Genomic DNA, 112,779 nt, shown 5'->3' with positions numbered 1-112,779 from the left:
GTGATTCTCGAACGCGTGAAGGGCCTGGAGCATGAGAACATCGTCAATGAGATCATCCTGCGCACGCAGGCGCAGGCTGAATACACGCATGAGAACTACGGCCATTTCGGCCTGAACCTGCGGCGCTATGCGCATTTCACCTCGCCGATCCGCCGCTACGCCGACCTCGTCGTGCATCGCGCGCTGATCCGCGCGCTGAGACTCGGCGAGGGCGCCCTGCCCGACACGCCGGCGGGCGAACTGGCCGAAGTCGCCGCCAAGATCTCCGCCGCGGAACGCCGGGCCATGGCGGCCGAGCGTGAAACGGTCGACCGGCTGATCGCGCATTATCTTGCCGACCAGATCGGCGCGCGTTTCGGGGCGCGCATCTCCGGCGTCACCAAATCAGGCCTGTTCGTGCGCCTCATCGAAACCGGCGCCGATGGCTTTGTTCCCGCGGCGACGCTCGGGCGTGAATATTATTCCTACGACGGAGCGAGCCATTCGCTGACGTCGCGCTCGGGCGTCAGCTACCGACTCGCCGACGTCGTCGAGGTGCGACTCGTCGAGGCCGCCCCGATCGCCGGGGCGCTGAGATTCGAGGTGGTCGGCGGCGGCGAAAAGCGGACGCCGCCGCCATCCGCCTTCGGAAAGCGGGAGAAAGGCCCGAAAAGGGCCGAGCGTGCGCGGGTCAAGGGCCGGCGTTAGCCATTCGCCTTGACATCCCGCCCATCGCACGTATGGTGCGCGCAAATTCGTCGCCCGCCGCGACTCTCGTAGCGGCGGGGGCGTTTTTCTGTTCTCTATCAGACTGGAACGAGTGCGATGGCCAAGTCCGCCATGATCAAGATCAAGCTCCTGTCCACGGCGGACACGGGCTATTTCTACGTCACCAAGAAGAACGCGCGCACCAAGACCGAGAAGCTCGTCTTCAAGAAATATGACCCCGTCGTGCGCAAGCACGTCGAGTTCAAGGAAACCAAGATCAAGTAACGCCCGCCGAGTCGGCGCGCGCCGAGCAGCTCGAGGCGAATCCGGGCAAAACTTCGCGAAAAACGCGAGACGACACGGCTCCGCCTCTTGCGGGGCCGTTTCTGTCAGATTTATGCTAGGAAGAGTGCTTGCCGTCTCGAATGAAGGCGGCCGACTGACAATGGCTTCAAGGAGGCCACTCCAACCATCATCAGCCGGCCAACCCCACGGACCCAGGAGATGCGGCGGACCTGAGCACTCCGTAGGGTATTCGAGTTCTTGCCGTTACGCATCGAACGCTTGATTACGCCGTGGGCGCTTTTTTCAGCTCCTTCGCGGCGTCGCCAGACACGCAACTCGTTCGGCGGAGACAAGTTACCCCGGCTGCACAAAATTGCAACTCTCTGATATGTTTTTTCACAATCGGGTCATCGAAAAATCAAAACGCCGGCGACGCGCGGGATATTTTCCGCTAAAAACAACAAAAAAATGCGCGCTTTCTGCGCGCCGCTTCGGAGGAAATGAATGATCATACGTCATCTGCGCCTGTTGCTGGGCCTCGCCGCCGCAATCTCGCTGGCCGGCTGCGGGAGCCATCAGCCCGGCGACGCAACGGGCGCGAAAGTGTTGCGCAATATTTTGGAGAAGAACGGCGTCGACGCCAAAATCGTCTCTTTCAAAAAGGTCAACGCTCGCGAGGTGAAGCGCGACAATGTCGACGCCTTCGAACTGATGTACGAGGCGGAAGTGCAGTTCCCGGAGGGCTTCGAGGCCAAGTGCCGGGACGAGCGCGAACGCGGCAAATGCGCTTTCCTCGGCATCGACGACGATCGCACCTTCGCCAAGAGCGAAGTGCACACCAGCGAAGGCACGCTGCACTTCGTGAAGACAGAAAAAGGCTGGATGGCCGAGGACAACAACGCCTATTGAGCCCTCAGTCTCCGCGCGCGCCGATCATTCTGATTCCGGCGCGGCTCGGCTCGACCCGGCTGCCGCGCAAGGCGCTCGCCGATATCGGCGGGCGCCCGATGATCGAGCATGTCTGGACGCGCGCCTGCGCCGCCGGCGTCGCGCCTGTCGCGGTCGTAACCGACTCGGATGAGATCGCCGGCGTCATTCACGCCGCCGGCGGCGCCGCCCTGTTTCAGCCGGGCGACTTTCGCTGCGGCAGCGACCGCATCGCCGCCGCCCTCGCGACTCTCGATCCAGAACGCCGCCATGACGCTGTCGTGAACCTTCAGGGCGACAACCCCTTTCTACCCGACGGCGCGCTCGCCGCGGCTCTGGCGCTTCTTGCCGATTTGACGGTCGACATCGGCACGCTCGCCGCGCCCGCCGTCGCTGAAGAGGCCGACGACCCCAACGCCGTAAAGCTCGTCGGAACGCCAATCGCGGCGGCGCGGCTGCGCGCGCTTTACTTCACCCGCGCCCGCGCGCCCTGGGGCGAGGGTCCGCTCTACAAACATATTGGCGTCTACGCCTTCCGGCGGGAAAGCCTCGAGCGCTTCGCCGCCTCGCCGCCCTCGCCGCTGGAGCGACGCGAAAATCTCGAGCAGCTCCGCGCTTTGGAGGCAGGGATGCGCATCGACGCGGCCGTGCTGGACAAAGCAAGTCCATCGGTAGATACCGGGCGCGACCTCGCGGCCTTGCGCGCCGCGGCGAGCCGGCAGGATCACCAGTGAACCAGTATATCGCCTATCAGGGAGAGCCCGGCGCGAACTCCGACTTCGTCTGCCGGCACGCCTATCCCGACATGACGCCCCTCCCTTGCGCGAGTTTCGAGGACGCCTTCGCCGCGATCAGCGAAGGCCGGGCGGCGCTCGGCATGATTCCCATCGAAAATTCGATCGCGGGACGCGTCGCTGACATTCATCATTTTCTGCCGCATTCGGGCCTGCACATTATCGGCGAGCATTTTCTGCCCATCCATTTTCACCTCATGGCGCCCAGAGGCGCGACGCGCGACGGTCTGCGCGCGGTCTACAGCCATGTCCATGCGCTCGGCCAATGCCGCCGCATCATTCGTGATCTGGGACTCGTGGCGCATACCGCCGGCGATACCGCCGGCGCCGCGCGCGAAGTCGCCGAATGGAACGACCCGACCAAGGCGGCGCTGGCCCCGCGCCTCGCGGCCGAGATCTACGGGCTCGAGATCCTTGCCGAGAACGTGGAAGACGAGGCGCACAACACCACGCGCTTCATCGTTCTCTCGCGCACCAGCCAATGGGCGACCGTCGATTGCGGCCCGACCATGACGACTTTCGTCTTCCGCGTGCGCAACGTGCCCGCGGCGCTCTACAAATCACTCGGCGGCTTCGCCACCAACGGCGTCAATATGACGAAGCTCGAAAGCTACATGGTCGACGGCGAATTCGCCGCGACGCGCTTCCTCGTCGACGTCGATGGCCATCCCGAGCAGCCGCCGCTGGCGCGCGCGCTGGAGGAACTGCGTTTCTTCTCGAAGGAAGTGGAAATTCTGGGCGTCTATCCGGCGTCGGAATTTCGCGTCACAAATATCCGCGGCTTCGAATTTGGCGATTGAGCTGAACAGGGGAAACGACATGTCCGCCGCCTATGATCCCAACAATATTTTTGGCAAAATCCTTCGCGGCGAGATTCCGGCGCACAAAGTCTATGAAGACGACGTGGCGCTCGCTTTCATGGACATCATGCCGCGCGCAGAAGGCCACGTCCTGGTGATTCCGAAGGAAGGCGCGCGCGGGCTTCTCGACGTCTCGCCCGCGACCCTCGGCGAACTCATGAAGCGCGTGCAGCATGTCGCCAGGGCGGTTCAGGCGGCTTTTCAAGCAGACGGCCTGACGCTGCATCAATTCAACGAGAGCGCCGGCGGCCAGGTGATCTATCACCTGCATTTCCACCTTTTGCCCCGCTGGGACGGCGTCGCCCTGCGCCCGCCGGGAACCATGGCCGATAATGAGAGGCTTGCCGAACAGGCGGGGAAGATTAAGGCGGCGCTGACGCCGTTCGAGGGATAGGCCCCCCTTTCCGTCGGCGCGACGCCTTTTTCTGCGAGCGGAACGGCGCAACCGTTGCTCGCCTGGCTTTATGTCATGATCTTGGTCGCGCCTCCCCTTCTCCCTTGCGGGAGAAGGAGGCCCCCGCCTCGGCAGGGGTCAGGAAGGCGGCTTCCCCTACTCTTCCGCCACTTTCGCGGGGCGCAGGGTCACCGGGCGCAACAGGAAGGACGGGACGTGGTCGCCGAGACCGATGACAGGCGGCCCATCGTCCTCGTGATGGCGGCGCCCGCGACGCTCCGTCGTCCGCGGACGGACGGGCTCGCTTTCCGGTCGGCGCGGCGCATGGGCGGGACGCCCCATGGCGACAGGCCCCTCCGCTGCGACCCGCTCCACGCGCTCGACTCTCTCCACGCGCTCGACCCGCTCGGTTGTCCTGCGGCTCCGCTCACTCCGTTCGCGACGGCCGCCGCGCTCGCCGCGTCCGCCACGGCGATGGTCATGCGGACGGGTCGTCTCCATGGGCGGCGGCAAAGCGTCGAAGCCCGGCCCCTCCCACTCGATTGGCTTGCCGATCAGATTCTGAATCTGATCCACATATTTGGCGTCGTCTTCGGTGACGATGGTCAGCGCGACGCCCGAGCGCCCGGCGCGGCCGGTGCGGCCGATACGGTGGACATAGTCTTCGCTATGCGTCGGCACGTCGAAATTGAAGACGTGGCTGACGTCCGGGATGTCGAGGCCGCGCGCCGCGACGTCGGAGCAGACGAGAAGCGACACGTCGCCGGTCTTGAACGCGTCGAGCGAGGCCATGCGGGCAAGCTGGTCCATGTCGCCATGCAGCGCGCCCGCCGGAAAACCGTGCTTGACCAGGGAGCGGTGCAAGATCGCGACGTCGCGCTTGCGATTGCAGAAGATGATCGCGTTCTTGAGGTTTTCAGCGCCGCGGATCAGGCTGCGCAGCGTCTCGCGCTTGTCGGCGTGGCCATGTGAGGCGACGAGCGCCTGACGGATGGTCGTGGCCGTCGTGGCCGCGCGGGAGACTTCCACGCGAACCGGATTGTGCAGGAAAGCCTCGGTGAGGCGCGTGATCTCCGGCGGCATCGTCGCGGAGAAGAAGAGCGTCTGGCGCGTGAAGGGCACGAGCTTGCAGACGCGCTCGATGTCGGGAATGAAACCCATGTCCAGCATACGGTCGGCCTCGTCGATGACGAGGATCTCGATGCCGGTCAACAGCAGCTTGCCGCGATCGAAGAAGTCGAGCAGCCGTCCCGGCGTGGCGATCAGCACGTCCGCGCCGCGCATGATCTTGGCTTCCTGATCGCCGAAGGAGACCCCGCCGATCAGCAGGGCGACGTTCAAGCGATGGTTGGCGCCATATTTGGCGAAGCTCTCTTCGACCTGCGCCGCGAGTTCGCGGGTGGGCTCGAGAATCAGCGTGCGCGGCATGCGCGCGCGGGCGCGGCCTTGTTCGAGGCGGCTCAGCATCGGCAGCGTGAAGGCGGCCGTCTTGCCCGTTCCGGTCTGGGCGATGCCGAGAATGTCCCGGCCTTGGAGCGCGGGCGGAATGGCCTGCGCCTGGATGGGCGTCGGAGTGGCGTAGCCCGCAGCCTGCACGGCCGCGCGCACTTTGTCCGAAAGGCCCAATTCGTCGAATGTCATCAATTATCCTGGTTACGGCTTGCCTGGGCGGGAAGACCGCTGCGCGCCAGCCGTTTGTAAAGCGCGCAAGATGTCAGGAGAGAAGGCGCCGTCATCGCCGCGAGGACGGACTGGCTCGCCTAACCGTCGCCGCAAGAAGCGGGGGCCAAAGCCACGCCGCATGCTTGAAGAACAAATGGGCAAATGTCAATGGAAATGCGAGCCCCCCGGGCGGTTTTTCGGGAAGTTTTCAAAGGCCCAGCCTCCCGAAACCCGCCGCCGCACGCCCGCGACGCGCTATTTGGCGGACTTGTCGGCCTTGCTGGCCTCGCCACAGGGCGACAGGGTCGCCGGCCTCTGGGAGGAGATCGCGCCCGTGACGACGGCGTCGACGCCGAAACTGTGCGTAAAAAATCGACGAGTCGATGGCTCCGCCTTCACCCCAGAGTCGCGCGCCACTTTGTCATAGCCCGCCCGCGCCAGACGTTCGCTCTCGACGAATTCGGACAAGACCTTGGCCACAAGCAGGCTGCAAAGAAAAACAGCGGCGGAAAAGGCGGCAAGGCTCCAAACGCTGCCGGCGCCGTTATGGCGTGGGTGACGGTCGTTGTGTTCGTAACCGGACATCTTCGCAACCTTTTAACCAACGACCCTTTTCTAGGAGATTATCGTAAATATCTGGTTCATGGCTGAATTGCCGCGCCAGCCGGCTCCTGGCCTCTTGCCAAGGCGGCCCTGACGCAGAAGACTACGCGAGTCGCCGACGGACAAGCTTTTCGGCCCCCAGCGGCTGCGGCAAAGAAATTGCTCCATGCGCCCGTGAAAGAACTTTCCACGGGAACTACATGGAAAGGACTGAAGGACGAGACGGACGTGCCGGACTTGATATCCATCAAATCCCAGCAAGCGTTTTCGCAGACGGGCCGCGACCCGGCGCGCGCACCCATGCGAGCGGGCAAGGAGCCGAAGAAAGCCGGCGACGGTCAAGGGACCGGCACCGCGCTGATTACGCGCACGCGCCAGCAGACCCGTCGCCCGAACATGTATCGCGTGCTGTTGCTCAACGACGACTACACGACGCAGGAATTCGTCGTGATCGTCTTGCGCAAATATTTCAACAAGTCGGTCGAGGAAGCCACCCGCATCATGCTGCATGTCCACAATCATGGCGTCGGCGAGTGTGGCGTGTACACGTACGAAGTCGCCGAAACCAAGGTCACCCAAGTGATGGATTTCGCAAGGAAGCACCAGCATCCCTTGCAGTGCATCATGGAGAAGAAATAGGGGCTCGCAGCGAATGCCGACGTTCTCGCGCAATCTTAAACAGACACTGGACCGCGCCCTCGCCTCCGCGCGGGAGCGTCATCACGAATACGCCACGCTCGAGCATCTGCTGCTCAGCCTGATCGAGGACGCCGACGCCTCGGCCGTGCTGCGCGCCTGCTCGGTCGACCTCGACCTTCTCGCCAAGAATTTGCGCGACTACATCGATCGCGAGCTCGACAATCTGGTCAACGAAGACGCGGACGAGTGCAAGCCGACCGCCGGCTTTCAACGCGTCGTGCAGCGGGCCATTATCAGCGTGCAGTCGTCCGGCCGCGAGGACGTGAGCGGGGCGAATGTTCTCGTCGCCCTCTTTGCAGAGCGCGAAAGCCACGCCGTCTATTTCCTGCAGGAGCAGGATATGACGCGCTACGACGCGGTCAATTACATCAGCCACGGCATCGCCAAGCGCCCTGGTCTTTCGGACCAGACGCGCACGCCGCGCGGCGTCGAGGACGAGAGCGACCGCGCGGATGGCCGGGACAGCCGTGACGGGGACAGCCGCAAGAAGGAAGGCGCGCTGGAAGCTTATTGCGTCAATCTCAACAGGAAGGCGCGCGACGGCCGCATCGATCCTCTGATTGGCCGCGAAGCCGAAGTGCTGCGCACGATTCAGGTGCTCTGCCGCCGTCACAAGAACAACCCGCTGCTCGTCGGCGATCCCGGCGTCGGCAAGACGGCGATCGCCGAAGGGCTCGCCCGCAAGATCACCCAAGGCGAGGTGCCGGACGTGCTCGCGGGCGCCACGGTCTTCGCGCTCGATATGGGCTCGCTGCTCGCCGGCACGCGTTATCGCGGCGATTTCGAAGAGCGCCTGAAGCAGGTGGTCAAGGAAATCGAGAACCACAAGAACGCGATCCTGTTCATCGACGAGATCCATACGGTGATTGGCGCCGGCGCCACGTCCGGCGGCGCGATGGACGCCTCGAACCTGCTGAAGCCCGCGCTCGCCCAGGGCGTTCTGCGCTGCATCGGCTCGACCACCTACAAGGAATATCGTCAATATTTCGAAAAGGATCGCGCGCTGGTGCGCCGCTTCCAGAAGATCGACGTGAACGAGCCGTCGATCCCGGATGCGGTGGAGATCATCAAGGGGCTGAAGCCTTACTTCGAAGAGTTTCACAAGATCCGTTACACCAATGACGCGCTGAAGGCGGCCGTGGAGCTCTCGGCCCGTTACATCCACGACCGCAAGCTGCCGGACAAGGCGATCGACGTGATCGACGAGACCGGCGCGGCGCAAATGCTGCTCACCGAGAACAAGCGCAAGAAGACCATCGGCATCAAGGAGATCGAGGCGACGATCGCGACGATGGCGCGCGTCCCGCCGAAGACCGTCTCGAAGGACGACGCCGAAGTGCTCGCCCATCTCGACGAGACGCTGCGGCGTGTGGTCTACGGCCAGGACAAAGCGATCTCCGCGCTCACCTCGGCGATCAAGCTCGCCCGCGCGGGGCTGCGCGATCAGGAGAAGCCGATCGGCTGCTATCTCTTCTCCGGCCCGACGGGCGTCGGCAAGACCGAGGCCGCCCGCCAGCTCGCCACCTCGCTCGGCATCGAGCTCGTCCGCTTCGACATGTCCGAATATATGGAGCGCCACACCGTCAGCCGGCTGATCGGCGCGCCTCCCGGCTATGTCGGCTTCGACCAGGGCGGTCTCTTGACCGACGCCATCGACCAGCATCCGCACTGCGTCCTGCTGCTCGACGAGATCGAGAAGGCGCACCCCGACCTCTACAACATCCTGCTGCAGGTGATGGACCACGGGAAGCTCACCGACCACAACGGCAAGACGATCGACTTCCGCAACGTCATCCTCATCATGACGACGAATGCGGGGGCTCAGGACCTCGCCCGCACGCCGATCGGCTTTACTCGCACCCGCGCCGATCTCGACGACAGCGAGGCGATCAACCGCCTGTTCGCGCCGGAGTTCCGCAACCGCCTCGACGCGATCGTGCCTTTCGGCCATCTGCCGGTCGAGGTCATCAAGCGCGTCGTCGACAAGTTCATCATGCAGCTCGAGGCGCAGCTGGCCGACCGCAATGTGACGATCGAGTTGACCGACGAGGCGCGCGGCTGGCTCGTCGAGCACGGCTATGACGAGGCGATGGGCGCCCGCCCGATGTCGCGCGTCATCCATCAGGCGATCAAGACCCCGCTCGCCGACGAGGTGCTGTTCGGCCGGCTGAAGAATGGCGGCGCAGTGCGCGTCGTGGTGGTCGGGGACGACAAGGGCGCGAAAAAGCTCGGCTTCGTCTTCCCTGAAGGCCCCGTGCTGCCGCGTCCCGAACGCGACATCATCGAGGCGGGAAAGAAGCGCGCCAGCGCCGAGGACCATGACCCCGACAGCCGCGAGCCCGGGACGCCGGAAGCGCCCGAGCCAGACGCCAATCCGGCCTCCATGCGCAACTGACGCGCATGATCCGACCGTGAATTGAGAGAGCGGCGCTCGCCCGGCGAGCGCCGCTCATTCTTTTTAAACCCCTCCGCAGTACTCAAGCTCAAGGAGAATGGTCAAGATTACGTTCGGCGGACCAGCCGGGCGAGAAGGGCGTTGCTGTGCTGCATTCCGCAGAGGAAGCTGACGCGCCGCTGCGCATCTTGCATGTGTTGCGGGCGCCCGTCGGCGGTCTTTTCCGTCACGTACAGGATCTCACGCGCGAGCAGATCGCACGCGGCCACAAGGTCGGGATCGTCGCCGACTCATTGACGGGCGGCGAGATGGCGGAACGGCAATTGGCCGAGCTCTTCCCGCATCTCGCGCTCGGCCTTCTGCGGGTTCCCATTCGCCGCCTCCCTCACCCGTCGGACCTTGTGGCGGCGATCGTCATCGCCCGGCGCGTGGCGTCGCTACGGCCGGACATCGTCCACGGCCACGGATCGAAGGGCGGCGTTTATGCGCGTCTGACCGGCCTGCTCTCCGGAAACAGAAGTCCGGTCCGTGTCTATACGCCCCACGGGGGCAGCCTGAATTTCGAGCCCGGTTCACGCCGACACCGCGTCTTCATGGCGATCGAGCGTGTGCTGGCGGCGCGCACGGACGCGTTGCTTTTCGAGAGCGCCTTCATCGCGGGTCGCTTCGAGACCTTCGTTGGCAAGCCCAAAGGGCTTGCGCGGACCATCCCGAATGGCGTTTCGCCGGCCGAATTCATCCCCGTCGAGCCGCGGCCCGACGCAGCGGATCTGCTTTATGTCGGCGAATTTCGCCGCGCCAAGGGCGTCGACACGCTGATCGACGCTCTGAGCCTGCTTGCGCGCGACAATATCCGGCCGAGCCTCCTGATGGTCGGCGACGGCCCGGAAGCGGAAATTCTCGTCGCGCGTGCGGAGCAGGCCGGGGTCGGCGGCCAGCTCACTTTGCACGCCCGCATGCCGGCCCGCGACGCCTTCGCGCTGGGGAGGACAATGGTCCTCCCGAGCCGGTTCGAGTCCCTGCCCTATATTGCGCTGGAAGCGGCGGGGGCCATGCTGCCGCTCGTAGCAACCGATGTCGGCGGCATGCCGGAGATTTACGGGCCCTACGCCGATCGCCTGATCGCTTGCGACAATCCGCAAATTCTTGCGGCCACGTTGCGCGCCGCGCTCGCCGAGACCGAGGGGCGGCGCGCGAAGGCGGCGGCGCTGCATGATTTTGTCGCCTCACGCTTCACCGTCGACAGAATGGTCAATGACATTCTCCAGGGCTATCGCGACGCGCTCGCGGCGCGCGCCAAGCGGTTAGCCGCCACGCCGTCGGGTGAAGCGGCGCGCAAAAGCCGCGCGCGCCCCTTTGCGGCAGGCGTAACGCGAGATTAAACACTCGAGCTTAAGCAAGTGTGCAAAAGGCGTTGATTGTCCGCGCCGCCGCATGGAGCGCCGCATGTCTTCGGTTTCCGCTTCTTCCGCGCCCAATCCCGCCAGTAACCGTTTGAGTCTCGATCGCCTGGCGCGCAGGCTGTTTCCGTCGACATCGCTGCTGACCTTCAATCCGTTGTTCAAGGCGGTGATCAACGCCTTCGACATTGCGCCGCGCTGGATCTATCCGGAATTCCGCAACCTGCCGCCCAACCATCTGCGCGTGCGCATCGGCGTCGGCAACCGCATTCTCAACAACCAGACCCACTTTCTCGTCCACGCTCGGGATTTCTGGATGTTCGCCTTCAGCGAGGGTCTGGCGAAGCCGGATTCGACGATCCTCGACATTGGCTCCGGCTGCGGACGTTGGGCGCATTGGCTGCGCGACTACAATTTTCGCGGACGCCGCTTCAGCGGAACCTATATCGGCGTCGATATCGACGCAGAGGCGATCGCCTGGTGCGAACAAAATTACGACGCCGCGCGCTTCCGATTCCATCATTCCACGGATTCGAGCGTCTCCTACCATCGAAACGGCGGCGCGACGACGCCTTATCGCATACCCGAGGCGGATGGCGCGGTCGATCTCGTTTTTTCCAACTCCTTATTGACCCATGTGCTCGAAGCGGATCTGGAAAACTACATCCGCGAGAGCTACCGTCTGCTGCGCAGCGGCGGCGCGATCATGCATTCGCACTTCAATCTCGACCATCCGCCGGCCACTTACGGAACGCGCCATACGTTCCGGCATACGATCGGCCACGCCCAGGTGGAGTCGCTCGAGCAGCCCGAGGCCGCTGTCGCCTTTCGTACCGCTTATCTGTTCAAAGTGTGCACGGAAGCAGGCTTCAAGGATTGCGAGATCGTGCACATGCCCGGCGGCGCCCAGCATCAGCCGATCCTGCTCGCCAGGAAGTGAGCGCCCCCGCGAACGCCTGCGCTGGCGTTGGCCCGTCCCCTAGTAATGATGCTCATCGGCGTCTCTACCGACGGAAAATGGAGTTGGAAACACGCCTGCGCGCGAAGGAAACGGCCGCTTCGCCGGCAGACGTCACGCGCCGACAGTCGACCCCATGAGCGTCTCCCCGAAAACCCAGGCGCTGAACGCGTTCCTGCGCGCGCTGCCGATGGCGGCGAAGCTTCTTTTGACGCTCTACATGGGCCGCTATCTCTCGCTCGCCGAAATGGGCGTTTACGGTCTGGCCTTCGGCGCGGTCACTGTTTTGCTGACCGTGCAGGGCCAGGGGTTCGGCTATCTGGTGGCGCGCGACATCGTCGGCGTGTCGCCTTTTGTGGCGCTACACAAGATGCGCGATCAAGCCGTCCTGCTCGCGGCGAATTACGTCGTGATGGGGCTTGCCGCCGCTCTGCTGATCTCGAACGATATTTTGCCGATCGCCCCGGTGATCGTCTGGCTCATCGTCGCGCTGACGGCTCTCGAAGGATGCGCGACCACTTTATACAGCAACGCGAATTCGCTCAATCAACAGCTCGCCGCCAATTTTTTCTTCTCCATGCGCGTCGCGGTCGCGGCATTACCGCCCGTCATTTTGGGCCTCTTCTCGCCACAGTGGCGCTCCGCAGAAGTCGCGCTCAGTTCCTGGGCGATCGGGTCGGCGCTGTCCGTCGGGGCCAATTTGTGGTTTTGGCGGGACATGCCATGGCGCAAGGTCTTGCTGGCGCCCATTGACTGGCGCTGGCTTTCGCGCGGGGTTGCGAAATGCCTGCCGATTTGGTTCGGCGGCATGGGGTTCACCGCAAGCCTGGTCATCGACCGTTTCGTCGTCGAACATTTTCTCACGCTCGACGACGTCGGCGTGCTCACCTTCTATTATTCCTTCGTCAACGCGCTCATGAATTTGCTGCAGAGCGGAGTCTTTGCCTTCTCACTGCCGCGTGTGATCGCCCTCCATCGGGACGCCGACCGCGACGCCTTTTGGCGGGAGGCGAACAGAGCCACGCGGCAGGTTGCGCTGCTCGCCGGCGTCATGGCGCTCATTCTCGCGGTCGCCGTTCCGCTCCTTGGCGTCATGGTCGGGCGCGCGGCGCTCTCCGACAACGCCCCGACCCTGTGGCTCATGCTGTTCGGCGTCTGGATGCGGCTGATCGCCGAGGCGTTCAACAATGTTTTGTATGCTCGCCATCAGGATCGCGCCATCTGGCTGGGCAATCTCCTGTCGCTGGTTCCCGCGATCGGCGGCAACGCGCTTCTCGTTCCACTCGCCGGTTTGCCGGGCGCCGGCGTCGCGGCCTGCCTGTCCGCCGCCTTCCTGTTGGGCTGGCGCTGGCGCTGGATCGGCGAACATGGCTGGACGCGGACTCTCAAGTCATTTGAGCATCACTAGCGTGAACTTCCACGGCGCTGGTTTTCCGGTTTGGACTCTCGTTGGATCACGTGTCCTTAACCGAGCAACAGATAAACTCGCGCCGAAGGATCCGCTCCGTCGCACGGCGGCAGGAGCACGCGGATCGGAGCCGGGAGGCGAGTGTTGACGAACGCTTCTGGGACGCGCCTCGCGCCGGCGTCCAGCGTTTCGCGCGCGCCGGGCCTGCATACAGACTATCAGAAGATCGTCAACGCGACCTTCGTGGTTTTCATCGCGTCGGGCGCCGTGGTCATCGTGGAGCCATCGCCTTACGATCTGCTTTTTTTTATCACGCTGCCAATATGGTTTGTCGGCGGCTTCAGCGTCCATCGCACCTTCTTCGTGCCGGCGTCGATCCTGTTCGGCTATACCGTCGCGGGGTTTCTGGCGCTCATTCCCTATTGGGACAACGCCGACTCGTCGGTCTTCCAATACGTCTCCGCTTTTCTGTCGTTTACGGCGCTGTTCTTCGCGGTGTTTTTCGCAAACGAGACCGAGCGCCGGACTGAACTGTGTCTCAAGGCGTATATGGTCGGCGCCTTCATCGCCTCCCTGTGCGCCATCGCCGGCTATTTCGACATCGGCGGGCTGGGCGAACTCTTCACGCGCAACGCCCGCGCGACGGGTCCTTTCAAGGATCCCAATGTTTACGGCTCCTTCGCCTTTGTCGGGGCCGTCTATCTTGCGCAGAACCTCACGCTCGGACGCACGCGCCATCCGATTGCGTCGGCCATCGCCCTCGTTTCTATCGTCTCCGGTGTGTTTCTCTCCTTCTCGCGCGGCTCCTGGGGCGCGACCGTCGTCGCCATGACGTTGATGGCTGTCTTCGGCTTCTTCACAATGGATAATCGGAGGATGAAAAGGCGCGTGGCCATGGGCGCGCTGGTCGCCGTGATCGTCATCGCCGTAGCGCTTGCGGTGCTGCTGTCGCTTGAGGAAACGCGCGCTTTTTTTCTGCAGCGCGCGTCCGTGACTCAGGATTATGACGAAGGCGCCACCGGCCGGTTCGGCAATCAGGCCCGATCGCTTCCCATGCTCGTCGAACGATTCTGGGGCTTCGGACCGCGCCAGTTCGAGATGGTGTTCGGCCTCGTGCCGCACAACACCTATATCGGGTCATTCGCCAACAATGGCTGGATCGGCGGATTTCTGTTCATATTGCTTGCGGCGATCACCTGTTTCGTCGGCTTTCGTCTCATGATGCGCGCTTCGCCGTTCCGTCGCCATGCTCAGGTTGTCTTCCCGTCGCTGTTCGCATTTTTTCTGCAAGGGTTCCAGATCGATATCGATCACTGGCGCCATTTCTATCTGCTGCTCGGCGCCGTCTGGGGCCTCGAAGCGGCGCGCCAGCGCGGGGTCGAACGCCAATCGCGACCGGTCGAGGCTCACGTTCAGGGCGAACCAAGGCTGCGTGACTTCTAGAGCGATTTGGCGCCCGCCGTACGCCGGCGCATCGGCGTCTGATAGAGCGGCCGACGCGCCATCGCCTCTGCGAGATAGCGGCCGGTGTGGCTGCGCTTCGATTTGACGATTTCAGCAGGCGGCCCCGCCGCGACGATCTCGCCGCCGCCGTCGCCGCCCTCCGGCCCCATGTCGATGATCCAGTCGGCGGTCTTGATAACTTCGAGATTGTGCTCGATCACAACGACCGTGTTGCCCTGCTCCACGAGCTCGTGCAGCACTTCGAGGAGCTTGGCCACGTCATGGAAATGCAGGCCCGTCGTCGGCTCGTCGAGGATGTAGAGCGTGCGTCCGGTGGATCGGCGCGACAGCTCCTTGGAGAGCTTCACGCGCTGCGCCTCGCCGCCCGAGAGCGTCGTCGCCTGCTGGCCGACGTGAATGTAATCGAGGCCGACGCGCTTCAAGGTCTCCATTTTGTCGCGGATCGACGGCACGGCCTTGAATAGCGTCGACGCCTCCTCCACCGTCATGTCGAGCACGTCGGCGATGGACTTGTCGCGATATTTTACTTCCAGCGTTTCGCGGTCGTAGCGCTTGCCCTTGCAGACGTCGCAGGTGACATAGACGTCCGGCAGGAAGTGCATCTCGATCTTGATGACGCCGTCGCCCTGGCAGGCCTCGCAGCGCCCGCCCTTCACATTGAAGGAGAAGCGCCCCGGCGCATAGCCGCGCGCCTTCGCTTCCGGCAGGCCCGCGAACCATTCGCGGATCGGCGTAAAGGCGCCCGTATAGGTCGCCGGATTCGAGCGCGGGGTGCGGCCGATGGGCGACTGATCGATATCGATGATCTTGTCGATCTGCTCCAGCCCCTCGAGTCTGTCGAACGGGGCCGGCACTTCATGGGCGTTGTTCAGTCGCCGCGCGATCGCTTTGTAGAGCGTCTCGATGACGAGCGTCGACTTCCCGCCGCCGGAAACGCCGGTGACGGCGGTGAAACATCCGAGCGGAATTTCGGCGTTGACGTCTTTGAGGTTGTTGCCCCGCGCGCCAAAGAGCTTCAGCCAGCGCCCAGGGGTCGGCTTTCTCAGCTTGTGCCGCAGCACGACCTGTTTTTCGCCGGTGAGATATTGCCCGGTGAGCGAGGCCGGATCGTCCATGATCTCCTGCGGGGTGCCTTGCGCGACAATCTTGCCGCCATGGATGCCCGCGCCGGGGCCGACGTCCACGACGTAGTCGGCGGCGAGGATCGCATCCTCGTCATGTTCGACGACGATGACGCTGTTGCCCAGATTGCGCAGGCGACGCAGCGTGTCGAGCAGCCGGTCGTTGTCGCGCTGATGCAGCCCGATGGAGGGCTCGTCGAGCACATAGAGCACGCCGGTGAGACCCGATCCGATTTGCGACGCGAGACGAATGCGCTGGCTCTCGCCGCCGGAGAGCGTGCCCGAGCTGCGCGACAGCGTCAGATAATCCAGACCGACGTCGACGAGGAAGGTCAAACGCTCGCGAATTTCCTTCAGGATGCGATAAGCGATTTCATTGCGTTTCTTGTCGAGTTCGCCCGGCAGCTTCGTAAACCACTCCAGCGCCGCGCGCACCGAGAGTTCCGACACTTCGCCAATATGCTTGCCGGCGATCTTCACAGCGAGCGCCTCGGGCTTCAGGCGGAAGCCTTCGCAGGCGAGACAGGGCGTCGCGGACATGTAGCGCCCGATCTCCTCGCGCGCCCATTCGCTGTCGGTTTCCTTGTAGCGGCGTTCGAGATTGATGACGACGCCCTCGAAGGGTTTCTTCACGTCATAGGCGCGGAAGCTGTCATCATAGGAAAAGCGGATTTCCTCGCTTCCCGAGCCGAAGAGAATGACGTTTTGCGCCTTCTTCGGCAAATCCTCCCAGGGCGTGTCGAGGCGGAACTTATAGTGTTTGCCGAGCGCCTCCAGCGTTTGCATGTAATAGGGCGACGATGACTTCGCCCAGGGCGCAATCGCGCCCTTGCGCAGGGTCGTCTTGGGATTGGGGACCACGAGATCGGCGTCGATCTTCTGCTCGCAGCCAATCCCGCCGCAGACCGGACAGGCGCCGAAGGGATTGTTGAAGGAGAAGAGCCGCGGCTCGATTTCCGGGATTGTGAAACCCGAGACCGGACAGGCGAACTTGGAGGAGAAGACGATGTGTCCCGGCGCGTAATGCGTCGAGACATTGGCGGCTTTCTCCCTCTCGGCGTCGATCGGGGGCGCGCCGGCGAATTCGACGACCGCCAGGCCGCCTGAAAGATCGAGCGCCGTCTCGAAACTGTCGGCGAGGCGCGAGGCGATGTCCTTGCGCACGACAATGCGGTCCACAACGACGTCGATGTCGTGTTTGAGCTTCTTGTCGAGCGGCGGAACGTCGGCGATTTCGTGATAGGCGCCGTCGATCTTGAGACGCTGAAAGCCGCGCCGCGTGAACTCCGCCACTTCCTTCTTATATTCGCCCTTGCGGCCGCGCACGACCGGCGCCAGCAGATAGAGCCGCGAGCCTTCCGGCAACGCCAGCACGCGGTCGACCATCTGCGAGACCGTCTGGCTCTCGATCGGCAATCCGGTCGCCGGCGAATAGGGCACGCCCACGCGCGCCCAGAGCAGGCGCATATAGTCGTGAATTTCCGTCACCGTGCCGACCGTCGAGCGCGGGTTCTTCGAGGTCGTCTTCTGCTCGATGGAAATCGCCGGCGAGAGCCCGTCGATCTGATCGACGTCGGGCTTCTGCATCATCTCCAGAAACTGCCGGGCGTAGGCGGAGAGCGACTCCACATAGCGGCGCTGGCCTTCGGCGTAGATGGTGTCGAAGGCCAGCGACGACTTGCCCGAGCCGGAGAGGCCCGTGAAGACGACCAATTTGTCGCGCGGGATGGTGAGGTCGACGTTCTTGAGATTATGCTCGCGCGCGCCCCGGATCGAGATGGTCTTGTCGCTCGCCCTTTGGACGGCGTCAAAGGCCTTCTCTACCGCAGCCGCGGCCTGCTTCTTGCTGCTCGCCATGTCGAGAAAACTTGCATGATCGGCGCCGGCGTCCGCACCGGCTTCGTTGAGCCCCTGTATAGCCCTGCACGGCCTGGAGCCGCAAATCCCGCTTATTGCCCGCGGCGTCCGGCCGGATTATCAGCGTTCGCATGACGACCGTCCAGACGAGACAGCCTCTCCACCGCCTGCTCTATGTGCAGGTGCTCGCGGCCATCGCGCTCGGCGCCTTGTTCGGCTGGCTCGCGCCACATGTGGCGGCGGCCGACTGGGTCAAGGCCTTGGGCGACGGCTTCGTGAAGCTGATCAAAATGGCGATCGCGCCCATTATTTTCTGCACGGTCGTCTCTGGCGTCGCCCATATCGAGGATGCGCGCAAGGTCGGGCGCGTGGGCGTCAAGGCGCTCGTCTATTTCGAGGTCGTCTCCACTTTCGCGCTCATCCTCGGCCTCCTCGTCGGCAATATTCTCGCGCCGGGCGGCGATTTTGCGGGCAAGGCCGACGCGTCGGCCATCGCCAAATATACGGAAGCCGCCGCGAAGCGGAGCGGGGTCGAGTTCCTGCTCGACATCATCCCCGACAGCGCGCTCGGCGCCTTCGCCAAAGGCGACATCCTGCAGGTGCTGCTGTTTTCGCTGCTGTTCGGCTTCGCTTTGCTTTCGCTCGGCGAGAAGGGCCGGCCGATCCGGCAATGGGTGGACGACGCCGGCCACGCCATGTTCGCCTTGATCGGCATCGTGATGAAGGCCGCGCCGATCGGCGCTTTTGGAGCGATGGCCTATACAGTGGGGAAATATGGCTCCGCGGCTTTGCTCTCGCTCGGCGGGCTCATCGGCGCCTTTTACCTCACCTCGGCGCTCTTTGTCGTTTTCGTGCTCGGCGCCATCGCGGCGGCGACGGGCTTCAGCATTTTCCGGTATCTCGCTTATTTGAAGGACGAGTTGCTGATCGTGCTCGGAACCTCCTCGTCCGAAAGCGCCTTACCCGCGCTCATGGAAAAGCTCCAAAAGCTCGGCTGCTCGAAACCCGTTGTCGGGCTCGTGGTGCCGACCGGCTATTCCTTCAATCTCGACGGCACCAACATCTACATGACCCTCACGACGCTCTTCATCGCCCGCGCCATGGGCTCGGAGCTGGACTACGCCCATCAGGCGACGATCCTCGTCGTGGCGATGCTGACGTCGAAAGGCGCGAGCGGCGTCTCCGGCGCGGGGTTCATCACCTTGGCGGCGACGCTCACGGCGGTCGACCCCGCGCTCGCGCCCGGCATGTCCTTCGTGCTCGGCATCGACAAATTCATGAGCGAGTGCCGGGCGCTGACCAACTTCATCGGCAATGGCGTCGCCACCATCGTCGTCTCCGCCTGGGAGGGCGAGCTCGACAGGGATAAGCTCAGAGCCGGTCTCTCCGGTCCTGCGACGCAGGCGACCGCGCCAGTCGAAAGCGCGGCGCCGGCCGACTGAGGCGACCGGCGCCGCGTCCGCCTCCAACTCAACGGCAGACCCACACCCAGCGCCCGTAATGATTATGCCAGCAGACGCTATGCCTGTGCTGCCCGGGCGTGCTCCAATCCCGGTGCATGTGTCTGCCATGACCTCCCGGGGTCATCCCGTGGGTTTGCGCGTCATCTCCGCCTCGCGCCGCCGCCGGCAGCAGGAACGCCAGGACCGCTGCAGGAACGAGAAGAGCCTTGAGCATTTGCTTCCTCCTTCGGAAAACCGGGAGGATGGAACTCGCCGATATAAAAAGCAATAAAAACAGCAATATAGCGCTTAGCTTGTGGCGGCTGGCGCGCGCTAGAGCGACGCTCGGGCGGACCCTGAGAACGCGCCAAGCCCAGCGCCTGGGAGGCCGGATGCGGACGGCTTCGCCGTTTTCGTCGGCGTGCTTTTGCGCCTCGCCGGAAGCTTTGTTAGTTTCAAAAAAAATCGAGCTCACGAAAGCGTTTGCGAATGGCTCTCCATCTGCGGAAGAAACGCGGGAAGCGGCGCCCCGCCCTCAAACGAACATACACGGGGAGACGCATCATGGAGGAGAGCCTGACCAGCCAATGGACGCCGGCGGCCTATCGAGCGCGGGAAGAGCAGCGGCGGCGCGCCGAAGCGAACGAGCGCTCGGAAGAGCGGAGCGACGCCGAAATTCTTATCAGCGACTGGACGCTCCCCGCCTATCAGGCGCGCGAATCGCAACGGCGCAGAGAGGAGCGTCCCGCGCCCCCTGCCCCTAGGCAAAACGCCATTATGGAAAGCGAATGGACGCCCGCCGCCTACAAGAGACGGGAAGAGCGCCGCCGCCTTCTGGAAAGACCGATCGTCCCGGCGACGCACGCCCGCTCCCATGGGCTTAGCGATTGGACGCTGAGCGCCTATCAGGCGCGGGAGGCCGAACGGCGCAGGCAGGAGCGGTTGGAGGCTGCGAGCTCCGCCGCGCGGTCAGCGCCGGAGTTCGTGGAAGCGACGGCGCAGCCGATCCTCGTCAGCGACTGGACGCTCGACGCCTTCAGATTGCGGGAAGAGAAACGCCGGTCGACCGAGCCCGCGCTGGCGCCGACCCCGCCGCCCGTCCCCATCGCCCATGACGCGGGAGCAAAGCCTGTCCTCCCGGCCCAGCCCGCGCCGGCGCCGCTTGTCCAGGCGCCGGAGATCCGGCTCGATATCAGGCCCTCGCGGGACGTGGCGACCGGCGTCGGGACGCCTCGCCGAAAGGCGTTCCCGGTGCGACGTATCGCCATCGGGATTGGCGCGCTCTGCACGATTCAGGCAGGGGTCTTCCTGTTGCGCGCGCCCTCGCCGCCGAGCCCGCCCGCGAGATCTTTGGCGCACAAGCCGGACGCCCTGCACAAACCATCCTCGGCCGCGCCCGTCGAGCAGGCCTCGCAACCCGCCGCGCCGCCCGCTGCGCCCGCTACGCCGCAACCGATGTCGACGGAGCCGGCAGGCGCGACGCCTGTCCCGGTCAAGCCGCCGGCGTCGCCGGCTTCAGCCGAAAGCCAGCCGGCTCCCGCCCCGGTCCCGGCCGCGGCGACGGCGCCGCCGCAAGCCCCAGTCGCGTCGCCAGCGCCCGCCGCGGCCTCGAAGAAGCTCGAGACGGAGCCGCAACGATCGCCGGCTGTGTCGGGCAGGACCACCCCGCCACAGGCGGAAACGCCGCGGCTGGCGCCGGCGAAGCCAAAAGCGGCCGCCGCCGAAAAGAAGCCGAAGCCCGGGGCGAGAAGCGAGCCGCGTCCGGCGCCCGGCCTGCTCGACCGTTTCGTGACCGCGGTCAAGCGATGGGGCCAAGGCCTGACGCGTTGACGGGCGCGGGCGACGCGGCCCTCACGAACCGCGCGCCTTGAACCCGACCAGTCAGCGCAGGCACTGGCCCCGCTCGGCCCATGCGGCTTCCTGCGCATCCGAAGGGGCAGCGGCCTGCGCGTCGCATGCCTTGAAGACTCTCGCGCGTTCGCCCATGGAGACGCCTGCCGGGAACTGCTCCAGCGAAACATAAAAGCCGGGCTCGAGACTGGCCCCGACCGTCGCTTGCGCGCTCCTGATTTGCGGCGTGGCGGCGGACGCCTGTGGCGACGGCAGGTGATACCATCGCGCAGCGGTCGTCAGATTGCAGTCGCTTTTCGGCATGCTCTTGGGGCAAACCAAAATCCAGGTCTGCTGCCCGCCGCGCGCCGCCGCGGCCCCCGTGGTCATCGCCAGCAGCGCAGCGGCGAGAATGAGTTTCTTCATGAATCAGTTCGCTCCGTTTTTCCCGCTGGCAGTTTAAGCAACCAGAAACGGGCCACAAAGTGGAGCGCGGCCCGCGGCGGATGGCCGCGCGCGGATTTGTCGGGTTGAAAGGGCTGGGGCGCCTCACCATTCTCCCCGCGCATGATCATTCGCCCCGCCATCGCCAACGCCGTCATCGCCTCGGTGCTCTTCGCAGCCATCGCCGGCGCCGCCGTATTTTTCGTCAGCTGAGCGCGCTTGGCGCGTCACCTTCCACTGAGCTCCCCGGCCCTGTCATCGCAATGCTTCAGTTCGGCTGAGCTCGCCGACCAGTAGGAGAGCTCGCAAAGAGCCTGATACCGGCTGCCGACGTAAAGCGACCAGACTCCAAAGCCGACCATCAAAACGCCGGCGGCGAGAAGCAGCGTTATCTTCATCATGTCCTCGCGATTGAACGACTGACAGCGGCGCTAGCTCTAGAGGGGCGCCCTCGCCAAGCCGGAAAAGCGGACAGACTCCGGCGGTTGCCGACTTCGGGGGCGCGCACTATCCTCCCCGGGCTTCAAACGGCTTCCATTCCGCAAACAAAGCTTCCGAGGATCTCAACGATGTCCAACCCCCCCGATACGGCCGGCGAACCGACCGACCCGCACGCGGAAAAGCCGCATCAGGAGTCGTCCTGGGTGACCGCGCTCGAAGAAGGCATCGAGGAAATCAAGACCCAGCCGGCGGAGGTGCTTTTTCTCGACGTCCTGAAGATTGATCTTCCCTACATCATCATGCTGTCCATGGCGTTGTTCGGCATCGGGCTCGTCACCTTCACGGGCCAGCCGATCGGCATGTACTGGGAATTGCTCACACTCGTCTATTGCGTTTTGTGCATCTACGTCGGCTGGCGCCATGCGCCGACTCGCCCCGAACGCGTGAAGCTCGTCTGGACTCAGGTGCTGCATTGGGCGGCCTTCCTCGCCGCCATGTGGCTCATCTACACGCCGACCATGCGGGCGCTGGTGGATGTGAACGCCACGGGCCTCAATCTCATGGTGCTGCTGGCGCTCGGCACCTTCGTCGCCGGCGTGCACGCGGAGGCGTGGCAAATCTGCGTCGTGGGCCTGATCCTGGCGCTCTTTGTGCCCGCGATCGCCATCGTGCAACGCTCGTCGCTTTTCATCATTGTCGCGCTGCTCGGCGTGATCTTCATCGGCGTGAGCCTCTATATGACCTTCCACACGCATCGGCGTGAATTGAACGAACAAGAAACGGTCTAAGCGATCAAGAAACAATAGCGCGCCGAGTCGCCTTTGGATTCGGCGCGCTTTTTTTTAAACTCAGCTCGTCGGCGTTTGGGCCGCGAGCGCCGCGCGAATGGCTTCGTCCTTGGATTTGTCGAAGGAGGTGCGCAGAACCGTGCCGCCGACGCCGCGCAGGCCTTCGAGCACCTTGTCTGTCGTCATCTTGCGCACGAGCACGAAGAGCGCGGCGCCGCCCGGCGGCACGGCTTCGGCGACGTCCTTCATGAATTTGTCGTCGATGCCGAAATCTGTCAGCGCACCGGAGACGGCCCCCGAGGCCGCGCCCAGCGCCGCGCCTGCGAGCGGCATCATGAAGATCAGGCCGATCAAAGCGCCCCAGAACATGCCGGAGACGCCGCCGATGGCGGTCGTATTGAAGAGCTGATTGAGCTTGATGTGACCCTCGGGGTCTTTGACCGCGACCACCGCGTCGCCCAGTTCGATCAAATATTCCTTCTGCATCTGAAACAGTTTCTGCCGCACTTCCTCGGCCTTTTGCTCCGAGGAAAAGGCGATGACGAGAAGATCATTCATGGAAGCTCTCCGGATAGGCGCTCGATCATGGGCTCGCGCGCTAAAGAAACGATCTAGTCGCCTGGAGGGAAATTGCAATCAGAAGAGCGAAAGCGCGACGCTTGAAAAAGCTTACCCGCGCGGCGCCGCATCTGCGGCATCGGCGGGTAGGACAGTCCGGCTGGGAGTCCGGGCGTGTCTTTAGAAGCTTCTGTCTCGCGCCCTCGTGCGCTGCTTCACCGGGACGGGGACCCGGCGCGGCGCAGCCAACCAAAAGGCAAGGGGCGAAAATAAGGACGCAACGATCAGAATAGTTGCGATCATCTGTTTGCCTCCCACTCTCTTTGGGGACCGCCCGCGCCCGAAGACGCGAGCGGATTGCTTGTCCGATTACTCGGTCAGAAGGGCGACGCCTTCCTTGCCGAGCAGCGCATGAACGCGCATCAGGATCTGCAGCACGACGCCGAAGACGCCGAGAGCCATCCAGCCGAAGAACACGAAGCCCCAGTGCAGCGGAGCGACGAACAGCTCTTCCATGAACCAGAAGGTGTGGCCCCACTCGTTCAGGCCAACGTTCGGGATGATCATGAACGGGCCGATGGCGACGATCAGGAACGCCAGCGAGTAGCCATGAGCAAAATACGGAATGCGGGTCTTCGCATAGAAGAACGCGCCAACCGCGATCACCGAATAGATCGGATAGCTCATGTAGAACTCGATGATGTGCGACGGCGTGAAGTCCGTGTCGCGAATCACCGTCATGTGCCAGGTGCCGTCCTGCTCCGTGAAGAACGACGCGCCCCAGTAAATGGCGATGCCGTAAACGACAAGCCACTGAACCAGAACCACCAGGCGGCGCATCTCTTCGCGCGGCGTCACCGCGTCGACGTTGCGGTCGCGGGTCTTCCAGAGATAGCCCGCAAGGCCCAGACCAGAGACCAGCTCCAGCGGGATCTCGGTCCAAAGGATCGACATCCAGTAGGTCTGGAACTCCGGCGCGAACGAATCCAGGCCAGCGCGCCAGCCGTAGACCTGCTCGTAAATGCGCACGATCAGATAGAAGATGTTGAGGACCGCAAGGCCGATCCACATTCCGCGAAGATCGACTATTTGTACCTCAGCAGCTGCGCCAGCAGCTGCGCTCGTCGTCGAAGCCATGTTCCAAATTCCTCCTATTGGAAGCTCTCGAGGCTATTCCCTCGAAGCTGGCTCATCTTGCTTTCTGCTGTGCAGGACAACAGTGACTTTGTCGCCAATCTTATGCCAAAAACCGCCATGCCCTGGCCGCCGCAATCGATTGATTTTGCGACGCAACATCAACCCGGGCTCGGGGGTGAGACAGTTGAATGCAAATAAAAAAGGCCCGGCGTGAACCGGGCCTTTTCGGTTAGCGGCGCGCCGCTTTAGACGGGCTGGGGCGCGACCCCGTCGCCGACATCGGGCTCTGGCTTGTGTCCGGTGGTCGGCACCGCGGAGCCGCGCGGCGGCTGCGGGGTCGTGGCGCTGGTGTCCTCGCGCACGGGGCGCTTGCCCTGCAGCAGCCCGCGCATCTCCTCGCCGGTCAGGGTCTCGAACTCCAGCAGGCCATTGGCCAGCGTGTCGAGCTGCGCCCGCTTCTCGGTCAGGATTTGCCTGGCCTTGTCATAGGCCTCCTGAACCAGACGCCGCACCTCCGCGTCGATCGTCTGCTGCGTCGCCTCCGAGAGGGTCTGCTGGCGGCCGAGCGAATAGCCGAGGAACTGCTCCTGCTGCGGTTCGGCGTAGGCCACGGTCCCGAGCTTGTCCGAGAAGCCAAGCTGCGTGATCATCGCCCGCGCCACCCGCGTGCACTGCTGGATGTCGGAGGCCGCCCCAGACGTCACCTTGTCGTGGCCGAAGATCAGCTCCTCCGCCACGCGGCCGCCCATGGCGATCGCCAGCATCGCGGTGAGCTGCTCATAGGTCTGCGACACCTGATCGCGCTCCGGAAGGCCCTGCACCATGCCCAGCGCGCGGCCGCGCGGGATGATCGTCGCCTTGTGGATCGGCATCGCCCCCGGCACGGTGAGCTGCACCAGCGCGTGCCCGCCCTCGTGATAGGCCGTGAGCTTCTTCTCCTCCTCGGTCATGCTGAGCGTGCGGCGTTCCGCGCCCATCATGATCTTGTCGCGGGCGTCCTCGAACTCCTGGTTCGTCACGATCCGCTTCGAGCGCCGCGCCGCCAGCAGCGCCGCCTCGTTGACGAGGTTCATCAGATCCGCGCCCGAGAAGCCCGGCGTGCCGCGCGCCACGACCTTCAAGTCCACGTCCGGCGCCAGCGGCACCTTGCGGGCGTGCACCTTCAGGATCTTCTCGCGGCCGATGAAGTCCGGGTTCGGCACCTGGATCTGGCGGTCGAAGCGGCCCGGCCGCATCAGCGCCGGATCGAGCACGTCCGGACGGTTGGTCGCGGCGATGAGGATGATGCCTTCATTCGCCTCGAAGCCGTCCATCTCGACGAGCAGCTGGTTCAAGGTCTGCTCGCGCTCGTCGTTGCCGCCGCCGAGACCGGCGCCGCGGTGACGGCCCACCGCGTCGATCTCGTCGACGAAGATGATGCAGGGCGCGTTCTTCTTGGCCTGGTCGAACATGTCGCGCACGCGGCTCGCGCCGACGCCCACGAACATTTCCACGAAGTCCGAACCCGAGATCGAGAAGAACGGCACGCCCGCTTCGCCGGCGATGGCGCGCGCCAGCAGCGTCTTACCCGTGCCGGGCGGGCCGACCAGCAGCACGCCGCGCGGAATCCGACCGCCCAAACGCTGGAACTTGCCCGGATCGCGCAAAAACTCCACGATCTCCTGCAAATCCTCCTTCGCCTCGTCAACCCCCGCAACGTCCTCGAAGGTGACCTTCCCCGCCATTTCGGTGAGAAGCTTCGCCTTCGACTTGCCAAAGCCCATGGCGCGGCCGCCGGCCCCGCCCTGCATTTGACGCGCCATATAGATCCAGACGCCGATGAACAGCAGCAGCGGCAGACCGTTCACGAGCAGAGTCGACAGCCAGCCCGGATTCTCGCCGCCCGGCCGCGCGCTGATCTGCACCTTCTTCGCCTCGAGCTTCTGCACCAGCGACGGATCGTTGGGCGCATAGGTCGTGAACGAGCGGTTGTCGTTGAAGTGTCCGGTGATTTCATTGCCCGCGATCGTGACGTCATGCACGCGGCCTTCATCGATCTGCACCAGCAGCTCGCTGAAGGTGATTTCGCGCGCTGGCGTGCGGGACTGCTGATGCTGGAACATCGCAAACAGAACCACCGCGACGGCGACGAAGACGACCCAAGGCAAATATTTCTTCCAATTCGCCTTCATTTGCACCTCCCTGGGCGCGCCCCGCCGACTCCGCGGGGTCGAAGCAGCCCGTATAACAGCATCATGACGGAGGACGGACGCCCTCGCCATACTCAACATGAGGTTGGCGACATCCTAGGTCAGGATGGCGAAATAGCCAAATCCAGTCCATAATTCGCCAAAAACAAAATCGGTGGGATGGCATGCTCAAGATCGTCATTGCGGGCCTGGACGGCTGTCTCGGCTCCGCTTTCATAGGCCTATCCGACTTGTTTTCGCTGGCCCAGCGCAGGATTAGCGCCGCTTTGCCGGACGATTCCCCGGGCGCCGATTTTTGCACGGTGACCGCCGGCGTCGGGGGCCGCCCGATTCAGGACGGCGCGGGAGCGCGTCACGAGGTGGAGACCTCTTTCGAGGAAATCGCCGTCTGCGACGCCATTATTATTCCAAGTTTCGCGCCGGGCCCGGAAGGCGAGGTACCGGACATGGCGCCCTTGGCCGGCGCGGCGGCGTGGCTTCGCCGACATCATTCCCGCGGCGCGCTGGTCGGCGGATGCGGCTCCGGCGTGTTCCTCCTCGGCGAAGCGGGCCTGCTCGACGGACGCCGTTGCACGACCAGCTGGTGGCACAATGAGGACCTCAAGAAACGCTACCCCCGCGCCGACCTGGCCTGGGGCGCGCGATTGATCGACGACCGTCGCGTCGTCACTGCGGCCGGGCCGATGTCCTGGATCGACGTCGGCCTCTACGCCCTCAAGGCGCTCTGCGGCGCGGAGGCGGGGCGCATCGCCGCCGATTTCACGCTCGGCGACACGACGCCCGCCAAGGGCGGCCACGGCGGCGCCTATGGCCCTGCCGCGGTTTCCGGAAGCGCGGACGCCTTTTTGGCGGAGGCGGAGCGGATCGTCCGGCAGGCGGACGCGGACTTCAACGCTCAGGGTCTGGCGCGCGCGCTTTCCACCTCCGAACGCACCCTGCATCGCAGGCTCAAGCTCGCCTGTGGCGAATCGCCGAAGAGCTTCATCGATCGCGTTCGCGTCGAAACAGCGCGCACGCTGCTCGAGACCAGCGCCAAGCCGGTGAAAGAATTGGCGGCCAGCGCGGGGTTTATCGACGAGGCGAGCTTTCGCCGCGCCTTCCGTCGCTACGCCGGCATGGCGCCCTCCGCCTATCGCGTCTGGGCGCGGGCCAAAGCGCAAGACAAGGCCCAGATTTTCTCGGTCCGCAAGGAATCGGAGCTTATTCCCGAAATCCTGACGACCATCTTCGACACCTGCGTCAATGGCGTCACGCTGACCGACCCCGATCTCGAGGACGCCCCGATCGTCTACGCCAACAAGCCGTTTCAGGAGATCACCGGCTACGCGCCAAATGAAATTCTCGGCCGGAACTGTCGGTTCCTGCAGGGCGAGGATCGAGACCAGGAAGGCCTGCAGCGTCTGCGCGAAGCGATTCGCAACCGCCAGCCGGTCGAGGTCATTCTGCGCAATTATCGCAAGAGCGGCGAGTTGTTCTACAACAAACTCAACATCACGCCGCTGTTCGACGAGCAGGGAGCGCTGATTTACTTTCTCGGCGTCCAGTATGACGTGACCAAGCAAGTCACGGCGGAAAGGGAAATTGGCGATTTACGCGAACGGCTGCAGGCGATTGCCTGAGGCCTGACCCTGGCTGGGATCGTCGCTGCGATGCGGGGGTCCCTTTTGCGCGGGAATCGATAGGGCTTATCTCAGCACGGCGGGATGCGACGCGGACGACTATCGTGCGCCGCACAACTTTTCCCGCTTGCGCCTCCCCCAAACAGGGTGCGTTAATATGTCGCGCCGCCGTTAATCGCCCGGAAAGAGCCGGTGACGGCGTCGCCGCTAGAGGCAGAGGGAAAAGTCATGAGCTCGTTCACCGCCATTGTCTCGATACTCGCCGCCGCCGCCGCCGTCACTTTCGCGATCACGGCCTACGTCAACTAAGAACATGCGCCGGGCGCGACGACGCGCGCCCGGCAAGGATGTTTTTTGGCGACTTAGCCCTCCTCGACGTGTCTCGCGGGTCTGCGTCGCGTTCGCGATAGACAGCACGGATCCCGTCGAGGGCGAGTCCTGTTCGGCGCCTTGGCAAGCGCCTCGACGTCCCAGACCAGCCTGCGCAACCAATCGCGGCTCAATTTTGCGCGCGCCTTGCGGTTGCGAAGCGAGACAATGGCGACGTCTTCAATGTCCGCGACGACGGCCACTGACCTTGCGTCTCGGCGGCGCCGATACGCTTCTTCTATTTGCAGGTCGAGCATTGGGAAGTTTCTGTAGGTCACAACTCGGATCATGATCTGCCCTTTCCTTTGTTTCTTGCTGCGATTGTGTCGGTGTCACGAGGCCAGCAGCCGCGCCCGCATCGCGCCGATGGCGTCCGGCTCCAGCGCGACATTCGCTACTCCGGCGAGGTTGCGCACGCGCGCGTCCCACCCAGGGCCAACTTCATAAAGAACGGCATAGGTTTCGACGCCGCCGATCATCTGCGGCGGACCGAGCGGATCGCCCGCGCAACCGCAACGCATCAGCATCCGGTGCATGACGCGGTCATAAACCGTGACGATATGCGAAAGCGACGCGGCCTTGCCGATTTCGTTGAGCGCCAGCCCCAGTTCGGCCGTGGCGCGGCTGATCGTCGGGACATCCACCCGCGTGTCGCCCGTCATGCGCACCGTGAAACGGCTCGATTCCCAGATCAGCGGGCTCGCGATTCGCGCGCCGTCCGGCAAAAGCTCCGGAAACGTGTCGTTGAGCATGTTGAAGCCAGTGGTCGGCAGCAGCCGAAGTCCGCCAATCACATGCTCCTGTTCGTCGAGCGACAGGACATAGAGCGGATCGAGCGCGTCATAGCCGTCGATCTCCCACCGGTTGATGACGCTCACCTGCCATTTCAACCGCTCGTGGAATACGCTGCGGCGCAGCCGGTGCATTTCGTCGATGAGCCTCGGATAGCGGTCGCGCCATTCGCCCGGTATCATTTTAATCATTGCTTAATCCCCTCATCGTAAGCTTTACGATTATGAGAAATTGAAGCAATGTCAGTGGGTTATCACCTCCCGAAAATGGGAGGTGTGCCCTTGCGGGAGGCAATTCGACCTCCCAAAAATAGGAGGTTACTGGCGTTTTTTGGGGAAGAGATGCGTCGGCTCGTAGGACATGTTGATCAAGCCGAGCGCGAGAGCCTTGGCGACCGTGTGCGTCGTATTGGCGGTGTTCAACCTCGAACGCGCGGATTCCAGGTGGAATCGGACAGTGTGCGAGCTGATTCCGAGAATCCGACCGATGTCGTCGTCCGTCTTGCCCAGCGCTTTCCATCGCAGGCAACTGGCCTCGCGGGGGGGAAGATGGACGCCTGTCTCATCCGCGACGCCGCACGCGCGCAAGGTCGCCGCGTGGAAATTGAATGCGAGAATCATCAGGTCCCGCATTAATTCGTCCTTCATGGCGCGCCATTCGGGATCCGGTTCGTTGCTGGTGACGGAAAAAAGCGCAAATTCGCCCAGGCGGCCACGCACCGGAATGGAGAGGCCATTCGCGCCGACATCGAGTTCCTGGGCCTCGCCGAAGAATTTGCGGATGATCGGGTCGCTGCGGTCGATCTGCGCCCAGTCGATCGGCAGGATCCCGCCCAGTCCGGAGCGGACGATCGGGTCGAGGTCGACATAGCCGCTCTGGGCATAGTGTTTCTGCCACTCCGCCGAATAGGTCACCGACAACAGCGGACGCGGCGCGCCAGGAGCCGGCAGGTTGAGCGCAGCATAGGCCACGTTATGCAAGCCCCACGCTCCGGTAAAATCTCGGATGATCTCGGACGCAGCCTCGATCCGGTCCGCAGCGGCGAGGCGATCGATCAGGTCGAAAAAATCATCGCGGTGCACGGAACTTTCCATCGTCAGGAATACTCTCGCTCACGCTAGTCCCCTCCGAGCCGACGCACAACCGACTGGACCGCGAAAGACACGAGCTGTCAAAGCTCGGGCGTTTCCCCTGCCCCTCCGCCGAGTCAATCGCGCCAGCGGTCCGGAATGCAAAAAGCCTGGCTTCACAGCCAGGCTTTCTATCGTCGAGATCGAGGTCGATCAGTATTTCGCGACGACCGGGGCCGGGGCGCCCCAGTTGAAGTGATAGTTCAGGCCGGCGCGGACGATATTGCCGTTGATGCGGCCACGAACCTGGCCGCCGAAGACGGCGCTGCCGCCGGTGGCCGGATCCGACGTCGCGATGGCGAAGTTCTGCGTCACCGTGCCGAGATCGTAATAAAGATATTCGACCTTCGCGGACCAGTTCGGCCAGAACAGCCACTCGAGGCCGCCGCCAGCCGCCCAGCCGACCTGCGTATTCGAGAAGTTCACGCCCCCGAACGAAACCGGCTGAGCCACGGCCCAAGGGCTGGAGCCAATTGCCGAAACGGTCGTGGCCGTGTTGAGATTGACGCCGCCATAGGCGAGACCGCCCGTGCCGTAGACAAGCAGGGTCGGCGTAAAGAGCCAACCGAGGCGACCGCGGACCGTGCCGAGGTAATCGAGGCTGGCGCGCCCGCTGGTGATCGAGGCGAAGCCGTCGTCGGTGCGCCGCTGCAAGAAGGAGCCAACCGAAACGGCGTTGGTCACCGAGCGGGCTCCGCTGTTGCCGGCGAGGCCCTGGATGTCGGCTTCGAGACCCACAACGAAGCTGTTGTAGAACTGCCAGTTGTAGCCGATCTGACCACCGCCGATGAAGCCGCCGTTGGCGCCGGAGTTGACGACCGAGGCGGAGGCCGCGGAGGAGAAAGCGGCCAGATACTGGCTCTGCTGGGCGCCGGCGTTCCCCCATGTCGCATCCGCGCCGACCGGGGCCACCGCCAGATACTGGCCGTTGCTATTGGCCCAGGTGCCGCCAGCGTTCAGACCGACGTAGAAGCCGGTCCACAGCGGGGGCGGCGGGGGCGGCGGAGGAAGGACCGGCGGGCCCTTGCGCGAAGGAAGATCAGCGGCGAGGGCGGAGCCCGCCGTCAGCGCCAAAGCGGCAAAAGAAAGCGCAATCTTTTTCATTTCATCCTCTTCGTCGGCTAGACGACGCAACCAATCGCGCCGCGCTCTGAAGTAGCCTCGGCCCAGTCGCGACAATCGCTCCGTGCGCCTCCCCCTCTTTTTGCTCGACCTTGGCCGTTTCAGTCAAAGACTATCTTGACCTTTGCCATTTACCGCCGCCGCTTTTCGGTCGACTGTGGCGCGAAGGACACAAAAAAAGAGCCCGGCCTTGCGGCCGGGCTCCTGTGCTTGCCTTGAAGTGAAAGGTTAGATCAATACTTCGCGACGACCGGAGCGGGAGCGCCCCAGTTGAAGTGATAGTTCACGCCGGCGCGAACGATATTGCCGTTGATGCGGGCGCGAACCTGGCCGCCGAAGATCGCCGAGTCGGCGGGAACGGCGAAGCCGAGAGCCTGCAGCGTGCTGTCGGTCGAGCCCAGCGCGAAGTTCTGGCGCACGGTGCCGAGGTCATAATACAGATACTCGACCTTGGCGGACCAGTTCGGCCAGAACATCCACTCGAGACCGCCGCCGGCCGTCCAGCCGACCTGCGTATTGGAGAAGTTCACGCCGCCGAAGCTCGGGCCCATGAACAGGCCGGTGATGCCGCCCGGAACGACCGACGACGCATAGTTCAGCGTCACGCCGCCGTAAGCGAGACCGCCCGTGCCGTAGACCAGCAGGGTGGGCGTGAACAGCCAGCCGAGGCGGCCGCGCACCGTGCCCAGATAGTCGAGGCTGCCGCGCACCGAGTGAATGCCCGCGAAGCTGTCGCCGAGGGCCGTGCCGACCACGCCAGGAACCGCGGCGCCGGTCGCGAAGGTGCGCGAGGCGTTGGTGCCGGCGATGCCCTGGATGTCGGCCTCGAGGCCCACAACGAAGCTGTTGTAGAACTGCCAGTTGTAGCCGATCTGGCCGCCGCCGATGAAGCCGCCGTTGTTGCCGGAGTTGAAGCCGGAGCCGGAGGCCGCCAGGGTGAAGGCGCCGAGATAGTTGGCCTGCTCGAGGTTCAGGATGCCGGGCGACCAGAACGGACCGGCGCCGACCGGGCCGACGGCCACGACCTGCTGGTTGCTGTTGGCCCAGGTGCCGCCAGCGTTCAGACCGACGTAGAAGCCGGTCCACATGGGCGGCGGCGGCGGCGGCGGCGGCAGGACCGGCGGGCCCTTGCGGTAGGGAAGATCGGCGGCAAGCGCGGCCCCAGCGGACAGCGCGAGCGCGGCGACGGAAAGAGCGATTTTCTTCATTCCAGCCTCTTTGAACAAATATTGTTGGAACCGCGCCCAAGCGCACGCTCCCAACTTCTTGGCCAGGCCTGGCCGGAGAAACGATTCTTTCCCCGCTCAGCCATGGCCCTATCCATCAGCACGCCCCCTGCACAGTCAACGGAATCCATCGATCAGGCGTAAGCTTAACCACACATTGGGATTGTGCTGTTGCGTAAAAGTCACGGGATTACAGCTAAGCTTAAGTATTAATTTGGTTAACGAGCGTTAGCTTGACAATTTATTCCTAGCCTGCACGAGCCGAAATCGTGTAGCTCGCCAGTCACAGGAGGGCGATGACTGCTTTGACAGTGTCGTAGCGAAGAATTTTGCCGGCGCGGCGGCCGCTGCTTGCCAAGAGAATGGCGCTTTGGCATATGTCGCTGACCGCGCGTCGCGCGGATGGAGACGTGGCCGAGAGGCTGAAGGCGACGGTTTGCTAAATCGTTATAGGGGAAACCCTATCGTGGGTTCGAATCCCACCGTCTCCGCCAGCCCCCTCGCCGTCGCGGGGAGGAAGGTCTGGCCGTGAACGAATTTGGAAACAGCTTTCTGATCAACGCCCTGATCGGTTTCGCCCTGGCGCTGCTCATTTCCTTCGCCTTCGTCTGGTTCGGCTGATCAGCCGACCGCGAGATAGGCGCTGAACCCCGCGACGCCGAGCACCAGCGCCGACAGCGCGATGAGCGTGACGCGCGTCGCCCCCGGCGTATGCGCGCCATCGTCCTCGAGCAGACGGGCCGTGTGGAGAAAGCGGATCGTCGCCACCATGATCAGCACGACGCCGGCGCCGACCAGCGCCATGCCGCCGTAGCGGCCGGTCGGGCTCGCGAGGCGGTGCAGCCTGAACAGGGCCGACTCTCCGGCCTCTCCGGCCATGGCGAGCAGGAACAGATTGAACCGTTCGATGACGAATCCCAGCGCGATGACGGCGACGCCGGTCCGAATCCAAGCCAGAAAAGTCCGTTCATTAGCGGCGATATTGACGTAGTCGCGAATCATCGATCGACCCTCCACCCTGTTGCATGTAGGTCGCCCGTCATTGCCGCCACCGCGCCGAATGCCTATAACATCGGAGGCGTGGCGAAGCCGCGCCTGAGGCCACATTCCTCTTTTCTCGCGAGACGAAATGCCCTGGAGCGATCACGGCGGGCCGCGCAATCAAAACAATGATCCATGGGGACAGCCTGGCGGGCCGTGGGGGCAAGGCTCCGGCGGCGGCCAGCCGCCAGACCTTGAGGAAATCCTTCGCCGCAGCCAGGAAGGGCTCAAGCAATTGCTGCCGTCGGGCTTTGGCGGCAGCGGAATCGCGATCCTCGTCCTCCTCACCCTGCTCGCCTGGCTGCTGTCGGGCTTCTACACGGTCGGGCCCAACGAGATCGGCCTCAACCTGATCTTCGGCAAATATCGCGGAAAGACCCAGGCGGGCCTCAACTACAATCTGCCCGCCCCTGTCGGCTCGGTGATCAAGCTCGCCGTTACCGACCGCAATGTCACCGACGTCGGCTTCCGCGAAGACGCTGCGCCAGCCGAGGGGCGGCGGCGTGGCCCGCAGAGCCCGCGTCTGGGCCCCGAGGCGCCGGAGGAAAGCCTGATGCTGACGGGCGACGAGAACATCGCCGACGTCAAGTTTCGGGTGATCTGGCAGATCGATCCTTCGAAGCCCGAGGATTACGCCTTCAACGTCGCCAACCCTCAGACGACGGTGAAAGCCGTGGCCGAAAGCGCGATGCGCGAGATCGTCGGCCAGTCGCAGATTCAGAAAATCCTCACCGCCGACCGCAAGCTGATCGAACCGGCCTGCCAGTCGCTGATGCAGAAGGTGCTCGACGATTATCACAGCGGCGTGCTGGTGCTGCAGGTGCTGCTGCTCTCGGTCGATCCGCCCCAGCAGGTCATCGCCGCGTTCCGCGACGTCACCGCGGCGCAGCAGGATTTGCAGCGCCTCGGCAATGAGGCGGAAGCCTACGCCAATCGCGTCGTGCCGGAGGCTCGCGGAGCCGCGGCCCGCATCCTTCAGGAAGCTGAAGCCTATCGCGAACAGACTGTCGCCGAGGCGCGGGGTCAGGCCGGCCGCTTCGAGAAGATTTACGAGCAGTACAAGAACGCCCCGGCGCTGACTCGCGAGCGTCTCTACATCGAAACGATGGAGCGGGTGCTCGGCGGCGCGGAGAAAGTGATTCTCGACGATCCCGCCAAGGGCGGCGCCAGCGTCGCGCCCTTCATGCCCCTGCCCTCTTTCGCGCCTTTCCGTGGAGGCCAGAAGTGAAAAACGGCCTTCTCTTCGTCTTCGCCATACTCGCGCTGATCGGTCTCGCCGCCGTCGGCGGCGCGCTCTTCACCGTCGAGCAGACCGAGCAAGCGCTGGTTCTGCGCTTCGGCGAACCGGTCGCCGGCCGCGGCCTGATCACCGAGCCCGGCCTGCACTTCAAGATCCCGCTGATCGAGAACGTCGTGAGTTTCGACAATCGCATTCTCGACGTCGAAAGCCCGAATCTGGAAGTGCTCGCCGCCGACAATCAGAGGCTCGAGGTCGACAGCTTCATCCGCTACCGCATCGTCGACGCGTTGAAATTCTACCAGTCCGTCAACAGCGTGCTGGGCGCCAACAACCAGCTCGGTTCGGTGCTGAATTCCGCCGTGCGACGCGTTCTCTCCGAGGCCAATCAGCAGCAGATCGTGCGCGACGAGCGGGCCGCTTTGATGGCGCGGATCAAGGAGCAGGCCGACGCGGAAGCGCGGCGCTTCGGCGTGCAGGTGGTCGACGCCCGCATCCGCCGCGTCGACCTGCCTCAGCAAATCTCTGAGAAGGTCTATGGCCGCATGCAGACCGAGCGTCAGCGCGAAGCGGCGGAATATCGCGCGCAGGGTTCCGAACAGGCGCAGAAGATCACGGCCAAGGCCGACCGCGACGTGATCGTGCTCAAGGCGGAAGCCCAGCAACAGGCCGACCAGATCAAGGGCGACGGCGATGCGGCGCGCAACCGCATTTTCGCCGAAGCCTTTGGCAAGGACCCGGACTTCTTCGCCTTTTATCGCTCGATGCAGGCCTATGAGGCGGCTTTCAAGCCGGGCGAAACGCGCTTCCTGGTCAGTCCGCGTTCCGACTTCTTCCGTTTCTTCTCGGCCCCGGAGAGCCCCGCCGAGGCGACGAGCGCGCCAGCGACTCCGGAGCCCCCGCGAAAGCGATAGGCGCCGCGGAATTCGGACCGCACCCGACGGCAGGTTTGGTCGGAATTCTTCCATATTGTTGAATTGGCGCGCCTTCTTGCCGGTTGGACGCTTCCCTGCAACCGCAAAGCGCGCTAAAGGTCCAGCGTCCCACTAGGAGACAGCCCGCATGACATCCGCATTTCGTCGCGCCGCCATGGCTCTCGCGACGGCGACTTCCCTCTGGCTCGCTGGTCCGGCGTCGGCTAAGGGCCCAGATTCCCTCGCCGATCTCTCCAACCAGGTGTCCGACGCCGTCGTCAATATCTCCGCGACTCAGACGGTCGAGACCAAGCGCAAGGGGGGCGGCGACATGCCGGGCCTGCCGCCGGGGATGGGTCCGGGCGCGCCCTTCGACGATCTCTTCGAGGAATTCTTTCGCCGCCGCCAGGGCCAGGGCATGCCCGACCTGCCGCGCCAGCGGAAGTCCTCTTCGCTCGGCTCGGGATTCGTGATCGATCCGTCCGGCGTCATCATCACCAACAACCACGTCATCTCCGACGCCAATGAGGTGACGGTCATCTTCAACGACGGGCAGAAGCTGAAGGCGGAGGTTCTCGGCAAGGACCAGAAAGTCGACGTCGCGGTTCTGAAAGTGAAGCCCGAGAAGCCGCTCAAGGCGGTGAAATTCGGCGACAGCGACAAGGCGCGCGTCGGCGACTGGGTGCTTGCGGTCGGCAATCCCTTCGGGCTCGGCGGTTCGGTGACGGCCGGCATCGTCTCGGCGCGCAACCGCAACATCGACAGCGGCCCCTACGACAATTACATCCAGACCGACGCCTCGATTAACAAGGGCAATTCCGGCGGCCCGCTGTTCAACCTGGATGGCGAGGTCATCGGCATCAACACCGCGATCCTGTCGCCGTCCGGCGGCTCGGTCGGCATCGGCTTCGCGACGCCCGCCAACACCGTTCTGCCCGTGATCGAGCAGCTCCAGCAATATGGCGAGACCCGCCGCGGCTGGCTCGGCGTGCGCATCCAGAACGTCGACGACGCCATCGCCGAGACGCTCAGCCTCGGCTCGGTGCGCGGGGCGCTCGTCGCCGGAGTCGACGACAAGGGACCGTCGAAGCCCGCCGGCATCAAAGCAGGCGACGTCATCGTCCGGTTCGACGGCAAGCCGATCAAGGAGTCGCGCGATCTGCCGAAGCTCGTCGCCGCGACGCCGGTCGGCAAGGACGTCGAACTCGTGATCATGCGCAGCGGCAAGGAAGAGACGAAAAAGGTGAAGCTCGGCCGCCTCGAGGACGGCGAGAAGGTCGCCTCGCGCGACGAAGGCAAGGAGAAATCCGAGCCGACCGGGCCGGCGGCGCAGAGCGCTTTGGGTCTCGAGCTCTCGCGCCTCACCGACGAGCTGCGGGCGCGCTATCAGATCAAGGACGCGGTCAAGACCGGCGTGCTGATCACCTCGGTCGACCCCTCCTCCAGCGCCGCCGAGAAGCGGCTGCAACCGGGCGAGATACTTCTCGAAGTCAATCAGGAGCCGGTCAACGACCCTGCCGACGCGGTCAAGAAGATCAAGGCGCTGAAGGAGTCGGGCAAGAAGACCGCGCTGCTGATCGTAGCCAACGGCCAGGGCGACGCGCATTTCGTCGCGCTGCCGGTCGACTGAGGCCCCGAGGCAAGGAACGGAGCGATCGAGCGCCACGTCACGGCCTCGATTGCTCCTTCCGGTTAGCGCCGGCGTTGGCGGAGCGACGAAGCGGTCAGCGCCGATCTACTGTTCGACAATGTCCGCCTTTCGGTAACCCTGCGCATAAAGCAGCGCGGTGAGGTCGGCGGAGTCGACTCGCGCATGCGCGGCTTCCGCCACTTTGGGCTTGGCGTGGTAGGCGACGCCCAGTCCCGCCTCGCGAAGCATATCGAGATCGTTCGCGCCGTCGCCCACGGCGAGCGTTGCGGCCCTCGGCAGGCCGAGCCGGGCGCGCAACTCAACGAGCGCTGCGCGTTTGCCCTCGCGCCCCTGCACCGGCGCCAGCACGTCGCCCGTGAGCGCGCGATCGACGATGTCGAGTCGGTTGGCGCGCGCCTCGTGGAACCCGAGACGCTCCGCGACCGGCTGCGTGAATTGGGTGAAACCGCCAGAGACGAGCGCCGTATGCGCGCCATGCGCGCGCATGGTGGAGACGAGCGCCCGCGCTCCCGCCGTGAGCGTGAGACGCGTAAGAAGCGTCTCGATCTCGTCGAGCGTCACCCCCGCGAGAAGCGCCACGCGCTCCCTGAGCGCCGCTTCGAAATCGAGTTCGCCCGCCATGGCGCGCGCCGTAATCTTCGAAATGCGCGCGCGCATCCCGGCGAAATCGGCGAGCTCGTCGAGACACTCCTGCTCGATCATCGTCGAATCCATATCGGCGACGAGCAGGAGTTTGCGTCGCGTCGCCAGCGCTTGCACGACGACGTCGACCGGCTCGCCCGAAAGCGCCGACGGCAGATGCGTGCGCAGGCCGGCGAGATCGACGCTGTCGAAGACCGCGTCCGCTGCGAGGCCGGGCGCGAGCCAGTCGAGCGCCGCGCCGCCGACGCCCGCCTCTTTGAGCGCGCGCCGCACGGTCGCCTCGTCGAGCGCCGCGCCCTGCCCCGCGACAAAGGTCGCGACGATTGCATCAACGTTTGACATCTCGCTCATTTACGCCGCAATAGCGCCATGTCCGCACGCGCCATTCTCATTGCAGGTCCGACCGCCTCGGGCAAGTCTGCGCTCGCCATGGATGTGGCGAAGCGGATCGGCGGCGCCGTGGTCAACGCCGACTCGATGCAAGTCTATCGCGACCTGCGCATCATCACGGCGCGGCCGACGCCCCAGGAAGAGAGCGAGGTCCCGCATCGTCTTTTCGGCCATGTCGACGCCGCTGTGAATTATTCGGTGGGCCGCTATCTCGCCGATCTCCAAATGACGCTTGCGGAGCTTGCGGCGCGCGGCGCGCCGCCGGTCATCGCCGGCGGCACCGGCATGTATTTCAAGGCGGCGCTTTACGGCCTTTCCGACATTCCGGCGGTGCCCGACGACGTGCGCGCCAGCGTGCGCGAGGCGGCGCAAGGCAAAAGCCCGCAGCTGTTGCATGCGGAGCTCGCCGCCTGCGATCCCGAAACGGCCGCGCGCCTGCGTCCCACCGATCCGCAGCGCATCCTGCGCGCGCTCGAAGTCTTCGCCGCCACCGGCAAGCCGCTCGCCTCCTTCCAGGGGCCGCGGAGCGCGCCGCTCATCGACGCCGCGAGCCCTGCTTTCTTTCTGGCCCCCGCGCGCGAGACGCTCTATGAACGCATCGACGCCCGCTTCGAGAAGATGATGGCCTGTGGCGCGCTCGAGGAAGTCGCAGCCTTGCGCGCGCGCGGACTCGATGCGACGCTGCCCGCCATGCGCGCCCATGGCGTGCCGCACCTCATCGCCTTTCTCGACGGGCGCATGTCGCGGGAGGAGGCCGTTATGCGGGGCAAGCTCGACACGCGTCACTACGCCAAGCGGCAATACACGTTTGCACGGCATCAACTTCCGGGCTTCACATGGCTTTCAGGCGCGGACCCGTGGACTGCGCTCGGTGGCTGCATCGTACGGTGACGCTGCCCGAGCGACATCTCGAAAAAGGAAAGAACGATCTCCATCGCGATCAGCACGATGATGATCCATTCCAGCCGCACGGACCGGTCGGCGTCGATCAGATCGGTCAACGCGCGCGCCGTCTCGCCGATGACGTCGATCTTGGCGTTCAACGTGCGGCCGCGCGCCTCGAGTTCATATTCGTCTTCGAGACGCGCATAGAGGCGCTCGAGATCGGGCCGGTCCCACAGGACGTCCGGTTTGTCCTCGACGGCGACGCGGCCGGACACGCGATGGCGCACGAGCAGCGTCTGGCCGATGAGCTCCAACATCGCCTTGCGGCGCCATGGCGGGCGGCCCTTGCTGGCGAGTTCGGCGGCGAAGGGCTCGACCGTGTCGAAGACGGCGTTGACGCGTCGCTCGTCGCGGGCGAGCGCCACGCTCTTAGCCAAAGCGTCGGCGATAACCAGCAGCCGCGGCTCGGAGACGTCCTTCACCGCAAGGCGCCCGTTGGGCAACGCCTTGTCCTCGCCCTCGTGCGTCGTTTCGATCACCAGGGTCTCGTCGTCGCCGCGCGAGGCGCCGGCGACCCGCGCGCCGATTCGCGTGACGATCTCGTCCTCTTCGAGCGGCGAGAGGCCGAAGAGCACGGCGACGCCGAACCGGTAGAGTACGGCGAATCCCGCCTGCCCGGCGTGAAAGGCGAGCGGCGCCGTCGACACGAGGTCGGCGCGCTCCAGCCCGGCGGTGTCGATGCGTTCGCCAAGGAGAAGCGCGCGCGCCGTCATTGTCTGCACATGCGGCACGGTCGCTCCCAGTCCAATTTCTGTCATATGCTACCCGTCGAAAGGTCGATCCTGAACGTTTGGCGCCGGCGCCGATTGCGGCATCATGCACGCCTTGCGTGACGGCGGCAAAAACGCTAGCTAGCGCAGCAATCCGCGCAGGACCCTCAAGAGATGTTCACATGACCTATGTCGTCACGGAAAACTGCATCAAGTGCAAGTATATGGATTGCGTGGAAGTTTGTCCGGTGGACTGCTTCTACGAAGGCGAAAATATGCTGGTGATCCATCCGGACGAATGTATCGACTGCGGCGTCTGCGAGCCAGAGTGCCCGGCTGAGGCGATCAAGCCGGACACGGAGGAGAACCTGGAGAAGTGGCTGCAGCTCAACGCCGAGATGGCGCAGAACTGGCCCAATATCACCATCAAGCGCGAGCCGCCGGCCGACGCCAAGGAATGGGACGGCAAGCCGGGGAAGTTCGAGGCCCATTTCTCACCCGAGCCTGGCCAGGGCGACTGACGGGGTTCGGCGCCCGGTTTCAGGGCGCCGAATCGCTTCGGCCTGTTCGATAGGCGCCTGCGTTGGGCGCCTGAGGCTTTCCACAACATTAATTTACGCGAAACGCGTGTGTTTTTAGTGAGTTGGCGACCGCGGCCAAAGCCATTATGCTGGGCCTTGCGGGTCAATCTCTTTGATTTTCGCTGTCTTGCGTGGTATACAGTGTGGCAGGAGGCGCCGCAGCATCGACGTGCGGCCAAACCACCAGTTGCTCACAGCAGGAGAAAGCGCGCGCTTGGCTTCAGCTTCCTCAGCCCAACATCGGCCGCGCCTCTAGCTAAGGTGTCAGAACCATAAACCTGCCTGGCGGGATCGGAATGATCCTGGGGTGGGTCGGTCTGTAATTCGTCCCGTCTCCACAGCGGGACGCAGAAGGAGTGCCCCGCGTATGCCGTCCGCCAAAAAGAACGAAAAATCAAAAGGGACGAGCGCAGTTGCGGCGTCCCGGCGTTCAAGCGGCCAGGCGACCCAGGCCGCGTCCAGAACCTCCCCGGCGAGAAGCGCGGCGACCAAGACTCTAGCGACGAAAACTGCGGCGACGAAGACTTCCCCGTCAAAGGTTTCCGTGACCAAGAGCGCATCCGGAGTGGCGGACGAAGCCGCGGCGAAGGCGCGGGCGACGGCTGCAGCGGCGCCCAAGAAATCAGCCGCCAAGACAGCGAAGACCGCCGCAAAGACCAGCGCGGCGGCGACCGTCCCAGCGGGGTCTGCGAGCGCACGCGCGTCTTCAAAGCCGAAGGCGGGCATCCGGGCGGCGGCTGACAAGACCGTCGAAACAGCAGCCCCCGTGAAGGCCGTCGCCAAGCCGGCAAAGAGCCCGGCGAGCCCGGCGCGTTCGGACAAGGATGCGCCCGCCGCAAGTCCGGTCACGCCTGCCGCCGTCGCGACGGCGGCAAAGACCGCTTCGCCGGTAAAGCCGACAGCGACGACCACCGTCGCCAGGCCCCAGCCCGCCGTTCAGCAGTCTGCGCCGAAGCCCGTCAAGTTGGTGGACGCGCCCGCTGCGAGAGTCGCTCCCACGGCTCCTGCCTCCGCCGCGGCGACGGCCGCGCGCAACGGCGCTCCCCGCTTCCCAGCCGCCCCTGCGGCGGCAGGAAAGACCTCCTCAACCCCGACAGCCGGCGAAGATAAAAAATTGGCAAAAAGAAACGAGCCCTCCGTTATGACGGCGCCCGTCGCCGCCGAAAAGACTGTGACTGAAACCAAGGCCGTCGCCAAACCGGCGCCCGCGCCGGCGAAGGCCAAGCCAGCCGGCCCGAAACATGGGTTCAAACTTAACGAGTTCATTGTCTACCCGGCGCATGGCGTCGGCCAGATCGTCGGCATGGAGACCCAGGAAGTCGCGGGCTTCAGCCTTGAGCTTTTCGTCGTGTCCTTCATCAAGGACAAGATGATCCTCAAGGTGCCGACCAGCAAAGTCGCGAACGTCGGCATGCGCAAGCTCGCCGAGACCAATGTGGTGGAAAAGGCTTTGGCGACGTTGAGCGGCCGCGCGCGCGTCAAGCGCACCATGTGGTCGCGCCGCGCGCAGGAATATGAGGCCAAGATCAACTCCGGCGATCTCGTCACCATCGCGGAAGTGGTGCGCGACCTCTACCGCTCGGACACGCAGCCGGAGCAGTCCTACTCCGAGCGCCAGCTCTACGAGGCGGCGCTCGACCGTATGGCGCGCGAGGTTGCGGCGGTGCGCAAGCTGATCGACTCGGAAGCGTTGAAGCTGATCGAGTCTTTCCTCCAGAAGGGTCCGCGCCGCGGTCAGAAGACCGACGCGGAGGTCGCCGACGAAGCGGATGAAGAGGACGTCGACCGCGCCGCTTGACTCTAAGTGAGCCGATAAGAAAAGCGCCTCGTGCTTCCCGGCACGAGGCGCTTTTTGTTTCATCATCGGTTCGCCGCCCTCACGGCGTCGGCGACGCCTCCTCGGGCCGTTCGTCGTCCTTGAGACGGGAAAGCGCCTTGCGCAACTTGGTCAGGGCGCGGCTTTCGATCTGGCGCACGCGCTCCTTCGAGATTCCGAGCTTGTCCCCGAGCGTTTCCAGGGTGACCAGATTCTCCGTGAGCCGGCGCTCCTGCACGATGCGCAATTCGCGTTCGGAGAGAATGGCGAGGGCGTCCTTCAGCCATTTGGCGCGGCGGTCCGAGTCCAAATTTTGCTCCACGACCTCGTCCGGCAGGGGCGCGTCGTCGACGAGGAAATCCATGCGCTGCGCCGATCCCGCCGCCTCGTCGTCCACGAGCTGGGCGTTGAGCGAAACGTCGGAGCCGGAAAGACGGGAATCCATCATCTCGACGTCCGCGCGCGAGACGCCCAAGGTCTGTGCGATGCTCTCATAAGCCTCGGCGGCGCTGACGGCGCCGGGCTCCCGCGATAGACGGGCGCGCAGGCGACGCAGGTTGAAGAACAGCGCCTTCTGCGTCGAGCTGGTGCCGCCGCGCACGATCGACCAGTTGCGCAGCACGTAGTCCTGAATCGAGGCGCGGATCCACCAGGTGGCGTAAGTCGAGAAGCGCACGTCCCGCTCGGGGGCGAAGCGGGCCGCGGCCTCGAGCAGGCCCACATGGCCTTCCTGCACCAGATCGGCGATCGGCAGGCCATAGTGGCGGAACTTGGCGGAGATGGCGATGACCAGCCGCATATGGGCGGCCGTCAGCTTGTGAAGCGCATGTCGATCGCCGTGTTCGCGCCAAGCGATCGCCAGAACCTTTTCCTCGTCTCGTTCGAGGAAAGGAGCGTCCGCCGCCGCCTTCATCAGCTCCCTGCCGAGTCCCGGAAGATACGCCATGGCCCAATCTCCATAGCGCGCTATCTCAAAATGGCATCGAGAGATATCCGCGCATTTGAACGAGTCTAAGCGTTCAACCCGCGGGTGCGCGTCATGTTCCGAGACGCCCCGGCGTCACTCCGTTACGATTTTGTAACGTTCAGCCGGACTAACCGACTCATTTTGATCTAAGCCATTGAGAAGCCGGAAATATTCCAGCGGTCGATTGGGCGTCGTCATCTGCGCGGCGAGGCTTTCGGCCGTGTCCCCGAGGCCTGCCGAGACAACGGTTATCTTGAGCGTATGGGCCTCGCGCGCCTCTTCCGGCGTGATTCGGCGAAACGACAGGATGGAGTCGTCGAAGCGTTTCTCCGCCTCTTCGGTCAGCGACCGCGCCGCGAAAATCAGTCGATAGAGATACTCCCCGGACTGGATGACGGCGATGCGGAAATTCCACTCGCCGGCGCGCGCGACCGCCGTGACGGCGGGAAGGCCGTTGATCTCGAGCTTTCTGACTGTGGACGCAAGCAGCCCGTCGACCCAGCCAGAGCTCAGATAGGCTTCGAGGCTCTCGAAATTGGGGCTGCGCACCGTGTCGAGACGCAGGGCTTCATTGTCGGCCTGCCGCACGCCGAAAACAGCTTCGCTCGAATTCTCCAGCAGGAACCCTTCCGGCGCGACGAAGGTGAAACGCATCCGCGGATGGGTGAATTTGCGATCGCGGACGTAGCCCTCCATCGGATCGTCGCCGAAGGCCAGGCCGTTGATCGCCGCCAGATAGCCGTTGCGGTCGCGCTGGCCGATGCCGGGCGCGCCGATCTGCCTTGCCACGGCGACGGCGCGGGCGACGCGCTCCGGCGTCGAAGGATGGGTGGACATGATGTCGAAACCCATCGAGTCCTTGCGCTTGCCGTAAAGCGACTGGCGCAGCTCGGAGGAGCGGCCGAGGGCGGTAAGAAAGCGCGCCGCGCCATAAGGGTCGTAGCCCGCCCGTGCAATCACCTTGACGCCCGCCTCGTCGGCGTCGAGCTCCTGCTGCCGCGAGAAGCTCGCCACTGAAAGCCGCTGCTTGGAGCGCTCCTCTTCGCCTTTCTGCCGGTTCTGAATGACGGTGGCGGCCTGAGAGATCACCGCCGCCTCGCGCTCCTTCTCGGCGCGCAACGCGCTGTGGCGCAGCGTGACATGGGCGATTTCATGGGCCATCACCGCCGCCGCCTCCGAGGCGTCGGAGGCGAGCGCCAACAGCCCGCGGGTCACATAGAGATTGCCGGAGGGCAGCGCGAAGGCGTTGACCACCGGCGTGTTCAGGATCGTGACCTTATAGGCGGCCTGACCCGGCGTGTCGCTGGCCTGGGCGAGCTTGGCGAGAATGGCGTCGAGGTAGCGCTCGGCGGTCGGCGCCTGATATTCGCCTCCAAACTGCGCCACCAGCTCCTTGTGCTGGACAGAGGCGCGATTGTCGGTCTTGGGCGCTGCGGCTTTCTCCGGCGACGGCGTCGGGGTCGGGGAAAAGAGGCGTCCCTGCCGCTCCAATTCTGCGCAATTGGCGAGCGCGAACACGCAGGCGAGCGTCAAGCCCGCCCGCGGCAGACGCTCAAGGCGCGGCAGGCTCAAGAATCTCAATCTCGGCGGGCGACGAAATCTCGATGCGCGGTCCAAAAGCTGCCTCAACAAGTCCTCGTACGCGCACCAACCGCCCCACGAGCGTCCTGGGATCGATTCCCGACGCTTGCAAAATAGCCAAATTGCGGCGCAACACCACGACTGACGCGTTATCGGCGCGCTTTTGGCCAAAATTCAGGTAGACCGTCGCCTTGGTTTCGCCAACCGAGGTTATTCTTCCTTCCAAAAGCGTCATGCCCTTGCGGCCCTGCAGCGCCGCCGCGGCGCCCTCTCCGGCCAAGACAGGGCGCGCCGCCGGCTCGGCCCAAAGGCCTCGCGCCGCCTCCCGGGCCGTCGCCTCCGCCATGCGATAATCGGCCGCGCAGGGAGCCGCGGAAGGATCGGGTCGGAAGCGGGCGAGCCCCTCTTCGAGAAGCGCCGCGCCGACCGAGACGATCGGCGAAGCCGCGCCGTCCCCCGTCGGAGCATAGGCCCGCGCCGGCATGCGCCCCCAGCGGTCGGTCGCGCCGCCGAAGGCGGCGACGAAAACATCCCGCCCCACGATCCAGCTGGAGAGGCGTTTATGGGCGGCCGCGCGCAGATCCCGCTGCGGCGCCACGGCGGGCGGCGGGAATTCGAGGCCACTGATCGCCGCGCGCCGTCCATCGTCGAGCAGCAGCTCGAAATCCTCGTCGACGGCGGCGACTGTCGCCGGCGCCGCAGCGTCGAGAGAGCACGGCCCCGACTCGGCCGCCGGGGGGAGAGCGACAGCCGGGGATGCGAGGAGGCTGAAGATCGCAACATGCAAGGCCGCGCTTTGAACGACCCGGCCTCCGAGTGAAATCGCGCCCCGCATCTTTCAATGTTAAGCTTGCGTCTATGACATGGCAACGCGGCGCGCCCAATTTCGGCCCCAAGCGCGCCTATCATGCAACTTACGAGCTAATTCGGCCTGGCTTCCGGCGCGGCCGTCCGATCCCCATATCCACGTCCATGAGCTCTCGCATCGCCCTTACCGCCGCCCTCCTGCTCAGCTCGGGGGCGGCGCTGGCCTATGATCCCTACGACGGCCCCAGGCCAGAGGCCGGCAGATCCATGGGCCAGATCTACAACCGGCCGGCCGATTACGACGGCCCCCCCGGCGAGCCGGACGGCGGTTCGGCGGACCCGGCCGCCCAGATGACCCGCATCGACCGGCTGGAGCGGGAAATTCGTCGCCTGACCGGCCAGAACGAGGAGTTGCAGCACAAGGTGCAGGTGCTGGAGGAGCAGCTTCGCGCCGTCAAGGACGGCGGAGGCCGGCCCGTCGACGCCGGAGTTGCGGGCCACGCCGCCACGCCCGCGCCCACCGCCGCCCCCGTCCCTACACCGGCCCCGGCGCCCGCGGCTCCGCCTTCTTCGTTGCGGCGCGGCGACGCCTTCGATCCGGCGACTGACCCAACCGCTCCCGGCGCGCCAAAGCCCATCGGCACGACAACGCCCTCGGCGCCGCTGACGACCACGCCGAAGACCGCCGCCGGATCGGTGACGACGGCGCCACCCGTGCGCGAGGTGGGCCAGCCGCTCGACATCGCCCATGGCCGGCTTGTCGGCGACCAGGCCGCCGCCGCCGCGCCGGAGATCGCACTGGCCCCGGCCGCCGCGCCCGCGGGCCCAAAGGAGGAATATGAGGAGGCGGTCACGACGCTCAAGGCGGGCAAGTTCGAGGCCGCCGAAAAGTCGCTCGCATCCTTTCTCGCCAAGAATCCGAAGAGCAAGTTCGCCCCCGCCGCGACCTTTAATCTCGGCGAAAGCTTCTTCCTGCGCGAGAGGTACCGGGAGGCCGCCGAGAGATACCTCGAGATTTCGCAAAAATTCGCGCACTCGGCGCAGGCGCCGGACGCCCTGCTGCGGCTCGGCCAGTCACTCGGCGCCATGGGCGCCAGGGAGCAGGCCTGCGCCTCCTTCAATGAGATCGGCGTCAAATATCCCGGCTCCGCGGCGCGGATCCGCGAGGCTGCACAGCGCGAGCGAAAAAAGCTGCAATGCTGACGTCGCCAGGCGGGCCGACGCTTGATTGATCGCGCCCTGCCCGCCCTCGATCTGCTCGCCTCGCATGGCAGCCTGCTGCTTGCCGTGTCGGGCGGTCCGGACTCGGTCGCGCTCATGCTGCTTCTCGCGCACTGGCCTGCGCGCGCCCACCATGAGATCGCCGTCGCCACCGTGGACCACGGCCTGCGGCAGGGGTCGGCGGCGGAGGCCGAGCAGGTCGGCGGCTGGGCGGGCGCGCTCGGCTTTCGTCATCATCTGCTGAAATGGGAAGGCGAGAAGCCCACGACTCGCATACAGGAGCGGGCGCGGGCGGCGCGCTACGCCCTGCTCGCCGATTGTGCAAAACGCATCGGCGCCGACGCCATCGTCACGGCGCACCATGCCGACGACCAGGCCGAAACCATTCTTTTCCGACTGACGCGCGGCTCGGGCGTCTCGGGCCTCGCCGGCATGGCGGCGCGCGCGCGCTGCGGCGATATCGACTTGCTGCGGCCGCTGCTCGGCTTGCGCAAGTCGGCGCTTATCGAAATCTGCGAGGCGGCCGGGCGCCCTTACGTTACCGACCCGTCGAACGCCGATGACGCCTATGCCCGCGTCCGTCTGCGGAAATTGGCTCCGGCGCTGGAACGGCTCGGCCTGGACGCCGATGCGCTGCTGCGGCTTGGCGCCCGCGCCGCCCGCGCGAGCGAGGCGCTCGACGCCTGCGCCGCGACCCTGCGCGCCCGCGCTGTTCTCGAGGCTGGATCGGAAGCGACGCGTTTCGACGCCGCGGCGCTGCGCGAGGCGCCGCTGGAGCTTGTGCAAAGACTGCTCGCCGTCGAGATCGCCCGGCTTGCGCCCGGAGCGCAGCTGCGGCTCGAGCGTCTCGAGCGCGCGGCGCTGCGCCTCTCGGAGGCCTTGGCCGACGGTCGTAACCTTCGGATAACGCTTGCAGGTCTGGTGCTGGACGCGGGCCCCGCGGCCGTGGCCCTGCGGCCGGCCCCGCCGCGGCGCATTCCCGCCCCCGAAGCGGCGGAAGGGTCTTGACCTTGAGCCTCGTCTCTCTTGGCAAGGAAGCAGGGCGCGCCTAGATTAATTCCAACCAGGAGCCGTCGCGGGGGAATCGTCCCGCGCGCCATGCTCCTTCATGGATTATGCAATGAACGCAAACTTCAGGAACCTCGCCCTGTGGGCCATTATTGGCCTGCTGGTGGTGGCGCTTGTCATGCTGTTCCAGCAACCGGGCCAGCGGACGCCGATCCGGGACATTTCGTTCAGCGAGCTGCTCACGCAGATTGACCAGGGGCGCGTTCATGACGTGACCATCGCGGGCAATGAGGTCGTGGGCCACTTCAATGACAATCGCCCGTTTACGACCTACATCCCGAATGACGCGAACCTCATCCCGCGTCTGCAGGCCCACAACGTCTCGATCAGCGCGAAGCCGCTCAGCGACGGCTCGAGCTGGCTGATGACGCTGCTGCTCAACGCCTTGCCGCTCGTCGCCTTCCTTGGCGTGTGGATCTTCCTGTCGCGCCAGATGCAGGGAGGGGCCGGCCGGGCCATGGGCTTCGGCAAATCCAAGGCCAAACTCCTCACAGAGACCCAAGGCCGCGTCACTTTCGAGGACGTTGCGGGGGTTGACGAGGCCAAGGAGGATTTGCAGGAGATCGTGGAGTTTTTGCGCGATCCTGGCAAGTTCCAGCGTTTGGGCGGTCGGATTCCGCGCGGCGTGCTGCTGGTCGGCCCGCCCGGCACGGGTAAGACGCTGCTGGCCCGCGCCATCGCCGGCGAAGCGGGCGTGCCGTTCTTCTCGATTTCGGGTTCGGACTTCGTGGAAATGTTCGTGGGCGTCGGCGCGAGCCGCGTGCGCGACATGTTCGACCAGGCCAAGAAGAACGCGCCCTGCATCATCTTCGTCGACGAGATCGACGCGGTGGGCCGTCACCGCGGCGCCGGGCTCGGCGGCGGCAACGACGAGCGCGAGCAGACCTTGAACCAGCTGCTCGTCGAGATGGATGGCTTCGAGGCGAATGAAGGCATCATCCTCATCGCCGCGACCAACCGTCCGGACGTGCTCGATCCGGCGCTGATGCGTCCGGGCCGCTTCGACCGCCAGATCCAGGTGCCGAACCCGGACTTCATCGGCCGCGAGAAGATCCTGAAGGTGCACGCCCGCAAGGTGCCGCTGGCGCCGGACGTGGACTTGAAGGTCGTGGCGCGCGGCACGCCGGGCTTCTCGGGCGCGGATCTGATGAACCTCGTCAACGAGGCGGCGCTGCTGGCGGCGCGGCGCTCGAAGCGGATCGTGACGAACCAGGAGTTCGAGGACGCCCGCGACAAGATCATGATGGGCGCGGAACGCCGCACGCTCAGCATGACCGAGGAGGAGAAGAAGCTCACGGCCTATCACGAGGGCGGCCACGCGCTGGTGCAGCTCACGGTGCCGGGGGCGATGCCGATCCACAAGGCGACGATCATCCCGCGCGGCCGCGCGCTGGGCATGGTGCAGGGCCTTCCGGAGCGCGATCAGGTGTCGCAGACCTATGAGCAGCTCACCGCGATGCTGGCGATCGCCATGGGCGGCCGCGTGGCGGAGGAGCTGATCTTCGGCCACGACAAGGTGACGTCTGGGGCGGCCTCCGACATCCAGCAGTGCACGCGGGTGGCGCGGGCGATGATCACGCAGCTTGGCTTCTCGGACAAGCTCGGGACCGTGGCCTACGCCGAGCCGCAGCAGGAGCAGTTCCTCGGCTATTCGCTCGGCCGCCAGCAGACCCTCTCGGAGGCGACGCAGCAGACGATCGACGCGGAGGTGCGGCGTCTGGTTCAGGAGGCCTATGACAAGGCCAGGCAGATCCTGACCGAGAAGCGGGCGCAGCTCGACACGCTGGCCAATGGCCTGCTGGAGTTCGAGACCCTGACCGGCGAGGAGATGCGCGGGCTGCTGCAGGGCAAGCGCCCCGTGCGCGAGGACACCAGCGCCACGACCCCGCAGCCGCCGCGCGGCTCCGCGGTGCCGACCACCGGACACAAGCCAGAGCCGGATGTCGGCGGGTTGTCGCCAAACCCGGTGTAAAGAAATCAAAGCCCGGCGGTTCCGCCGGGCTTTTTTTTTCGTCAACAATCTCCAAGGCGGCCTCGATCCTTCGAGACGCCCGCTTCGCGGGCTCCTCAGGATGAGGCCTTCGAGACGCCCGCTTCGCGGGCTCCTCAGGATGAGGCCCCTCCAAGACGCCCGCTTCGCGGGCTCCTCAGGATGAGGCCTGTTCGTATTGGGATCATGCTGAGGAGCCGCCGAAGGCGGCGTCTCGAAGCAAGAGGGGCGACGCTGCTCTCGCCGCGGCTTTCACCCCATCAGGGCCTCGACCGTCTCCGCCGGCCGGCACAGCGCCGCCTTCTCCCCAAACACGACGATGGGCCGCTCGATGAGGATCGGGTGCTTCTCGATGGCGTCGAAGATCTGATCGTCGGTCAGCGCCGGATTGTCGAGGCCAAGCTCCTCATAGGGCGTTCCGCGCTTGCGCAGAATGTCGCGGACATTTTTCCCCATCTTCTTCAGCACCGCCTGCAGCGTTTTGCGGTCCGGCGGGGTCTTCAAATATTCAACGACCCGCGGCGCATGGCCCGCCTCCTGCAACGCCGCCAGAACCTTTCGGGAGGTGCCACACGCCGGGTTGTGGTAAATGACGACTTCCATTCTTTTGCCCTTTTAACGAGGATTCTCTCCAACAGATGAAATGATTGCCTGACCATGTAAACTGCGGCCAGCGCCGGGACACGTTTTTCATGACGTCGCGCCCGGGAGTCTGGCTGACCCTCGAGAAGGATAGCAGATGGCCCGTCACTATTTCGGCACCGACGGCATTCGCGGTTTGGCGAATGTAAAGATCACGCCGGAGCTTGCTCTCAAGGTTGGTCAAGCGGCGGGGCTGACGTTCCAGCGCGGCGAAGGCCGCCATCGCGTGGTGATCGGCAAGGACACGCGGCTGTCCGGCTATATGATCGAATATGCGCTGGTCGCGGGCTTCGCCTCGGTCGGCATGGACACGCTTCTGCTCGGCCCCATGCCCACTCCCGCCGTCGCCATGCTGACCCGGTCCATGCGGGCGGATGTCGGCGTGATGATCTCCGCCTCGCACAACTCCTTCGAAGACAATGGCATCAAGCTCTTCGGACCCGACGGCCACAAGCTCTCGGACGAGATCGAGGCCGAAATCGAGAAGCTTCTCGACAGTGACTTGACGCGCAAGCTCGCAGGCGCGACCCAACTCGGCCGCGCGCGCCGCATCGACGACGTGCGTGCGCGCTATATCGAATTCGCCAAGCACACCCTGCCGCGCAATCTGAGCTTCGAGGGGCTGCGCGTCGTCATCGACTGCGCCAATGGCGCCGCCTACAAGGTCGCGCCGGAAGCGCTCTGGGAGCTCGGCGCCGAGGTCATCGCCATGGGCGTCGAGCCCGACGGCTTCAACATCAACCGCGACGTTGGCTCCACCTCGCCGCAGGCGCTGCGCGCCAAGGTCCGTGAATTACGCGCCGACGTCGGCATTGCGCTGGACGGCGACGCCGACCGCGTCATCCTGGTCGACGAAACCGGCGCCATCATCGACGGCGATCAGGTCATGGCGGTGGTCGCCCAGAGCTGGCGCGACCAGGGGCTTCTCGCCAAGCCGGGCCTCGTCGCGACCATCATGTCCAATCTCGGCCTCGAGCGGCACTTGAACGGGCTGGGACTGACGCTGGAGCGGACGGCCGTCGGCGACCGTTATGTCATCGAGCGCATGCGCGAGGCGGGCTATAACGTCGGCGGCGAGCAATCGGGCCATGTGATCCTGTCGGATTATTCGACCACCGGCGACGGCCTCGTCACGGCCATGCAAGTGCTCGCCGAGGTGAAGCGCCGAAATCGCCGGGTGAGCGAGGTCTGCCACTGTTTCGAGCCGCTGCCGCAGGTGCTCAAAAGCGTGCGCGCCCAAAAGCAGATGCTGGAAAAGGATTCAGTCGTCGTCGCCATCGACTCGGCCCGCGAGCGGCTCGGCGCCGGCGGAAGGCTGATCGTGCGTCCTTCCGGCACAGAGCCGGTGATCCGCGTGATGGCCGAAGGCGACGACCCCGATCTGGTCGAGACGCTGGTTGCGCAGGTTTGCAGCGCGTTGAAGGACTCTGCGGAGGCGGCCTGAACGCGCTGGCGAGTCGCGTCGCTCAGATTAACGCCAGATTGTGCTCCGCCACCGCGGAGCGGATATGGCCGATCGCCGTCGTCACCGTCGCGCCGTCCAGCGTCACATGTGCAATCGCGCGCGTCGCAGCTTGGTACGCCGCGTCGGCGACGGACTGTGCGTCCAATAGATGCCCGCCATATTGCTTCGACGCATTGGCGTAACTTTGCGAGACGGCGATTTTGTTGTCAAAAATCGTCTGGCGCTGAATGGCGGCCTGATACTCCGCCGTCGTAAGGAACGCCGGCTGGCTCGTGAGATCGTAACCAATAAAGCCCTGCACGAATTGGCCGACGATCTGCGCGCGGGCGTTCTGCACAGAAAGCCCCTGCGCCTCGAGCGTCGCGAGTTGCCCGGACCAGTATTGGACGCCCGCGGACTCGCCCGCGTTGCCGCCAATATTCTGATACAGCGCGTTGATGAATTGGCTGTCGCTGAGGCTGCCGTAAGTCTGGTCGAAGTAGGCGCTTTGCGTCGTGACGAAGAGCTTGCCAAGCAGCTGGGCGTCGGCCGTCGTTACGGGTTTGAGCGCCGCATTGGCGATGGTGACGCCCGCCGCGTCCGGCTGCTGGCCGACGAGGCCGATCCAGTAAGAGAGACCGGGAAAGTCGGCGGCGCGATTGTAAAGCGCGGCATAGAGACCGAGGACTTCCTGTTGCACGCTCGTCGCCGGGCGAGCCCCGACGACGACCTCGACAGTCGCGTCGCGCCCCCTGACCACCCAATCTTGCGCCGTGTAGGCGAAAGCGTCCGAACCCACGAAGCCGGTCTCGGGCGTGTAGACGAAGGAGCCGTCCGGGGCGAGGGTCACCGTCCCGTGAGACGGGCCTGAAACCAGCGAGGCCGTGAGTTTGTTCGCCGTCCCATTCGTGTCGTTGGCGAGCACGCCCTGCGCCGCGTTGACATGAAGCGCGGTGTTTTTGGCCGTGACATAGGCGTCGTCGGTCTCGCGCGGCGCCCCGGGCAAAGGCTTTGTCGCGAGCAAACCGGTCTCGATCAGCCCGCCGCTTCCTGGATATTCTTGCAACGTAAGGAAGCTGTAGCCGTTCTTGGTTTGCATGAGATGCCCGCCGCCCAGCATCCATTCGTCTCCCGGCGCGACGAGATCGCCGACTTTAATCGTATGAAAACGCCCGGCGCCGTCGTTCAGCCAAATGAGCGGCGTCGACTGCGTGATCCGCCCGTTAAGCTCGAGGGCGAAGTCCTGAAATCCATCGTTGTTGTAATCCCCTACTCTCGCCCACGTCGCCCAGGGCGTCCCCGTGGTCTTTCCGGCCACGCCGCCCATCGCGTCGGTCGGCGAGACTAGGCTCGACGTCGCGTCGACAAAGGTTTTGCCGCCCTTGTTCAGCAGCAACTGCACAAACCAGCCGTCGTAAAACGGCTGGCCCTGAGTCCCGACGATAATGAGATCTTTTAACCCGTCCGCATCGATGTCGATCGGCTGGATATCGAGATCGATATGCGTTGGGAAACTCTTTGTCGCCGGCAGCGGCGAAATATCCGCCTGACTGAAGGCTCCACCGCGGTTCCAGAGGATCGTGGACTGTGTGTTTCCATTATAGGCGGAGCTGGCGTCAGCCCCAATGATCAGATCCGGATAGCCATCGTTGTTTAGATCGGCCAGCGTGCTTGCTGGAAACATATGGAAAGTATCGAAGTCGAGAACGTTTCCCGGCGAGGTCGGGATGTCGCTCCTCGTCAAGGAGAACTGGCCCAGCCCCTTATTCAGCAGCACATAAGGCAGAATGTGATTTTGCCCGGCGTAGCCATTTCCGACGAAAATGTCGGCGCGCCCGTCGCGATTGATGTCCCCGGCCGCCGAAGAATGGGAAAAGTCGCTCAATTGGGGAAGCGACGGCGTCGCGTCGACCCATGTCCCGTTCGGCTGCGACAGAACCAGGCGGTTTTGTTCTCCCGGAAAGGGCGAGGCGTCCCATCCGTGGCTTGAAACGAAGACATCCAAACGACCGTCGCCGTTGAAATCCGCGAAAAGGACCTTCCGCGGGTGAACGGTAAGGAGCGAACTCGCCGGAAAGACCCTCTCCGCGACGCGTGTAAAGCCGCCGTTTCCATCGCCGAAAAATACGGCCGCGGGCTGAGGCGTTGGGGACGTCGCGCCCGCGACCGGGTAAGAGGCGCCAAGGACGAGCAGATCCTGATGGCCGTCGCCGTTGAGGTCGGCGGTCTCGGGATTGAACATGAATTGCGGCGCATAGCTTGCGTCGATCACCCGGACGGGGATCGCGGAGAAATAGGCGCTTGAGTTTGCCATTGGCGTCTTCTCGGCTTTGAAACGCTCCGTCGACGATTATTCTTGAACTTGACTGCTGCAGCAAGCGCGCAGAAGCAGAGACGCCACGGGCGGAAGACGGCCTGGTCAGCTCCGGCGAAAAAAACTTGGTAAACGCTTGTCCTTCAATCGGTAAGGTTAACTCAGCCTTAAGCCTTCCCCGCCAATCTTTAGCTTGGCCATAAGCTGGGACCGCACCGCGGCCCGTTTTGCAAAGGGGAACTGACCATGGGCCGAACCGCCCTTCTCATAGCGGCCGCAGTCGTCGCTGGCCTCGGCGCCAGCGCGCAGGCGGCCGATCTTCTGCCGCCGCCCCCACCGCCCCCACCGCCGCCTCCGGATTTCAGCGGCTGGTATCTGCGCGGCGACGTCGGCGTCGGCGCCAATCAGATCAGCGGCGTCTCCTCGACCTTCCTCAACCCGACGGTCCATGTGCCCGCGCCGATGTTCAACGCCTATTCGATCGGCGACGCGGCTTTCGCGGGCGCTGGCGTCGGGTATCAATTCAACAGCTGGTTCCGCTTCGACGTCACGGGCGAATACCGCACGGCCGCGCAATACAGCGCCATCCAGAGTTACAGCGACATCTGGAGCGCGTGGGGCGCCTCCCCCTGCGGCGTCAACGCCCGCTGCCACGATCTCTATCACGCCCAGCAGAGCGCCGCCGTCTTCCTTGGCAACGCTTATTTCGATCTCGGCACCTGGTACGGCATCACGCCGTTCATCGGCGGCGGCATTGGCTTCGCGAGCAACTTCCTCGAAAACTTCTACGACATTTCCGCCCAGCCGGCAGGCGGCTTCGGCTATGCGAGCAATCGAACGCAGACCAATTTCGCCTGGCAAGTCGGCGCGGGCCTCGCCTTCAACGTCACGCCCAATCTGAAGCTCGAAGTCGCCTACCGCTACCTCGACATGGGTAATTTCAACACCAACAGGATCGTCTGCATGGGCGTCGTCGTTTGCCCCGGCGAGGTGCAGCGTTTCAACCTCGCCTCGAACGACGTGCGCGTGGGCTTCCGCTACGTCATCCCGACGCTCGTCCCGCCGCCGCCCCCGCCGCCGCCGCTGGTGACGAAATACTGAGCGCGCCGCCCTCGCTCCCGCAAACGACGAGGGCGCGCATCGCGACCATGGAGCGCTTCGCTTCGCAGCGGCCTACTTCGGTTTGCCCTTCACCGTGCGGGTGCCGGGCCTGCCGCCGGATGAGCGGCCGACGGGACGCGGCGGGACGCGGCCAAGGGGCCGGGCCTCGCCGCCGCCGAAATTGTGCGGCCCCATATCTGCGTCGGTTGGTTTACGCGCGCGAGTCGACAGACTTGCGCCGCCGCCCCCAGCCCGCCTCTCCCCCGTCTTGCTGGAAAGGGTAATTCGCAGCACCGGGCTCGCCTCCGCCAGCAGCTCCGCCTTTTGCAGGCGCTGGATTTCATCGCGCAGCCGCGCCGCCTCTTCGAAGGCGAGATCGGCGGCGGCCTCCTTCATGCGCTTCTCGAGATCGGCGATCGTCGCCGCGAGATTATGCCCCGGCGCGATGTCGTAGCCCGTGTCGACCGTGACATGATCCTGCTCGGCGACGCTGCCGAGAATGTCGGCGATGCCGCGCTTGATCGACGCGGGCGTGATGTTGTGTTCGACATTATACGCCTGCTGCTTGGCGCGACGGCGTTCGGTCTCGTCCATGGCCCGCTTCATCGAGCCGGTGATGTGATCGGCGTAAAGGATCACACGCCCGTCGACATTGCGCGCGGCGCGGCCGATGGTCTGCACCAGCGACGTCTCGGAGCGCAAAAAGCCCTCCTTGTCGGCGTCGAGAATGGCGACGAGGCCGCATTCGGGAATATCGAGGCCCTCGCGCAGGAGGTTGATGCCGACGAGCGCGTCGAAGGCCCCGAGCCGCAAGTCGCGGATGATCTCGATGCGCTCCAGCGTGTCGATGTCCGAATGCATGTAGCGCACGCGCACGCCATTCTCGTGCAGATATTCGGTCAAGTCCTCAGCCATGCGCTTGGTCAGCACAGTGATGAGCGTTCGATAGCCGATCTGTGAAGTGGCGCGCACTTCATCGAGAAGATCGTCGACCTGCGAGCGCGCCGGACGCACTTCGACGGGCGGATCGATGAGCCCCGTCGGACGAATGACCTGTTCGACGAAGACGCCGCCCGTCTGCTCCAGTTCCCAGTTGCCCGGCGTCGCGGAGACGCTGATCGTCTGGGGCCGCATGGCGTCCCATTCCTCGAAACGCAGCGGGCGGTTATCCATGCAGGACGGCAGACGGAAGCCGTATTCGGCGAGCGTCGCCTTGCGGCGGAAGTCGCCGCGATACATGCCGCCGATCTGCGGGATCGAAACATGGCTTTCATCTGCGAAGACGAGCGCATTGTCGGGAAGATATTCGAACAGCGTGGGCGGCGGCTCGCCCGGCTTGCGGCCGGTTAGATAGCGCGAGTAATTCTCAATACCGGCGCAAGCGCCCGTCGCCTCCATCATTTCCAGATCGAAACGCGTGCGCTGTTCGAGTCGCTGCGCCTCCAACAGGCGGCCCGCGCGGTGGAGTTCGTCCAATCTCTGCTTCAACTCTTCCTTGATCGCCTTGATCGATTGCAGGAGCGTCGGGCGCGGGGTGACATAGTGCGAATTGGCGTAGATCTTCACGAATTCGAGGTCGACCGTCTTCCTCCCGGTGAGCGGATCGAATTCGGAAATCGACTCCACCTCGTCGCCGAAGAAGGAGATTCGCCAGGCGCGATCTTCATAGTGAGCCGGAAACACGTCCACCGTATCCCCGCGCACCCGGAACGTTCCGCGCGTAAAATCGGCGCTGACCCGCTTGTAATGCAAGGCGACGAGATCGGTGACGAGCTGTCGCTGTTCGAGCTTCTCGCCGAGCTGCACCGAAAAGGTCATGGCCGTATAGGTCTCGACCGAGCCGATGCCGTAGATGCAGGAGACCGAAGCGACGATGATGACGTCGTCGCGTTCCAGGAGCGCGCGCGTCGCGGCGTGGCGCATGCGGTCGATCTGCTCGTTTACCGAGGATTCTTTCTCGATATAGGTGTCCGACCGCGGCACATAGGCCTCGGGCTGATAGTAGTCATAGTAAGAGACAAAATATTCGACCGCGTTATTCGGGAAGAAGCTTTTGAATTCCCCATAGAGCTGCGCCGCCAGGGTCTTGTTGGGGGCGAGGATCAGCGCCGGACGCTGGGTATGGGCGATCACGCTCGCCATTGTGAAGGTCTTGCCCGAGCCGGTGACGCCGAGCAGCACCTGATCGCGCTCCTGCGCCGCGACCCCCTTCACCAACTCGTCGATCGCCGCCGGCTGGTCGCCCTTGGGCGTATAGTCGGAGACAAGCTCGAATCTGACGCCGCCCTCGGATTTTTCCGGCCGCTCCGGCCGATGCGGAACCCAGGGCTTGCGGTCGCGCAGATTCGGATCGCCAAGGCGCAGCAGTTCCGCAAGTGAATCCGCCGTGGCCTGAACGCCCGCGCCCTGCGGCGGCGACGCACCGAGCCCCCATGTCGAGAGCTCGTCCGCGCCGACGGGGACGGCGTCCGCGTCATAGGCCGCCTGCCCCATGTCTTCAAAGCCGGGCGCCAGGGCGGGATTGAGCAATTGAGCGAGATGGGGGGCGAGCGGCGCGACGTCGGGCTTGGACGCCTTGGCGCGCGTCGGACGCGCCGGGTCTTTCTTCGCCGCCTTGGGTTTTTCGGGAGACTTCGCCATGGCCGCGAATATGGGGGTTGTTGGGACGGGATGGAAGCGGGGCGATCCCCCGGCGACCGAAGCTTAACCTTTCCCCGGCCCGACCTTTGCATTTCAGTTCGAACTGGCGCAAACTCGGCGACTTGCTGCGGAGGTCGAGCAGATGAACAACCGGCCGGGTCTGACCACGCTTCTTTCGGATACGCTCGTCCTGAGCGTGGCGGCGAACGCCGTCATCGCCGTCCGGCTGACCAAAATGGCCTTTGGAGTCGTCGACCCGAATCGCGAGGGCACCCTGATGGTCGCCGAGAAGATCGACGCCGCCGCCGAGGCCACTCTGGAAGCCGCCCGCAGCTTTGCCGCAGGCGAGCCGCATCACGCCGCCGGCCGCGCCGTCGCAATCTACAAGAAGCGCGTCGAGCGGAACCTACGACGACTGACGAGCGGCTGAGGGGGCGGGCTTCGCCTGCGCCGGCTTGGCCGTCTTCCCGGACTGGCCGCGCCGCCACATCGCGAGACCGACGCAAGCCACGGCAGCCGCGAGAGCGCCCGTGGCGACGGTCTGCAAATAGCTTGCGCCCACGGTGAAGTAATACTGCCCGACATATTCCTTCGCCCCGTCGTCGCTCGTGGCGCGCACGAGCGCGAGATAGTCGCCCTCCTTGGTGAAGTCGTAGGTGAAGCTCGTGGTGCCGCGCCCCTCGAGATATTTCTTTGCCGGGAGGACGGTTACGGTCGTCGCGTCGAGGTCGTCGCGCCAATCCGCCTGGCCGATGTTCTTGAGCAGACGAACCTCGATGTTCATATCCCGAAGCTCGTTGCTCTTGGCGTCGAGGATGATCATCGTCTTGCCGACGTCGCCGATGTGCTGGCAGAAGATTTCGTCGGTCTTGTTCTCCTGAAAGGCGCTGAACATCATCTGCGTCGGCCCGACGCTCATGACGCAGAAGCGCGGATGCTCGGCCTTGATCTGGGCCTGAGCGGCCGTGGCGGCGCCGAAGGCGGCCAGCGAGGAGAAAATAAATTTTTTGAGCATCGAACCCTCCCGGGGCTTAAGGCGCCTTTGCCTTTGAGGGTGCGTCGGCAATTGATCTTCGGCAAAGAATAATCCTCGCCAAAGGGCAGGCGAATTTTGCCAGCGCGGGGCTCGGGGGCCCTTCCGGGGGGCAATCCGTCACGTCACCGGTCGGCGCGGCGCTCAAGCCCCGGCAACCGCGAGGCGCTACTCGGCATGGATCTCGTCGCGCGCCTTGGACCGCGCAGGGACCTTTCTGGACCCAGCAAGATTTAGGATTGGACGTTCAATAACCAGGTAGTAGGCGACGCCGCCAAGAACGCCGGCTAAGGTCGACCCGATCATGATGACCCAGGATCCATGAAGGATACGGGCCGCGATAGAAATGGCCAAGCCGTGCGAGAGGTAGATCGAATAGGACGCTGCGCCCAGGAAAATATAGGTGCGGGGAATCCTCAACCACTGTTCGCGTTCAGCGGCGACGATGACGGGCACGAGCAAGGCGAACCCGAGCCCGACAAGCACCGACGATTCACGGTGAAATCCCTGAAAGCCCCATAGGACAAAGCAGATAAGCGCGGCCGGCGCCATTGCCACATGCCATCGCCCTCGCTGCGCCATTACAGCCGCTGCGACGCCAAAAAGGAATTCAAGATCGATGGGGCGTAGCGGAATCACATCCACTGCGCCGATCAAGCCATTGGCGGCAATTGCGCCGAACCAGAGAAATAGACCTAAGAACAGGCGACCGGAAAAGTAAAAAATCCCGAATAAAGCGTAAAACATGACTTCGTGTTGAAGCGTCCACGCGACACTGAGCGCCGGGGCGCCGATCGGCGCGAGCGTGATGGTTGTCAGCCAATTCCACTGGCGATCGCCCAGCGAAGCTCCGGGAAGCAGCCAATAGAGTATCGCTATCGCCAGCCCGATAGGGAGATAGGGAAAGTATATTCTTACGGCCCTGGACCTTGCGTAATCCGCCGCGCTCTTGGAACGACCGACAGTCGAGTAGTAAATGATGAATCCGGAAAGGACGAAAAAGAAATCCACGCCCAAGTAGCCGAGCGAAAATATGTCTTCGTATCGCAGGCCGCCGCCGAAATCACGAGCCGCTAACGCGGCGTGGTGAACGACCACCGCAATCGCAGCGAGAGCGCGGCCAGCCTGAAGGCTGTAAATCGTGGTTCGCTGTTCGGACATTAAGACTCGCGTCTGATTGGAATGCGCCTATTTGCGCCGGGCATTTTAGACAATTTACGCCGCGCGCCTCGAAGCCAGCGCCTGGCGCTACCGCAGACCAAACCCTTTTTTTCTGGCGTCATTCTGACGGGCGCGCGAAGCCCGACTCTTGAGGGAGCGGGGCGACCCCGGGCCCTACTCCGCCTCGGCCTCCTCGCGCTCGGCCTCGAGCAGTTTGGCGCGCGCTTCGGCGGCCTCGCGCTGGCGGTTCCACATGGCGGCGTAATGGCCGCCGAGCGCCAGCAGCTCCGCATGGCGGCCTCGCTCGATGATGCGCCCATGGTCGAGGAAGAGAATCTCATCCGCGTCCACGACGGTCGAGAGCCGATGGGCGATGACGAGCGTCGTGCGGCCCTTGGCGACGCGGCGCAGCGCCTCCTGAATTTCATGCTCCGTGAAACTGTCGAGCGCCGAGGTCGCTTCGTCCAGAATGAGGATGGGCGGGCCCTTGAGGATGGTGCGGGCGATCGCGACGCGCTGCTTCTCGCCGCCGGAGAGCTTCAACCCACGCTCGCCCACCTGCGCTTCATACCCGCCCGGCACGCTCTGAATGAACGCGTCGATCTGGGCGAGCTGCGCGGCCTCGCGCACCTCCGCGTCGGTCGCGTCCCAGCGGCCGTAACGGATGTTGTAGCCGATCGAGTCGTTGAAGAGCACGGTGTCCTGCGGCACCATGCCGATGGCGGCGCGCAGGCTCGCCTGGGTGACGTCGAGAATATTCCGCCCGTCGATCGTGATCCGGCCGCCCTGCGGCTCGTAGAAGCGGAACATGAGCCGCGAGATCGTCGATTTGCCGGCGCCTGACGGCCCGACAATGGCGATCGTCTGGCCGGGCGCCGCGTCGAAGCTCACGCCCTTCAGGATCGGCCGATCGGAATCGTAATAAAACTGCACATTGTCGAAGACGACGCGCCCCTCGTTCACGACAAGCGGCTCGGCGTCCGGCTTGTCCGAAATCTCGGGACTGCGCGACAGGATCGAGAACATGGTCTCGATGTCGATGATCGCCTGCCGCACCTCGCGATAGAAAGTGCCCATGAAATTCAACGGTTGGGCGAGCTGCAACATCATGGCGTTGATGAGCACGAAATCGCCGACCGTGTTTTGGCCGGCGCGAATGCTGTAGACGCACATGACCATCATCGTCGTCACGCCAATGATGTAGATCACCGTCTGGCCGGCGTTGAGGATGGCGAGCGAAATATAGGAATGGGTGCTGGCCTTTTCGTAAAAGGCCATGGATCTGTCGTAGCGCTCGGCTTCGCGCCGCTCGGCGCTGAAATACTTTACCGTCTCGTAATTGAGCAGACTGTCGATCGCCTTCTGGTTGGCGTCCGTGTCGCTCTCGTTCATCGTGCGGCGGATCGCGATGCGCCAGTTGGTCGCGAGCGTGGTATAGGCGAAATAGGCCCCCAGGGTGACAATGAGCACGAGGCCGTAGCGCCAGTCGAACTGATAGATGAAGATTCCCAGCACGAGCGCCATTTCGAGCGCGGTCGGCGCGCCGGTGGACATCACGAGCCGCGACAGCGTCTCGATCGCGTTGCGGCCACGCTCCAGGACGCGCGTCAACCCGCCTGTCTTGCGGCTGATGTGAAAGCGCAGGGACAGTTCGTGCATATGGATGAAAAGGTCGGTCGCCAGCCGCCTGACGGCATGCATGGCCACCGCCGCGAAAATGCCGTCGCGCGCCTGCATAAGGATGACGGACACGATGCGGATCGCGCCCATGAGCAGCGTAAAGCCGACGGCGCTCGCGCCCAGAACGGGCAGGGCCGCTGCTCCGCTTTCCGCCAGCGCATCGGTCGCCCATTTGAAAGCATAGGGCGTCATGGCGTTGAACAGCTTGCTGACGATCAGCAGCCCGAAGACGACAGCGACGCGTAGCTCCAGATCGCGCCGGCCGCGCGGCCAGATATAGGGCCACAGCCGGCGGATTGTTCCAAGGAGCGAGGCTTCGGAAAGGGAAGCGTCCTGCGGATCGGGCGCGCCATAGGCGCCCGACGCGCGTTGGCCAATTCTGAGCATTCGGAGTCCAATGATGAATGGAAGCCTCGGCGAAAGAGGCAAGTGTCATATAAGGCCTTTAACTCTTTCGCGCACCCCGCTTGACCGGCGGGCCGATGGCGCCAGTTGACGGAAAGAAGCTTATGCAGAAGATCAAGAACATTTGCGTCTACTGCGGCTCCGCCCAGGGAGACGACCTGCGCTACGCCGCGGCGGCGGAAACTTTTGGGCGCATTCTGGCCAAAGCCGGAGTCGGACTCGTCTTTGGCGGCGGCTCCTGCGGCCTCATGGGGATAACCGCGCGCGCCGTGCTGAACGCCGGCGGCCGGGTGACCGGTATCATCCCCGACTTTCTGGAAGAGCGCGAACTGGCTATGCAGGGAATGACCGATTTGATCGTCGTCGACCATATGCATACCCGAAAGCGCCTGATGTTCGAAAAATCGGACGCTTTTGTCGCCCTGCCCGGCGGCGTCGGGACGCTCGAGGAGCTGACGGAGCAGTTGACCTGGATTCAGCTCGGGCGGCATACCAAGCCGCTTGTCATCGCCGACATCGCCGGCTTCTGGCGCCCGTTGCTGACGCTCTTCGCCCATATGCACAATTCGGGTTTTATCCGCGAGGGATATGAAGTGCGCTATCTCGTGGCGGAACGCGTCGAGGACATTCTGCCGATGATCCAGACGACCGCGCGCCGCATGCCGAAAGTCGAGGAAACGGCGATTACCGAGCGGATGTGAAAACCTGCGTGCTAATCCCTCCCCCTCGCGGGGAGGGCGGCCCGCGAAGCGGGCCGGGTGGGGTCCGCCCCTAGGTCGCCCCCGAGATCAGCAGCTTGTAATTGATCGCGTCGACAATCGCCTCGAATGACGCGTCGATGACATTCGCGGAGACGCCGACCGTCGACCAGCGATTGCCCGCGCCATCGGCGCATTCGACCAGCACGCGCGTCACGGCGTCCGTGCCGCCCTGAAAGACGCGCACGCGGTAATCGACGAGGCGCACGTCGTCGATGAATCTTTGATAGGCGCCGAGATCCTTGCGCAGGGCGAGGTCCAGCGCATTGACGGGGCCGTTGCCCTCCGCCGCCGAAATGCGGCTTTCGCCGTGCACATTGACCTTCACGATGGCCTCGGCGCCGAGGTCCTCGAAGCCGCCGTTCTTCGCAAAACGGCGGTCGACCGCAACGCTGTAGCGCTCGATATCGAAATAATGCGGCGCTTCGCCGAGGACGCGCTTGGCCAGCAGGAAGAAGGAGGCGTCGGCGCCCTCATAGGCGTAGCCCTGCGCCTCCTTGTCTTTCACTTCGTCGAGGAGGCGCGTGAGCCTCGGATCCTTCTTGTCGACGTTGACGCCGAGCCGCGTCAGTTCGGAAATGATGTTCGAGCGTCCCGCCTGATCCGAGACCAGCACGCGGCGCATATTGCCCACGCTCTCCGGCGGCACATGCTCATAGGTGCGCGGATCGGTGAGCACGGCCGAGGCGTGAATTCCCGCCTTGGTGGCGAAGGCGCTCGCGCCGACATAAGGCGCGTGGCGGTTCGGCGCGCGGTTGAGCAGCTCGTCGAGCGCATGGCTGACGCGCGTCAGGTGGGTGAGCTTGTCGCGGCTCACGCCGATCTCGAACCGCTCGGCGAACTCCTCCTTGAGGAGCAGCGTCGGGATGATCGTCGTGAGATTGGCGTTGCCGCAGCGTTCGCCGAGACCATTGAGCGTGCCCTGAATTTGCCGCGCGCCGGCGCGCAGCGCGGCGAGCGAATTGGCGACCGCCTGACCGGTGTCGTCATGGCAATGCACGCCGATATGGTCGCCCGGAATTACCTTCACCACTTCGGCGACAATGCGCTCGACCTCATGCGGCAGCGTTCCGCCATTGGTGTCGCAGAGCACGACCCAGCGCGCGCCAGAGTCATAGGCGGCCTTGGCGCAGGCCAGCGCATAGTCCGGATTGGCCTTGAAGCCGTCGAAGAAATGCTCGCAGTCGACGGCCGCTTCCTTCTGCTTCGACACGGCGGCCTTCACGGATTGCGTAATGCCCTGGAGATTGTCCTCTTCCGTGGAGCGCAAAGCGACCTTGACCTGATAATCCCAGCTCTTCGCGACAAAGGTCACCGCATCCGCCGCGCTGTCGAGCAGCGCCGCGACGCCGGGATCATTCTCGACCGAACGGCCCTGCCGCCGCGTCATGCCGAAGGCGGAGAAGCGGGCGCGCAGTTTCGGCCGCGTCGTGAAAAACTCCGTATCGAGCGGATTGGCGCCGGGATATCCGCCTTCGACATAATCGACGCCGAGGTCGTCGAGCAGGGCGGCGATCTGCCGCTTGTCTTCGAGCGAGAAATCGACGCCTGTCGTCTGCGCGCCGTCGCGCAGCGTCGTGTCGTAAAGCGTGACGCGTTCCTTCATCATCACTGCAGTCCCCCGGCGGCGGGCGCCGCCAGTTCCTTGGTCATTGTGGTGTTGCCGAGCCATTCGCCGGCGATCGTTACAGTGTTTCGGCTCTGTGCGACATAGCCGCGCGCCGCGAAAAAGTCGCGCGCCGAGTCGGAGGCCTCGACGGTGAGCTTTTTCGTTCCGCGCGCCGCGGCAAGCTTCTCGATGGCGTCCGCGAGCGTGGCGCCGACGCCCTGCCCCGCGAGATCGGGTCGCACATAGAGCATGTCGAAAATTGCATTATCCTTGAGCGAGGCGAAGCCGGCGACGTCGCCGCCAAGCAGCGCGACAATCGTCAGTTCGCCGGCCAGTCGCGACGCGAAAGCCGCTTCGTCATCAGCGGCCGAGGCCCAGGCCTCGCGTTGATCGGCGTCATAATCCTCGGCCGCAAGCTCTTCGACGCTGGCGCGAAACAGCGCCGCGAGCGTTGCGGCGTCTGCCGGAAGATAGGGTCGAAGTCCCGGCGCTGTCGCCATTACACGACCTCGAACGCGCGCAGCAGATGCCAGGCTGCGACGGCGGCGAGCGCCAGCACGAAGAGCTTGAACAGGAGATAGACCGCCCAATGGCGCTTGAAGGGCAGCGTTCTTTTCCAGTCGTCATTGGACATGGCTTTCTCCTTGTCTCTCAGATACGGCGCAGGGCGCAGTTTCAGAGGGAAGGCGCACTCGTGTGCGCGAATCCCTCCCCCTCGCGGGGAGGGTGGCCCGCAAAGCGGGCCGGGTGGGGTCCGCCGTCACAACGCCTCCCCTTCAGTCTCACGCGCCCGGGCGAGGATCGTCTCGACGAAGTGAAGGCCCTCGGGCCTCAACTTGCGCAGGTGAACCCACAGCTTCACCTCCTGCGGCGTCATGGTCTTGCGCAAAGCGCGGGCGCGGGCCACCCTCCCCGTAAAGGGGAGGGATTGGACTGCATCGAGACCGCCAACCGCCTGAAAGAGTTGAAGCTGCACAAGCCTCTCAGAAGGCTCGCCAACCTGCGTGCTCCAATCCCTCCCCCTTGCGGGGAGGGTGGCCCGCGAAGCGGGCCGGGTGGGGTCCGTCATCACAACGCCTCCCCTTCAGTCTCACGCGCCCGGGCGAGGATCGTCTCGACGACCCCATGCAGGTTGAGATCAACCTCGCTGTTCCAGAACCGCAGCGTCCGAAAGCCTTGCGCCGCGAAGTGGGCGTCCCGGCGCGCATCGTGGCGCAGGCCGCTGTCTTCCGCGTGCTGAGAGCCGTCAATCTCGACGATGAGCCTATGTTTAAAACACGCGAAGTCCAGAATGAATCCATCGACCGGCGCCTGACGGCGAAAGTGAAAGCCCTCGGGCCTCAGCTTGCGCAGCTGAACCCACAGCTTCACCTCCTGCGGCGTCATGGTCTTGCGCAAAGCGCGGGCGCGGGCGACGGTCATGCGCTAGCCCTCGAACCCCACCCGGCCCGCTGCGCGGGCCACCCTCCCCGTAAAGGGGAGGGATTGCACTGCATCGAGACCGCCAATCGCCTGAAAGATTTGAAGCTGCACAAGCCTCTCAGAAGGCTCGCCAACCTGCGTGCGCGAATCCCTCCCCCTTGCGGGGAGGGTGGCCCGCGAAGCGGGCCGGGTGGGGTCCGTCATCACCGCTTGACCTCCCACGTCGTCGTGCCGTCCTTATTATCCTTGAGCGCAACGCCCATGGCGGCCAGCTCGTCGCGGATGCGGTCGGACTCGGCCCAGTTTTTGGCGGCGCGGGCGGCGAGACGGGCGGAGATGAGCGATTCAATTGCTCGCGCGTCGACCGCGTGGCGCTTTTCGTTTTCGATCCAACTCGCGTAATTCCGAACGTCAACGCCAAGAAGCTTCAACGCCTCATCGAGCTGCATCGGGTCAAGGACCTCATGGAGCAGCGACACTGCGAGCGGCGTATTGAGATCATCGGCAAGCGCCGCAGCAAACTCGTGAGAGAAGTTGCCGCTGTTCCCGGTCGTCTCTCCCTTTTGCACAAACTCGGCCCAGCGCCGCAGAGATGATTCCGCCTCCTCGAGCGCCTTCACGGTCCAATCGATCGGCTGCCGGTAATGCGTCCTCAGCATCGCGAGCCGCAGCACTTCGCCCGGCCACTTCCGCCCGCCGAATTTGTCCGTATGCAGCAATTCGTGAATCGTCACGAAATTCCCCAGGCTCTTGGACATCTTCTCGCCCTCGACCTGCAGGAATCCGTTATGCATCCAGTAATTCGCCATCACGTCGCGGCCGAAGGCGCAGCAGCTCTGCGCGATTTCGTTCTCGTGATGCGGAAAGACGAGATCGATGCCGCCGCCGTGTATGTCGAAGGTCTCGCCGAGATGCGCCCAGGACATCGCCGAGCATTCGATATGCCAACCGGGACGCCCCCTGCCCCAGGGGCTCTCCCAGCCGGGCTCGCTCTCCTTCGACGGCTTCCACAGCACGAAATCCATGTCGCCGCGCTTATAGGGCGCGACGTCGACGCGCGCGCCCGCGAGCATTTCGTCGAGCGAACGGCGCGACAGACGCCCGTAAGCCTCCATCGACGGCACGTCGAAGAGCACATGGCCGTCGGCTGCGTAGGCGTGGCGCGAAGCGATCAGCCGCTCGATGATCGCGATCATTTGCGCGATGTGTTCCGTCGCGCGCGGCTGCACGTCGGGCTCGAGGCACCCGAGCGCGCGCACGTCTTCCTGGAAGACCCTGTTGGTCTCTTCGGTCAGTTCGCGGATGGTGATCCCGCGCTCGGCGGCGCGGGCGTTGATCTTGTCGTCGACGTCGGTGATGTTGCGGACATAGGTGACCTTAGTCTCGCCTCTGCCGCCATCCCAAACACCCTGCTTTGCAAGATGCCGCAGCAGCCGATACAGCACGTCGAAGACGATGAGCGGCCGGGCGTTGCCGATATGGGCGAAATCATAGACCGTCGGCCCGCAGACATACATGCGCACATTGGCGGCGTCGATGGGGCGGAACAGCTCCTTCGTCCGCGTCAGCGTGTTGTAGATCTTGAGCGCAGGCGTCGACATGAAATCCTCTCGGGCCAGCCCGGCCGGCGCGTTTCATGTCGTTTGGATCAGGCTCTTTAGGAACGACGTGAGGCTCCGGCCAGCGATGGTCGCTAGCTGATGATGATCCGGCCGCAAATTCGGCAATAGAGCGTCAGGAAGAGCCTCATGGCGCGACCATGCGCCCGGCGCGCCGCCGCGTCAAGCGCGTTGTGGCGGCGCCGCATTCGGGCGGAATCAAGGCGGCTTAACATTTATTTTACCCGGCCCCGCCACGATCGACCGTGGCCGCCCTATCTTCCGGCGGCGCATGAGCGGGCGCCTCAATGTTCATCCAGTCGTCGAAGATCGAAAGCACCCTCTGGTTCCGGATCGCCGTGCCCCTCGTCGCCGGCGCGCTCGTGGCGGCGGCGCTGAGCGCCAATGCACAGGCCGCGCCGGAAACCTTCCTTGTTCCCGACGACGGCTATGGGGTCACGGAATGCCTCAAGGGCAAGTCCGACTGCGGCCGCATCGTCGCCGACGCCTGGTGCGAAGCCCACGGCCACGGACCCGCCCAGGCCTATGGCCGCGCCGACGACGTGACCGCCGCCATTCCGGCCGCCGCGTCGCGTCCGTCGCAGCAGACCGACGCGATGGTGATCGCCTGCGCAGACTGAGGGTTACTTGACCCAGTCCTTGCACTGCGGCGGGGTCGCGCCGCCCCAGGGCTGGATCGGGACCGCGGAGGTCGAATTTTCCGGCGAGCCTTCAATGAGCTTGTCAGAATAGATCATGTAGATCAGCATGTTGCGCTTGGCGTCGCACCCACGCACGATATGCATCTGCTTCCACAGCAGCGACCGGCGCTCGCTGATCACGAGATCTCCCTGGGAAAATTTCTCGTTTTCCTTGCGCAGCTTGACGGGTCCGTACTGATTGCAGGCGAGCGAGACTTCCGAGGTCTGCTCGGCGACGCCGAACATGCCGGCGACGCCGCCTTTTTCGTGGGCCGTATAGGCGCAGGCGACGTTTTCGATGATCGGGTCGTCGACGACATAGGTCGCGAGCTTGTCATTGGGCGTGAGCAGCTTGAAGTCGGTGGACTTGCGGAAGATCAGATCCGGCCCTTCCTGCGCCGAGACCGAGCCGGCGGCGAGCGCCGCCCCCAGGGCAATCGTGCAAAGCGAAATCGTTTCAACAGAAGACTTCATCGGGCCGATCTCCAGTGGCGTCCGCGCCGGATATGGGCGAAGACCGCGCTCAAGGGAAGGGCCGCGCCGAAAAAAGCGCGCCCGTCGCAGCCGCGCGACCGCCTTGTTACGGACAAGAAAGGCTGGAAAATCGCCGAAAGTTGATCCGCGGCGGGATTCAGCCAACACTGGCGGGGATCGGGTCCGCGCTGGCGTTTTCGGGCGAACGATCGCTTCGCCGAAAAGCGCGTCGAGAACCAAAGAGCTGGAGACCGGTCCGACCAGCGTCGGATCGAAACGAGGCTTCAGCCGGAGCAATGGATGAGGCCGATTCTGGGGCCAAGGGCCTTCCGCAAAATTTTCACCGCTGCGTGCTGCGCCGCCGTCCTTGCGCCGCTGGGCCTCGCAGCGCCGGCCGCCCGGGCGGAGAGCGCCCGTTGCCTGGATCTGCGCGGACAGATCGCCAAGGCCGGCGCCGAAGGCATGGCGGCGCGCTATCGCGCCGGCGCCGCGAAGCTACGGGCGGAATACAGCCGCCTTGCGGTCAAAGGCCAGTCGATGGGCTGCGACCGGCAGACTTTCCTGTTTTTCGGCGAGCCGCCCCCGCCCCAGTGCGACGGGATCAACGCCCGTCTCAGCGCCCTTCGCGGCAACATCGCCGCCTATGAGCAGGCCGCCTTGGACGACAGCCAGCGTCAGGCCCTCATGGCGCGCTACGAGGTGGAGTGCCGCAACCCCACCATCGCCGCCCGCCAGCCCGATCCGGGAAGCTTCTTCGAAGAGCTGTTCGGCGTCCGCCCGCCGGATCAGGCTCCCGGCCTGCGCGAGGCGCCGGTCAATCCCGAGGCGGGGCTGACCGACGACGAGACGTTCGAGCAAGGGACGCGCCGGATGGGCGGCCCTGTGGCGCTTTGCGTGCGCGGATGCGACGGCGGCTTCTTTCCCATCACTTATACGGCCAAGTATTCCCAGCTCGACGATCTCGATGCGCTCTGCAAGGCCATGTGCCCCGGCGCCGAAGCGAAGCTTTACACGCAATCGCAGTGGAAAGGCCTCGAATCCGCTGTTTCGATCGACGGCGAGCCCTATGCCGACCATCCCAATGCGCACAAGTTCGAGACGCGCTACGACGCTTCCTGCGGCTGCAAGCCGCCCGGAAAAAGCTGGACCGAGGCGCTGGCGGAAGCCGAACGCATTCTCGCCGAGCGCAACAACAAGGATCAGATGGTCACGGCCGAACAGGCCGAGCAAATGTCCCGCCCGATCCTGCCCGGCGATCCGCGCGCCCGGCAACCGATTGGCCCGGCGGCCGCGTCCGTAACGGCCCCCCTTCCTGAGGCGCGGGAGAGCGGCGTCCCCCCGGAGGTCTTCCGCGAGGTCGTCGGACCGGATGGCGCCAAGCGTCGGGTGAGGGTCGTGGCCCCCATGCTTTAGCGCCGGGCGCCGCCTCGAGATTGAAGCCTGAATTATTGCTAAATACGTCGCGGCGTGGTCTTAAAACCTCCGCTGCAGGGGCGCGTGATTTTATCATCGCAAACGGGAATCGAAGTCCAAGAGTTTGAGAATGAAATATAAAGAAACCGGCATGGGGATGTTTGTCTCTTTCGCCACCATTGCCGTCGCCGTCGTCGGCGTCGAGGGACTACTGAGAATCGTCGATTACCCGAAGTGGGACACGGAAATTACCGCCGGCTGGCGTTCGCATGTCGAAAACGAAGCGCTCAACGAGTTCGGATTCCGCGGTCAGCCGATCCAATACGCCGACAAGGACTTTGTCATCGTCTTGCTCGGCGACTCGCAAGTGGAGGCGGCCGCCTGCCCGCCGCAGTCCACGCCCGAGCGTCTTCTCGAACACTATCTTTCGGCCTCCGGCGCATTCAAGGTCTTCACCATCGGAACCGCGGGTTATGGAAACGACCAGGAATATCTTGCGCTGCAAGAGTATCTCGCCAGGCATCGGGCCGACATGGTGCTGCTGTGGCAGACATTCTCCAACGACGTCTGGAACAACGTCTTTCCAACTCATATGCCGAAAGACGGGGCGATAAAGCCAACTTATGTTCTCAAGGAAGACAAGCTCGAGGGTCCGAACTATCAGCTCGGCGAGGTCGTCAGGAAGCCCGCGCGGACGAAGATCGGGGTTTTTCTCAATCGGATTTTCAACCCGCAGAAGGGTCTCGACGAATATTGGGAGCGGTTCCTTCCCCCGCCCTACGCGCCGCTCGTGAATTATTCGGGGCCCGTCGCGCCGGACTGGGACCCGGCCGACCCGGACAACAGGAATCCTTTTCTCGAAAACGAAAATCTGAAAACCGAGAAAAGCCACTTCGCCATCTCGCTGTATCCGGCAAGCAAACGAACCGCGTACGGCCTCGCGTTGACGAGAAAACTCCTCGGGAACATCGAGAGTTTGTCGAAGAGCCGCGGCGCCGCCTTCTTCGTGCTCAATGTGACGACGCCGGTCGCGGAAGGCGTAACCGCGCAGCCCGCCGTCGTCACGCACAGGAGAGACAGGTCTTTCTATCAGACCTCGTTCCAGCAACAGCGCGCCAACCAGGCGACAGTGTACGACGGCTTTCCGTCTTTCAGCGTCAACGTCACGATGGCTAACTGGCGCGTGAGCGAGACGGATGCGCATCTAAACTGCATGGCCAATGACGAAGCCATGCAAAGTCTCGCGAGAAACGTGACGGCGTTTTTGAAAAAAGACGCCGCTCCTTGAAGGCTTGCATCCTCACCCCTGCGCGGGGAGATGCGCCTTCACCGTCTCGACCAGCTGCTTGATCGAGAACGGCTTGGGCAGGAAGCCGAACTCTCCTTCGGGAAGGTTCTTGGCGAAGGCTTCCTCGGCGTAGCCCGACACGAAGATCACCTTGGCGGTCACGCCGCGTTTGCGCAGTTCGGCGTACATCGCGGGCCCGTCCATTTCCGGCATGACGACGTCGGAGACGATAAGGTCGATTTTCCCGCCGACCTCCTCTACGACCTCCAGCGCCTCGAGGCCGGTCGTTGCTTCGAGAACCGTGAAGCCGCGCGTCTTGAGCGAGCGGGCGCCGATCGAGCGCACCGCATCCTCGTCCTCGACCAGCAGAATGACGCCCTGCCCCGTATAATCGCCCTGGGGCTTCGCCTCGATCTCCTTCTTCGGGGTTTCCTTTTCGTCGGGGATGTAGCGCGGCAGGAAAATCCGGAAGGTCGTGCCCTTGCCGACGTCGCTCGACGCGAAAATGAAGCCGCCCGACTGTTTGACGATGCCGAAGACGGTCGAGAGCCCGAGTCCGGTGCCCTTGCCGACCTCCTTGGTGGTGAAGAAGGGCTCGAAAATCTTTTCGATCACCTCCGGGGGAATGCCCGCGCCATTATCTTCGACTTCGACGAGGACATAGTCGGCGGCGACGAGATGCGGCTCGTTGAAGCTCGCGCATTCCTCCTTGGAAACATTGCGGGTGCGGATCTGCATCAGCCCGCCCGACTCGGGCATGGCGTCGCGCGCATTGGCGAGCAGATTGATGATCACCTGCTCGAACTGCGTGAGATCGGCTTTCACGTACCAAAGATCGCGGCCATGGCGCAGTTCGAGCTCGTTCTTCTCGCCGACGACGCGCAGCAACAGCAGTTGCAGTTCTGAAAGCGCGTCGCCGAGCTGAAGCACTTGCGGCCGCAGGGTCTGGCGACGCGAGAAGGCGAGCAGCTGGCGGGTGAGGCCCGCCGCGCGCTCGGCCGTCGCCTTGATCTGACGAATGTCCTTGAAGCTCGGATCGGTCGGGCGATGGCTCGACAGCAGGAAATCTGAATAGCCGATGATCGCCGTCAACATATTGTTGAAGTCGTGCGCGATGCCGCCCGCGAGCTGGCCGACCGCGTTCATCTTCTGCGACTGGGCGAATTCCTCCTGCAGTTTGCGCTGCTCGGTGGTGTCGAGCGCATAGATGGTCGCGCCCTTCTGGCCGCCGTCTTCCGCGGGCGACACGAAGAAGCGCGCCGAACGCGGGCCGGCGCCCTCGTCGAAGGAGACATTCACGGGCTTGACGTCGCCCTTGCCGTCGATCGCGTCCTCGATGGCCTTGCGCAGCGCCTCGGCGTCGCGCTCGCCGAGCCCCGCGAGAAGCGACCAGCCCTCTTTCGCCGCGCCGGCTTTGAGCGCCCGCGGCAGCAGCTTGGCGAAAGCGGCGTTGGAGTCGAGCACGCGCCCGTTCGCGTCCAGCGTTGCGATCGCCATGGGCGTCGAGTTGAAGAAGCGCGCGAATCGCACCTCGGCCGCGCGCAGCCCCTCTTCCGACTTCTCGCCGGCGGCGCGGTTGAGCACGAGCGTGCGCGACGGACCGGCCGCGCCGTCCTGCCCGAACGCGACCTGATGTAAGAGCCGCGCCGGCAGCGGCCGGCCATCGCGGCAGCGCAGATCGAGGTCGATCTGCTCGGTGAGCACCTCGCCCGGCGCGCCGGACACCGCCGCGAGCAGCGCCGCGCCGTTGTTGGCCACGATCGAGGCGATCGTCGCGCCGCCCGATCCGACCTGCGTGAGATCATAGCCGAGCCAGGTGGCGAGCGTCCTGTTCATATACGGCACGGCGCCGTCGGGCGCGGCCGAGAAGAAGCCGGCTGGCGCATGGTCGAGAAAGTCGATCGCGTGCTGAAGCTCCTGGAACACGCCTTCCTGCCGTTGGCGCTCGCCGGTCACGTCGGCGACCCGCCACAGCGACGCCCGCGACCCGGATTGCGGCAGCGGCCGCACCTTGATCCGGTACCAGCCGACGGCGGCGCCGCCGGTGAGCGGCGGCGACAGGCGCAGCTCCTCGACATGCGGGGTCCCGGCGCGGGCCGCCTGGGCAAGCCGGTAGATCGCCTCGGAGACCTCCGGCGGCCCCGAGAACAGCCGCTCGACGACCTGGAGGCCCGATGCGTCTCGGGCGCCGCAGAGGTCCATATAGGCCGCGTTGGCGTACACGATCTGCCTGTCGCCCCTCGTGACGAGCAGGCCCTCGGTCGTGGATTCGGCGATGAGCCTCGTAATGTCGTTGCCCGCGACGCGCGGCGAGACCTGGATCAGCCCAACCGCATAGGCGAACAAGAAGAAGACGCCGGCCACGGCGAACAAGGCGAGGGCGAGCAGGACGAAACGCGGCGTCAGGGTCGCCGGGGCGAGAAAATAGGCGCCGAGAACCGCGAGAATCGCGAGGGCCAGCGCGAGCACGAGCCCGGCGCTGCCGGGGCGCTCGCTTCGGTCAAATGCAGACGACGCCGTCCTGTCGGTCATCCTGAACGCTCTGGGTCCCGCGCCCGCAGCATAGCGATCCGGGCTATTGGATTGTGCATGCCAGACTATGGTTAATGAAGGCGCAGCTCCAAATAAGCCCAGCCTCGTCCGTTTGAAAACCACGCGGGGCGCGGAATCGGACGAAAGAATGGCGGTCAACGACGGTCATGGCAACGGCCCCGAAAGAGGGTTGCGGGGTTTTCCGAGCTAAATTAACCAATAATTAACCTTTTGGCGCAGGCTTGCCCGAAATACTGTTAAATTGGCGACGTCAAAGCGCGTTCGAAGAGAGACCCTCACTTCATGCAAGACCGATTCTCCCAACTGCTCCCAATTCTTGGGGCAATCGTGGCGTTCCTCATCGCCGCGCTCCTCGTCCTCTATATCATTCGCCTGCTGTTCGGGCGCCGGATCCGCTCGGCGGCTCCCAAGAAGGGCCCCCGCCGGTTGGACGTGGTCGACGTTTTCGACCTCGATCGTGAACGTCAGCTCGTCATTGTGCGCCGCGACGACACCGAACATCTGCTGTTGATCGGCGGCCCCAACGACCTCCTCGTCGAGGGCTCGATTTCGCCCTCCGAGGCCCTGGCCGCGCGCCCGGCTCGGGAGGCGCGGCCTGCGCAGCCCGCCGCCGCGGGGTGGCCGCCCGGTCCCTCCCCCGAGCCCGCGCCGCCGGCGCCTGTCCCGGGGCAGAAACCCGCCCTCGGGCCTGCGCCCAAACCCGCCGCCGTCGGTCCGCTCAACCTGCCGCCGGATCTCTTTGCGCCCGCGCCGAGCAAGCAGGGGCCGTCCGAGCCTGCTCCTGCGCCGGCGCCCGCGGCGAGCGCGCCCCCGCCGCCGCCCGCCCCGCCGCCGCCGCCGCTGCAGCGTCCCGCCGCGCCGCCGCCGCGTCCGGCCGCGCCGCGCCCGGCGACGCCGCCGTTCCTCGCCCGGACGCAGCGGACCATCCAACCCAGACCGGACACGCCGCCGCCCCCCGCTGCCCCGACGCCGGCTCCGCCGGCGGGACCCGGGGCGCCGGCCACGCCGCCCTTAGGCGCCAGACCCCCGGCTCCCCCAGCGGCCCCGCCGGGCCCGCCGCCTGCGGCTCCGCCGCCCCCTTCCCCGCCCGCGGCGCCCGACGTCGATCCGCTGGAGTCGCTCGAAGCGGAAATGGCCCGCCTGCTCGGCCGGCCCGACAAGGAATAAAAAGAAAGGGCGTCGCGCTTGGCGACGCCCTTTTCTTTCCAAATGGGCAGCGAAGAAGAACGGACGCGTCAGTCGTCGCGATAGACTTTCTCGCGCCGCTCGTGACGCTCCTGCGCCTCAATCGACAAGGTCGCGATCGGACGCGCATCGAGGCGTTTCAACGAAATCGGCTCGCCCGTCTCCTCACAATAGCCGTAGGTGCCGTCTTCGAGACGGCCCAGCGCGGCGTCGATCTTGGCGATAAGCTTTCTCTGCCGGTCTCGGGCGCGCAATTCGATCGCCCGATCGGTTTCGGAAGACGCCCGATCGGCGAGATCGGGATGGTTTTCGTTTTCGTTCTGGAGGGCCGCGAGCGTCTCGCGGCTTTCGTGGAGAATGTCTTCTTTCCAGGCCAGCAGTTTGCGACGGAAATATTCGCGGTGCCGGTCGCACATGAAAGGTTCGTCTTCCGACGGTTTATAGGTCTCGTCCAGATCCACCGTCATTGCCGCAATTCTCCCGTAGGGCCATAGGCGGCGCCTATATAGACGCGCCGTGCAACAGACACAATCGAAGTTTGCAACGAAGCTGGCCCGAGGCCGGCCGAAATCCGCGGCTTCCGCATCGATCGACCTCAGACCATCGCCTTGCGGAGATTTTCATCGACCTTGTCGAGGAAGCCGGTCGTCGACAGCCACTTCTGATGGTGGCCGACGAGCAGCGCCAGATCCTTGGTCATATACCCAGATTCGACGGTCTTGACGCAGACCTCCTCCAAGGTCTTCGAGAAGCGCGCCAGTCCCTCGTTGCCGTCGAGCTTGGCGCGATGGGCGAGGCCGCGCGTCCAGGCGAAAATCGAGGCGATGGAGTTGGTCGAGGTCTCGTGACCCTTCTGGTGCTCGCGATAATGGCGGGTCACCGTGCCATGCGCCGCCTCCGCCTCGACGGTCTTGCCGTCCGGGGTCATCAGCACGCTCGTCATCAGGCCGAGCGAACCGAAACCCTGCGCGACGATGTCCGACTGCACGTCGCCGTCGTAGTTCTTGCAGGCCCAGATGTAACCGCCCGACCATTTCAGCGCCGACGCCACCATGTCGTCGATCAACCGATGTTCGTACCAAAGGCCCAGCGCCTCGAATTGCGACTTGAATTCCTTCTCGTAGACCTCCTGGAAGATGTCCTTGAAGCGGCCGTCATAGGCCTTCAGGATTGTGTTCTTCGTGGAGAGATAGACGGGGAATTTGCGCTGCAGGCCGTAGTTGAACGAGGCGCGCGCGAATTCCAGAATGGACTCGTCGAGGTTGTACATCGCCATGGCGACGCCGGCGCCTGGGAATTTGAAGACTTCCTTCTCGATGACCTGGCCATCCTCGCCCTCGAATTTGATCGTGAGGCGGCCTTTGCCCGGAACCTTGAAGTCGGTGGCGCGATACTGGTCGCCATAGGCGTGACGGCCGACGACGATCGGCTGCGTCCAGTGCGGCACGAGCCGCGGGACGTTGGCGCAGATGATCGGTTCGCGAAAGATGACGCCGCCCAGGATATTGCGAATCGTGCCGTTCGGCGACTTCCACATTTCCTTGAGGTTGAATTCCTTCACGCGCGCTTCGTCGGGCGTGATGGTGGCGCATTTCACGCCGACGCCATGCTGCTTGATCGCGTTGGCGGCGTCGACGGTGACCTGATCGTTGGTGGCGTCGCGATTCTGGATCGAGAGATCGTAATAAAGAAGATCGATGTCGAGATAGGGCCGGATCAGCTTGTCCTTGATGAAGGCCCAGATGATGCGGGTCATTTCATCGCCGTCGAGTTCGACGACGGGATTGGCCACTTTGATCTTCTGCATGTCTGATCGATCCTCGAACTGCGCGCCCGCCTTATAGCCCTGCCCCGACGCCAAAGAAAGCGGCGACAAGGGGGCCGACGACCCGCGGGCGGGCGCCCCAAGCATCAAGGGCGCCAGACCGCCAGCTTCGTCTTTGCCGGATGCTTACGCGAAGTCCGCGGGGGCGGGCGCCCGCAGGCGCACAGCGCTGATCCCGCCGCCGCGCCGCTCGACGCAGATTTTCGTCGCGATCCGGCTCTGCAGCGATTCGACATGGCTGATGACGCCGACCTTGCGGCCCTGACCCTGGAGATTTTCCAGCGCGTCGATGGCGACGTCGAGGGTCGCGGCGTCGAGCGCGCCGAAGCCCTCGTCGATAAAGAGCGTATCGACGAATGAGTCGCGCCCTTCGAGCCCGGCGAGCGCCAAGGCGAGCGCCAGCGAAGCGAGGAAGCGCTCGCCGCCCGACAGGGAGCGCGTCGAACGCCGCTCCTCGCCGAGATCGCGGTCGACGATCTGAAGCCCGAGCGCGCCCATCTCGCCAGCGCGCTCCAGCCTGTAACGCGGCGACAGGAGCGCGAGCCGTTGGTTGGCGAGGGCGACCAACTGTTCGAGCGTCACGCTCTGCGCGAAGCGGCGGAACTTGTCGCCCTCGCGAGAGCCGATCGCGGCGTTGATTTCCTCCCAAATCGTGCTGATCGAACGCGCCTCGGCAATCTCGCCGGAGAGCGCTTCCATGCGGGCGAGCGCCGCGTCGTCCTGCACGATCTGCTGCTGCAACACGCCGAGGCGCGTGAGCAGGGATTCGATCTGCGCCGCGCTTTTGGCCCGCTGGATCTCGAGTTCAGCCTGTGGGGTCTGCGGCAGACCCTGGGCCTCCGCTTCGGCGAGATCGGCGCGCCGCTCGGCGGCCGCCCGCTCCGCCGAGGCCAGTCTGGCTTTCGCCGCGTCGACGCGCTGGCGCATCTCCTCGGCCGCCTGCGGCGAGATTGCGAGGAGCGGCGCCGCGGCTTCTTCCGTCAAGCCCGTCCGCGACAGCGCCGCTGCAAACTCCGCCTGTCGGGCGTCGAGAGCCGCGTGGGCGTTGGCGAGATCCTGCGCGGCGGCGAAACTGCGGGCGTCACAAGCAGCTTTCTCTTTATCCGCCGCGGCGAGCTTATCGCGCGCCGCGTCGTAACCCCGCCGCGCAGCCGCGTTCCTTTCTTCGACCCGCGCGCGATGTCGCGCCGTCGCCTCGCCGCCGAGCAAACGCCCACGCTCGGCCTCGAGCCGCGCGAACGCGTCGCGGCGGGCGCCATGGGCGGCGACAGCCTCCGCCGCCTTTTCCGTTCCGGCGCGCGCGTCAACTTCCAGCGCGGCGGCGCGCCGCTCCCCCTCTGCGAGGCGCTGCTCGGCGCCCGCCAGCGCGGTCTCGGCCTCTTTGAATTTCGCGCCCGTCGCGGCGAGACGCCGTCGCGCCGCCTGCGGGTCGCGGTCGAGATCGGCCGCCACGAGATCGCAGAGGGAAAGATGATCCGCCAGCGCGCGGTCAATCGACTCGACGCGCTCCTGCGCCCCAGCGACCGCCTGCGCGAGCCGGGCGCACGCCTCTCCCGCCTGCCGGGCGCGCGCCTCTTCCGCGTCGCGCATGACCCGGCGCACGTCGAGCGCCGACCGCCTCTCCTCGGCGGCCTTGGCGAGCCATTCGACGTCCGCCCCGAGCTTCTCGTCGGTCTCGATGATTTTCTCCTGCGCGTCCCGCAGGGCCTCCGATTCCGCGAGCAAAGCCTGAATTCTTTCGGCGGCGCCGGCGATCGCCGCGAGCGCGGCGTTGAGCGGATCGCGGGCAAGCCGCGCCGCATAGTCTTGCGCTGCCTGAGACAGCGCCGCCTGCGCCTCGTCGCGCCGCTGCGTCGCCTCCTCGTGGCGCGCCAGCGCTCTTGCTTTGGCCGCCGTCGTCTCAGCTATCTCGACTTCGGTCGTCTGGAGGGCGCGGCGCGCGGCGTCGCGCTTGGCCCGCAAGGCCTCGACCAGTCGATTGGCGGCGTCCTGCGCCTTCGCGAAAGGATGATCCGTCGCGCCGCACACGGGGCAGGGCTCGCCGACTTCGAGCGAAGCGCGCAGTTTCAGCGCATGGGGATCAGCCGCGGCTTCAGCCAGTTCGCCGAGACGCTCGGCCTCCTCCTTGCGCGCCGCCTGCGCCGCGCGCCTCGCCTGCAGATCGGATAAGGACGCGGCGCGCTCGCACGCTTCTTCGGCGAAGCGCGTCATATCGGCCGTCGCCCGGGCGGCCTTGTCCTGCGCCTGATCGTGATCGCGCGACAGACGCGCCAGCGCCAGCAAGGCGTCGAGCGCGCGCAGGGCCTCGGCGTGGCGCCGTCGCGCCGCCGGGGCGTCGAGCGCCTCGCGCGCCGCCAGACGCTCGCCGCGCTGCGCGAGCGCTTGCGCAAGCGCGGCGCGGTCTTTCTCGTCAGCGAAGTCGAAGGCCTGCCGCGTTTTCCCCGACTGCGCCAGGATCTCTTGCGCCTTACGTAAGTCGTCAGCAGCTTCGCGCCTGTCCCGCGCGACCTCCGCGCGTTTTGCAAGCTGGTCGTCGATCTCCTGCCAGCGCTCGCTCAGCGGCCGCGCGGCCGCGACCGCGTCGAGAGCCGCACGCGCCGCGTCGCGCGCCGTCCGCGCGGCCTGCGCCTCGGCGCAGGCCTGCGCCAGCAGTTCGGCTTTTTGCGCGGCGACCTGCTTCGCCATCTCTTCGGCGGCGCACGCCTGCTCGACCTCCTGCTTCTGGGTCCCGATCTGCGCATCGAGCGCGGCCGCTTTCTCCCAGAGCGGCTTCATCGCCTCGAGGTCTTTCTGGCTCGCATCGAGCGCTTCGGCCGCCAGACCCGCCTCTTCCTGCGCAGCGACGAGCGACGCGCGCGCAGCGTCGGCTTGTTGCGCCGAGCGCGTCGCAGCCGCCTCCTTTTCCGCCAGGAGATCTCGAGCCTTTTTTGCCTCCTCGCGCGGCCCGCGCAAGGGACCCACGCGATCGAGCGCGTCGAGCGTTTGCCCCTCCGGCGCCAGCTTGGCGAACGTCTGCGCGGCGGCCGCGCAATCGGCGTCAGCCTGCGCCAATTTTGCTGCGGCCTGCGTATGCGCGTCGAGGCGGCGCAGCGCCTCGACGACTACGCGCTGTTCGGCGTCGAGCGAGCCGCGCCTTTCTACAAGACCTTCTTTCTCGGCGACGAGCGCCGCGCGCTCGTCCTGGCTCATCGCGCCGATCTCTCGGCGGCTCTCTTCAAGGCGCGCGACCTTGTCCCGCGCCTCTCGCGCCTTTTCGAATGCGCGCGTTGAAAGGCGGCCGTAGATTTCCGCGCCGGTAATCTTCTCCAGAAGATCGGCGCGCTCCTTCGCGTCGGCGCGCAGAAACGCGTCGAAGTCTCCCTGCGCGAGGAGCGCCGTGCGACGGAACTGGTCGAAGGTGAGATCGGTGAGCTCGACGACGCGCCGGTTGACGGCTTCGACGCCCGATTCGATCGCCTCGACAACCTCGCCGCTCTCGTCGATCCGCCACAGGCTGCGCGCGCGATTTTGCAGCCTGCCAGCCGCCCTCCCCCTTGCGCGCAACAAGTCGCAGCGCGCCCGATAACGTCCGCCATCGCGCGCGACGAAATCCGCCTCCGCATAGCCCCGCCCAGCGCCGCGCCGCAGGATTGCGCGCGGATCGCCGGAGGCCAGCGTCTCGCCGGACGGATCGGGCGCGCCCTCATTGCCTCCCGCCGCAACGACGCGCGGAAATTTGTCGTAAAGCGCCAGACACAGCGCATCGAGGATCGTCGACTTTCCCGCGCCCGTCTCGCCGGTGATGGCGAAGAGCCCGGCCGAGCGCAGCGGCTCGCGTTCGAATTCGAGCGCGAAGGGCGCGGCGAGGCTTGCGAGGTTCTCGCCCCTGATCGCGAGGATGCGCATTTAGTCTTCCTCAGCGAGCTGGCCGAAAAAGCGCAGATGCTCTTCGGATGGGGCCGCGCAATGCGTCGCCTCGAAGGCCTCGCGGAAGAGATCGACGGGCTGACGCTCGGCGAGGCGCAGCGGGAGGGCGGCGGGCGCGTCCGACGCGCGCGGCCGCTCGACGGCGAGCGACACGAGGCGAATAGGATATTTCTCGCAGATGGCGTCGATCTCTGATTTGAGGCCAGCGGCGGGCCCCTCGACCCGCACGGTCAGATGGACGAAGGGCCGCGCCGCGTCGGGCGTTCGCGGATCGAGCGCCAGCGCCGCAAGCGCCGGCTCGACATCGGCCAACGCCAGCGCGCCCGCAACGGGCAGGCGCAAATGCGGCACGCTGCGCTCCAGCGGGACATGCTCCGCCGTCGCCTTGCCCGCCGCGTCGATCTCGACGAGCGTCACCCCGTGCCGATAAGCAATCTCGGCTTTCGACATCGGGAGGAGCGCGCCGCTGTAGCGAATGGTGTCGCGGCCGACGCTTTGCGGGCGGTGGAGATGGCCGAGCGCAACATAGGCCGCGTCGGCAGGGAAGATATCGGGCGGGGCGGCATGTTCGCCGCCGACCAGGATGCGCCGCTCGGCGCCTTCCGATTCGAGCCCGCCCGCGACATGGAGATGGCCGGTGAGGACCAGCGGCGCGCCGCCGATTTGGGCGCGCGCGGCGGCGACCGCCTCGCGATAGAGCGCGCGCACGCCCCAGACAACCGAGGAGCCGACGACATCTTCCCCGGCCACCGGCAGATCGGCCGCGCGGGGGTAAGGCAAAGCCAGCAGATAGGCCCCGATCGCGCCGGAGACGTCGCGGATCGGCAACACATGGCGTTCGGGATCGACCGCGCCGTCGCGACGGGCCACGACGCCGACCGACCGCACACCCGCCATTTCGAACAGCGCGCGGGGCGCCTCGAGGCGGCCGGCGGGATCGTGATTGCCGGCGAGGAGCGCAATGGCGGCGCGGGGACAGGCGGCGCGCAGATCGCTCAGCGTGTCATAGAGCAACCGCTGCGCCTCGGCGGAGGGGTTGAGACTGTCGAAAATGTCGCCGGCGACGATCACGGCGTCGACGTCGCGCGCTTTCGCGAGCGCCACGAGCTGGGCCAGCGCAGCCCGATGCTCGGCCTCGCGCGACCAGCCTTGCAGCGCCGCGCCAAGATGCCAATCGGCGGTGTGGAGGAGTCGAATCACCTTGGCTTCAGTTAGACGCAGGCGGCAGGCCGGAGGCAAGCAATATGCTACGCGCCTGCTTCGGCCTGCCGCCGCTCCCTCGCGATCCACGCCCGCATTCGTAGCTGTGCGGAAGACGGCGCGAGAAAGATCGCCCGCTTCAATCGCAGTCTGCGCCAAGGCGGCACAGAAACCGGCGCGCGGGCAACCGTGACCACGGCTGCTGCAACGTCGGCGCCGCCGCAAGTCGCCGGGCGCGGCGCAGAGCGCTGGCAACGTCTATACCTCTGATATTGCTTGATTTTCGTAGATTTTGCGACGGCCGGGCGCGCCGACGCCGACCCCGCGCCGGATGGGCCGTGACGCGCAGGCGGTCGGAAGGACGAGGTTCAGAGCCCCAGAGTCGAGAGACCCGCGGCGAATCCGCCCAGACGCCTTCACAACCGCGTCGTACTGCCTGTAAACTATGCGCCGTCGCAAAAGGCCTTTTGGACCTTGGCGCGGTCCATTCAGGCCCTTCTCGCAACCGAGAGGCTGGCAGGGTGACCGCTCACTTCAGAACACAAAATGTCTCGCCTCAGGCGTGTCCGGCGTTGGTGCTCAACGCGGATTACAGGCCCCTGAGCTATTATCCGCTCTCGCTCTGGGGCTGGCAGGACGCGATCAAGGCGGTCTTCCTGGATCGGGTCAACATCGTCTCGGAATATGACAAGGTGGTTAAGAGTCCGAGCTTCGAAATGCGCCTCCCCTCCGTGGTGTCGCTCAAGGAATATGTAAGGCCGGCCCGTCAGCCGGCCTTTACTCGTTTTAACGTCTTCTTGCGCGACCGCTTCACCTGCCAATATTGCGGCGCGCACGATGAGCTGACGTTCGATCACGTGATTCCCCGCTCAAAGGGCGGAGCGACCACGTGGGAAAATGTCGTCGCGGCCTGCTCGCCCTGCAATCTGCGCAAGGGGGACCGGCTGCCGCATGACGCGCATATGACGCCCGCGCAGAAACCGTTTCAGCCGACCATCGTCGATCTGCATCGCAACGGCCGGCTGTTCCCGCCCAACTACCTGCACGACAGCTGGCTCGATTATCTCTACTGGGATACGGTGCTGGAGCCCTAGTAAAGGCCCGCCCGGAGAACAGGCCCATGCTGCGCCGGATCGTCGTGATGATCTTCGGCTATCTCATCGCCGCCGGCGTCGGCGCGGTGTTTCTCATCGTCTCCGCGCTCTTCGACCCCGCGACGCGCGAATTGGGACTGGCCTCCGTCATGACGGGGCTTTTCGCCGCCTTCGACCAGGCGCTGATCGATGGCGATCCCGCGGACGCCCTCGGCGCCGTTGGCTTCGTGATCTGGGCGGTCATCATCGCGACATGCGCCGCGCCGCTCGCCATTGCGGCGCTCATCGGCGAAGCCGCTGGCGTGCGGTCTCTTGTCTGGTATTCCGGCGCATGCGGCCTGCTGGCGGGCGCGTCGCCGTGGATCGCGCGCGCGGCGAAAGGGCTGGAGCGCTCGCAGGCAATGACCGACGCCGAGGGGCGCCTCGCTTTGCTGTTTTTCCTCACCGGCGCGCTGACCGGGGCGATCTACTGGCTGATCGCGGGGCCGGGGCCAAAGCGCGCCCCAGTGGAAGACCTTACTTCTTCTCCTTGATCTCGCGTCGCAGATCGGCGGCGTGTCGCCAGTAAACGAACGCCGCCCCGCTCAGAAACACGCCAGCGAGAATCGCCGTCGCGTAGAACTGCAGGAACCCGCCGATCGTGAAGCCGAATCGCGTGGTGCGTTTCGTGCCCGAGTGTTCGGTGACGGTGATGAAGGCGGCGTATTCGCCGCTCTCGTCGAACACATGCTCCACAGGGACCGCGCCGCCTGGATAGAGGCGCGGCGCGACATAGGCGACCGTGAAGGGCGTCAGATCGTCCTCTTCGCTGAGCGGCCCTTTCGGCTCCTTGACGATGCGCACCTCGATGGGAAGTTCGCGCAAGCGCTCGGCGATAAGGTCGATGGTCAGGATAATTCGCCCCGGCGCCGGGAACTCGCCACAGAATCGATCGCGTGAGCGATCAGGCACGTAAGACACAATGCCAATGAGGTCTGGCCCGATGGAGATTTCGCACTGGTCGCGGATGGTCGAGGACTTGTCCATGCTGATGGCGCGCGCCGGGAGCGGGGCAAGCAGAGCGACGAGAGCCGCGGCGACGAGAAACGCTGGCGCGGCGCGCGCCAGCGAAGCGAACGAACACATGGTCTATCTCCAACGTCACAGGCGGCGCCCGCGTCGGGTCGAGCGCAAGCGCGCTGGAATCGCCGGTTTTTCGCGGTTTTGCAAGGGACTCAGGATTGACGCCCCCCCTGGGAAATGCTCTTAACCCGCCATGGCTGACTATTATTCGCTGATCTCCCGCGCCATTTCTGGACTTGCGCAGCAAAGGCCCGACGCAAGACAGGCGGTCTATGACCGGGCGCGAAAGGCGCTGCACAGCCAGTTGCGGGGCATCCAGCCGCCGGTCCCCGACGCGGACATCGCCGCCGAAGGGCGCGCGCTCGAAGAGGCGATCACCCGGGTCGAACTCGAATATGCGGGCAAGGGTCCGCAGACGCCGCCGACGCCCCCCGGCGCCGGCAAGCCCGCCGCGACAAAGCCCGCCGCGACGACCGCGCCACCCCCCGCCAAGCCCGCTCCGACGAAGCCGGCGGCCTCGACTCCGGCGCCCGCAAGAGCCGCGCCCGCCAAACCGGCGCCCGCCAAACCGGGCGTTTCGAAACCCGCGACGCCCGCGCCGGCTCCCGCCCGCATCCTGGAGCCGGCGAATGGCGCGCCGCCCGAGCCCGCGCCGTCGCGCACCGTCGAAGACGCCTGGCGCGACACGCTCGCCGAGACCGCGCCGCCGCCTCAGCCGCGCGAGGCCCAGCGGCCGGCCGCTCCCCTGCCCCGCCCGCCGAAATCGCAGCGCCCGCCGGCGCGGATGCTGGCGCTCGGCGGCGTGCTCGTGGCGCTGCTCGTGGTCGTCGGCGTGCTCGCGTGGTATCTGCGCGAACGCCCGGAAGACCTCGCAAAGCTCAAACCCGCGGAAAACGCCGCCGCCGGCGCGGAGGGCGGGAAATTCGGCGACCGCGTCGAGGGCGGCGCCACGCAGGCGGGGCCCAAGCGGGTCACCTCGATCCCCGTGGCGCAGAAGGCCGAACTCTGGGTCGCTTCGCTGCAAGAGCCCGACAAGGTCGACCGCATCTACAATGGCTCCATCGTCTGGCGGCTCGAGAATGTCGGCGGCGGACCCGGCCAGCCGATGACGTCGGCGATTCGCGGCGAGCTCGACATTCCGGACGCCAAGCTCAAAATGAGCCTGCTGTTCCAGAAGAACACCGACACGGCGCTGTCGGCGTCGCATACGATCACGATCTCCTTCAAGCCGCAGCCGGGCAGCCCGCTCGGCAATGTGAAAGCCATCGGCCCGATCCAGATGCGGCGCGCCGATGCGCAGGCGGGCGAGAAGGTTGTCGGCATTCCCGTGCCGATCACGGAGAACAACTTCCTCATCGGCCTGATGCGCGGCGACCGCGAAATGCGCAACGTGCAGCTCCTCCGCTCGCTCGCGGTGCTCGATCTGCCGCTGCAATTCGCCGACGGCCGCGCCGCAACGATCAATATGGAGAAAGGCCCGTCCGGCGAGCGCGTGTTTGCGGACGCAATCGACTCCTGGGGTCGATAGTCAGCTCTCCGCGAAAGCAAGCTCGTAGACGAACGAATGCGCGCCCTTGCGGCTGACCCAGACGCCTTCGGGCGGCGTTGCGCCCTGCTCGTCGACCGGAATCTCCCAGGGGCGGCCCATCAAAGCCTGCTCGCCGGCGTCCCAGACGATCCAGCCGAAGGCGGGCTCGTGGAGAATCCAGACGTCCTTGTCCGCCCGCTTGTAACGCGGAGAACCGTCGTCGCCGGCGGGCGCGGGATGGAAGCGATAAACGGCGCCGTCGGAGAGTCGGCGCATTTCGATGAGCATCTGCGTTTCCCTCCGTGCTCGCGGCCCATCCTTCGAGACGGCGGCTTCGCCGCCTTCTCAGGATGAAGATTTTGATGCAAGCCCACGCCCCCGGATTCTAATAATCCCTCACCTTGAGGAGGCCGCGAAGCGGCCGTCTCGAAGGGTCCGCCAACAACCGCAAACCCCTACATCACCAGCGTCAGCTTCTTCGCCGCCCGAGTCACGCCCGTATAAAGCCAGCGCGCGCGATGTTCGCGAAAGGCGAAGGATTCGTCGAAGAGCGCGACGCTGTCCCATTGCGAGCCCTGCGCCTTGTGCACGGTCAGCGCATAGCCGAAATCGAATTCGTCCGACTCCTTGCGCAGCGCGTAGGGAATTTCGCCCTCGCCGCCCTCGAAGAATTGCGGAATGACGGCGACGCGCTGGAATTTGCCGGCCTCGCCTTCTTCGGGCGTCACGAGCATTCTGATCTTGCCGCGCCTCAGCGCCCCCGCGCTTTTCACCGTGAACAGAGCGCCATTGAGCAGGCCTTTCTTGCGATTGTTGCGCAGACACACGAGCTTCTCGCCCGATTGCGGAAAGGCGCCGGTGAAGCCGCGCAATTCGCGCAGCCGGCCGTTATAGGCGCGCCGCGTCTTGTTGAGGCCGACGAGCACCTGATCGGCGCCGGTGATCAGCGCCGGGTCGAGCCCCTCGCGCGCGACGATCTGCGTCTCGCCATAGACGCCGCGCGCGAGCGCCCCGCCCTCGCGGATCGTCATGGAGAGGCGGATGATCGGATTGTCGGCCGCCTGACGATGCACTTCCGTCAGCATCACCTCCGGCTCGGCCTCGGTGAAGAAGCCGCCGCCCTTCACCGGCGGCAGTTGCGCGGGATCGCCGAGCACCAGAACCTTCTTGCCGAAGGAGAGCAGATCGCGGCCAAGCTCCTCGTCGACCATGGAGCACTCGTCGATGACGATGAGCTTGGCGTGGGCGGCGTCGCTGTCGTCGTTCAGGACGAAGCTGGGCTCCTCCGTCTCCGAATCCGTCGCGCGATAGATCAGGCTGTGAATGGTGCGGGCGTCCTTGCAGCCCTTGGAGCGCATGACCAGCGCCGCCTTGCCGGTGAAGGCCGCAAAAGCGACGTCGCCGTCGACATGGTCGGCGAGATGCAGCGCCAGCGTCGACTTGCCCGTGCCGGCATAGCCGAACAGGCGAAACACCTGCGGCCCGCCCGGCGTCGCGAGCCAGCGGGCGACCGCTGTCAGCGCATGATCCTGCTCGGGGGTCCAGACGGGCATGAGTCGCGAAAGTCGGTCGAATCGGGAGAGGCACGATGCAGGAGCGCGCCGCCCGTCACAAGGCCGCCGGCCAATCCTCTTAGTACGCGCTGCGCTACGTCCGACGACTGTCGCTCAGGCGGCGGGTTCGCAACCGATCGCGCCTGCCCCCTCGACCTCGGCGACGAAGCAGTCAAGAACGATGGCCAAATCCGCCGCGTAGCGGTTCGCCCCCATTTCGGTGAACCGGCGCAGATCGCCGGCGATCATGCTGCGGACGGCGCCGACGCCCCGGTCCAGATTCAACAAATAGCTGTCCAGCAACCGGCAATGCCGTTCCGAGCGAGCAATGTGACCTCCCGCGCCCCAATTTCCACCTTCGCGGTTCACACATTCGCCCTTCATCTCGAACTCCCGATTGCCTGTCCACATGCGACAGCTTGCCGCATATGACCGCATTCGATAGAGATCTTCAATCACGTGATAGTACGTACCGCACCCTCGACGGCGCGAGTCTAGCCCCTCTGAAGAACTGTCGCGATCATCTTGCCGAGCTGTTCGATCGAAAACGGCTTGGCCAGGAAATTGACGCCGGAATCGAGCACGCATTGGTGATGGCCGCGACGAGTTTGTCGACGTCGACGACCTGCGGCGCGAGCGGCTGCTGGCGCGAAAAGGCCAGCAGGCTATGCGTGAGCTGCGCCGTCCCGTCGACGCATTCATTGGCCTTGCCGATCAGCGGCTCCATGTCGCCTTCGCCGCCGCGCGCGCCTCGTCCATGCGCTGCTTGTTCGCCTTGAACCTTATCGCCCACGAACAGACTCCCCGAGAGCGCAAACCCGCGCTCGCCGGTTCAGCGTCTCCAGCAAAGAGGTTCGGACGGCCAGCGTATGCTCGACCCAGCACTGCGATCCGCCAGAGCTCCCCGGTCAGAAAATGTGCGCCTGCTGGCTAACTTAGACAAGGGCGCGAGGGGGCGGAAGGGCAAGCGCGGGCGGTTGGCTGGGCTTGAACGCAAGTGGCTGGAGCGTCGCCGCGCGGGCCCGACTGGAATTCATCCAGGTAGGCCCGCGACGTATTGGGGTATTGCTTTCGCTCAAGCTGAGCGTAACGATCACGCGCGTTTATGCGGAGTTCACGCCAACGGCCTCGAGGAGAAACGTATGAAATTCACACGCCGCGCCGCTACGCTTGGGGGCGTTAGTCTGATCGCTGCGGGCGGCCTTCCGTCGCGGGGCTTTGCCTGGGACAGGATCTTGCTCGACGCAATCGAGGATGTGGAGGCCTTTAAGATCGCGTCCGACGCCTATGTCTACGGCTATCCGCTCGTGACGATGGAGATGACGCGGCGTGTCATGACCAATGTTGCAGCGCCCGAAGGGACGCGGGCGCCAATGGGTCAGTTGATCAAGTTGCGGTCTTACCCAGACGCCTCATTCCGAGACGTCACGGCGCCGAATGCAGACACGCTCTACACATCGGCTTTCTTCGATGTTGGCGACGAGCCTTGGGTGCTCGACGCGCCTGATATGGGCAACCGCTATTTCCTGCTTCCGCTGCTCGACGGCTGGACGACCGTCTTCGACGCGCCCGGCTCCCGCACGAGCGGAGAAAAGGCTCAAACCTATCTGATCTCCGGCCCCGGCTGGAAAGGAAAGGTCCCCGCCGGCTTAAAGCATGTCGAGTCGCCGACGAGCATTGTCTGGCTATTGGGCCGAATTTATTGCACGGGCACGCCGGAGGACTACGCGGCCGTCCACGCTCTTCAGGACAAATTCAAGCTCTATCCCTTCAGCGCGTGGGGCAAAGATTGGACGCCGCCGCCCGGAAAGGTCGATCCGTCGATCGACATGAAGACGGCTGTCCGGGATCAAGTGAACCGGATGACGGCGACGCAGTATTTCACGCTGCTGGCGGAACTGATGAAGCGAAATCCGCCGTCTCCCAAAGACGCGCCGGCGCTGGAGCGCTTCGCCAAGATCGGCCTCGCGCCCGGCAAGTCTTTCGACGGCAAACTGATTGACGGCGCCTGGGAGATGCGGATCCCGAAAATTTCTTTCGACCGCATCATGATGCACTTCAAGTTCAGCGATGGCGACGTGACCAACGTTAACGGCTGGGGCTACACGACTAAGACGGGGCTTTATGGCGCGGACTATATCCAGCGGGCGCTAGTCACGGCGATCGGGCTCGGGGCCAATAGACCGCAGGACGCCGTCTATCCGACCTCTTTGAAGCCTTCGATCTTGGAGTCTTACGACGGATCGAAGAAATGGGTCATGCGGTTTCCGCCGGGTCAGCTGCCGCCGGCGAGAGGCTTCTGGTCGCTCACAATGTATGACGAACAGTATTTCTTCGTCGCGAACCCCATCAACCGTTATTCCATGAGCATGCGGACGAATCCCACTCTGGAGAAGGACGGTTCGCTGGTGATTTACATCCAAAACGAGTCGCCGGGGCCGGACAAGGAAGCAAACTGGCTTCCGGCGCCGAAGGGAAAATTCGTGCTGATGCTTCGTCTATACTGGCCCAAGGAACACAAGCCGTCGATCCTGGATAATTCTTGGGTCATACCGCCGGTGAAGGCCGTGAGCTGACGCAATTTACGGAACCGAGAACGTCCCGCGCCACCTACGCGCTGGGGGCGTTCTCGCGTCGTCGAGCTCTCAGATTCAGCCCGGGCGCGACGAATATCGCGAATAGAAACGCAAATCATTTCATCCGGGAGACGCAAAATCACTCGCGACAGCGCGAGATTAACCCAACACTTACGCCGGCTGTCTCGTCAGTCGCCCCCGATCGGCCGCAACGCGACCGTCCCCCCAAGCGCATTCAGATTGTAATTCAGAATATCCACCGCCAGTCCCGGCAGCGGCGCCCGCGTCTCGGCGCGCGCGAAGCGGCAGCGGTTTTCCATCGCGCGCCAATAGTCCGGCATCAGATGCGCGCGCCGCGCCATGCCGCCAGCGTCGTCGTCGGCGACCCAAAAGACGCGCGCAAGGCCTGAAATGAGGATGCGCGTATAGCACATCGGGCAAGGTTCGAGAGAGGTGTAAAGCGACAGGCCGGTCTTTTTGCAGTTTGGCCAGCGCGTCTCGAAGTCGGAGATGACGACCATTTCCGCATGAGCGTCGCTGCGAAAGCGCGGGGCGCAGATTTCATTGTGGCCGTAAGCGAAGACCCGGCCTTCGTCGTCGACGATCAGCGCGCCAACGCCAAAATTCCCGCAACACAGCGAATCGAAGGCGAGCACGCAGGCCGCCCAGCCGGCTTCGTCGCTCAAGGACAGAAACCCTTCGGCCGCGTAGGCGGCGAGACGCTCTTTCAGCGCGGCCTGACGCGCATCCTTCGGCTGCGCCTCCGCGAGCAGCTTGCGGCCCAGCACCTCGAGCTGAGGAACGTCCGTCAAATTCACGCCGCGACGCCGCCGATGAACAGCGCCGCGCCGAGAAGCGAGGAGACGAGCGCGTAGAGCGGCAGCTTTTCCTTGAAGCGCATCCACGCGATGGCGCGGCGCAGCGCGCCCGTCGGCAGGAACATGGTCGCGACGCCGCTGAAAAAGGCGATCCAGCCGATGAGCGACACCAGGGCCTCGACCCAGCCGTCCCAGCGGTTATGGCCAACGATGATCGCAAGGCCAACGGTCAACCGCAGCGTCCCGATCATCGACTCGAAGACGGGATCGCTGGAGAGGCGGTCGATGAGCCCGAGCGCCGCCTCGCGGCGGAAATAGAGCCAGGCGGCCGCAAACAGAGAATAGGCGCCCATGAGCTTGGCGAGATAGACCGTCGTCGGCGACATGCCGCTCTCTCCTGATCGCCCCCGCCCGGCGGCTTCAGACCGCGGCCGAATGGCGCGCCGCTGACGCCTCCAGATAGGCGTCGAAGGCCGCGGCGGCAAGGCGCACGAAAGGCCGGCCGCGCTCGGTCACCGTGACGCGCCGGTCGATCACCTCGACCACCCCGTCGCTTTCGAGCCGCCGCAACGACATGCGCGCGTCGTCGAAAGATTCGGCGGCGAAGCCGTGCTCCTGCGCGATGGCGCCGTAGTCGACGGCGAAATCGCACATCAGCCGCTCGATGATCTCGCCGCGCGCCAGGTCCTCGACCGAAAAGGCGAGGCCGCGGGTAATGGGGAAGCGATCCGCCTCTACTGCGCGTCGCCAGCCGGCGAGATCGGTGGCGTTGCCGACGAAGCCCTGCGGCAGGCGGCCGATGGAGGAGACGCCGAAAGGCAGCAGCGCCGTCGCCGCGTCGATCGTATAGCCCTGAAAGTTGCGGCGCATGCTCCCTTCCCGCGAAGCGACCGCGAGCGGATCGTCCGGCCGCGCGAAATGGTCGAGCCCGATCGCCTCGAAGCCCGCGTGCTCCAGCGTGCGGCGCACGGCCGCGGCCTGAGCGAGACGCTCCGCGGCGCCGGGGAGCGCCACGGCGTCGATGAGCTTCTGATTGGCCTTGAACCAGGGCACATGGGCGTAGCCGAACACGGCGAGCCGCTGCGGCTCGAGCGACGCGGCCATCGCCGCCGTGCGCGCCACATCCTCCACGCTCTGCTCGGGCAACCCGTACATCAGATCGAGGTTGATCGCGGTAACGCCCACGCCGCGCAGCAGCGCCACCGCGCTTGCGACGATCTCGAACGGCTGCACGCGGCCGGCCGCCTCCTGAACGTGTTCGTTCAGATCCTGCACGCCGAAAGAGGCGCGGGTGATCCCCGCCCGCGCCAGGGCCTCGGCCATGGGCGCGTCGAGCAGGCGTGGGTCGAGCTCGATGGCGTGCTCAATCTCGGGCGAGAAGTCGAACAGGTCGCGCAGCCGCGAGATGATTTCGCCGAAGCGCGCCGGGCCGAGAATGCTCGGCGTCCCCCCGCCCCAATGGATGCTCGCGACCGACCGCGCGCGCGTCGCCTGCGCGGTCATTTCGATTTCCCGCAGCAGCGTTTCCTTATACGCCGTGAGCGGCGCCTCCTGCCGCACCGCCTTGGTGTGGCAGCCGCAATAGGCGCAGATTTCCCGGCAGAAGGGCACGTGGAAATAGAGCGAGAGCGACGCGTGCGGATCGAGCGCGGCGAGCCAGTCGCGCATCTCGGCGTCGCCGATCTCCTTGGAGAAATGCGGCGCGGTCGGATAGCTCGTGTAGCGCGGCGCGGAACGTTCGGCGAGAGCGAGAGCGGCCGGGTCCATGACGCTCGGTTCTCCTTGTGCTGATGCTCCCCGAGCTTACCGCACGGGCGCCGCTTGCGCACTGCTACACATTACCGCGCCCGCGCAGCGCCCGCGCAGGAAGGGGCCTTTTGGCGAATCGGCCCTGGCGGCTCCTGTGCTAAAAGAGGAGACTTGATCGCGATTCCCTCCTTGTTCTTGGAGCATGAAGTCGATGTCGACGAAGATTTCCGGCCCGAGAAAGCTGCAGCGTCTCGGCCTGCTGGCGGCGCTCTTTCTTTTCCTGCCAGCGGCGGGCGCTGTGGCCGCCGGCGACGGCGCGGGGCGCTATTCAGTGCTGCGCGAGGACAAGGACACCGGCTGCATGCTGACGCTGTTCGGCGGGGGCAAGGCGCAACTCGCGCCGGCCTGCCGCGACAATGGCATCGTCGTCTTCGACCCGGTGCGCTGGGCCATGGATCACGGCCGCCTGGCGCTGACCGCCCGCAAGGGCCACAAGGCGCATTTCGAGAAGGACGACGCCGGCGTGTGGCGCCGGGACGCCAAGGAGGGCGGCAAGTCCGCCCTCGCCTTCAAGCCCATTCCTTGAGAAAAAAGCCTCCCGGATCGCTCCGGGAGGCTCGTCGTCCGCCGCCATGCGAGGGGGCGGGGAGGGAGGCGGCGGAAACGCTGACAAACGCGAACGGGATACGCTACTCGCAGACTTCGACGCTGCGGTAATCCATGACGTCGCCCCACGCGTCGACGACAGGGCGCTGAACAATGTAACAGCCGCCATATGGGGGCTGCGCCATGGCGCCGGCCGTCGCGCCGAGCGCGAATCCGCCCAGCGCGGCGGCGGCGGCGTCGCCGCCATTGTCCCAGCCGCGACGGTCGCCCCAGCCGCGGCGTCCCCCATCTTCGTCGTCCCAGCGACGCTCGGGGCCCCAGTCTCGATAACCATCGTCCCAGTCAGCGGCGGCGGCGGGGAGGACGCCGGCGCCAAGAACGGCCGCGAGAGCAGCGGCGGAGATCACACGAAACTGTCGGCCCATGGGGAGCTCCACTCGCGAGAGGCCGCCGGGGGTTCGACCTCATGACGCGATCCTGGAGCAACGCGCCTGAACGGGGCCTGTCTGCGCCGTTCATTTTCGGGTCAGATTCGGGCGCTGTCGCTTGCCGCGCGTCGAGACGCCGCCTTACGGCAAGGCGCGGCGATCGAGCTTGCCGTTGGCGTTGCGGGGCAAAGCGTCGAGAAAGACCACGGCGCGGGGGCGCTTGTAGGCGGCGAGATGCGCTTGGCAGTGGGCGAGGAGCGCCGCCTCGTCATGGGCGGCCCCGTCGCGCATGACGACATAGGCCTTGATAATGGTCGCATCGGCGTCGCGGCCCGGTCGCTCGGCGGCGGCGGCTTCCGCCACCTGGTCGAAGGTCAGCAGGCATTTTTCGACTTCCGCGGGCGAGACGCGATAGCCGCCGGCGTTCATCACCTCGTCGGCGCGGCCGTGGTGATGCATGTAGCCCTCGGCGTCGAAGGCCACGAGATCGCCCGAGACGAACCAGTCGCCGCGAAACGCCTCGCGCTCCTCTTCCGGCCGGCTCCAATAGCCGAGCATCAGCCCCGGCTCGTCGCGGCGCACGGCGAGCACGCCGGTCTCGCCCGGCGCCAGCGGCGTCTCGCCGCCCTCCGGCGGCAGCGCGGCGACCACCCTGCCCGGCTGCGGACGCCCCGGCGAGCCCGGATGAACCGGCGTCGTCGGGCCGCTGGAGATGAAGGTCGAGCATTCGCTCATGCCGAACGCTTCATAAATCTCCTTGCCGGTGCGCGCGCGCCATTCGGCGAGCAGGCTCGGCGCGAGCGCAGCTCCGGCGGAAAGCCCGTGGCGCAGGCTGGAGAGATCGGCCTCCTCCGGCGCGGCGTATTTCAGAATCTGCCGATAAACGCCCGGCACGGCGGCGAAGACGGTGGCGCGGCGCTCGGCGATGAGTCGAGGCCAGACGGCGGGGTCGGGATGCCCGTTATAAAGCACGGCCGAACCGCCGGCGGAGAGCGGATCGACGATGCCCACGCCCAGCGTATAGGTCCAGTTGATCGCCCCCGCATGCAGCATCACGTCGCCGGGACCAAGGCCCGTCCAATGCGCGCGCATGGGCCGGCGTCCCCAGGCGGCGCGATGGGCGTGCAGCACGCCCTTGGGCCGGCTGGTCGTGCCGGAAGTGTAGACGAGATAGGCGGGATCGTCGGCCGCGGTGTCGGCGTATTCGTCGAGCGGCGCATGGTCGGCGAGACGCTCTATATCGGCGCCGCGCAGCACGAATAAGCCGCCGCCATGCGCCTCCTCCTCGAAGGCGACGCCCAGCGCCAGCACGGCCGCGCCGCAATCCTTCAGCAGGAAATCCGCCTCCTCGAAAGTGAGCTGGGAGGAAGCCAGCAAGGGGACGAACCCCGCGGCAATGGCGGCGAAATAGAGGAGCGCAGCGTTGGCTTCATTGCCCATGCGGATCATCACCCGCGCGCCGGGCTTAAGCCCGAGCGACGCAAGACCCGCGGCGAGGCGGCGCACCTTGAGATCGAGCGCCGCATGCGTCCAGCGCTGCGCGCCGGCGTCGCCGACCACCGTCAGAGCGACGGCGTCCGGCCGCACCCTGGCGTTCTCGGCCAGGCAGTAGCGGGCGAGGTTAAACCGGGCGGGAACGGGTTCGCGGGCGGAGATCGATAACAGCACGGCTTCTTTTTGCATCCGCCCAACGCCGCGGCAAGCCCCGCGCCCCTGCTGTTGACGAAAGCGCTCGTTAGGCTGGATATCTCTCATCGAGCAACGCCTTAGCTTAGCCCTGGCAGTAAGCTGGCAGTCACGGAGCCACGCAAGTCTTAATGAAGTATCGAGCCGAGATTGACGGTCTTCGCGCCATCGCCGTCGTGCCAGTTATCCTTTTTCACGCCGGCTTTTCTCTGTTTCGAGGCGGCTTTGTCGGGGTCGACGTTTTTTTCGTAATCTCGGGTTATCTCATTACCTCCATCATTGTCGGCGAAATGACGGACGGCGCGTTTTCGTTCGCCCGCTTTTACGAGCGCCGAGCCAGGCGCATTTTGCCGGCGCTCTTCGTGGTCATGCTGGCCTGCATCGCCGTCGGATGGCGGTGGATGCTTCCGCGCGAGTTCGACGAACTCGCCAAGAGCGCCGCCGCCACAACGCTTTTCGTTTCGAATTTCTTTTTCTGGAGCCAGAGCGGCTATTTCGACACGGCGTCCGAACTCAAGCCGCTTCTCCACACATGGAGCCTCGCAATCGAGGAGCAATTTTATATCCTGTTTCCTTTGGCGCTGTTGGCGGCGTGGAAATATGGGCGCGCCGCCGTCATCTCGGTTATCGGCCTGTGCTTCTTTCTAAGCCTGGCCTATTGCCAGCACATGTCGCGGCTGGACCCCTTCTTCAACTTCTATCTCGCGCCGACGCGCGCATGGGAGCTTGCGGCGGGTTCGCTCGCCTCTTTCGTTGTGGTCAAGCGTCGGGCCGCGCTCGACAACGGCCTGTCGATTTTGGGCCTCAGCCTCATTCTCGCGTCGATTTTCCTCTTCGATAAGACAACGCCTTTCCCCTCGTTGTATGCGCTTGCGCCTGTCCTCGGGGCCTGTCTCATGCTCATCTACGCCGTCGAGGGAACGGCTGGCGCACGGCTCTTGTCACAACCCCTCTTTGTCGGCGTCGGCCTCATCAGTTACAGCCTGTATCTCTGGCACCAGCCGGTGCTCGCTTTCGCAAGGCTACGCCTGCAATCGACCCCGACGGCTGCAACGACGCTGCTGTTATTTGGCCTGATCACGGCGCTTGCCGTTTTGACGTGGCGATACGTCGAGACGCCGTTCAGAAATCCGCGCCGTTTCTCGCGACGCGCGATATTTGCAAACGCCGGCTTCGCTGCGGCGGCCCTGCTCGGCTTCGCCGTCATCGTCGGCGCGAGCGGCGGCCTGCCCAACAGATATTCCCCCGAAATGGCGGCGCTGGCGACGGAAGTCGACTATCGCGTGCCCCGGGTAAGCGAATGTTTCGGCGACGTCCTCAGTTTCGTGCCGCCGGAAAAATCTTGCGTCTATCATGCGCAGGAGGCGAGAAAAGTGGCTCTATGGGGCGATAGTCACGCCGCCGCCCTGGCCAATGATCTTGCCGAACAGCTCGGTGAAGCGCACGCGTCGCTCCAGCAATTCAGTTTCTCAGGGTGCCCGCCAATTCTCGGCGTTCATTTCGCCGAAATCGAACGCCAACTTTGCCCGGAATATAACAGGGCCGTCTTCGACTATCTGAAGGCGCACGCCGAATTCAAAGACATCGTCCTCGTCGCGCGCTGGCCCGTCTATTTCGAGGGCTTCGGATACGACAATGGCGAAGGCGGGGTAACGGAGGGAGCGAAGAAATATTTTCTCGCTTTGCCGAGTTCAAAGGGCGCGGAGTTTTATAAGGACGCCGGCAGAATTGCTTCTGTCGGAGCGATCTTCCGAGAAAGCGTCGACGAACTGCTGCGCATGGGCAGAAACGTCGTCTTGGTCTATCCCTTGCCAGAGGCGGGTCGGGACGTCGCCATCTCTTTCGCGCGCAACAAATTATTCGGCGCGGCGGGAGAGGCGCCCTTCAGCGTCAGCTACGCGTTCTTCGAAGAACGCACCCATGCTTTCACGGAGCAGCTCGACCTGCTCGGCGACAACCCGTCGCTTCTGCGCGTCAGGCCGTCGGAGCTGTTTTGCAACTCGCTCGTCGCCGGGCGCTGCATCTTCGAGCGCGGCGGTCTGCCGCTCTTCATTGACGACAATCATCTCAACAAGCATGGCGCCACGCTGGTCGCCAAACAGATTGTCGCCGCGATGAAGCAGAAGGGTTGGCTTTGACGGGCCTTGCCATCCGCTAAGACCGCCCCGAGCGGGCTAGTCGAACAGGCTCGACACGCTCTCTTCGCGCGCGGTGCGGGCGATCGCCTCGCCGATCAGCGGGCCGATCGGGATCACGCGGATGTTGTGCGCCGCCTTCACCGCCTCCGTTTCGCGGATGGTGTCGCTGATCACCAGCTCCTTGAGCTTGGAGGCGGCGATGCGTTCGACCGCCGCGCCGGACAGCACGCCGTGGGTGATATAGGCGTGAACCGACTCGGCGCCCGCGGCGAGCAGCGCCTCGGCGGCATTGCAGAGCGTGCCGCCGGAATCGACGATGTCGTCGACCAGGATGCAATTGTGGCCGCGCACGTCGCCGATGATGTTCATCACTTCGGATTCGCCGGCGCGCTCGCGGCGCTTGTCGACAATGGCGAGCGGGGCGTCGATGCGCTTGGCGAGGGCCCGGGCGCGCACCACGCCGCCGACGTCCGGAGACACAACCATGACGTTCTTCAAGAGGCGATGCGCCTTGATGTCGGCGACCATGACCGGCGCGGCGAACAGATTATCCGTCGGAATGTCGAAGAAGCCCTGCACCTGGCCGGCGTGCAGATCCACGGTCAGCACGCGGTCGGCGCCGGCGCGGGTGATGAGGTTGGCGACGAGCTTGGCCGAGATCGGCGTGCGCGGCCCTTGTTTGCGGTCCTGCCGGGCGTAGCCGAAATAGGGGATGACCGCCGTGATCCGCCGCGCCGACGCGCGGCGCAGCGCGTCGATCATGATGAGCAGCTCCATCATGTGGTCGTTGGCCGGGAAGGACGTCGACTGGATGACGAAGGTGTCCTGCCCGCGGACGTTTTCCAGGACCTCGACCCATATCTCCTGGTCGGCGAAGCGGCGCACATGGGCCCGGCAAAGCGGGACGTTGAGATGCGCTGCGATCGCCTCCGCGAGCGCCCGGTTCGAGTTGCCCGCCAGAAGTTTCATCGCACCCATGGACTTGTCCCCACACCCCGCTACAGCTCGCGGCGTCTTAGCAGCCATGCGTCCGGGGAACAATATGACGCGAGGATGTCGGCGGGCCATCTCGCAGATGCGATTGCGTCTCAGACGCATAATGCTCTAAATGTCAGTGTTCCGGCGCCAGCCCATTGTGGGCGGAGCGGCGGGGCTCGTATCCCTCGAACGCGTATCCTCCTCAAAAATGACGTTATGCACCCCTGTTTCGGACGAACTGCCGACCTTGCCGGCGTCCCCAGGAGAGACGCGCGTCGTCGTCGCCATGTCCGGCGGGGTGGATTCGAGCGTGGTCGCAGCCCTGCTCAAGGAACAGGGCTATGACGTCGTCGGCGTCACGCTTCAGCTTTACGACCATGGCGAAGCCACGCACCGCCGGGGCGCCTGCTGCGCCGGCCAGGACATCCAGGACGCCCGCGCCGTGGCGGCGCGGCTCGGCATCCCGCATTTCGTGCTCGATTACGAGCGCCAGTTCCAGGAGAAGGTGATCGACGAATTCGCCGCCTCCTATGCGAGCGGCGAGACGCCGGTCCCCTGCATCGCCTGCAACCAGTTCATCAAATTTGCCGACCTCTTCGAGACCGCCAAGGACCTCGGGGCGCATTTTCTGGCGACGGGCCACTATATCTCCTCGCGCGACGACGGCGAGGGCGGACGCGCCCTTTACCGCGCCAAGGACGCCTCCCGCGACCAGAGCTATTTCCTGTTCGCGACCACCCGCGAACAGTTGAAGATGCTGCGTTTCCCGCTCGGCGACTTCACCAAAGCCGACGTGCGCGAGATGGCGCGGCGCTTTTCGCTCGAGGTGGCCGACAAGCCCGACAGTCAGGACATCTGCTTCGTCCCGAGCGGCAAATATACGGACGTCGTGCAGCGCCTCGCCCCCGAAGCCGTCGTGCCGGGAGAGATCGTGCATGTCGACGGCCGCGTGCTCGGACGGCACGCCGGAGTGGTCCACTACACGATCGGCCAGCGGCGCGGGCTCGGGCTCGGCGCGGCCGTCGCGGGCCGCGACGCCCAGCCACTTTTCGTCGTCCGTCTCGACGCAGCCAAAGCGCAAGTCGTCGTCGGCCCCCGCGAGGCGCTGGAAACGCGCGCCGTGGCGCTGCGCGATGTGAACTGGATCGGCCCCGGCGCGTTCTCAAAACTGCCGCCGCAAGGGATCGACATCATGGCCCGCGTCCGCTCCACCCGCCCGCCCGTGCCCGCGCGGCTCATTGCGCGCGAGGGCAATGAGGCGACGGTCGTGTTCGCGGCGGGCGAATTTGGGGTTTCTCCGGGCCAGGCCTGCGTTTTCTACGACCGCGCCGATGACGCCGCACGCGTGCTGGGCGGCGGCTTCATCTCCGCCGTCGAGCCTGCAAAACAAACAATTTCAGTCATGGCGCCGACGCCGCGCGCCGTAACCGCGCGAGGGGCGCCCAGATGAGCGAAGCCAGAGATTACACCCGCGAGTCCGAAACGCTCGACAATTGCGACGTCGAGGCGGCCTATGCGCGTTGGGCGCCCATCTATGACCTGACCTTCACCGCCATCCTCAAGCCCGGCCGCCGCGCCGCCGCCGCCGCCGCCTCGAAGGCCGACGGCCCGATTCTCGACGTCGGCGTCGGCACCGGCCTCGAACTGCCGATGTTCGAACCGCACACGGAGGTCTATGGCGTCGACCTCTCCGAACCGATGCTGCGCCGCGCCGCCCAGCGCGTCGATCGCGAATCGCTGCGTCATGTCGCCGGCCTCTCCAAGATGGACGCCACGCGGATGGCCTTTGCCGACGGCGCCTTCGCCTGCGTCGTGGCGCCCTATGTGCTGACGGTCGCGCCGGAGCCCGAGGCCATGCTCGACGAACTGGCGCGCGTGGTGCGCGTCGGCGGCGAGATTGTTCTCGTCAACCATGTCAGCCGCAAGGACGATCCTTTGGCGATTCTGGAGACATGGCTCGACCGGCATGTCGCCCCCAAACTGGGCTGGCGGCCGCAATTCCCCTGGTCGATCATCGGCGACTGGGTCGACCAGCGCGCCGATATGCAGCTCGTCGAGCGCCGCCTGCTTCCGCCCTTCGGCCTGTTCACGCTCATCCGCATCAAGCGCCTGCCGGTCGACGTCACGGCGCAGCCGCAGGAAACGCCGGCCGAACCGGAATACGCCTGAAGCGCGCTGGCGCCGAGCCGCGCCTTGCGCTAAATGTTGAGAGCGGCGCTGCGGGGTGCGTGCAGGACTTTATTCCCCGGGGCCTTATCGATCCTGAAGGGAGCTGTCCCTGGCCTTGCCCGTGGGCTTGGCTATACGGCGCCCACCTACGTTGTAGGTTCCCGGGATCGACGTCCCACGGCTCACGTGGCCCGCGCTTTCATCTTGTCTCTTCCCCGGCCTGTTTCCCGATGACCGATCCGAAAACCGACCTGCGCCGGCATGCCCTGGCGCGCCGCGACCTCGTGACCCCGCAGGAAGCCCATGCCGCCGCGGCCGCCGCCGCCGCAAGGGGGCTGGCGCTGGTCACGAAGATCGCCGCCAAGGCCGGCGTGGCCACGCCGGTCATCTCGGTTTATTGGCCGATCCGCAGCGAGCTCAACACGCGCCCGCTGATCGACGCGCTCGCCGCAAGGGGCTATGGCGTCGTCCTGCCGGTCATGCACAAAGTGAGGCATCCGCTGGTGTTTCGCGACTTCACGCCCGGCGACGATCTGGTGAAGGGGCCCTTTGGCCTGTCCGAGCCTTCCGAGGACAAGATCGCGCGCGATCCCGACATCCTCTTCTCGCCGCTCGCCGCCTTCGACCGGCGGGGCTTTCGCCTCGGCTATGGCGGCGGCATTTACGACGCGACCCTCTCCGAACTGAGATCGAGGAAACAGGTCACGGCGATTGGCGTCGCCTATTCCTGCCAGGAGACCGACCACGTCCCGACTGAGCCGCATGACCAACGGCTCGATTATCTGCTGACCGAGCGCGAGACCATCGTCCCGGCGTGACCGCGCATGGCCGCATGGACAGGCCTTACGCGAGCTTCTGCTCCAGCGCGATTTTCATCAGCTCCATCGGCGTGCGGGCGCCGAGCTTGCGCTTCATGATCGAGCAGCTGTTGGCGATGGTCTTGTAGGACACCTGCGTCGCCTCGGCGATTTCAGCCATGCCGAGGCCAGATCCGAGCATGCGCAAGATCTCGAGCTCACGCGCCGTGAGCGACCCGAGCGGGCCGGCGCCGCCGCCTTTCTCGAAGGCGAGCTGATTGGCGATCTTCGGCATCAAAAACACGCCGCCGGCCGCAACTTCGCGCACGGCCTTCAGCAGCAGATACGGGTCGTCGTTCTTGGTGACGTAGCCTTTGGCGCCGGCCTCGATGGCGCGCGCGGCGAAGATCGGGTCGTCGTTCATGCTGAAGACGACGATGCGGGCCGCGGGATCCTCCTGCAAAATTCGGCGCGTCAATTCCAGCCCCGAGACGCCTGGCATGGCGATGTCGACGACCGTGACGTCGGGCCTGTGCGCGATAAAGGCGGCGAGGCCCGTCTCCGCATCGCGCGCGTCGACAACGTCAATGTCGCCTTCGCCCGCCAGCATGGCGGCGCAGCCGGCGACAATGATGGGATGATCGTCGACAATCAGAACGCGCATCGTGCTCCTCGAGAGCGAGATTGACCAAAGGCGCGCCCTTCGTAAAGTCCCGGCCTCTGGAAGGAAAGTGGCCATGGTTCACTGTCTGTCGTTGCGCGCCCGGCTCTCGCTCCTGCTCGGGGGCGTCCTCCTCGCGGGCCTCGCTTTCGGCGTCGGCCTGCTGATCCTCCATGCCGGGGCGCGCGTCAACGCCGAGGCTGACGGCGCGACGCGGCTCGCGCGCGACCTCGTCGAGGCCACCCTGCCCCGCCTCGGCGCCGCGAAGGACCCCAGGGCCGAACTCGCCGACTTACTCGCCGACGCGCGCAGGTTGCGCCACGTGCGCGTCAGCGTCGAAGGCGAGTCCGAGGCGGCGGGACCGGCGAAAAATCCCGCGCCGGACTGGTTCAGCGCGCTGGTCTTTCGCGCGCCGCCCGCCACACGCATCGCGACGCCGCTCGGCGCCCTCGAAATCGCGGCCAATCCCGCCGACGAGATTGCGGAAATTTGGGAGGAGATCGTCTGGCTCGCCATCGGCGCGGCGGGGGTCGCCGGTTTGGCCTTCGCGCTCGTCTCCTATGTCGTCTCGCGCACGCTCAGCCCGATCGGCGCGCTTTCCGGCGCCCTGCGACGGCTGGAGCAAGGAGACTATGACGTGCGCGCGGGCGCCGACGGCGCGCCCGAGTTCATCGCCATCGCTGAGCGGATCAACGCCCTCGCCGCCACGCTGAACCGGCTCGACGATGAAAACCGGCGGCTGGTGCGCCGCATGATTCATGTGCAGGACGAGGAGCGGCGCGATATCGCGCGCGACCTTCACGACGAGATCGGCCCCTTCCTTTTCACCATTCGCGCCGGCGTGGGCGCGCTGGCGCGCAAAGTCGGCGCGGCCGGGGCCGATCCGGCGCTTCTGGCCGAAGACTGCGCGAAGATCGACGCGCAGATCGCCGCGCTCCAGCAGGTCAACCGCCGCATCCTCGGCCGGCTGCGTCCCGCGGCGCTCTCTGAAATGGGTCTCGCCGACGCGCTGGAGGCGCTGGCGCGCGGCTGGCGCGAGACGCGGGCCGACGTGACGATTGACCTCGCGTTGGAGGGCGCGCGCGGGCCGATCGACGAAACGACGGCGCTCACCGCCTATCGCGTGGCGCAGGAAGGCTTGACCAACGCCTTCAGACATTCGGACGCGAACCGCGTCGGCCTCAGCGTGACGCGCGACGGCGGGCGCTTAACGGTCGACGTCGTCGACGACGGCGCCGGATTGCCCGCGACGCCGGGCGGCGGCGGCCTGGGCCTGAGAGGCATGAGCGAACGCGTCGCGGCGCTCGGCGGGACGTTGACGCTGGCCAACCTGCCCGCTGGCGGCGTCAGGCTCTCCGCCTCTCTCAAACTGGAGTCGCCGGCCGGAGCGGCCCCGGCCTTTTCAGGGCCGGACGGGTCGGGAAATTTTCCCGACCAGCACAGGACTCAATCCCACGAAAAGCGTTATATTTCAGAAGTGTAGCGAGGGCGCCACAGCGCGGGAATATTGCCGCCTGGGCCAGGTGGCCGCGATACGGGTGCGGGGATTGGCGCTATAAGCCGAGTATCCGATTTCCTTAACGTTGACCCGGCAAATGGCTCGACTCAGATCTTTGACCGCTCTCAGCGCCGTGCTCTTGTCGTCGACGGCGCTGGCGCAGCAAACGCTCCCGACCATCGAAGTCGGCGGCGCGCCGCTCCGCTCCACGACGCCGCGCCCCGCGAAACCTTCCACAGCCCAGGGCCCGAGCCGCCCCGCCGCAGCGCGGGCGACGCCGACGCCGGCGCCAAGCGCTGAAGTCGCCCCCGTCTCGCCCGTCGTCGTCCAATACGCTGTCCCGGCGGCGACCTACACGCTGTCTTCGAAAGAGCTGCAGAACACGCGCGGCTTCGAAGTCGTCAACAATCTGTTTCGTCAGGCGCCGGGCGTCAGCGTCAATGACGTCGCCGGCAATCCGCTTCAGCCGGAAGTGGATTTCCGCGGCTTCGTGGCCTCGCCCATCGCCGGCACGCCGCAGGGCCTCGCCGTCTATCAGAACGGCATCCGTATCAACGAGGCCTGGGGCGACAACGTCTATTGGGATATGATTCCCAATATCGCGATCGATCGCTCCACTGTCGTCACCGGCAACCCGCTCTTCGGCCTCAACGCCATCGGCGGCGCTGTGGTGCTCGATATGAAGAATGGCTTCACCTACCAAGGATTCGAAATCGACGGGCGCGGCGGTAGCCGCGGCCGCCGGCAGGGCTACGCCCAATATGGCGTGCAGGCCGGCCCCTACGCCGGCTATCTCGCCATGGAGGCCTTGGGCGACAACGGCTACCGCTACTTTTCGGGCGCGCATATCAAGCGGCTCTACGGCGACATCGGCTATCGCGGCGACAGCGGCGAAATTCACGCCAACATGACGCTCGCGGGCAACAAGATCAACGGCACCGGTCCCGCGCCGGTGGAGGACGTGACGCGCAATTCCTGGGCTGTCTACACGACGCCGCAGTCGCAAAAGAACACGCTGTCGATGTTCGACCTCAACGGCAACGTTCAGGCGAGTCCGACGTGGAAGCTTTTTGGCGACGTCCATTACCGCGCCTTCGATCAGGCCCGCGTCGACGGCAATACGACCGAATTCGAGTGTGAGCCGCCGGAGGAAGGGGAGGATCCAGAACCCTTCTGCGAAAACGATCTCGGGAATCCGACCTCGATTCCCAATTTCTTCAACGGGCAGGTTCAGCTCGGCGCGGTCGACCGCACGTGGACAAGGTCGCGCACGATCGGCGGCACGGTGCAGGCGACGAATGAGGACGTCTTTTTCGGCTTCCACAACAAAATCACGTTTGGCGCGAGTCTGGATCAAGGCTGGTCATATTTTGCCGCCAGCCAGGAGCTCGGCGTCATACCGGCCAATCTCTATGTGAACGGCTTCAACTATTATGTCGATGAGCCCGGGAGCGGCGTCGCCCCCGTCAACGTCACCGCGGGCAACTCCTATCTCGGCGTCTATGCGCTCGATACGCTCGACGTCACCGACCGGCTGAAAATCACCGCGGGCGCGCGCTTCAACCGCGCGGGCGTCAGCCTTTACGACCTGCGCGGCACGGCGCTCAACGGCGCGGACGTTTATACCCGCATCAATCCCATCGCTGGCGCGACCTATGAGGTGCTGCCGAACACCTTCGCCTATGGCAGCTATTCGGAAGCCAATCGCGCGCCGACGCCGCTGGAGCTCGGTTGCGCCGATCCAGCGCGTCCCTGCCTCATCGACACCTTCCTCGTCGCCGATCCGCCGCTCAAGCAGGTCGAATCGAACACGACGGAACTCGGCATGCGGGGCACGGTCGAGGTCCCGAAGGTTCTGCCCTATGGCGGCGACTATTTCCCCGGTCTGCTGACATGGAGCGCCGGCGTCTACCGCACGAACAACTTCAACGACATTCTGGCGGTGCCGAGCTCCATCAACGGCCGCGGCTATTTCACCAACGCCGGCGCGACCCGCCGCGAAGGCGTCGAGGTTGCGCTTCGCTACGGCGACGAACGCCTCTCCGCCTATATGAACTATACGATGACGATCGCGACCTTTCGGTCGAACATCGTGCTCGGGGCCCCGGATAATCCGCTGGCGCAGCTTTACGGCAACGGCTCGATCATGGTGACGCCGGGGGCTAATCTGTCGTCCGTTGCGCCCCACCGCTTCAAGGCCGGCGCCGACTACGCGGTTACCCCACAGTGGAGAGTAGGCGCGGACGTGCAATATACGGCAGGCTCCTACATCCGCGGCGACGAGATCAACATTGGCGCCAGGCTCCCGTCCTACACCTTCCTCAATCTGCGGACCTCTTACCAGATCACGCCGAACCTGCAGGTCTACGGTCTGTTCGAGAATGTCACCAACACCCGGGCTCGGACCTTCGGCACGTGGTTCGACACGAACGACATCGCCTTCCTGACCTACACCAATCCGCGGATGGTCTCGCTCGGCCCGCCGACGGGTATATACGGTGGCATCACGTTCACCTACTGACCTCGACTGACTGGGCGGCCTCTCGGGGCCGCCTTTTTTTGTCGCACGGCGCGCTACTGGCGAAGCGCGCGCAGCTCCAATATATCTTGGGCGTTCTTCCCGAATACGGAGCTGACAATGAGAGTGAACAAATTGCTTCTCGCCGGCGCAGTCGCGCTTTCCGCGGTGCTGGCGGCGCCGCTCTCGCCGGCGCTCGCAAAAAAGGCGCCCAAGGCTTCGCCTGTCGCGACGCTCGATACGGACAATGACTCGACCGTCGATTTGAACGAGCTGAACAAGGCGGCGGAAGCGCTGTTCGGCAAGCTCGAGAAGGACAATGACGGCACGCTGGACAAGAAGGAGCTCCAGGGCCGCCTGAGCAAGGAGGCCTTCGCCTCCGCCGATCCGGACAAGGACGGGACGCTCACCAAGGATGAATTCCTCTCGGCTGTCTCCTCGCTCTTCAAGGGCGCCGATCCGGATAACGACGGAACGCTCGACGATAAGGAATTCGCTTCCAAGCAGGGCAAGGCGGTGCTGCGCGTCACCCGCTGATCCTCGCGCCAGCGCGCGGGAGACGTGACTTGATCCCGCGCGCCAAAGCGGCCATTTAGGAGGCATGAAAAGCCTCGCCGCCGCTTTCTTTCTGCTGCTTGCCGCCGCGCCCGCCACGGCGGAGACGCTCGCCCTCAAAGTCGGCGTTCTGCGACAGGAGCATTCCCGCGAGACGCTCTCCATTCTCGACATTCCCGCCGCCGACGACACGCTCGCCGGCGCCCTTCTCGGCGCGGCGGACAATAACACCACCGGCAAATTCACCAATCAATCGTACCAGGCGATCGACGAGAAGCTCGATGCGGAGGCCGACGTTGGCGGCGCGGTCGATGCGCTCGTCGACAAAGGCGCGCGTTTCATCATCGCCGACCTCTCGGCCGATCGCCTGCTTGCGGCGAGCGAACGCGCCAAGGCGAAAGGCGCGCTGCTGTTCAACGTGTCGGCGCCGGACGAGCGGCTGCGCGAAGAGGACTGCCGCGCCAATGTGATCCATGTGGCGCCGTCGCGCGCCATGCTCGCCGACGGACTTGCGCAATATCTCGTCTGGAAGCAGTGGCGCAAATGGCTGCTCATCAAGGGTTCGCATCCGGAAGACGAGTTGCTGGCGCAGGCCTATCGCCGCGCGGCGAAAAAATTCGGCGCAAAGATCGTCGAAGAACGCGTCTATGAAGACACCGGCGGCGGGAGGCGCAGCGACTCCGGCTCGGTGCAGACGCAGCGTCAGATGCCGGCGCTCACTCAGAACGCGGCCGCTTATGACGCGCTGCTCGCCGTCGACGAGAGCGACGTGTTCGCCGGCTATCTTCCCTATCGCACATGGGATCCGCGTCCCGTCGCGGGTTCGGCCGGCCTCTATCCCACGAACTGGGACGCGGCTCACGAGCAATGGGGCGCGCATCAATTGCAGAACCGTTTCATGGCGACGTTCCGCCGCCTGATGAATGCGCGCGACAACAACGCCTGGCTCGCCATGCGCATGGTCGGCGAAGCGGCGACGCGCGCCAATTCCGACGATCCCGAAAAGCTGCGCGCATTCATGATAGGCCCCGAGTTCTCGATCGCGGCGTTCAAGGGCGTGCGGCAGACGCTGCGCGTGTGGAACCAGCAGTTACGTCAGCCGATCCTTCTCTCCGACGGCCGCATGACCGTCTCCGTCTCCCCGCAGGAAGGCTTCCTGCATCAGGTGAGCGAACTCGACACGCTGGGCTTTGATCAGCCCGAAACGAAATGCAGGTTGAAATGAAGAAAACCTTTTCCCTGTGCCTGCCCTGCGCCGCGGCGCTCATTTGCGCCCCCCTGCCGCCGGCGAACGCCTACACGGCCTATGTCAGCAACGAGAAGGGCAACTCCATCACCGTCATCGACACCGACAAGCTGCAAGCCACGGCGACGGTGAAAGTGGGGCGGCGTCCGCGCGGAATCGCCCTCAACAAGGACGGCTCCGAGCTTTACATCTGCGCCGGAGACGACGACGCCATTCAGGTGCTCGACACCAAGACCCTGAAGCTTACGGGCAAGCTGCCGTCCGGTCCCGATCCGGAGTTGCTCGCGCTCAGCCCCGGCGGCGACACGATTTACGTCTCGAATGAAAACGACAATCTCGTCACGATGATCGACGTGAAGCGCAAGGAGCAGATCGGCGACATTCCGGTCGGCGTCGAGCCCGAAGGGATGGCGGTGAGCCCGGACGGCAAGCTGCTCGTGAATACGTCCGAAACGACAAATATGGCGCATCTCATCGATACGCAGACGAAGCAGATCGTCGCCAATATCCTCGTCGACGGACGCCCGCGCTTCGCCGAATTCAAAAAGGACGGCTCCGAGCTTTGGGTGTCCTCCGAGGTGGGCGGGACGGTCGCCGTCATCGATCCCGTCAAGCGTGAGTTGAAGCAGAAGATCAGCTTCGAAATTCCCGGCATGTCGAAAGAGGCGATTCAGCCCATCGGCATTTCCATCACCAAGGACGGCAAGCGCGCCTTCGTGGCGCTGGGCCCCGCCAACCGCGTCGCAGTGATCGACGCCGAGACAAAGAAAATCGAAAAATATCTCCTCGTGGGTCAGCGCGTCTGGCATCTGGCCTTCACGCCGGACGAGAAATATCTCATCACGGCCAATGGCGTCTCCAACGACGTCTCGGTGATCGACGTCGCCAGTCTCAAGGTCTTAAAGTCGATCCCTGTCGGCTCCTTTCCCTGGGGCGTCGTGGTCGCGCCGCAATGAGAGCGGCGCGGTCATGAGCGTCCCCGCCCTCAACATCAAGAACGTCAGCCATTCCTACGGGACGCGCAAGGCGCTCGACGACGTCTCCTTCACCGTCGCGCCCGGCAGTTTCACCGTGCTGCTCGGATTGAACGGCGCGGGCAAGAGCACGCTGTTTTCGCTGGTCACCCGGCTCTATGCGGCGCGAAGCGGCGAGATCGAGATTCTGGGCGCCGACGTCATGCGCGCGCCGGGGGCGGCGCTGCGGCGGCTCGGCGTGGTTTTTCAGGCGCGCACGCTCGATCTCGAATTGAGCCTCATGCAGAATTTGATTTATCACGCGGCGCTGCATGGGATCGGTCCGCTCGAGGCGCGCCGTCTCGGGCTCGAGGCGCTCGCACGCGCGGGGCTCGCCGAGCGCGCCAATGACAAGGCGCGCGCGCTCTCCGGCGGTCAGATGCGCCGCGTCGAAATCGCCCGCGCCTTGTTGCACAAGCCGCGCCTGTTGCTGCTGGACGAACCCACCGTCGGCCTCGACATCAAGGCCCGCGCCGATCTCCTCGCCCATGTGCGCGGCCTCGTGCGCGACGAGGGGCTCGGCGTTTTGTGGACGACGCATCTTATCGACGAAATCGCGGAGGATGATCCGGTCGTCATTCTGCATCAGGGCAAGGTGCTCGCGACGGGGCGCGCTGCCGACGTTGTCGCGCAAAGCGGCGCCGACACGATCGGCGCCGCCTTCGCAAGGATCACGGGCGTCGACGCCCGCTCAGAGGGTTAGGGATGAACACGCCGAGCGAGGGCGGCTTTACGCCCCGCCAATATCTCATCTGTCTCATGGGCGTCATCTGGCGCGAGGGCTTGCGCTTCCTGCATCAGCGCGAGCGTTTCGTCTCGGCGCTGGTGCGGCCGCTCGTCTGGCTCTTCATCTTCGCGGCCGGCTTTCGGCAGGTGCTCGGCGTCTCGATCATCCCGCCCTATGAGACCTATGTGCTCTACGAGGTCTATATCGCGCCCGGCCTCATGGCGATGATCCAGCTCTTCAACGGCATGCAGTCGTCGCTCTCCATGGTCTACGACCGCGAGATGGGCAATATGCGCACTTTGCTCGTGTCGCCCTTTCCGCGCTGGTTCCTGCTCGGCGCGAAATTGATGGCGGGCGTCGCGGTGTCGATCCTGCAGGTCTATGCTTTTCTCCTCATTGCTTACTTCTGGGAGATCGAGCCGCCGACGAAATGGGGCTATCTCACCGTGCTGCCGGCGCTCGCCCTCGCCGGGCTCATGCTCGGCGCGCTGGGGATGCTGCTGTCGTCGCTGATCAAGCAGCTCGAGAATTTCGCGGGCGTGATGAACTTCGTGATCTTCCCGATGTTCTTCGCCTCCTCCGCGCTTTATCCGCTCTGGCGCGTGAAGGAGTCGAGCCCGTGGCTCTATTATGTCTGTCTGGCGAATCCCTTCACCCACGCCGTGGAGCTCATCCGCTTCGCCTTCTATCAACAGGTCGAGTGGACCTCGCTCGCCGTCGTGTTGGCTTATACGAGCCTGTTCATGGTCGGCGCGATTATCGCCTATGATCCGGCGCGCGGGATGCTGATGCGCAAGGGCGGCTGAGGCGAGCATACAAACTGCCGAAGCGGCAATTGTCCTTCGAGACGCGAGCTTCGCTCGGTCCCAGGATGAGGCCTGGGTCTATGATGCAAAGACCCTCGCGCTCCTCATGCTGAGGAGCCGCCGGAGGCGGCGTCTCGAAGCATCCCTTGCGACGACGCGCGTTACTTTTTCTTCGCCTTTGCAGCGGTCTCCTCGGCGGCGACCGTCTCCGCATAACCCTCGGGCAGCTTCACGCCGCCCGCGAGCTGCGCGCCGAGCGCGATGACGCGGGCTTCGGTCAGGCGCAAGGCGCAATAGCCGAAATCGGATTCCCTCGCGTAGGAGCGGCAGACTTCCTCGCGCCAGGACGAAAAGCCCGCCTGCTCCTTCACCACGAAGCTGCGGACCGGCTTGTCCTTGCTGTTGCGGTCGTAGAGCGCGCGGAAATCGGAGCGCACCGTTTTCTCGACGCTGGCGCGGGCGCCGAGCATTTCCTCGGCCTTCTTCGGATCGAACTCGTTTTCGGGCATGCCCCACAGACCGCTGGGATCGGCGCGGCAGTCGGCCTCCTTGATCTCGCAGGCCTTGCCCTCATTGGTCACGAGGATGGCGCCGTCGAGAACGTCGAAGGTGAAGGGACAGGCCGCCAGGGAGGCGATCTGGTAACGACGCAGCCCGGCGCCGCTGTCGCGCGGCGTCAGTTTCAGCGGCATGCCGGTGACATCGACGCGGCAGGCTTCGCCCGAGCGCGTGAGTCGGTCGCCGACGAGCGTAAGTTTTATCGCTTGCAAATCGGAGCCGTTGCGGGCGACTTCGATGGAGCTGCCATTGCCGTCGAGCTTCAGCGTCTTGCCGAGGATCGTGTCCTCAGAGGGCGCCTTGGGCATGACAACGGGGCCGCGCGCCGACCCCATCTCGCCGCTGCTCAGTTTTTTCTTGGGTCGTCCCGGCGAGGTCACCGTGCCTTCGGGCGTCGGCTCCACAGCTCCGGGGAGCGCCATCTGTGCGGGAGCCGTCGGCGCAGAGGCGCATAAAAAGACGGCTGCCCCCGCCGCCCGAGCAATGACAGTCCAGGACGGCGCAATCGACATTCTCAAACAGCCCCCTTCAAACCCGCCGGCGCGCCGGCGAGCGCTATTATCATCTCGGCGCCAGAACCATCACCATCTGCCGCCCTTCCATGGAGGGCTCGAGCTCGACCTTGGCGAGGGTCGCCGTCTCCGCCTTCACGCGCGTGAGCAGACGATAGCCAATGTCCTGGTGGGCGATCTCGCGGCCGCGGAAGCGCAACGTCACCTTGACCTTGTCTCCCTCCTCGAAGAACCGGCGCACCGCCTTCATCTTGACGTCGTAATCATGCTCGTCAATGCCGGGACGCAGCTTGATTTCCTTGACCTCGACCACCTTCTGCTTCTTGCGCGCCTCGGCGGCCTTCTTCTGCTCGGCGAAGCGGAAGCGTCCGTAATCGAGGATCTTGCAGACGGGGGGCGTGGAGTTCGGCGCGATCTCGACGAGGTCGAGGCCCGCCTGCTCCGCCAAGCTCAGCGCGTCCAGCAATTGAACGACGCCGTGATTCTTGCCTTCGGAATCAATCAGCTGCACTTCTCGCGCGCGAATCTCGCGGTTGGTGCGGGGCCCTTCCTTCTGCGGCGCCGCGATGCTCTTCATTGGCCTGCGAATGGATCGTTCTCCTTCGAGTGGCCGAAACGCTCGGCCGTGATCAAAAAATAGCGCCGTTTCAGGCGCGGAAAGCTCTTTTCGGACCCGAGTCCGAAGTACGGGAGATTCTCACGAAAGTGCGGCAAGTCAACCGTCGATATCGGCCCAGACCCGATTATTGACGGGAAAGCGCGCATTAAAGGAAATTCTCCATCAACGCAACGAGCTTCTCCGGCGCGTCCTCGGGCGAGAAATGGCTCACGCCTGGGAGAAGCTCGATCCGAAGCTGACGGGCGTAGCGGTCGGTCCCCTCCAGGCAAACTAACGCCAAGGCGGCGTCGTCGGTTCCCCAGACGACAAGGACAGGAACGTCAATCGGCGCGGCGAGGTCGGCGGCCGCGAAGAGTTCCCGCCCGGCCGC

Annotated in this window: 101 protein-coding genes, 1 tRNA gene and 1 other RNA gene (2 of these 103 running past the window's edge); 51 read left to right on the top strand and 52 right to left on the bottom strand. The window is 65.0% G+C overall.

Annotated elements, in window-relative coordinates:
• The 6 genes from rnr to RVU70_RS15455 form a co-directional block, all read left to right on the top strand.
• A protein-coding gene (rnr, locus tag RVU70_RS15480; protein ID WP_363347857.1) for a ribonuclease R crosses the window boundary here: on the top strand, nucleotides 1-687 show its final stretch. Its footprint begins 1,596 nt before the window's first position; the window shows 687 of its 2,283 coding nt (coding positions 1,597-2,283); its start codon lies beyond the left edge, outside the window; it ends in the stop codon at nucleotides 685-687.
• Nucleotides 688-804: 117 nt separating this feature from the next.
• Entirely contained in the window at nucleotides 805-972 is a 168-nt protein-coding gene (gene rpmG / locus RVU70_RS15475; protein WP_014892635.1) for a 50S ribosomal protein L33, read from the top strand.
• 504 nt (nucleotides 973-1,476) lie between these two features.
• On the top strand, nucleotides 1,477-1,881 hold the full coding sequence (locus RVU70_RS15470; protein WP_363347854.1) for a hypothetical protein: 405 nt from the start codon (nucleotides 1,477-1,479) through the stop codon (nucleotides 1,879-1,881).
• Nucleotides 1,878-2,633, top strand: a complete 756-nt coding sequence (locus RVU70_RS15465; protein ID WP_363347852.1) for a 3-deoxy-manno-octulosonate cytidylyltransferase — start codon at nucleotides 1,878-1,880, stop codon at nucleotides 2,631-2,633. The genes RVU70_RS15470 and RVU70_RS15465 overlap by 4 nt, the downstream gene beginning before the upstream one ends.
• Nucleotides 2,630-3,493, top strand: a complete 864-nt coding sequence (locus tag RVU70_RS15460; RefSeq protein ID WP_363347850.1) for a prephenate dehydratase — start codon at nucleotides 2,630-2,632, stop codon at nucleotides 3,491-3,493. Before RVU70_RS15465 ends, RVU70_RS15460 begins: the two co-directional genes overlap by 4 nt.
• A 19-nt stretch (nucleotides 3,494-3,512) precedes the next feature.
• Nucleotides 3,513-3,947, top strand: a complete 435-nt coding sequence (locus RVU70_RS15455) for an HIT family protein (RefSeq protein ID WP_363347848.1) — start codon at nucleotides 3,513-3,515, stop codon at nucleotides 3,945-3,947.
• 156 nt (nucleotides 3,948-4,103) lie between these two features.
• On the opposite strand, the gene RVU70_RS15450 is transcribed toward RVU70_RS15455, so the two are convergent.
• On the bottom strand, nucleotides 4,104-5,588 hold the full coding sequence (locus RVU70_RS15450) for a DEAD/DEAH box helicase (RefSeq protein WP_363347846.1): 1,485 nt from the start codon (nucleotides 5,586-5,588) through the stop codon (nucleotides 4,104-4,106).
• A 276-nt stretch (nucleotides 5,589-5,864) separates the two neighbouring features.
• A complete protein-coding gene (locus tag RVU70_RS15445) occupies nucleotides 5,865-6,194 on the bottom strand; it encodes a hypothetical protein (protein WP_363347844.1) in 330 nt (109 codons plus the stop codon).
• Nucleotides 6,195-6,512: 318 nt separating this feature from the next.
• Between RVU70_RS15445 and clpS the strand changes: the two genes are divergently transcribed.
• The 6 genes from clpS (at nucleotide 6,513) to RVU70_RS15415 (ending at nucleotide 14,515) form a co-directional block, all read left to right on the top strand.
• The gene (gene clpS, locus RVU70_RS15440) at nucleotides 6,513-6,851 is read left to right on the top strand and encodes an ATP-dependent Clp protease adapter ClpS (protein WP_363351360.1); all 339 of its coding nucleotides are present in this window, start codon (nucleotides 6,513-6,515) and stop codon (nucleotides 6,849-6,851) included.
• A gap of 13 nt (nucleotides 6,852-6,864) precedes the next feature.
• On the top strand, nucleotides 6,865-9,306 hold the full coding sequence (gene clpA / locus RVU70_RS15435) for an ATP-dependent Clp protease ATP-binding subunit ClpA (protein ID WP_363347841.1): 2,442 nt from the start codon (nucleotides 6,865-6,867) through the stop codon (nucleotides 9,304-9,306).
• Between the two features lie 146 nt (nucleotides 9,307-9,452).
• On the top strand, nucleotides 9,453-10,688 hold the full coding sequence (locus tag RVU70_RS15430; protein WP_363347839.1) for a glycosyltransferase: 1,236 nt from the start codon (nucleotides 9,453-9,455) through the stop codon (nucleotides 10,686-10,688).
• A gap of 64 nt (nucleotides 10,689-10,752) precedes the next feature.
• Entirely contained in the window at nucleotides 10,753-11,646 is an 894-nt protein-coding gene (locus RVU70_RS15425) for a class I SAM-dependent methyltransferase (protein ID WP_363347837.1), read from the top strand.
• Nucleotides 11,647-11,800: 154 nt separating this feature from the next.
• The gene (locus RVU70_RS15420) at nucleotides 11,801-13,072 is read left to right on the top strand and encodes a hypothetical protein (RefSeq protein ID WP_363347835.1); all 1,272 of its coding nucleotides are present in this window, start codon (nucleotides 11,801-11,803) and stop codon (nucleotides 13,070-13,072) included.
• Between the two features lie 144 nt (nucleotides 13,073-13,216).
• Nucleotides 13,217-14,515 carry an O-antigen ligase family protein gene (locus tag RVU70_RS15415; RefSeq protein ID WP_363347833.1) on the top strand — a complete coding sequence of 433 codons (1,299 nt, stop codon included), beginning with the start codon at nucleotides 13,217-13,219 and terminating at the stop codon, nucleotides 14,513-14,515.
• Here RVU70_RS15415 and uvrA read toward each other — a convergent pair.
• A complete protein-coding gene (uvrA, locus tag RVU70_RS15410; protein ID WP_363347831.1) occupies nucleotides 14,512-17,514 on the bottom strand; it encodes an excinuclease ABC subunit UvrA in 3,003 nt (1,000 codons plus the stop codon). The genes RVU70_RS15415 and uvrA overlap by 4 nt on opposite strands.
• A gap of 131 nt (nucleotides 17,515-17,645) precedes the next feature.
• Between uvrA and RVU70_RS15405 the strand changes: the two genes are divergently transcribed.
• Complete coding sequence (locus tag RVU70_RS15405) at nucleotides 17,646-18,956, top strand: dicarboxylate/amino acid:cation symporter (RefSeq protein WP_363347829.1); 1,311 nt, start codon at nucleotides 17,646-17,648, stop codon at nucleotides 18,954-18,956.
• Between the two features lie 564 nt (nucleotides 18,957-19,520).
• Nucleotides 19,521-20,786: a hypothetical protein gene (locus RVU70_RS15400; protein WP_363347827.1), complete on the top strand. Its 1,266-nt coding sequence runs from the start codon at nucleotides 19,521-19,523 to the stop codon at nucleotides 20,784-20,786.
• Nucleotides 20,787-20,837: 51 nt separating this feature from the next.
• Here RVU70_RS15400 and RVU70_RS15395 read toward each other — a convergent pair whose 3' ends face one another.
• Together RVU70_RS15395 and RVU70_RS15390 are read right to left on the bottom strand one after the other, a co-directional pair.
• On the bottom strand, nucleotides 20,838-21,212 hold the full coding sequence (locus RVU70_RS15395; RefSeq protein WP_363347825.1) for a hypothetical protein: 375 nt from the start codon (nucleotides 21,210-21,212) through the stop codon (nucleotides 20,838-20,840).
• A gap of 245 nt (nucleotides 21,213-21,457) precedes the next feature.
• Entirely contained in the window at nucleotides 21,458-21,628 is a 171-nt protein-coding gene (locus tag RVU70_RS15390) for a hypothetical protein (RefSeq protein ID WP_363347823.1), read from the bottom strand.
• 171 nt (nucleotides 21,629-21,799) lie between these two features.
• Between RVU70_RS15390 and RVU70_RS15385 the strand changes: the two genes are divergently transcribed.
• The gene (locus tag RVU70_RS15385; protein ID WP_363347821.1) at nucleotides 21,800-22,459 is read left to right on the top strand and encodes a hypothetical protein; all 660 of its coding nucleotides are present in this window, start codon (nucleotides 21,800-21,802) and stop codon (nucleotides 22,457-22,459) included.
• A gap of 60 nt (nucleotides 22,460-22,519) precedes the next feature.
• Here the strand turns inward: RVU70_RS15385 and RVU70_RS15380 are convergent, their stop codons facing one another.
• The 3 genes from RVU70_RS15380 to ftsH (RVU70_RS15370) form a co-directional block, all read right to left on the bottom strand.
• A complete protein-coding gene (locus RVU70_RS15380) occupies nucleotides 22,520-23,017 on the bottom strand; it encodes a DUF1269 domain-containing protein (protein ID WP_363347819.1) in 498 nt (165 codons plus the stop codon).
• Nucleotides 23,018-23,386: 369 nt separating this feature from the next.
• Nucleotides 23,387-24,154, bottom strand: coding sequence for a bacterial ammonia monooxygenase, subunit AmoC (gene amoC, locus RVU70_RS15375; protein ID WP_363347817.1), 768 nt, complete (start codon nucleotides 24,152-24,154; stop codon nucleotides 23,387-23,389).
• A gap of 245 nt (nucleotides 24,155-24,399) precedes the next feature.
• Entirely contained in the window at nucleotides 24,400-26,325 is a 1,926-nt protein-coding gene (gene ftsH, locus RVU70_RS15370) for an ATP-dependent zinc metalloprotease FtsH (protein ID WP_363347814.1), read from the bottom strand.
• 182 nt (nucleotides 26,326-26,507) lie between these two features.
• Here ftsH (RVU70_RS15370) and RVU70_RS15365 point away from each other — a divergent pair, with 182 nt between their 5' ends.
• Nucleotides 26,508-27,962: a helix-turn-helix domain-containing protein gene (locus RVU70_RS15365; protein WP_363347812.1), complete on the top strand. Its 1,455-nt coding sequence runs from the start codon at nucleotides 26,508-26,510 to the stop codon at nucleotides 27,960-27,962.
• 701 nt (nucleotides 27,963-28,663) lie between these two features.
• Here RVU70_RS15365 and RVU70_RS15360 read toward each other — a convergent pair.
• The 4 genes from RVU70_RS15360 to RVU70_RS15345 all read right to left on the bottom strand — a co-directional run bounded on the left by RVU70_RS15360 (nucleotide 28,664) and on the right by RVU70_RS15345 (nucleotide 32,583).
• Nucleotides 28,664-29,314, bottom strand: coding sequence for an acyl-homoserine-lactone synthase (locus RVU70_RS15360; RefSeq protein ID WP_363347810.1), 651 nt, complete (start codon nucleotides 29,312-29,314; stop codon nucleotides 28,664-28,666).
• 126 nt (nucleotides 29,315-29,440) lie between these two features.
• Nucleotides 29,441-30,205 (bottom strand): autoinducer binding domain-containing protein, encoded by a 765-nt coding sequence (locus RVU70_RS15355; protein ID WP_363347808.1) that lies wholly within the window; start codon nucleotides 30,203-30,205, stop codon nucleotides 29,441-29,443.
• A 201-nt stretch (nucleotides 30,206-30,406) separates the two neighbouring features.
• The gene (locus RVU70_RS15350; RefSeq protein WP_363347806.1) at nucleotides 30,407-31,357 is read right to left on the bottom strand and encodes an outer membrane beta-barrel protein; all 951 of its coding nucleotides are present in this window, start codon (nucleotides 31,355-31,357) and stop codon (nucleotides 30,407-30,409) included.
• Between the two features lie 251 nt (nucleotides 31,358-31,608).
• Nucleotides 31,609-32,583, bottom strand: coding sequence for an outer membrane beta-barrel protein (locus RVU70_RS15345; protein WP_363347804.1), 975 nt, complete (start codon nucleotides 32,581-32,583; stop codon nucleotides 31,609-31,611).
• 422 nt (nucleotides 32,584-33,005) lie between these two features.
• On the opposite strand from RVU70_RS15345, the gene RVU70_RS15340 reads away from it, so the two are divergent.
• Nucleotides 33,006-33,095: transfer RNA gene (locus tag RVU70_RS15340), tRNA-Ser, on the top strand.
• 127 nt (nucleotides 33,096-33,222) lie between these two features.
• Here RVU70_RS15340 and RVU70_RS15335 read toward each other — a convergent pair.
• Nucleotides 33,223-33,603 carry a DUF202 domain-containing protein gene (locus tag RVU70_RS15335; RefSeq protein WP_363347802.1) on the bottom strand — a complete coding sequence of 127 codons (381 nt, stop codon included), beginning with the start codon at nucleotides 33,601-33,603 and terminating at the stop codon, nucleotides 33,223-33,225.
• A 127-nt stretch (nucleotides 33,604-33,730) separates the two neighbouring features.
• On the opposite strand from RVU70_RS15335, the gene hflK reads away from it, so the two are divergent.
• The 3 genes from hflK (at nucleotide 33,731) to RVU70_RS15320 (ending at nucleotide 37,423) form a co-directional block, all read left to right on the top strand.
• Complete coding sequence (gene hflK / locus RVU70_RS15330; protein WP_363347800.1) at nucleotides 33,731-34,870, top strand: FtsH protease activity modulator HflK; 1,140 nt, start codon at nucleotides 33,731-33,733, stop codon at nucleotides 34,868-34,870.
• On the top strand, nucleotides 34,867-35,793 hold the full coding sequence (gene hflC / locus RVU70_RS15325; protein WP_363347798.1) for a protease modulator HflC: 927 nt from the start codon (nucleotides 34,867-34,869) through the stop codon (nucleotides 35,791-35,793). The genes hflK and hflC overlap by 4 nt, the downstream gene beginning before the upstream one ends.
• A gap of 148 nt (nucleotides 35,794-35,941) precedes the next feature.
• Complete coding sequence (locus tag RVU70_RS15320) at nucleotides 35,942-37,423, top strand: DegQ family serine endoprotease (protein ID WP_405044813.1); 1,482 nt, start codon at nucleotides 35,942-35,944, stop codon at nucleotides 37,421-37,423.
• Nucleotides 37,424-37,528: 105 nt separating this feature from the next.
• On the opposite strand, the gene serB is transcribed toward RVU70_RS15320, so the two are convergent.
• The gene (serB, locus tag RVU70_RS15315) at nucleotides 37,529-38,428 is read right to left on the bottom strand and encodes a phosphoserine phosphatase SerB (protein ID WP_363347796.1); all 900 of its coding nucleotides are present in this window, start codon (nucleotides 38,426-38,428) and stop codon (nucleotides 37,529-37,531) included.
• A gap of 27 nt (nucleotides 38,429-38,455) precedes the next feature.
• Between serB and miaA the strand changes: the two genes are divergently transcribed.
• Nucleotides 38,456-39,367 carry a tRNA (adenosine(37)-N6)-dimethylallyltransferase MiaA gene (gene miaA / locus RVU70_RS15310; protein ID WP_363347793.1) on the top strand — a complete coding sequence of 304 codons (912 nt, stop codon included), beginning with the start codon at nucleotides 38,456-38,458 and terminating at the stop codon, nucleotides 39,365-39,367.
• On the opposite strand, the gene RVU70_RS15305 is transcribed toward miaA, so the two are convergent.
• On the bottom strand, nucleotides 39,295-40,179 hold the full coding sequence (locus RVU70_RS15305) for an RMD1 family protein (RefSeq protein WP_363347791.1): 885 nt from the start codon (nucleotides 40,177-40,179) through the stop codon (nucleotides 39,295-39,297). The two genes, miaA and RVU70_RS15305, sit on opposite strands and share 73 nt — an antisense overlap.
• 134 nt (nucleotides 40,180-40,313) lie before the next feature.
• On the opposite strand from RVU70_RS15305, the gene fdxA reads away from it, so the two are divergent.
• Nucleotides 40,314-40,652, top strand: coding sequence for a ferredoxin FdxA (gene fdxA / locus RVU70_RS15300; RefSeq protein ID WP_363347789.1), 339 nt, complete (start codon nucleotides 40,314-40,316; stop codon nucleotides 40,650-40,652).
• A 324-nt stretch (nucleotides 40,653-40,976) separates the two neighbouring features.
• Here the strand turns inward: fdxA and RVU70_RS15295 are convergent, their stop codons facing one another.
• Nucleotides 40,977-41,624, bottom strand: coding sequence for a hypothetical protein (locus tag RVU70_RS15295; protein WP_363347787.1), 648 nt, complete (start codon nucleotides 41,622-41,624; stop codon nucleotides 40,977-40,979).
• A 229-nt stretch (nucleotides 41,625-41,853) separates the two neighbouring features.
• Here RVU70_RS15295 and RVU70_RS15290 point away from each other — a divergent pair, with 229 nt between their 5' ends.
• Nucleotides 41,854-42,510 (top strand): CarD family transcriptional regulator, encoded by a 657-nt coding sequence (locus RVU70_RS15290; protein WP_363347785.1) that lies wholly within the window; start codon nucleotides 41,854-41,856, stop codon nucleotides 42,508-42,510.
• Between the two features lie 79 nt (nucleotides 42,511-42,589).
• On the opposite strand, the gene RVU70_RS15285 is transcribed toward RVU70_RS15290, so the two are convergent.
• From RVU70_RS15285 to RVU70_RS15275, 3 genes are all read right to left on the bottom strand, one after another.
• The gene (locus tag RVU70_RS15285) at nucleotides 42,590-43,474 is read right to left on the bottom strand and encodes an RNA polymerase factor sigma-32 (RefSeq protein ID WP_363347783.1); all 885 of its coding nucleotides are present in this window, start codon (nucleotides 43,472-43,474) and stop codon (nucleotides 42,590-42,592) included.
• Nucleotides 43,475-43,588: 114 nt separating this feature from the next.
• Nucleotides 43,589-45,067, bottom strand: coding sequence for a M48 family metalloprotease (locus RVU70_RS15280; protein ID WP_363347781.1), 1,479 nt, complete (start codon nucleotides 45,065-45,067; stop codon nucleotides 43,589-43,591).
• Complete coding sequence (locus tag RVU70_RS15275; protein WP_363347779.1) at nucleotides 45,048-45,863, bottom strand: thermonuclease family protein; 816 nt, start codon at nucleotides 45,861-45,863, stop codon at nucleotides 45,048-45,050. The genes RVU70_RS15280 and RVU70_RS15275 overlap by 20 nt, the downstream gene beginning before the upstream one ends.
• Nucleotides 45,864-46,048: 185 nt before the next feature.
• On the opposite strand from RVU70_RS15275, the gene ybgF reads away from it, so the two are divergent.
• The 3 genes from ybgF to ftsH (RVU70_RS15260) all read left to right on the top strand — a co-directional run bounded on the left by ybgF (nucleotide 46,049) and on the right by ftsH (RVU70_RS15260) (nucleotide 50,144).
• Nucleotides 46,049-47,086 (top strand): tol-pal system protein YbgF, encoded by a 1,038-nt coding sequence (gene ybgF / locus RVU70_RS15270; protein WP_363347777.1) that lies wholly within the window; start codon nucleotides 46,049-46,051, stop codon nucleotides 47,084-47,086.
• 21 nt (nucleotides 47,087-47,107) lie between these two features.
• Nucleotides 47,108-48,112, top strand: coding sequence for a tRNA lysidine(34) synthetase TilS (gene tilS / locus RVU70_RS15265; RefSeq protein WP_363347775.1), 1,005 nt, complete (start codon nucleotides 47,108-47,110; stop codon nucleotides 48,110-48,112).
• Between the two features lie 112 nt (nucleotides 48,113-48,224).
• On the top strand, nucleotides 48,225-50,144 hold the full coding sequence (ftsH, locus tag RVU70_RS15260) for an ATP-dependent zinc metalloprotease FtsH (RefSeq protein ID WP_363347773.1): 1,920 nt from the start codon (nucleotides 48,225-48,227) through the stop codon (nucleotides 50,142-50,144).
• Nucleotides 50,145-50,414: 270 nt separating this feature from the next.
• On the opposite strand, the gene arsC is transcribed toward ftsH (RVU70_RS15260), so the two are convergent.
• On the bottom strand, nucleotides 50,415-50,765 hold the full coding sequence (gene arsC, locus RVU70_RS15255; protein ID WP_363347771.1) for an arsenate reductase (glutaredoxin): 351 nt from the start codon (nucleotides 50,763-50,765) through the stop codon (nucleotides 50,415-50,417).
• A 136-nt stretch (nucleotides 50,766-50,901) separates the two neighbouring features.
• On the opposite strand from arsC, the gene glmM reads away from it, so the two are divergent.
• A complete protein-coding gene (gene glmM / locus RVU70_RS15250) occupies nucleotides 50,902-52,248 on the top strand; it encodes a phosphoglucosamine mutase (protein ID WP_363347769.1) in 1,347 nt (448 codons plus the stop codon).
• A gap of 22 nt (nucleotides 52,249-52,270) precedes the next feature.
• Here the strand turns inward: glmM and RVU70_RS15245 are convergent, their stop codons facing one another.
• Complete coding sequence (locus tag RVU70_RS15245) at nucleotides 52,271-54,562, bottom strand: FG-GAP-like repeat-containing protein (protein WP_363347767.1); 2,292 nt, start codon at nucleotides 54,560-54,562, stop codon at nucleotides 52,271-52,273.
• Nucleotides 54,563-54,808: 246 nt separating this feature from the next.
• Between RVU70_RS15245 and RVU70_RS15240 the strand changes: the two genes are divergently transcribed.
• A complete protein-coding gene (locus tag RVU70_RS15240) occupies nucleotides 54,809-55,663 on the top strand; it encodes an outer membrane beta-barrel protein (protein WP_363347765.1) in 855 nt (284 codons plus the stop codon).
• A 72-nt stretch (nucleotides 55,664-55,735) separates the two neighbouring features.
• Here RVU70_RS15240 and uvrB read toward each other — a convergent pair whose 3' ends face one another.
• Nucleotides 55,736-58,303: an excinuclease ABC subunit UvrB gene (gene uvrB / locus RVU70_RS15235; protein ID WP_363347763.1), complete on the bottom strand. Its 2,568-nt coding sequence runs from the start codon at nucleotides 58,301-58,303 to the stop codon at nucleotides 55,736-55,738.
• Nucleotides 58,304-58,445: 142 nt separating this feature from the next.
• Here uvrB and RVU70_RS15230 point away from each other — a divergent pair, with 142 nt between their 5' ends.
• Nucleotides 58,446-58,733, top strand: coding sequence for a hypothetical protein (locus RVU70_RS15230; protein WP_363347761.1), 288 nt, complete (start codon nucleotides 58,446-58,448; stop codon nucleotides 58,731-58,733).
• Here RVU70_RS15230 and RVU70_RS15225 read toward each other — a convergent pair.
• The 3 genes from RVU70_RS15225 to RVU70_RS15215 form a co-directional block, all read right to left on the bottom strand.
• Nucleotides 58,710-59,318: a hypothetical protein gene (locus RVU70_RS15225; RefSeq protein WP_363347759.1), complete on the bottom strand. Its 609-nt coding sequence runs from the start codon at nucleotides 59,316-59,318 to the stop codon at nucleotides 58,710-58,712. The genes RVU70_RS15230 and RVU70_RS15225 overlap by 24 nt on opposite strands.
• A gap of 186 nt (nucleotides 59,319-59,504) precedes the next feature.
• A complete protein-coding gene (locus RVU70_RS15220) occupies nucleotides 59,505-60,497 on the bottom strand; it encodes an acyltransferase (protein WP_363347757.1) in 993 nt (330 codons plus the stop codon).
• 174 nt (nucleotides 60,498-60,671) lie between these two features.
• Nucleotides 60,672-62,564: an ABC transporter ATP-binding protein/permease gene (locus tag RVU70_RS15215; protein WP_363347755.1), complete on the bottom strand. Its 1,893-nt coding sequence runs from the start codon at nucleotides 62,562-62,564 to the stop codon at nucleotides 60,672-60,674.
• Between the two features lie 122 nt (nucleotides 62,565-62,686).
• On the opposite strand from RVU70_RS15215, the gene RVU70_RS15210 reads away from it, so the two are divergent.
• The gene (locus tag RVU70_RS15210) at nucleotides 62,687-63,283 is read left to right on the top strand and encodes a TIGR00730 family Rossman fold protein (protein WP_363347753.1); all 597 of its coding nucleotides are present in this window, start codon (nucleotides 62,687-62,689) and stop codon (nucleotides 63,281-63,283) included.
• Between the two features lie 70 nt (nucleotides 63,284-63,353).
• On the opposite strand, the gene cimA is transcribed toward RVU70_RS15210, so the two are convergent.
• The 6 genes from cimA to cysS all read right to left on the bottom strand — a co-directional run bounded on the left by cimA (nucleotide 63,354) and on the right by cysS (nucleotide 67,972).
• Nucleotides 63,354-64,949, bottom strand: a complete 1,596-nt coding sequence (gene cimA, locus RVU70_RS15205) for a citramalate synthase (RefSeq protein ID WP_363347751.1) — start codon at nucleotides 64,947-64,949, stop codon at nucleotides 63,354-63,356.
• On the bottom strand, nucleotides 64,949-65,449 hold the full coding sequence (locus RVU70_RS15200) for a GNAT family N-acetyltransferase (protein ID WP_363347749.1): 501 nt from the start codon (nucleotides 65,447-65,449) through the stop codon (nucleotides 64,949-64,951). Before RVU70_RS15200 ends, cimA begins: the two co-directional genes overlap by 1 nt.
• Entirely contained in the window at nucleotides 65,449-65,583 is a 135-nt protein-coding gene (locus RVU70_RS15195) for a hypothetical protein (RefSeq protein ID WP_363347748.1), read from the bottom strand. Before RVU70_RS15195 ends, RVU70_RS15200 begins: the two co-directional genes overlap by 1 nt.
• A 126-nt stretch (nucleotides 65,584-65,709) precedes the next feature.
• Nucleotides 65,710-65,925, bottom strand: coding sequence for a DUF559 domain-containing protein (locus RVU70_RS15190; protein WP_363347746.1), 216 nt, complete (start codon nucleotides 65,923-65,925; stop codon nucleotides 65,710-65,712).
• A 92-nt stretch (nucleotides 65,926-66,017) separates the two neighbouring features.
• The gene (locus RVU70_RS15185) at nucleotides 66,018-66,371 is read right to left on the bottom strand and encodes a DUF559 domain-containing protein (protein ID WP_363347744.1); all 354 of its coding nucleotides are present in this window, start codon (nucleotides 66,369-66,371) and stop codon (nucleotides 66,018-66,020) included.
• A 203-nt stretch (nucleotides 66,372-66,574) separates the two neighbouring features.
• Complete coding sequence (gene cysS, locus RVU70_RS15180; protein ID WP_363347743.1) at nucleotides 66,575-67,972, bottom strand: cysteine--tRNA ligase; 1,398 nt, start codon at nucleotides 67,970-67,972, stop codon at nucleotides 66,575-66,577.
• 305 nt (nucleotides 67,973-68,277) lie between these two features.
• Between cysS and RVU70_RS15175 the strand changes: the two genes are divergently transcribed.
• On the top strand, nucleotides 68,278-68,610 hold the full coding sequence (locus RVU70_RS15175) for a hypothetical protein (RefSeq protein WP_363347741.1): 333 nt from the start codon (nucleotides 68,278-68,280) through the stop codon (nucleotides 68,608-68,610).
• 3 nt (nucleotides 68,611-68,613) lie between these two features.
• Here RVU70_RS15175 and RVU70_RS15170 read toward each other — a convergent pair whose 3' ends face one another.
• A complete protein-coding gene (locus RVU70_RS15170; protein ID WP_363347739.1) occupies nucleotides 68,614-69,144 on the bottom strand; it encodes a CreA family protein in 531 nt (176 codons plus the stop codon).
• 300 nt (nucleotides 69,145-69,444) lie between these two features.
• On the opposite strand from RVU70_RS15170, the gene RVU70_RS15165 reads away from it, so the two are divergent.
• Together RVU70_RS15165 and RVU70_RS15160 are read left to right on the top strand one after the other, a co-directional pair.
• Nucleotides 69,445-70,557 (top strand): DUF2865 domain-containing protein, encoded by a 1,113-nt coding sequence (locus tag RVU70_RS15165; protein ID WP_363347737.1) that lies wholly within the window; start codon nucleotides 69,445-69,447, stop codon nucleotides 70,555-70,557.
• Between the two features lie 130 nt (nucleotides 70,558-70,687).
• Nucleotides 70,688-71,845, top strand: a complete 1,158-nt coding sequence (locus tag RVU70_RS15160; protein ID WP_363347735.1) for a hypothetical protein — start codon at nucleotides 70,688-70,690, stop codon at nucleotides 71,843-71,845.
• A gap of 12 nt (nucleotides 71,846-71,857) precedes the next feature.
• Here the strand turns inward: RVU70_RS15160 and cckA are convergent, their stop codons facing one another.
• Nucleotides 71,858-74,377, bottom strand: coding sequence for a cell cycle histidine kinase CckA (cckA, locus tag RVU70_RS15155; RefSeq protein WP_363347734.1), 2,520 nt, complete (start codon nucleotides 74,375-74,377; stop codon nucleotides 71,858-71,860).
• A gap of 303 nt (nucleotides 74,378-74,680) precedes the next feature.
• On the opposite strand from cckA, the gene RVU70_RS15150 reads away from it, so the two are divergent.
• On the top strand, nucleotides 74,681-75,565 hold the full coding sequence (locus RVU70_RS15150) for a hypothetical protein (protein ID WP_363347732.1): 885 nt from the start codon (nucleotides 74,681-74,683) through the stop codon (nucleotides 75,563-75,565).
• A gap of 68 nt (nucleotides 75,566-75,633) precedes the next feature.
• On the opposite strand, the gene dksA is transcribed toward RVU70_RS15150, so the two are convergent.
• From dksA to RVU70_RS15130, 4 genes are all read right to left on the bottom strand, one after another.
• Nucleotides 75,634-76,050, bottom strand: a complete 417-nt coding sequence (dksA, locus tag RVU70_RS15145; protein WP_363347730.1) for an RNA polymerase-binding protein DksA — start codon at nucleotides 76,048-76,050, stop codon at nucleotides 75,634-75,636.
• A 128-nt stretch (nucleotides 76,051-76,178) separates the two neighbouring features.
• On the bottom strand, nucleotides 76,179-77,390 hold the full coding sequence (locus RVU70_RS15140) for an NADP-dependent isocitrate dehydrogenase (protein ID WP_363347728.1): 1,212 nt from the start codon (nucleotides 77,388-77,390) through the stop codon (nucleotides 76,179-76,181).
• Between the two features lie 144 nt (nucleotides 77,391-77,534).
• Nucleotides 77,535-81,293 carry an AAA family ATPase gene (locus RVU70_RS15135; protein ID WP_363347726.1) on the bottom strand — a complete coding sequence of 1,253 codons (3,759 nt, stop codon included), beginning with the start codon at nucleotides 81,291-81,293 and terminating at the stop codon, nucleotides 77,535-77,537.
• Entirely contained in the window at nucleotides 81,294-82,514 is a 1,221-nt protein-coding gene (locus RVU70_RS15130; RefSeq protein ID WP_363347725.1) for an exonuclease SbcCD subunit D C-terminal domain-containing protein, read from the bottom strand.
• A 521-nt stretch (nucleotides 82,515-83,035) separates the two neighbouring features.
• Here RVU70_RS15130 and RVU70_RS15125 point away from each other — a divergent pair.
• Nucleotides 83,036-83,608 carry an HNH endonuclease gene (locus tag RVU70_RS15125; RefSeq protein ID WP_363347723.1) on the top strand — a complete coding sequence of 191 codons (573 nt, stop codon included), beginning with the start codon at nucleotides 83,036-83,038 and terminating at the stop codon, nucleotides 83,606-83,608.
• A gap of 26 nt (nucleotides 83,609-83,634) precedes the next feature.
• Nucleotides 83,635-84,141: a hypothetical protein gene (locus tag RVU70_RS15120; protein WP_363347721.1), complete on the top strand. Its 507-nt coding sequence runs from the start codon at nucleotides 83,635-83,637 to the stop codon at nucleotides 84,139-84,141.
• Here the strand turns inward: RVU70_RS15120 and RVU70_RS15115 are convergent.
• Nucleotides 84,125-84,733, bottom strand: a complete 609-nt coding sequence (locus RVU70_RS15115; RefSeq protein ID WP_363347719.1) for a hypothetical protein — start codon at nucleotides 84,731-84,733, stop codon at nucleotides 84,125-84,127. The two genes, RVU70_RS15120 and RVU70_RS15115, sit on opposite strands and share 17 nt — an antisense overlap.
• A 130-nt stretch (nucleotides 84,734-84,863) precedes the next feature.
• Here RVU70_RS15115 and RVU70_RS15110 point away from each other — a divergent pair, with 130 nt between their 5' ends.
• The gene (locus RVU70_RS15110; RefSeq protein WP_363347717.1) at nucleotides 84,864-86,198 is read left to right on the top strand and encodes a hypothetical protein; all 1,335 of its coding nucleotides are present in this window, start codon (nucleotides 84,864-84,866) and stop codon (nucleotides 86,196-86,198) included.
• On the opposite strand, the gene RVU70_RS15105 is transcribed toward RVU70_RS15110, so the two are convergent.
• From RVU70_RS15105 to RVU70_RS15090, 4 genes are all read right to left on the bottom strand, one after another.
• Nucleotides 86,199-86,486 (bottom strand): hypothetical protein, encoded by a 288-nt coding sequence (locus RVU70_RS15105; RefSeq protein WP_363347715.1) that lies wholly within the window; start codon nucleotides 86,484-86,486, stop codon nucleotides 86,199-86,201.
• A 167-nt stretch (nucleotides 86,487-86,653) separates the two neighbouring features.
• Nucleotides 86,654-87,751: an AAA family ATPase gene (locus tag RVU70_RS15100; protein ID WP_363347713.1), complete on the bottom strand. Its 1,098-nt coding sequence runs from the start codon at nucleotides 87,749-87,751 to the stop codon at nucleotides 86,654-86,656.
• A gap of 114 nt (nucleotides 87,752-87,865) precedes the next feature.
• The gene (locus RVU70_RS15095) at nucleotides 87,866-88,162 is read right to left on the bottom strand and encodes a hypothetical protein (protein ID WP_363347710.1); all 297 of its coding nucleotides are present in this window, start codon (nucleotides 88,160-88,162) and stop codon (nucleotides 87,866-87,868) included.
• A 109-nt stretch (nucleotides 88,163-88,271) separates the two neighbouring features.
• Nucleotides 88,272-88,544, bottom strand: coding sequence for a hypothetical protein (locus RVU70_RS15090; RefSeq protein ID WP_363347708.1), 273 nt, complete (start codon nucleotides 88,542-88,544; stop codon nucleotides 88,272-88,274).
• 349 nt (nucleotides 88,545-88,893) lie between these two features.
• Between RVU70_RS15090 and RVU70_RS15085 the strand changes: the two genes are divergently transcribed.
• Complete coding sequence (locus RVU70_RS15085; protein WP_363347706.1) at nucleotides 88,894-90,327, top strand: DUF1254 domain-containing protein; 1,434 nt, start codon at nucleotides 88,894-88,896, stop codon at nucleotides 90,325-90,327.
• Nucleotides 90,328-90,515: 188 nt separating this feature from the next.
• On the opposite strand, the gene RVU70_RS15080 is transcribed toward RVU70_RS15085, so the two are convergent.
• Genes RVU70_RS15080 through hemN form a run of 3 tightly spaced genes read right to left on the bottom strand, consistent with a single transcriptional unit; the run spans nucleotide 90,516 to nucleotide 92,912 of the window.
• A complete protein-coding gene (locus RVU70_RS15080; RefSeq protein ID WP_363347704.1) occupies nucleotides 90,516-91,145 on the bottom strand; it encodes a nucleoside deaminase in 630 nt (209 codons plus the stop codon).
• Nucleotides 91,142-91,531 carry a hypothetical protein gene (locus RVU70_RS15075; protein ID WP_363347702.1) on the bottom strand — a complete coding sequence of 130 codons (390 nt, stop codon included), beginning with the start codon at nucleotides 91,529-91,531 and terminating at the stop codon, nucleotides 91,142-91,144. The genes RVU70_RS15080 and RVU70_RS15075 overlap by 4 nt, the downstream gene beginning before the upstream one ends.
• Before the next feature lie 34 nt (nucleotides 91,532-91,565).
• Complete coding sequence (gene hemN, locus RVU70_RS15070; protein WP_363347700.1) at nucleotides 91,566-92,912, bottom strand: oxygen-independent coproporphyrinogen III oxidase; 1,347 nt, start codon at nucleotides 92,910-92,912, stop codon at nucleotides 91,566-91,568.
• Nucleotides 92,913-93,105: 193 nt separating this feature from the next.
• Between hemN and RVU70_RS15065 the strand changes: the two genes are divergently transcribed.
• Entirely contained in the window at nucleotides 93,106-93,480 is a 375-nt protein-coding gene (locus RVU70_RS15065) for an AprI/Inh family metalloprotease inhibitor (RefSeq protein WP_363347698.1), read from the top strand.
• A gap of 103 nt (nucleotides 93,481-93,583) precedes the next feature.
• Here the strand turns inward: RVU70_RS15065 and RVU70_RS15060 are convergent, their stop codons facing one another.
• Nucleotides 93,584-93,925, bottom strand: a complete 342-nt coding sequence (locus RVU70_RS15060; RefSeq protein WP_363347696.1) for a hypothetical protein — start codon at nucleotides 93,923-93,925, stop codon at nucleotides 93,584-93,586.
• Between the two features lie 144 nt (nucleotides 93,926-94,069).
• Nucleotides 94,070-95,611, bottom strand: coding sequence for an AMP-binding protein (locus tag RVU70_RS15055; RefSeq protein ID WP_363347694.1), 1,542 nt, complete (start codon nucleotides 95,609-95,611; stop codon nucleotides 94,070-94,072).
• A 134-nt stretch (nucleotides 95,612-95,745) separates the two neighbouring features.
• Here RVU70_RS15055 and RVU70_RS15050 point away from each other — a divergent pair, with 134 nt between their 5' ends.
• Nucleotides 95,746-97,752, top strand: coding sequence for an acyltransferase family protein (locus RVU70_RS15050; protein ID WP_363347692.1), 2,007 nt, complete (start codon nucleotides 95,746-95,748; stop codon nucleotides 97,750-97,752).
• A gap of 36 nt (nucleotides 97,753-97,788) precedes the next feature.
• Here the strand turns inward: RVU70_RS15050 and RVU70_RS15045 are convergent, their stop codons facing one another.
• On the bottom strand, nucleotides 97,789-98,730 hold the full coding sequence (locus RVU70_RS15045; RefSeq protein WP_363347690.1) for a ribose-phosphate pyrophosphokinase: 942 nt from the start codon (nucleotides 98,728-98,730) through the stop codon (nucleotides 97,789-97,791).
• A 208-nt stretch (nucleotides 98,731-98,938) separates the two neighbouring features.
• Here RVU70_RS15045 and mnmA point away from each other — a divergent pair, with 208 nt between their 5' ends.
• From mnmA to RVU70_RS15025, 4 genes are all read left to right on the top strand, one after another.
• Complete coding sequence (mnmA, locus tag RVU70_RS15040) at nucleotides 98,939-100,180, top strand: tRNA 2-thiouridine(34) synthase MnmA (RefSeq protein ID WP_363347688.1); 1,242 nt, start codon at nucleotides 98,939-98,941, stop codon at nucleotides 100,178-100,180.
• Entirely contained in the window at nucleotides 100,177-100,899 is a 723-nt protein-coding gene (locus RVU70_RS15035; protein WP_363347686.1) for a class I SAM-dependent methyltransferase, read from the top strand. The genes mnmA and RVU70_RS15035 overlap by 4 nt, the downstream gene beginning before the upstream one ends.
• Nucleotides 100,900-100,941: 42 nt before the next feature.
• A non-coding RNA gene (ssrS, locus tag RVU70_RS15030) (6S RNA) lies at nucleotides 100,942-101,095 on the top strand.
• Nucleotides 101,096-101,129: 34 nt separating this feature from the next.
• Entirely contained in the window at nucleotides 101,130-101,717 is a 588-nt protein-coding gene (locus tag RVU70_RS15025; RefSeq protein ID WP_363347684.1) for a 5-formyltetrahydrofolate cyclo-ligase, read from the top strand.
• Nucleotides 101,718-101,742: 25 nt separating this feature from the next.
• Here RVU70_RS15025 and RVU70_RS15020 read toward each other — a convergent pair whose 3' ends face one another.
• Nucleotides 101,743-102,360 (bottom strand): response regulator transcription factor, encoded by a 618-nt coding sequence (locus tag RVU70_RS15020; protein WP_363347682.1) that lies wholly within the window; start codon nucleotides 102,358-102,360, stop codon nucleotides 101,743-101,745.
• Nucleotides 102,361-102,433: 73 nt separating this feature from the next.
• Between RVU70_RS15020 and RVU70_RS15015 the strand changes: the two genes are divergently transcribed.
• From RVU70_RS15015 to RVU70_RS14985, 7 genes are all read left to right on the top strand, one after another.
• Complete coding sequence (locus tag RVU70_RS15015; RefSeq protein WP_363347680.1) at nucleotides 102,434-103,840, top strand: histidine kinase; 1,407 nt, start codon at nucleotides 102,434-102,436, stop codon at nucleotides 103,838-103,840.
• 130 nt (nucleotides 103,841-103,970) lie between these two features.
• Nucleotides 103,971-106,376, top strand: a complete 2,406-nt coding sequence (locus RVU70_RS15010) for a TonB-dependent receptor (protein WP_363347678.1) — start codon at nucleotides 103,971-103,973, stop codon at nucleotides 106,374-106,376.
• 117 nt (nucleotides 106,377-106,493) lie between these two features.
• Nucleotides 106,494-106,910: an EF-hand domain-containing protein gene (locus tag RVU70_RS15005; RefSeq protein WP_405044811.1), complete on the top strand. Its 417-nt coding sequence runs from the start codon at nucleotides 106,494-106,496 to the stop codon at nucleotides 106,908-106,910.
• A gap of 64 nt (nucleotides 106,911-106,974) precedes the next feature.
• Complete coding sequence (locus tag RVU70_RS15000; RefSeq protein WP_363347676.1) at nucleotides 106,975-108,153, top strand: ABC transporter substrate-binding protein; 1,179 nt, start codon at nucleotides 106,975-106,977, stop codon at nucleotides 108,151-108,153.
• Nucleotides 108,150-109,130 carry a YVTN family beta-propeller repeat protein gene (locus tag RVU70_RS14995; protein ID WP_363347674.1) on the top strand — a complete coding sequence of 327 codons (981 nt, stop codon included), beginning with the start codon at nucleotides 108,150-108,152 and terminating at the stop codon, nucleotides 109,128-109,130. The genes RVU70_RS15000 and RVU70_RS14995 overlap by 4 nt, the downstream gene beginning before the upstream one ends.
• A 13-nt stretch (nucleotides 109,131-109,143) precedes the next feature.
• On the top strand, nucleotides 109,144-109,890 hold the full coding sequence (locus RVU70_RS14990) for an ABC transporter ATP-binding protein (RefSeq protein ID WP_363347672.1): 747 nt from the start codon (nucleotides 109,144-109,146) through the stop codon (nucleotides 109,888-109,890).
• Between the two features lie 2 nt (nucleotides 109,891-109,892).
• On the top strand, nucleotides 109,893-110,720 hold the full coding sequence (locus tag RVU70_RS14985; protein WP_363347670.1) for an ABC transporter permease: 828 nt from the start codon (nucleotides 109,893-109,895) through the stop codon (nucleotides 110,718-110,720).
• A gap of 161 nt (nucleotides 110,721-110,881) precedes the next feature.
• Here the strand turns inward: RVU70_RS14985 and RVU70_RS14980 are convergent, their stop codons facing one another.
• The 3 genes from RVU70_RS14980 to RVU70_RS14970 all read right to left on the bottom strand — a co-directional run.
• The gene (locus tag RVU70_RS14980; protein ID WP_363347668.1) at nucleotides 110,882-111,700 is read right to left on the bottom strand and encodes a hypothetical protein; all 819 of its coding nucleotides are present in this window, start codon (nucleotides 111,698-111,700) and stop codon (nucleotides 110,882-110,884) included.
• Between the two features lie 139 nt (nucleotides 111,701-111,839).
• Complete coding sequence (gene infC, locus RVU70_RS14975) at nucleotides 111,840-112,367, bottom strand: translation initiation factor IF-3 (protein ID WP_363347666.1); 528 nt, start codon at nucleotides 112,365-112,367, stop codon at nucleotides 111,840-111,842.
• A gap of 187 nt (nucleotides 112,368-112,554) precedes the next feature.
• On the bottom strand, nucleotides 112,555-112,779 hold the end of the coding sequence (locus tag RVU70_RS14970) for an alpha/beta fold hydrolase (RefSeq protein ID WP_363347664.1). 648 nt of this gene lie beyond the right edge of the window; only the last 225 of its 873 coding nucleotides appear in the window; its start codon lies beyond the right edge, outside the window; it ends in the stop codon at nucleotides 112,555-112,557.

It is taken from the genome of Methylocystis echinoides (assembly GCF_040687965.1).
Taxonomy (GTDB): domain Bacteria; phylum Pseudomonadota; class Alphaproteobacteria; order Rhizobiales; family Beijerinckiaceae; genus Methylocystis; species Methylocystis echinoides_A.
Note: the sequence above shows the minus strand (reverse complement) of the source record. Positions and strands in the feature narration are given on the sequence as shown.

Excerpts from the sequence above, each read along its gene's own strand:
- hflK (WP_363347800.1), top strand. The coding sequence starts at position 33,731 with ATGCCCTGGAGCGATCACGGCGGGCCGCGCAATCAAAACAATGATCCA.
- arsC (WP_363347771.1), bottom strand. The coding sequence starts at position 50,765 with ATGGAAGTCGTCATTTACCACAACCCGGCGTGTGGCACCTCCCGAAAG.
- RVU70_RS15110 (WP_363347717.1), top strand. The coding sequence starts at position 84,864 with ATGGCTGACTATTATTCGCTGATCTCCCGCGCCATTTCTGGACTTGCG.
- miaA (WP_363347793.1), top strand. The coding sequence starts at position 38,456 with ATGTCCGCACGCGCCATTCTCATTGCAGGTCCGACCGCCTCGGGCAAG.
- RVU70_RS15120 (WP_363347721.1), top strand. The coding sequence starts at position 83,635 with ATGCTGCGCCGGATCGTCGTGATGATCTTCGGCTATCTCATCGCCGCC.
- RVU70_RS15115 (WP_363347719.1), bottom strand. The coding sequence starts at position 84,733 with ATGTGTTCGTTCGCTTCGCTGGCGCGCGCCGCGCCAGCGTTTCTCGTC.
- RVU70_RS15400 (WP_363347827.1), top strand. The coding sequence starts at position 19,521 with ATGGAGGAGAGCCTGACCAGCCAATGGACGCCGGCGGCCTATCGAGCG.
- rpmG (WP_014892635.1), top strand. The coding sequence starts at position 805 with ATGGCCAAGTCCGCCATGATCAAGATCAAGCTCCTGTCCACGGCGGAC.
- RVU70_RS15045 (WP_363347690.1), bottom strand. The coding sequence starts at position 98,730 with ATGGGTGCGATGAAACTTCTGGCGGGCAACTCGAACCGGGCGCTCGCG.
- RVU70_RS15245 (WP_363347767.1), bottom strand. The coding sequence starts at position 54,562 with ATGGCAAACTCAAGCGCCTATTTCTCCGCGATCCCCGTCCGGGTGATC.
- uvrB (WP_363347763.1), bottom strand. The coding sequence starts at position 58,303 with ATGGCGAAGTCTCCCGAAAAACCCAAGGCGGCGAAGAAAGACCCGGCG.
- RVU70_RS15210 (WP_363347753.1), top strand. The coding sequence starts at position 62,687 with ATGCAGAAGATCAAGAACATTTGCGTCTACTGCGGCTCCGCCCAGGGA.
- RVU70_RS15150 (WP_363347732.1), top strand. The coding sequence starts at position 74,681 with ATGCAAGACCGATTCTCCCAACTGCTCCCAATTCTTGGGGCAATCGTG.
- RVU70_RS15055 (WP_363347694.1), bottom strand. The coding sequence starts at position 95,611 with ATGCAAAAAGAAGCCGTGCTGTTATCGATCTCCGCCCGCGAACCCGTT.
- cysS (WP_363347743.1), bottom strand. The coding sequence starts at position 67,972 with ATGTCGACGCCTGCGCTCAAGATCTACAACACGCTGACGCGGACGAAG.
- RVU70_RS15470 (WP_363347854.1), top strand. The coding sequence starts at position 1,477 with ATGATCATACGTCATCTGCGCCTGTTGCTGGGCCTCGCCGCCGCAATC.
- RVU70_RS15050 (WP_363347692.1), top strand. The coding sequence starts at position 95,746 with ATGAAGTATCGAGCCGAGATTGACGGTCTTCGCGCCATCGCCGTCGTG.
- RVU70_RS15390 (WP_363347823.1), bottom strand. The coding sequence starts at position 21,628 with ATGAAGATAACGCTGCTTCTCGCCGCCGGCGTTTTGATGGTCGGCTTT.
- dksA (WP_363347730.1), bottom strand. The coding sequence starts at position 76,050 with ATGACGGTGGATCTGGACGAGACCTATAAACCGTCGGAAGACGAACCT.
- RVU70_RS15175 (WP_363347741.1), top strand. The coding sequence starts at position 68,278 with ATGTTCATCCAGTCGTCGAAGATCGAAAGCACCCTCTGGTTCCGGATC.
- RVU70_RS15320 (WP_405044813.1), top strand. The coding sequence starts at position 35,942 with ATGACATCCGCATTTCGTCGCGCCGCCATGGCTCTCGCGACGGCGACT.
- RVU70_RS15020 (WP_363347682.1), bottom strand. The coding sequence starts at position 102,360 with ATGCGCGTTCTGATTGTCGACGATCATCCCATCATTGTCGCCGGCTGC.
- RVU70_RS15100 (WP_363347713.1), bottom strand. The coding sequence starts at position 87,751 with ATGCCCGTCTGGACCCCCGAGCAGGATCATGCGCTGACAGCGGTCGCC.
- RVU70_RS15385 (WP_363347821.1), top strand. The coding sequence starts at position 21,800 with ATGTCCAACCCCCCCGATACGGCCGGCGAACCGACCGACCCGCACGCG.
- RVU70_RS15085 (WP_363347706.1), top strand. The coding sequence starts at position 88,894 with ATGAAATTCACACGCCGCGCCGCTACGCTTGGGGGCGTTAGTCTGATC.
- cckA (WP_363347734.1), bottom strand. The coding sequence starts at position 74,377 with ATGACCGACAGGACGGCGTCGTCTGCATTTGACCGAAGCGAGCGCCCC.
- RVU70_RS15290 (WP_363347785.1), top strand. The coding sequence starts at position 41,854 with ATGACGGCGCCCGTCGCCGCCGAAAAGACTGTGACTGAAACCAAGGCC.
- RVU70_RS15220 (WP_363347757.1), bottom strand. The coding sequence starts at position 60,497 with ATGTCCGAACAGCGAACCACGATTTACAGCCTTCAGGCTGGCCGCGCT.
- RVU70_RS15420 (WP_363347835.1), top strand. The coding sequence starts at position 11,801 with ATGAGCGTCTCCCCGAAAACCCAGGCGCTGAACGCGTTCCTGCGCGCG.
- RVU70_RS14980 (WP_363347668.1), bottom strand. The coding sequence starts at position 111,700 with ATGGCGCTCCCCGGAGCTGTGGAGCCGACGCCCGAAGGCACGGTGACC.
- RVU70_RS15345 (WP_363347804.1), bottom strand. The coding sequence starts at position 32,583 with ATGAAGAAAATCGCTCTTTCCGTCGCCGCGCTCGCGCTGTCCGCTGGG.
- clpS (WP_363351360.1), top strand. The coding sequence starts at position 6,513 with ATGCGAGCGGGCAAGGAGCCGAAGAAAGCCGGCGACGGTCAAGGGACC.
- RVU70_RS15060 (WP_363347696.1), bottom strand. The coding sequence starts at position 93,925 with ATGGGCCGACAGTTTCGTGTGATCTCCGCCGCTGCTCTCGCGGCCGTT.
- serB (WP_363347796.1), bottom strand. The coding sequence starts at position 38,428 with ATGTCAAACGTTGATGCAATCGTCGCGACCTTTGTCGCGGGGCAGGGC.
- RVU70_RS15425 (WP_363347837.1), top strand. The coding sequence starts at position 10,753 with ATGTCTTCGGTTTCCGCTTCTTCCGCGCCCAATCCCGCCAGTAACCGT.
- glmM (WP_363347769.1), top strand. The coding sequence starts at position 50,902 with ATGGCCCGTCACTATTTCGGCACCGACGGCATTCGCGGTTTGGCGAAT.
- RVU70_RS15195 (WP_363347748.1), bottom strand. The coding sequence starts at position 65,583 with ATGTCCAATGACGACTGGAAAAGAACGCTGCCCTTCAAGCGCCATTGG.
- RVU70_RS15305 (WP_363347791.1), bottom strand. The coding sequence starts at position 40,179 with ATGACAGAAATTGGACTGGGAGCGACCGTGCCGCATGTGCAGACAATG.
- mnmA (WP_363347688.1), top strand. The coding sequence starts at position 98,939 with ATGACGTTATGCACCCCTGTTTCGGACGAACTGCCGACCTTGCCGGCG.
- ftsH (WP_363347814.1), bottom strand. The coding sequence starts at position 26,325 with ATGAAGGCGAATTGGAAGAAATATTTGCCTTGGGTCGTCTTCGTCGCC.
- RVU70_RS15405 (WP_363347829.1), top strand. The coding sequence starts at position 17,646 with ATGACGACCGTCCAGACGAGACAGCCTCTCCACCGCCTGCTCTATGTG.
- RVU70_RS15000 (WP_363347676.1), top strand. The coding sequence starts at position 106,975 with ATGAAAAGCCTCGCCGCCGCTTTCTTTCTGCTGCTTGCCGCCGCGCCC.
- RVU70_RS15165 (WP_363347737.1), top strand. The coding sequence starts at position 69,445 with ATGAGGCCGATTCTGGGGCCAAGGGCCTTCCGCAAAATTTTCACCGCT.
- RVU70_RS15450 (WP_363347846.1), bottom strand. The coding sequence starts at position 5,588 with ATGACATTCGACGAATTGGGCCTTTCGGACAAAGTGCGCGCGGCCGTG.
- hemN (WP_363347700.1), bottom strand. The coding sequence starts at position 92,912 with ATGGACCCGGCCGCTCTCGCTCTCGCCGAACGTTCCGCGCCGCGCTAC.
- RVU70_RS15170 (WP_363347739.1), bottom strand. The coding sequence starts at position 69,144 with ATGAAGTCTTCTGTTGAAACGATTTCGCTTTGCACGATTGCCCTGGGG.
- RVU70_RS15395 (WP_363347825.1), bottom strand. The coding sequence starts at position 21,212 with ATGAAGAAACTCATTCTCGCCGCTGCGCTGCTGGCGATGACCACGGGG.
- RVU70_RS15455 (WP_363347848.1), top strand. The coding sequence starts at position 3,513 with ATGTCCGCCGCCTATGATCCCAACAATATTTTTGGCAAAATCCTTCGC.
- RVU70_RS15225 (WP_363347759.1), bottom strand. The coding sequence starts at position 59,318 with ATGCTCAAAAAATTTATTTTCTCCTCGCTGGCCGCCTTCGGCGCCGCC.
- ftsH (WP_363347773.1), top strand. The coding sequence starts at position 48,225 with ATGAACGCAAACTTCAGGAACCTCGCCCTGTGGGCCATTATTGGCCTG.
- RVU70_RS15005 (WP_405044811.1), top strand. The coding sequence starts at position 106,494 with ATGAGAGTGAACAAATTGCTTCTCGCCGGCGCAGTCGCGCTTTCCGCG.
- fdxA (WP_363347789.1), top strand. The coding sequence starts at position 40,314 with ATGACCTATGTCGTCACGGAAAACTGCATCAAGTGCAAGTATATGGAT.
- RVU70_RS15025 (WP_363347684.1), top strand. The coding sequence starts at position 101,130 with ATGACCGATCCGAAAACCGACCTGCGCCGGCATGCCCTGGCGCGCCGC.
- RVU70_RS15445 (WP_363347844.1), bottom strand. The coding sequence starts at position 6,194 with ATGTCCGGTTACGAACACAACGACCGTCACCCACGCCATAACGGCGCC.
- ybgF (WP_363347777.1), top strand. The coding sequence starts at position 46,049 with ATGAGCTCTCGCATCGCCCTTACCGCCGCCCTCCTGCTCAGCTCGGGG.
- RVU70_RS15075 (WP_363347702.1), bottom strand. The coding sequence starts at position 91,531 with ATGTCGCCGACGACGGTCTATCTCGCCAAGCTCATGGGCGCCTATTCT.
- RVU70_RS15160 (WP_363347735.1), top strand. The coding sequence starts at position 70,688 with ATGAAATATAAAGAAACCGGCATGGGGATGTTTGTCTCTTTCGCCACC.
- RVU70_RS15105 (WP_363347715.1), bottom strand. The coding sequence starts at position 86,486 with ATGCTCATCGAAATGCGCCGACTCTCCGACGGCGCCGTTTATCGCTTC.
- infC (WP_363347666.1), bottom strand. The coding sequence starts at position 112,367 with ATGAAGAGCATCGCGGCGCCGCAGAAGGAAGGGCCCCGCACCAACCGC.
- RVU70_RS15215 (WP_363347755.1), bottom strand. The coding sequence starts at position 62,564 with ATGCTCAGAATTGGCCAACGCGCGTCGGGCGCCTATGGCGCGCCCGAT.
- RVU70_RS15095 (WP_363347710.1), bottom strand. The coding sequence starts at position 88,162 with ATGTGGACAGGCAATCGGGAGTTCGAGATGAAGGGCGAATGTGTGAAC.
- RVU70_RS15015 (WP_363347680.1), top strand. The coding sequence starts at position 102,434 with ATGGTTCACTGTCTGTCGTTGCGCGCCCGGCTCTCGCTCCTGCTCGGG.
- RVU70_RS15380 (WP_363347819.1), bottom strand. The coding sequence starts at position 23,017 with ATGAATGATCTTCTCGTCATCGCCTTTTCCTCGGAGCAAAAGGCCGAG.
- RVU70_RS15335 (WP_363347802.1), bottom strand. The coding sequence starts at position 33,603 with ATGATTCGCGACTACGTCAATATCGCCGCTAATGAACGGACTTTTCTG.
- amoC (WP_363347817.1), bottom strand. The coding sequence starts at position 24,154 with ATGGCTTCGACGACGAGCGCAGCTGCTGGCGCAGCTGCTGAGGTACAA.
- RVU70_RS15140 (WP_363347728.1), bottom strand. The coding sequence starts at position 77,390 with ATGCAGAAGATCAAAGTGGCCAATCCCGTCGTCGAACTCGACGGCGAT.
- RVU70_RS15185 (WP_363347744.1), bottom strand. The coding sequence starts at position 66,371 with ATGACCGTCGCCCGCGCCCGCGCTTTGCGCAAGACCATGACGCCGCAG.
- RVU70_RS15350 (WP_363347806.1), bottom strand. The coding sequence starts at position 31,357 with ATGAAAAAGATTGCGCTTTCTTTTGCCGCTTTGGCGCTGACGGCGGGC.
- RVU70_RS15360 (WP_363347810.1), bottom strand. The coding sequence starts at position 29,314 with ATGATTAAAATGATACCGGGCGAATGGCGCGACCGCTATCCGAGGCTC.
- RVU70_RS15135 (WP_363347726.1), bottom strand. The coding sequence starts at position 81,293 with ATGCGCATCCTCGCGATCAGGGGCGAGAACCTCGCAAGCCTCGCCGCG.
- RVU70_RS15230 (WP_363347761.1), top strand. The coding sequence starts at position 58,446 with ATGAACAACCGGCCGGGTCTGACCACGCTTCTTTCGGATACGCTCGTC.
- RVU70_RS15065 (WP_363347698.1), top strand. The coding sequence starts at position 93,106 with ATGTCGACGAAGATTTCCGGCCCGAGAAAGCTGCAGCGTCTCGGCCTG.
- RVU70_RS14990 (WP_363347672.1), top strand. The coding sequence starts at position 109,144 with ATGAGCGTCCCCGCCCTCAACATCAAGAACGTCAGCCATTCCTACGGG.
- clpA (WP_363347841.1), top strand. The coding sequence starts at position 6,865 with ATGCCGACGTTCTCGCGCAATCTTAAACAGACACTGGACCGCGCCCTC.
- uvrA (WP_363347831.1), bottom strand. The coding sequence starts at position 17,514 with ATGGCGAGCAGCAAGAAGCAGGCCGCGGCTGCGGTAGAGAAGGCCTTT.
- RVU70_RS15365 (WP_363347812.1), top strand. The coding sequence starts at position 26,508 with ATGCTCAAGATCGTCATTGCGGGCCTGGACGGCTGTCTCGGCTCCGCT.
- RVU70_RS15240 (WP_363347765.1), top strand. The coding sequence starts at position 54,809 with ATGGGCCGAACCGCCCTTCTCATAGCGGCCGCAGTCGTCGCTGGCCTC.
- RVU70_RS14985 (WP_363347670.1), top strand. The coding sequence starts at position 109,893 with ATGAACACGCCGAGCGAGGGCGGCTTTACGCCCCGCCAATATCTCATC.
- RVU70_RS14995 (WP_363347674.1), top strand. The coding sequence starts at position 108,150 with ATGAAGAAAACCTTTTCCCTGTGCCTGCCCTGCGCCGCGGCGCTCATT.
- cimA (WP_363347751.1), bottom strand. The coding sequence starts at position 64,949 with ATGATGAAGGAACGCGTCACGCTTTACGACACGACGCTGCGCGACGGC.
- RVU70_RS15285 (WP_363347783.1), bottom strand. The coding sequence starts at position 43,474 with ATGGCGTATCTTCCGGGACTCGGCAGGGAGCTGATGAAGGCGGCGGCG.
- RVU70_RS15035 (WP_363347686.1), top strand. The coding sequence starts at position 100,177 with ATGAGCGAAGCCAGAGATTACACCCGCGAGTCCGAAACGCTCGACAAT.
- RVU70_RS15200 (WP_363347749.1), bottom strand. The coding sequence starts at position 65,449 with ATGGCGACAGCGCCGGGACTTCGACCCTATCTTCCGGCAGACGCCGCA.